95 protein-coding genes (1 of these 95 only partly in view) are annotated in these 115,343 nt (G+C 59.0%); 49 read left to right on the plus strand and 46 right to left on the minus strand.

The annotated features are described in order from the left end of the window. Positions 1–450 carry the final stretch of a sugar porter family MFS transporter gene (locus C1Y42_RS12110; protein WP_104093556.1) on the plus strand. The gene continues 987 nt to the left of window position 1, outside the view, so only the last 450 of its 1,437 coding nucleotides appear in the window; its start codon lies beyond the left edge, outside the window; it ends in the stop codon at positions 448–450. A gap of 61 nt (positions 451–511) precedes the next feature. On the opposite strand, the gene C1Y42_RS12115 is transcribed toward C1Y42_RS12110, so the two are convergent. Beyond that, positions 512–1,261 (minus strand): SDR family oxidoreductase, encoded by a 750-nt coding sequence (locus C1Y42_RS12115; RefSeq protein ID WP_104093557.1) that lies wholly within the window; start codon positions 1,259–1,261, stop codon positions 512–514. Between the two features lie 144 nt (positions 1,262–1,405). Between C1Y42_RS12115 and C1Y42_RS12120 the strand changes: the two genes are divergently transcribed. Next, positions 1,406–2,311 (plus strand): LysR family transcriptional regulator, encoded by a 906-nt coding sequence (locus C1Y42_RS12120; RefSeq protein WP_104093558.1) that lies wholly within the window; start codon positions 1,406–1,408, stop codon positions 2,309–2,311. Positions 2,312–2,524: 213 nt separating this feature from the next. Further along, entirely contained in the window at positions 2,525–3,388 is an 864-nt protein-coding gene (locus C1Y42_RS12125) for a DMT family transporter (RefSeq protein WP_104093559.1), read from the plus strand. A gap of 29 nt (positions 3,389–3,417) precedes the next feature. Here C1Y42_RS12125 and C1Y42_RS12130 read toward each other — a convergent pair whose 3' ends face one another. Next, on the minus strand, positions 3,418–5,232 hold the full coding sequence (locus tag C1Y42_RS12130) for a glycoside hydrolase family 15 protein (RefSeq protein ID WP_104093560.1): 1,815 nt from the start codon (positions 5,230–5,232) through the stop codon (positions 3,418–3,420). A gap of 74 nt (positions 5,233–5,306) precedes the next feature. Continuing rightward, a complete protein-coding gene (locus C1Y42_RS12135; RefSeq protein WP_021509546.1) occupies positions 5,307–6,200 on the minus strand; it encodes an SDR family oxidoreductase in 894 nt (297 codons plus the stop codon). Positions 6,201–6,503: 303 nt separating this feature from the next. On the opposite strand from C1Y42_RS12135, the gene fdhF reads away from it, so the two are divergent. The 4 genes from fdhF to C1Y42_RS12155 are packed head-to-tail and all read left to right on the plus strand — an operon-like array spanning position 6,504 to position 12,280. After that, the gene (gene fdhF / locus C1Y42_RS12140; RefSeq protein ID WP_104093561.1) at positions 6,504–9,476 is read left to right on the plus strand and encodes a formate dehydrogenase subunit alpha; all 2,973 of its coding nucleotides are present in this window, start codon (positions 6,504–6,506) and stop codon (positions 9,474–9,476) included. Continuing rightward, on the plus strand, positions 9,476–9,961 hold the full coding sequence (locus C1Y42_RS12145; RefSeq protein ID WP_021509544.1) for a hypothetical protein: 486 nt from the start codon (positions 9,476–9,478) through the stop codon (positions 9,959–9,961). Before fdhF ends, C1Y42_RS12145 begins: the two co-directional genes overlap by 1 nt. Next, positions 9,954–11,324: a cytochrome ubiquinol oxidase subunit I gene (locus C1Y42_RS12150; RefSeq protein ID WP_104093562.1), complete on the plus strand. Its 1,371-nt coding sequence runs from the start codon at positions 9,954–9,956 to the stop codon at positions 11,322–11,324. Before C1Y42_RS12145 ends, C1Y42_RS12150 begins: the two co-directional genes overlap by 8 nt. Positions 11,325–11,335: 11 nt before the next feature. After that, positions 11,336–12,280 carry a cytochrome d ubiquinol oxidase subunit II gene (locus tag C1Y42_RS12155; RefSeq protein WP_158251402.1) on the plus strand — a complete coding sequence of 315 codons (945 nt, stop codon included), beginning with the start codon at positions 11,336–11,338 and terminating at the stop codon, positions 12,278–12,280. A gap of 905 nt (positions 12,281–13,185) precedes the next feature. Here C1Y42_RS12155 and C1Y42_RS12160 read toward each other — a convergent pair. Together C1Y42_RS12160 and C1Y42_RS12165 are read right to left on the minus strand one after the other, a co-directional pair. Next, positions 13,186–14,346: an ABC transporter substrate-binding protein gene (locus C1Y42_RS12160; RefSeq protein WP_370445692.1), complete on the minus strand. Its 1,161-nt coding sequence runs from the start codon at positions 14,344–14,346 to the stop codon at positions 13,186–13,188. Then, positions 14,336–16,468 carry a TonB-dependent siderophore receptor gene (locus tag C1Y42_RS12165; RefSeq protein ID WP_058775086.1) on the minus strand — a complete coding sequence of 711 codons (2,133 nt, stop codon included), beginning with the start codon at positions 16,466–16,468 and terminating at the stop codon, positions 14,336–14,338. Before C1Y42_RS12165 ends, C1Y42_RS12160 begins: the two co-directional genes overlap by 11 nt. Before the next feature lie 407 nt (positions 16,469–16,875). Between C1Y42_RS12165 and C1Y42_RS12170 the strand changes: the two genes are divergently transcribed. The 4 genes from C1Y42_RS12170 to C1Y42_RS12185 all read left to right on the plus strand — a co-directional run bounded on the left by C1Y42_RS12170 (position 16,876) and on the right by C1Y42_RS12185 (position 21,120). Continuing rightward, complete coding sequence (locus tag C1Y42_RS12170) at positions 16,876–17,769, plus strand: MurR/RpiR family transcriptional regulator (protein WP_058770525.1); 894 nt, start codon at positions 16,876–16,878, stop codon at positions 17,767–17,769. A 208-nt stretch (positions 17,770–17,977) separates the two neighbouring features. Then, complete coding sequence (locus C1Y42_RS12175) at positions 17,978–18,892, plus strand: alpha/beta fold hydrolase (RefSeq protein ID WP_058775084.1); 915 nt, start codon at positions 17,978–17,980, stop codon at positions 18,890–18,892. 131 nt (positions 18,893–19,023) lie between these two features. Further along, positions 19,024–19,620 carry a TetR/AcrR family transcriptional regulator gene (locus C1Y42_RS12180; RefSeq protein WP_058770527.1) on the plus strand — a complete coding sequence of 199 codons (597 nt, stop codon included), beginning with the start codon at positions 19,024–19,026 and terminating at the stop codon, positions 19,618–19,620. A gap of 48 nt (positions 19,621–19,668) precedes the next feature. Then, on the plus strand, positions 19,669–21,120 hold the full coding sequence (locus C1Y42_RS12185) for an MFS transporter (protein ID WP_199188983.1): 1,452 nt from the start codon (positions 19,669–19,671) through the stop codon (positions 21,118–21,120). Positions 21,121–21,152: 32 nt separating this feature from the next. Here C1Y42_RS12185 and C1Y42_RS12190 read toward each other — a convergent pair whose 3' ends face one another. Continuing rightward, positions 21,153–23,333: a TonB-dependent siderophore receptor gene (locus tag C1Y42_RS12190; RefSeq protein ID WP_104093564.1), complete on the minus strand. Its 2,181-nt coding sequence runs from the start codon at positions 23,331–23,333 to the stop codon at positions 21,153–21,155. 492 nt (positions 23,334–23,825) lie between these two features. On the opposite strand from C1Y42_RS12190, the gene C1Y42_RS12195 reads away from it, so the two are divergent. From C1Y42_RS12195 to C1Y42_RS12210, 4 genes are read left to right on the plus strand one after another with little or no spacing between them, the layout of a single operon-like run. Beyond that, positions 23,826–24,722: an ABC transporter substrate-binding protein gene (locus tag C1Y42_RS12195; RefSeq protein WP_104093565.1), complete on the plus strand. Its 897-nt coding sequence runs from the start codon at positions 23,826–23,828 to the stop codon at positions 24,720–24,722. Beyond that, the gene (locus C1Y42_RS12200; protein WP_021509533.1) at positions 24,719–25,642 is read left to right on the plus strand and encodes an amino acid ABC transporter permease; all 924 of its coding nucleotides are present in this window, start codon (positions 24,719–24,721) and stop codon (positions 25,640–25,642) included. The genes C1Y42_RS12195 and C1Y42_RS12200 overlap by 4 nt, the downstream gene beginning before the upstream one ends. Then, positions 25,635–26,396, plus strand: coding sequence for an amino acid ABC transporter ATP-binding protein (locus C1Y42_RS12205; protein WP_058758829.1), 762 nt, complete (start codon positions 25,635–25,637; stop codon positions 26,394–26,396). The genes C1Y42_RS12200 and C1Y42_RS12205 overlap by 8 nt, the downstream gene beginning before the upstream one ends. Positions 26,397–26,430: 34 nt before the next feature. Next, positions 26,431–28,743 carry a molybdopterin-dependent oxidoreductase gene (locus C1Y42_RS12210; protein ID WP_104093566.1) on the plus strand — a complete coding sequence of 771 codons (2,313 nt, stop codon included), beginning with the start codon at positions 26,431–26,433 and terminating at the stop codon, positions 28,741–28,743. Here C1Y42_RS12210 and C1Y42_RS12215 read toward each other — a convergent pair. Beyond that, positions 28,736–30,067, minus strand: coding sequence for an aspartate aminotransferase family protein (locus C1Y42_RS12215; protein ID WP_104093567.1), 1,332 nt, complete (start codon positions 30,065–30,067; stop codon positions 28,736–28,738). The two genes, C1Y42_RS12210 and C1Y42_RS12215, sit on opposite strands and share 8 nt — an antisense overlap. 99 nt (positions 30,068–30,166) lie before the next feature. Between C1Y42_RS12215 and C1Y42_RS12220 the strand changes: the two genes are divergently transcribed. Further along, the gene (locus C1Y42_RS12220) at positions 30,167–31,084 is read left to right on the plus strand and encodes a LysR family transcriptional regulator (protein ID WP_104093568.1); all 918 of its coding nucleotides are present in this window, start codon (positions 30,167–30,169) and stop codon (positions 31,082–31,084) included. 174 nt (positions 31,085–31,258) lie between these two features. Here C1Y42_RS12220 and betA read toward each other — a convergent pair whose 3' ends face one another. Genes betA through betI form a run of 3 tightly spaced genes read right to left on the minus strand, consistent with a single transcriptional unit; the run spans position 31,259 to position 35,046 of the window. Continuing rightward, a complete protein-coding gene (gene betA / locus C1Y42_RS12225) occupies positions 31,259–32,938 on the minus strand; it encodes a choline dehydrogenase (RefSeq protein ID WP_021509528.1) in 1,680 nt (559 codons plus the stop codon). Between the two features lie 25 nt (positions 32,939–32,963). Then, on the minus strand, positions 32,964–34,436 hold the full coding sequence (gene betB, locus C1Y42_RS12230) for a betaine-aldehyde dehydrogenase (RefSeq protein WP_058775079.1): 1,473 nt from the start codon (positions 34,434–34,436) through the stop codon (positions 32,964–32,966). Positions 34,437–34,449: 13 nt separating this feature from the next. Then, positions 34,450–35,046: a transcriptional regulator BetI gene (betI, locus tag C1Y42_RS12235; protein ID WP_058758824.1), complete on the minus strand. Its 597-nt coding sequence runs from the start codon at positions 35,044–35,046 to the stop codon at positions 34,450–34,452. Positions 35,047–35,287: 241 nt separating this feature from the next. On the opposite strand from betI, the gene C1Y42_RS12240 reads away from it, so the two are divergent. Both C1Y42_RS12240 and C1Y42_RS12245 read left to right on the plus strand, forming a co-directional pair. Then, entirely contained in the window at positions 35,288–37,318 is a 2,031-nt protein-coding gene (locus C1Y42_RS12240) for a choline transporter (protein ID WP_021509525.1), read from the plus strand. Between the two features lie 105 nt (positions 37,319–37,423). Further along, on the plus strand, positions 37,424–38,380 hold the full coding sequence (locus C1Y42_RS12245) for a UV damage endonuclease UvsE (RefSeq protein ID WP_104093569.1): 957 nt from the start codon (positions 37,424–37,426) through the stop codon (positions 38,378–38,380). Between the two features lie 8 nt (positions 38,381–38,388). On the opposite strand, the gene C1Y42_RS12250 is transcribed toward C1Y42_RS12245, so the two are convergent. From C1Y42_RS12250 to ascF, 5 genes are all read right to left on the minus strand, one after another. Next, on the minus strand, positions 38,389–38,862 hold the full coding sequence (locus C1Y42_RS12250; protein ID WP_104093570.1) for an OmpA family protein: 474 nt from the start codon (positions 38,860–38,862) through the stop codon (positions 38,389–38,391). Further along, positions 38,859–40,073 (minus strand): diguanylate cyclase domain-containing protein, encoded by a 1,215-nt coding sequence (locus C1Y42_RS12255; RefSeq protein ID WP_058770539.1) that lies wholly within the window; start codon positions 40,071–40,073, stop codon positions 38,859–38,861. Before C1Y42_RS12255 ends, C1Y42_RS12250 begins: the two co-directional genes overlap by 4 nt. Before the next feature lies 1 nt (position 40,074). After that, complete coding sequence (locus C1Y42_RS12260; protein WP_104093571.1) at positions 40,075–40,638, minus strand: YfiR family protein; 564 nt, start codon at positions 40,636–40,638, stop codon at positions 40,075–40,077. 326 nt (positions 40,639–40,964) lie between these two features. Beyond that, positions 40,965–42,398 (minus strand): 6-phospho-beta-glucosidase, encoded by a 1,434-nt coding sequence (locus tag C1Y42_RS12265; RefSeq protein ID WP_104093572.1) that lies wholly within the window; start codon positions 42,396–42,398, stop codon positions 40,965–40,967. A gap of 25 nt (positions 42,399–42,423) precedes the next feature. Continuing rightward, positions 42,424–43,863, minus strand: coding sequence for a PTS cellobiose/arbutin/salicin transporter subunit IIBC (gene ascF / locus C1Y42_RS12270; RefSeq protein ID WP_104093573.1), 1,440 nt, complete (start codon positions 43,861–43,863; stop codon positions 42,424–42,426). A gap of 263 nt (positions 43,864–44,126) precedes the next feature. On the opposite strand from ascF, the gene C1Y42_RS12275 reads away from it, so the two are divergent. Further along, positions 44,127–45,146: a LacI family DNA-binding transcriptional regulator gene (locus tag C1Y42_RS12275; protein ID WP_104093574.1), complete on the plus strand. Its 1,020-nt coding sequence runs from the start codon at positions 44,127–44,129 to the stop codon at positions 45,144–45,146. Positions 45,147–45,148: 2 nt separating this feature from the next. Here C1Y42_RS12275 and C1Y42_RS12280 read toward each other — a convergent pair whose 3' ends face one another. After that, positions 45,149–45,823 carry a GntR family transcriptional regulator gene (locus C1Y42_RS12280; RefSeq protein WP_058770544.1) on the minus strand — a complete coding sequence of 225 codons (675 nt, stop codon included), beginning with the start codon at positions 45,821–45,823 and terminating at the stop codon, positions 45,149–45,151. A gap of 114 nt (positions 45,824–45,937) precedes the next feature. On the opposite strand from C1Y42_RS12280, the gene C1Y42_RS12285 reads away from it, so the two are divergent. From C1Y42_RS12285 to C1Y42_RS12300, 4 genes are read left to right on the plus strand one after another with little or no spacing between them, the layout of a single operon-like run. Next, positions 45,938–46,618: a DUF2848 domain-containing protein gene (locus C1Y42_RS12285; RefSeq protein WP_104093575.1), complete on the plus strand. Its 681-nt coding sequence runs from the start codon at positions 45,938–45,940 to the stop codon at positions 46,616–46,618. 10 nt (positions 46,619–46,628) lie between these two features. Further along, positions 46,629–47,972, plus strand: coding sequence for an amidase (locus tag C1Y42_RS12290; protein ID WP_104093576.1), 1,344 nt, complete (start codon positions 46,629–46,631; stop codon positions 47,970–47,972). 2 nt (positions 47,973–47,974) lie between these two features. Further along, complete coding sequence (locus tag C1Y42_RS12295) at positions 47,975–48,616, plus strand: DUF4286 family protein (RefSeq protein WP_104093577.1); 642 nt, start codon at positions 47,975–47,977, stop codon at positions 48,614–48,616. After that, complete coding sequence (locus tag C1Y42_RS12300) at positions 48,603–49,916, plus strand: MFS transporter (RefSeq protein WP_021509513.1); 1,314 nt, start codon at positions 48,603–48,605, stop codon at positions 49,914–49,916. The genes C1Y42_RS12295 and C1Y42_RS12300 overlap by 14 nt, the downstream gene beginning before the upstream one ends. Positions 49,917–49,946: 30 nt before the next feature. Here the strand turns inward: C1Y42_RS12300 and C1Y42_RS12305 are convergent, their stop codons facing one another. Beyond that, a complete protein-coding gene (locus C1Y42_RS12305; protein ID WP_304597911.1) occupies positions 49,947–52,544 on the minus strand; it encodes an EAL domain-containing protein in 2,598 nt (865 codons plus the stop codon). A gap of 450 nt (positions 52,545–52,994) precedes the next feature. Here C1Y42_RS12305 and C1Y42_RS12310 point away from each other — a divergent pair, with 450 nt between their 5' ends. Continuing rightward, positions 52,995–54,062: an acyltransferase gene (locus C1Y42_RS12310; protein ID WP_104093578.1), complete on the plus strand. Its 1,068-nt coding sequence runs from the start codon at positions 52,995–52,997 to the stop codon at positions 54,060–54,062. A gap of 32 nt (positions 54,063–54,094) precedes the next feature. Here the strand turns inward: C1Y42_RS12310 and C1Y42_RS24015 are convergent, their stop codons facing one another. Next, positions 54,095–55,381, minus strand: coding sequence for a PAS domain-containing methyl-accepting chemotaxis protein (locus tag C1Y42_RS24015; RefSeq protein ID WP_104093579.1), 1,287 nt, complete (start codon positions 55,379–55,381; stop codon positions 54,095–54,097). Positions 55,382–55,790: 409 nt separating this feature from the next. Here C1Y42_RS24015 and C1Y42_RS12320 point away from each other — a divergent pair, with 409 nt between their 5' ends. Continuing rightward, positions 55,791–56,849: a nitronate monooxygenase family protein gene (locus C1Y42_RS12320; RefSeq protein WP_104093580.1), complete on the plus strand. Its 1,059-nt coding sequence runs from the start codon at positions 55,791–55,793 to the stop codon at positions 56,847–56,849. A gap of 29 nt (positions 56,850–56,878) precedes the next feature. Here C1Y42_RS12320 and C1Y42_RS12325 read toward each other — a convergent pair whose 3' ends face one another. Further along, positions 56,879–57,265, minus strand: coding sequence for a thioesterase family protein (locus tag C1Y42_RS12325; protein ID WP_021509508.1), 387 nt, complete (start codon positions 57,263–57,265; stop codon positions 56,879–56,881). Positions 57,266–57,600: 335 nt separating this feature from the next. On the opposite strand from C1Y42_RS12325, the gene C1Y42_RS12330 reads away from it, so the two are divergent. Beyond that, a complete protein-coding gene (locus C1Y42_RS12330; protein WP_021509507.1) occupies positions 57,601–58,941 on the plus strand; it encodes an MFS transporter in 1,341 nt (446 codons plus the stop codon). 123 nt (positions 58,942–59,064) lie between these two features. Here C1Y42_RS12330 and C1Y42_RS12335 read toward each other — a convergent pair whose 3' ends face one another. Genes C1Y42_RS12335 through C1Y42_RS12350 form a run of 4 tightly spaced genes read right to left on the minus strand, consistent with a single transcriptional unit; the run spans position 59,065 to position 63,030 of the window. Further along, complete coding sequence (locus C1Y42_RS12335; protein ID WP_104093581.1) at positions 59,065–60,432, minus strand: MFS transporter; 1,368 nt, start codon at positions 60,430–60,432, stop codon at positions 59,065–59,067. A gap of 38 nt (positions 60,433–60,470) precedes the next feature. Then, complete coding sequence (locus tag C1Y42_RS12340; protein WP_021509505.1) at positions 60,471–61,403, minus strand: SMP-30/gluconolactonase/LRE family protein; 933 nt, start codon at positions 61,401–61,403, stop codon at positions 60,471–60,473. Further along, on the minus strand, positions 61,400–62,338 hold the full coding sequence (locus tag C1Y42_RS12345) for a hydroxyacid dehydrogenase (RefSeq protein ID WP_104093582.1): 939 nt from the start codon (positions 62,336–62,338) through the stop codon (positions 61,400–61,402). Before C1Y42_RS12345 ends, C1Y42_RS12340 begins: the two co-directional genes overlap by 4 nt. Continuing rightward, positions 62,338–63,030, minus strand: coding sequence for a diguanylate cyclase (locus C1Y42_RS12350; RefSeq protein ID WP_021509503.1), 693 nt, complete (start codon positions 63,028–63,030; stop codon positions 62,338–62,340). The genes C1Y42_RS12345 and C1Y42_RS12350 overlap by 1 nt, the downstream gene beginning before the upstream one ends. Before the next feature lie 170 nt (positions 63,031–63,200). On the opposite strand from C1Y42_RS12350, the gene C1Y42_RS12355 reads away from it, so the two are divergent. The 9 genes from C1Y42_RS12355 to C1Y42_RS12395 all read left to right on the plus strand — a co-directional run bounded on the left by C1Y42_RS12355 (position 63,201) and on the right by C1Y42_RS12395 (position 70,528). Continuing rightward, a complete protein-coding gene (locus C1Y42_RS12355; protein ID WP_021509502.1) occupies positions 63,201–63,914 on the plus strand; it encodes an IclR family transcriptional regulator in 714 nt (237 codons plus the stop codon). 147 nt (positions 63,915–64,061) lie between these two features. Beyond that, a complete protein-coding gene (locus C1Y42_RS12360) occupies positions 64,062–64,487 on the plus strand; it encodes a RidA family protein (protein ID WP_021509501.1) in 426 nt (141 codons plus the stop codon). Between the two features lie 13 nt (positions 64,488–64,500). After that, positions 64,501–65,175 (plus strand): DUF1028 domain-containing protein, encoded by a 675-nt coding sequence (locus C1Y42_RS12365; protein ID WP_021509500.1) that lies wholly within the window; start codon positions 64,501–64,503, stop codon positions 65,173–65,175. Positions 65,176–65,190: 15 nt separating this feature from the next. Further along, positions 65,191–66,342 carry an acetylornithine deacetylase gene (argE, locus tag C1Y42_RS12370; RefSeq protein WP_104093583.1) on the plus strand — a complete coding sequence of 384 codons (1,152 nt, stop codon included), beginning with the start codon at positions 65,191–65,193 and terminating at the stop codon, positions 66,340–66,342. 38 nt (positions 66,343–66,380) lie between these two features. Beyond that, positions 66,381–67,523: an ABC transporter ATP-binding protein gene (locus tag C1Y42_RS12375; protein WP_058758803.1), complete on the plus strand. Its 1,143-nt coding sequence runs from the start codon at positions 66,381–66,383 to the stop codon at positions 67,521–67,523. Between the two features lie 3 nt (positions 67,524–67,526). Beyond that, the gene (locus tag C1Y42_RS12380; RefSeq protein ID WP_021509497.1) at positions 67,527–68,534 is read left to right on the plus strand and encodes an NAD(P)H-quinone oxidoreductase; all 1,008 of its coding nucleotides are present in this window, start codon (positions 67,527–67,529) and stop codon (positions 68,532–68,534) included. Next, positions 68,531–69,145: a glutathione S-transferase N-terminal domain-containing protein gene (locus C1Y42_RS12385; RefSeq protein ID WP_104093584.1), complete on the plus strand. Its 615-nt coding sequence runs from the start codon at positions 68,531–68,533 to the stop codon at positions 69,143–69,145. Before C1Y42_RS12380 ends, C1Y42_RS12385 begins: the two co-directional genes overlap by 4 nt. Before the next feature lie 10 nt (positions 69,146–69,155). Beyond that, the gene (locus tag C1Y42_RS12390) at positions 69,156–69,602 is read left to right on the plus strand and encodes a type II 3-dehydroquinate dehydratase (protein WP_104093585.1); all 447 of its coding nucleotides are present in this window, start codon (positions 69,156–69,158) and stop codon (positions 69,600–69,602) included. Beyond that, positions 69,599–70,528, plus strand: a complete 930-nt coding sequence (locus tag C1Y42_RS12395) for a glyoxylate/hydroxypyruvate reductase A (protein ID WP_211075119.1) — start codon at positions 69,599–69,601, stop codon at positions 70,526–70,528. The genes C1Y42_RS12390 and C1Y42_RS12395 overlap by 4 nt, the downstream gene beginning before the upstream one ends. A 5-nt stretch (positions 70,529–70,533) precedes the next feature. On the opposite strand, the gene C1Y42_RS12400 is transcribed toward C1Y42_RS12395, so the two are convergent. Beyond that, positions 70,534–71,496 (minus strand): LysR family transcriptional regulator, encoded by a 963-nt coding sequence (locus C1Y42_RS12400; RefSeq protein WP_021509493.1) that lies wholly within the window; start codon positions 71,494–71,496, stop codon positions 70,534–70,536. Between the two features lie 364 nt (positions 71,497–71,860). Here C1Y42_RS12400 and C1Y42_RS12405 point away from each other — a divergent pair, with 364 nt between their 5' ends. From C1Y42_RS12405 to C1Y42_RS12420, 4 genes are all read left to right on the plus strand, one after another. After that, positions 71,861–72,892 carry a polyamine ABC transporter substrate-binding protein gene (locus C1Y42_RS12405; protein WP_059012398.1) on the plus strand — a complete coding sequence of 344 codons (1,032 nt, stop codon included), beginning with the start codon at positions 71,861–71,863 and terminating at the stop codon, positions 72,890–72,892. A gap of 69 nt (positions 72,893–72,961) precedes the next feature. Next, positions 72,962–73,816, plus strand: coding sequence for an ABC transporter permease (locus C1Y42_RS12410; RefSeq protein ID WP_104093586.1), 855 nt, complete (start codon positions 72,962–72,964; stop codon positions 73,814–73,816). 1 nt (position 73,817) lies between these two features. Then, positions 73,818–74,636 carry an ABC transporter permease gene (locus C1Y42_RS12415; RefSeq protein ID WP_058770557.1) on the plus strand — a complete coding sequence of 273 codons (819 nt, stop codon included), beginning with the start codon at positions 73,818–73,820 and terminating at the stop codon, positions 74,634–74,636. Between the two features lie 108 nt (positions 74,637–74,744). Continuing rightward, entirely contained in the window at positions 74,745–75,995 is a 1,251-nt protein-coding gene (locus tag C1Y42_RS12420; protein ID WP_104093587.1) for an NAD(P)/FAD-dependent oxidoreductase, read from the plus strand. Positions 75,996–76,104: 109 nt separating this feature from the next. Here C1Y42_RS12420 and C1Y42_RS12425 read toward each other — a convergent pair whose 3' ends face one another. The 3 genes from C1Y42_RS12425 to mqo form a co-directional block, all read right to left on the minus strand. Further along, the gene (locus C1Y42_RS12425) at positions 76,105–76,866 is read right to left on the minus strand and encodes a Fic family protein (RefSeq protein WP_104093588.1); all 762 of its coding nucleotides are present in this window, start codon (positions 76,864–76,866) and stop codon (positions 76,105–76,107) included. Beyond that, positions 76,863–77,126 carry a hypothetical protein gene (locus C1Y42_RS12430; protein WP_104093589.1) on the minus strand — a complete coding sequence of 88 codons (264 nt, stop codon included), beginning with the start codon at positions 77,124–77,126 and terminating at the stop codon, positions 76,863–76,865. The genes C1Y42_RS12425 and C1Y42_RS12430 overlap by 4 nt, the downstream gene beginning before the upstream one ends. Before the next feature lie 199 nt (positions 77,127–77,325). Then, complete coding sequence (gene mqo / locus C1Y42_RS12435) at positions 77,326–78,972, minus strand: malate dehydrogenase (quinone) (RefSeq protein ID WP_021509488.1); 1,647 nt, start codon at positions 78,970–78,972, stop codon at positions 77,326–77,328. Positions 78,973–79,339: 367 nt separating this feature from the next. Here mqo and leuC point away from each other — a divergent pair, with 367 nt between their 5' ends. The 4 genes from leuC to C1Y42_RS12455 are packed head-to-tail and all read left to right on the plus strand — an operon-like array spanning position 79,340 to position 83,290. Then, positions 79,340–80,761, plus strand: coding sequence for a 3-isopropylmalate dehydratase large subunit (gene leuC, locus C1Y42_RS12440; RefSeq protein ID WP_058770123.1), 1,422 nt, complete (start codon positions 79,340–79,342; stop codon positions 80,759–80,761). A gap of 1 nt (position 80,762) precedes the next feature. Beyond that, on the plus strand, positions 80,763–81,386 hold the full coding sequence (leuD, locus tag C1Y42_RS12445) for a 3-isopropylmalate dehydratase small subunit (protein ID WP_104093590.1): 624 nt from the start codon (positions 80,763–80,765) through the stop codon (positions 81,384–81,386). Continuing rightward, positions 81,383–82,297, plus strand: a complete 915-nt coding sequence (locus C1Y42_RS12450; protein WP_104093591.1) for an alpha/beta fold hydrolase — start codon at positions 81,383–81,385, stop codon at positions 82,295–82,297. Before leuD ends, C1Y42_RS12450 begins: the two co-directional genes overlap by 4 nt. A gap of 30 nt (positions 82,298–82,327) precedes the next feature. Further along, the gene (locus tag C1Y42_RS12455) at positions 82,328–83,290 is read left to right on the plus strand and encodes a LysR family transcriptional regulator (RefSeq protein WP_021509484.1); all 963 of its coding nucleotides are present in this window, start codon (positions 82,328–82,330) and stop codon (positions 83,288–83,290) included. Between the two features lie 25 nt (positions 83,291–83,315). Here the strand turns inward: C1Y42_RS12455 and C1Y42_RS12460 are convergent, their stop codons facing one another. The 5 genes from C1Y42_RS12460 to C1Y42_RS12480 all read right to left on the minus strand — a co-directional run bounded on the left by C1Y42_RS12460 (position 83,316) and on the right by C1Y42_RS12480 (position 88,366). Beyond that, positions 83,316–83,621: a DUF1471 domain-containing protein gene (locus C1Y42_RS12460; protein WP_021509483.1), complete on the minus strand. Its 306-nt coding sequence runs from the start codon at positions 83,619–83,621 to the stop codon at positions 83,316–83,318. A 294-nt stretch (positions 83,622–83,915) separates the two neighbouring features. Beyond that, positions 83,916–85,784, minus strand: a complete 1,869-nt coding sequence (gene kup, locus C1Y42_RS12465) for a low affinity potassium transporter Kup (RefSeq protein WP_058758791.1) — start codon at positions 85,782–85,784, stop codon at positions 83,916–83,918. A 473-nt stretch (positions 85,785–86,257) separates the two neighbouring features. Next, the gene (locus tag C1Y42_RS12470) at positions 86,258–87,058 is read right to left on the minus strand and encodes a MetQ/NlpA family ABC transporter substrate-binding protein (protein WP_104093592.1); all 801 of its coding nucleotides are present in this window, start codon (positions 87,056–87,058) and stop codon (positions 86,258–86,260) included. Between the two features lie 114 nt (positions 87,059–87,172). Then, entirely contained in the window at positions 87,173–87,976 is an 804-nt protein-coding gene (locus C1Y42_RS12475) for an MBL fold metallo-hydrolase (protein ID WP_104093593.1), read from the minus strand. A 48-nt stretch (positions 87,977–88,024) separates the two neighbouring features. Next, positions 88,025–88,366, minus strand: a complete 342-nt coding sequence (locus C1Y42_RS12480) for a gamma-glutamylcyclotransferase family protein (RefSeq protein ID WP_021509479.1) — start codon at positions 88,364–88,366, stop codon at positions 88,025–88,027. 214 nt (positions 88,367–88,580) lie between these two features. On the opposite strand from C1Y42_RS12480, the gene C1Y42_RS12485 reads away from it, so the two are divergent. After that, positions 88,581–89,600: an MBL fold metallo-hydrolase gene (locus C1Y42_RS12485; protein ID WP_104093594.1), complete on the plus strand. Its 1,020-nt coding sequence runs from the start codon at positions 88,581–88,583 to the stop codon at positions 89,598–89,600. A gap of 42 nt (positions 89,601–89,642) precedes the next feature. On the opposite strand, the gene C1Y42_RS12490 is transcribed toward C1Y42_RS12485, so the two are convergent. Beyond that, the gene (locus tag C1Y42_RS12490; RefSeq protein WP_104093595.1) at positions 89,643–90,179 is read right to left on the minus strand and encodes an RNA polymerase sigma factor; all 537 of its coding nucleotides are present in this window, start codon (positions 90,177–90,179) and stop codon (positions 89,643–89,645) included. 5 nt (positions 90,180–90,184) lie between these two features. Next, on the minus strand, positions 90,185–90,631 hold the full coding sequence (locus C1Y42_RS12495) for a hypothetical protein (protein WP_058770132.1): 447 nt from the start codon (positions 90,629–90,631) through the stop codon (positions 90,185–90,187). Between the two features lie 173 nt (positions 90,632–90,804). On the opposite strand from C1Y42_RS12495, the gene C1Y42_RS12500 reads away from it, so the two are divergent. After that, positions 90,805–91,389, plus strand: a complete 585-nt coding sequence (locus C1Y42_RS12500; RefSeq protein WP_021509474.1) for a TetR/AcrR family transcriptional regulator — start codon at positions 90,805–90,807, stop codon at positions 91,387–91,389. A 10-nt stretch (positions 91,390–91,399) separates the two neighbouring features. On the opposite strand, the gene C1Y42_RS12505 is transcribed toward C1Y42_RS12500, so the two are convergent. Continuing rightward, entirely contained in the window at positions 91,400–94,906 is a 3,507-nt protein-coding gene (locus tag C1Y42_RS12505) for a response regulator (protein WP_104093596.1), read from the minus strand. After that, complete coding sequence (locus C1Y42_RS12510; protein ID WP_021509472.1) at positions 94,906–95,529, minus strand: response regulator; 624 nt, start codon at positions 95,527–95,529, stop codon at positions 94,906–94,908. Before C1Y42_RS12510 ends, C1Y42_RS12505 begins: the two co-directional genes overlap by 1 nt. An 816-nt stretch (positions 95,530–96,345) precedes the next feature. Here C1Y42_RS12510 and C1Y42_RS12515 point away from each other — a divergent pair. From C1Y42_RS12515 to C1Y42_RS12525, 3 genes are all read left to right on the plus strand, one after another. Beyond that, entirely contained in the window at positions 96,346–99,879 is a 3,534-nt protein-coding gene (locus tag C1Y42_RS12515) for an autotransporter outer membrane beta-barrel domain-containing protein (RefSeq protein WP_104093646.1), read from the plus strand. A 356-nt stretch (positions 99,880–100,235) separates the two neighbouring features. Further along, a complete protein-coding gene (locus C1Y42_RS12520; protein WP_104093647.1) occupies positions 100,236–103,607 on the plus strand; it encodes an autotransporter outer membrane beta-barrel domain-containing protein in 3,372 nt (1,123 codons plus the stop codon). Positions 103,608–103,680: 73 nt separating this feature from the next. Beyond that, entirely contained in the window at positions 103,681–104,106 is a 426-nt protein-coding gene (locus C1Y42_RS12525) for a thiol-disulfide oxidoreductase DCC family protein (RefSeq protein WP_104093597.1), read from the plus strand. Here the strand turns inward: C1Y42_RS12525 and arsC are convergent. The 3 genes from arsC to C1Y42_RS12540 all read right to left on the minus strand — a co-directional run bounded on the left by arsC (position 104,103) and on the right by C1Y42_RS12540 (position 106,255). After that, positions 104,103–104,531: an arsenate reductase (glutaredoxin) gene (gene arsC / locus C1Y42_RS12530; protein WP_104093598.1), complete on the minus strand. Its 429-nt coding sequence runs from the start codon at positions 104,529–104,531 to the stop codon at positions 104,103–104,105. The genes C1Y42_RS12525 and arsC overlap by 4 nt on opposite strands. 17 nt (positions 104,532–104,548) lie before the next feature. Continuing rightward, positions 104,549–105,832, minus strand: coding sequence for an arsenic transporter (locus tag C1Y42_RS12535; RefSeq protein ID WP_104093599.1), 1,284 nt, complete (start codon positions 105,830–105,832; stop codon positions 104,549–104,551). A gap of 69 nt (positions 105,833–105,901) precedes the next feature. Then, positions 105,902–106,255: a metalloregulator ArsR/SmtB family transcription factor gene (locus C1Y42_RS12540; protein WP_021509466.1), complete on the minus strand. Its 354-nt coding sequence runs from the start codon at positions 106,253–106,255 to the stop codon at positions 105,902–105,904. Between the two features lie 348 nt (positions 106,256–106,603). On the opposite strand from C1Y42_RS12540, the gene C1Y42_RS12545 reads away from it, so the two are divergent. After that, positions 106,604–107,899, plus strand: coding sequence for an MFS transporter (locus tag C1Y42_RS12545; RefSeq protein WP_021509465.1), 1,296 nt, complete (start codon positions 106,604–106,606; stop codon positions 107,897–107,899). Here the strand turns inward: C1Y42_RS12545 and C1Y42_RS12550 are convergent. The 7 genes from C1Y42_RS12550 to C1Y42_RS12580 form a co-directional block, all read right to left on the minus strand. Beyond that, positions 107,896–108,795, minus strand: a complete 900-nt coding sequence (locus C1Y42_RS12550) for a LysR family transcriptional regulator (RefSeq protein ID WP_104093600.1) — start codon at positions 108,793–108,795, stop codon at positions 107,896–107,898. The two genes, C1Y42_RS12545 and C1Y42_RS12550, sit on opposite strands and share 4 nt — an antisense overlap. Positions 108,796–108,937: 142 nt before the next feature. Further along, positions 108,938–110,053, minus strand: a complete 1,116-nt coding sequence (locus C1Y42_RS12555) for a M20 family metallopeptidase (protein ID WP_104093601.1) — start codon at positions 110,051–110,053, stop codon at positions 108,938–108,940. Then, positions 110,053–110,808 carry a glutamine amidotransferase gene (locus C1Y42_RS12560; RefSeq protein WP_104093602.1) on the minus strand — a complete coding sequence of 252 codons (756 nt, stop codon included), beginning with the start codon at positions 110,806–110,808 and terminating at the stop codon, positions 110,053–110,055. Before C1Y42_RS12560 ends, C1Y42_RS12555 begins: the two co-directional genes overlap by 1 nt. 14 nt (positions 110,809–110,822) lie before the next feature. After that, positions 110,823–111,902 carry a phosphotriesterase gene (locus C1Y42_RS12565; RefSeq protein ID WP_104093603.1) on the minus strand — a complete coding sequence of 360 codons (1,080 nt, stop codon included), beginning with the start codon at positions 111,900–111,902 and terminating at the stop codon, positions 110,823–110,825. A 3-nt stretch (positions 111,903–111,905) separates the two neighbouring features. Then, positions 111,906–112,907: an ABC transporter permease gene (locus C1Y42_RS12570; RefSeq protein ID WP_164861075.1), complete on the minus strand. Its 1,002-nt coding sequence runs from the start codon at positions 112,905–112,907 to the stop codon at positions 111,906–111,908. An 18-nt stretch (positions 112,908–112,925) separates the two neighbouring features. Continuing rightward, on the minus strand, positions 112,926–113,672 hold the full coding sequence (locus tag C1Y42_RS12575; protein ID WP_021509459.1) for an ATP-binding cassette domain-containing protein: 747 nt from the start codon (positions 113,670–113,672) through the stop codon (positions 112,926–112,928). A 360-nt stretch (positions 113,673–114,032) separates the two neighbouring features. Continuing rightward, positions 114,033–115,070 (minus strand): LacI family DNA-binding transcriptional regulator, encoded by a 1,038-nt coding sequence (locus tag C1Y42_RS12580; RefSeq protein WP_031280100.1) that lies wholly within the window; start codon positions 115,068–115,070, stop codon positions 114,033–114,035. Between the last annotated feature and the right edge of the window lie 273 nt (positions 115,071–115,343).

Here is a 115,343-nt window from a genome sequence, read left to right on the forward strand (position 1 = left end):
CTCGGTCGCCGCAAACTGATGCTGATCGGCGCCGGAGGACTGACGCTGTGTTATGCACTGATCGCCGGTGCCTACACGCTGGGCATCACCGGCTGGCCGGTGCTGATTCTGGTACTGGCGGCGATTGCGGTTTATGCGCTGACGCTGGCACCGGTCACCTGGGTGCTGCTGGCGGAAATTTTCCCCAACCGGATTCGCGGTCTGGCGATGTCCGTCGCCACGCTGGCGCTGTGGATTGCCTGTTTTGTGCTGACTTATACCTTTCCCATCCTCAATGCCGGACTTGGTGCAGCGGGCAGCTTTATGCTGTATGGCGTGATTTGTGCGGCGGGCTTTGTCTTTGTGCTGCGTCGCGTGCCGGAGACCAAAGGCATATCGCTGGAGCAGCTGGAGCAGCAGCTCACCGCTGGCGAGCCGGCAGCGGTGGCAGGTGAGCATTCGCTGCGTTAACCGCAGCCATGCTTCAGGCAGAAAGCCGGTGCGCCGGGCGGCGCACCGGTACAATACCCGCTTACACCTGCGCCATACCGCCATCGACAAACAGTTCGGCTGCATTAATAAAGCTGGCGGCGTCGGAGGCGAGAAACGCCACCACCTTGCCAATCTCTCCCGGCTCACCCAGACGACCGAGCGGTACCTGCGCGGCTAGCGCATCGAACAGCCCCTGGCGCTGATCTTCCGGCACCAGGCCGCCTAAGCCTGGCGTCTGTACCGGGCCAGGGCTCACCACGTTAATGCGGATGCCGCGATCTTTCACGTCCAGCGCCCACGAGCGGGCAAAGTTACGCACCGCCGCTTTACTGGCGCTGTAAACGCTGAAGCCCGGCGTACCCTGAATTGCGGCGGTGGAGCCGGTGAGAATCACCGATGCCTTATCGCTCAGCAGCGGCAGCGCTTTCTGCACGGTGAACATCACGCCGCGGACGTTGGTGCTGAAGATACGATCAAAATGTTCTTCTGTGATGGCCCCCAGCGGCAGCATGTCGCCGCCACCGGCGTTGGCAAACAGAATATCCAGCCGGCCGGCCTGGCGCGCAATCTGCGCATAGACGGCGTCGAGATCGCTTAACTGTGCCGCATCGGCGCGAATGCCGGTGGCGGTGGCGCCGATGCTGGCGACGGCTGCATCCAGCTCAGCCTGACGACGACCGGTGATAAACATGCGTGCGCCCTGTGCCGCCAGTTCCTGAGCAGTGGCGAGGCCAATACCGGAGGTGCCGCCGGTCACTAAAGCAATTTTGTCTTGCAGAATCAGGTTCATAGTATGTACTCCACAGTTGATCAGGTTAAGTGGTGACGGCCTTGCCGTCGCTGAAGTGCACTGTAGCGCTGCCGCTTTTACGGATAAATGGTGTAAAATCGAAAGGACTATTTCTCTGGGTGGATAATCAGGTTAGGGGTAACAATGGATCAATTGCTGGCAATCCGGGCGTTTGCCCGCGTGGTCGAGGCAGGTAACTTTACCCGGGCGGCCAATTCACTGGATATGCCTAACGCCACCCTGAGTAAGCTGGTGCAGGAGCTGGAAGCGCATCTCGGCGTGCGTCTGTTGCAGCGCACCACGCGCCGGGTCACGGTGACGGCAGAAGGGCGCGATTACTACGAGCGGGCGCTGCGCATCGTGCGCGATCTGGAAGATATCGATTGTGCGTTCAATAGCGTCACGGCAAAGCCGCGCGGTCAGCTGCGTATGGATATCGGCGGTTCAACGGCGCGTGATGTACTGCTGCCGGCGCTGCCCGATTTTGTCGCCCGGTTTCCCGACATCACCCTGGACCTTGGCGTGTCCGATCGCACCGTGGATCTCATCAGTGATAACGTGGACTGCGTAGTGCGCGGCGGTCCGCTGAGCGATTCGTCACTGGTGGCACGGCACTTAGGCAATGCGCAAATGATCACCTGTGCCACGCCCGGCTATCTGCGGACCTACGGCATTCCGGCGTATCCGCAGGAGCTGAACAATGGCCACCGCATCATCAGCTATCTGTCGCCGCAGAGCGGGCGCGCGTTTCCGCTGCGCTTCCGCCACGGCGAAGAGCGAATCGAGGTCAAGACCGCGCATCGCGTTGGCGTCAATGAGAGCAACGCGCACCTTGCCGCGGCGGTGGCGGGTCTGGGCATCATTCAGACGTTCCGTTACGCTGCGGCCGCGGATTTGCAGGCCGGACGGCTGGTGGAGATCCTCGCCGACTGGCGTCCGTCCGACTATCCGTTCCACGTGGTTTATCCGCAAAGCCGCCATCTCACCCAGCGCCTGCGGGTACTGATCGACTGGCTGCGTGAGGTGTTTCCGCAACGGCTAAATGGATGACAGGGTGTAAACAATCTGTTAACGTTTGGCCTCAACCCCATGCTACAGGCGCGTTTATGACACTCTCTGCTGATTCCGCATCGTCATCTGACTTTCGCCTGTATGCGCCTTGCTGCCCGCCACCTCCGGTACGCGTTGTGATTCGCTAAGTATCGAACTTCCTGCGCCTCGCTAAGCGAGCGCGCTAACAACGTTTGTTTCAGGAGCAATGCTATGCGTTCTTCTTCTTCGCTGACTTCGCAGGCAGCGACGTCAGGCTTTGTGCTGCTGTGGGGCAGCGCAGCCATTTTCTCGCGTCTCGGGCTGGATAATGCCTCACCGCTGGCACTGCTGGTGGTGCGTTTTAGCATCGCGCTGGTCGCACTGTTGCTGGTGGGACTGTTTCGCCGCCGCTGGCTGCCGCAGCCCGGTACGCGCCCGCGCGTGATGCTGACCGGCCTGGTGTTGATCGGCGCTTATTCGCTGTGTTATTTCCAGGCGATGGCGGAGGGCGTGACGCCAGGGCTGATCGCCACCATCATGGGCATCCAGCCTATCCTGACGCTGTGCCTGGTGGAGCGGCGTCTGCCGGGCAGGCGGTTGCTGGGCTTAACGGTCGCGCTGGCGGGGCTGATACTGCTGGTGTGGCGCAGTCTGGCGGCGTCGCAGCTGCCGCTCAGCGGCGTGCTGTTTGCGCTGGCCGCGCTGCTGTGCATGACCTTCGGTGCCATCATGCAGCAGCGGGTGACGCAGCATCCGGCGCAGGTGCTGCCGCTGCAGTACGGCGTGAGTTTACTGCTGTGCCTGCTGTTGCTGCCGGTTAAACCGTTTTATGTCAGCTTCACGCTGCATTTCTGGCTGGCCGCGCTGTTCCTCGGCGTGATGATCTCCGTGGTGGCCCAGCTGCTGCTGTATCGCTTACTGAGCGCGGGCAGTATCGTTAACGTCACCAGCCTGTTTTATCTGGTGCCGGTGATTACCGCGCTGCTCGACTATCTGCTGCTGGGTAACCGACTGCCGTGGCTGAGCCTGCTGGGCATGGCGGCGATTCTGGCGGGTATCCTGCTGGTGTTTCGTGCGCCACAGCCTTCACGTTAACATCATGCCCCGCCAGCCGGCGGGGCATTTCAGCCATGATCGGTCAGCGCCTGTGCGGCGCAAATTAATGCCAGATGGCTGAGGCCCTGCGGCATATTGCCGCGCCATTCGTCACTGCGCACATCAAACATTTCGTTGAAAGTTTCCACGTTGCCGCGCTGGCACAGTTTGCCGAGAATCTGCTGCATGGCGTTCTCGGCGCGCGTGCATTCTCCCAGCGCCGCCCAGGCTTCCACCAGCCAGAATGAGCAGGCGATAAAGGTGCTCTCTTCCTGTTCCGTGCCGCTGTAGCGATACAGCATGGCGCAACCGTGTCCCAGTTCCTGCTCAATGGCACGGTAGGTGGCCTGCATACGTGCCGGGTTGACGCGGCTGCCATAGGGATGCACCAGCGCCAGCGCAGCGTCCAGCCTGCCGTTGCTATCGGGATAAAATTCATACGACTGTTTCTCTTCGTTCCAGCAGTGCGCTTCAATCCAGCTGCTGATGCGGTCGCGCTCGCGCTGCCAGCGTTTCAGCCAGGTCGGTTCAATGTGGCGCGCTTCGGCCAGCGCCACGGCACGGTCGAGGGCCAGCCAGCAGGCCATCTTTGAATGCGTATAGTGCTGCTGCTCCGGCAGTTCCCAGATGCCGCTGTCTTTCTGACGCCATAAATCGGCACAGTGGTTAGCCAGCGCACCCAGCATGCGTGAGGTGGCTAAGTCCAGCACGTGCCCGGCGCGAATAAACAGCTCGGCGGTCGCCAGCATATCGCCGTACATGCTCAGCTGCAGCTGGTCGCGGGCGTTGTTGCCCACGCGTACCGGCTGGGAATGATGATAGCCACGCAGCGGCACGAAGCGTTCGGCAGGCACTTCGTTGCCCTCCAGCGTGTAGCAGGTGCGCAGCGCGGTGCCGTGGCGGATAATGGTTTTCGACAGCCAGGAGAACGCCGCTTTACAATCTTCCAGCGCACCGAGAAAAACAAAGGCTTTGATGATCAGACAGGCATCGCGCACCCATGCGTAGCGGTAGTCATAATTCTTCTCTCCGCCAATGCCTTCCGGCAGCGAGGTAGTGGCTGCCGCCGCCAGCGCGCCGGTGGGGGAATACCATAAAAATTTCAGCGACAGCGCCGAGCGGCGCACGTGCTCAGCAAAGCGCCCCTGATAGCTCAGGCTGCGGGTCCAGTCGCACCAGGCGGTATGGCTGGTTTCGATGCGGGTATCGATCGCCTCCAGCGGCGGCACCGCCAGCGGTTCGCGCTCGGTGACCAGCAACGCCACCAGCGATCGACTGCCCTCTGCGGTGCGTAGCGTGGCGCAGATTTGCTCATCGTCACGCTGTTCGATCTGCCAGTCCTCGCTGGTGCGCAGCATCGCCAGCAGATCGCCAACGTGGTAGACGTCGCCCTGTTCAGTGCTGTCCTGCCACGGCGATCGGGTTTCGGCAACGGTGCCAAAGCGCAGCGTCAGGCGCAGCGTCACTTCGCCGTCAACGCCTTCCACGCGCCGCGCCAGCTCACTCCACGGCAGACGGCCTGCCAGCGTGCTGTTTAGCGATTCGGTCAGCAGTACGCTGCCGTTATCGGTAAAAAAGCGGGTTTCCAGTACGTTGCTGTCAGCACGGTAGGCGCGTTCGGTACGATAAGGGGCATCAGGTTCGATCTGGAAAAAACCGCCGATCTCGGGATCGAGCAGGCGGTCAAACAGCGGGGCGGAGTCAAGGTTGGGCGCGCACCACCAGTCAATCGCGCCGTCGGGCGCGATCAGCGCCACCGACCGGCCCTCGCCGATGGCCGCGTAGTCACCGAGACGCGCGAAGCCCCGTTCGCGCACCGGCGACTGGAACGTTTGATTATTCATGGATCTTCCCTGTCAGCAGAAACGGCAACGTGGCCGCCTGCTGGCAGCCACGTAATACGGGTGGAATTCCCCGGTCAGACGGTACCGGTACCGCCATCGGAGCACCACACCTGACCTGAGGTGAAGCTGTTGGTGGTTTCAGCGAAGGTCACGTACAACGGTGCGATTTCAGCCGGCTGACCCGGACGCCCCAGTGGCGCGCTGGCACCAAACTTCTCGATTTTTTCCTGCGGCTGACCGCCGCACACCTGCAGCGCGGTCCAGTACGGTCCTGGTGCTACAGCATTGACGCGAATTTGCTGCTCGCCCAGCTGCTTCGCCAGCGCTTTAGTAAAGGCGGCGATCGCGGCTTTGGTTTGCGCATAATCCAGCAGAATGGCGCTCGGTTCATACGCCTGAACCGACGAGGTATTAATAATGGATGATCCGGCAGGCAGATATTCCAGTGCCGCTTTGGTGATCCAGAACATCGCATAAACATTGGTCTTAAAGGTGGCGTCAAAATCTTCCGTTGAGAGCGTACGGATAGACTCATTAAATTGCTGGCGACCGGCGTTATTCACCAGAATATCCAGGCCGTCGAGTTTTTCTGCTGCCTCTTTTACCAGCTGCTGGCAAAAAGATTCTGAGCGAATATCACCGGGAATAGCCACCGCTTTACGGCCTTCCGCTTCGATTAATTGCACCACTTCAGCGGCGTCCTGCTCCTCTTCCGGCAGGTAGTTGATCGCCACGTCTGCCCCTTCACGGGCATACGCAATGGCTACCGCGCGACCAATACCGGAGTCGCCACCGGTAATCAGCGCCTTGCGCCCGGTTAAACGGCCAGTGCCGCGATAGCTGGTTTCACCGTGATCGGGACGGGGTTCCATCTTACTGGCTAATCCCGGAATGGGCTGATGCTGCTTTTTGAATGGCGGCTTTGGATATTCCTGGGTAATCAGCGTTTTGTTAGTAAATGAAGTCATACCTATCTCCTTGTACAGTGGAACGTGTAAATTAAGCCTGGCAGAGATGTGATATTTGTCACGTCAAAAAATAAGCAGTCGCGATTTATTAAAGCGGGACGGGCGTAACTGAAATGATATTTTTAGTTACAAAATCACTAACGTAATGATTATTTTAGCGCTGCGTAAGCTGTGCGCATTATTAAGCGAATCGGTCTGCTTGCGGGATAAAGATTTGTTCCTAAGCTCTATGCATAACTTTACATAATAACCGGCGCTGGCCGGCCCGAATATTTATGAGCGATGGCTTAAACGAGGCGTTAAATGAGCGAAGCACAATGTACCATTATATTTAATGGTGAACGCTTAAGCGGAACCGCAAATCAACCGTTAATTGATTTTCTGCAGGAGCAGGGAAAAAAACTGCCTCATGTCTGTTATCACCCGGCGCTGCCGCCGCTGCAAACCTGTGATGTCTGCTGGGTGGAGGTGGATGGCGAAGCCGTGCGCGGCTGCACGTTACGCAGCGCCGAGGGCTTGCGCGTGGTCAGCCAGAGTGCGGTACTGCAGGCGGCACAGCAGGAGGGCATGGACCGCATCCTCAATCGCCACGAGCTTTATTGCACGGTGTGTGAGCACAACACCGGCGACTGCACGTTGCATAACACCGTCGCGGATATGCACATTCCGATTCAGTATTACCCTTACCAGCGCAAACCGGACAGCAAAGACTACAGTAATCCGTTTTATACCTACGATCCGGATCAGTGCATTCTGTGCGGACGCTGCGTGGAGGCCTGCCAGAATGTCGAGGTGAATGAGACGCTGTCGATTGATTACAGCGCCGATCACCCGCGCGTGCTGTGGGATGGCGGGACGCAGATTGCCGGTTCCAGCTGCGTCAGCTGCGGGCACTGCGTGACCGTCTGCCCGTGCAACGCGCTGCTGGAAAAAACCATGCAGCCCGACGCCGGACCCTTCACCGCGATGGATGAAGACCTGAAGCGGCCGCTGATTGATTTCGTCAAATCGCTGGAAAACAGCATCGGCATGGAGCCGATCACCGGAATTTCGCTGATCGATGATGCGCTGCGCAAAGTCGAAATCAAAAAAACCAAAACCGTCTGCACCTATTGCGGCGTCGGCTGCAGTTTTGAAGTCTGGACGCGCGATCGCCACATCCTCAAAATCCAGCCGGTGGCCGATGCGCCGGTTAACGGCATCTCAACCTGTGTCAAAGGCAAATTTGGCTGGGATTTTGTGAACAGCCCGAACCGGCTGACCACGCCGCTGATTCGTGAAAATGGCCAGTTCCGCCCGGCCAGCTGGGAAGAGGCGCTACAGCGCGTGGCCGACGGCCTGCGCGCGGTGGCGCGCCAGCACGGCGGTAACGCCATTGGTTTTATTGGTTCCAGTAAAGCCAGCAATGAGGAAGCCTATCTGACGCAGAAGATCGCCCGTCTGATTTTCGGCACCAATAACGTGGACAACTCCTCGCGTTATTGCCAGAACCCGGCGACGGAAGGGCTGTTTCGCACCGTGGGCTACGGCGGCGATGCCGGTACGCTGCGCGATCTGCAGCAGACCGACCTGATCATCACCGTTGGCAGCAACCTGGCGGAAAACCACCCGGTTTTCGCGTCACATATCAAGCAGAGCCACAAACATCGCGGACAAAAGCTGCTGGTGGTCGATCCGCGCCGTCACGAAATGGCCGAGCGCGCCGACTGTTATCTGCGCATCCGCCCCGGCACCGACATGGTGTGGGCGTCGGCGATGGCGCGCTACATGTTTGACCACGGTTATGCTGATGAAGCATTCCTGCGCGAGCGCGTGAATCAGGTGGCGGAATACCGCGCCACGCTGGCGCCTTTCACCCTTGAGATGGCCAGTGAGGTCACCGGCCTGAGCGTGGCGCAGCTGACTGAGGCCGCCGAGATGATCGGCAACGCGGGCAGCGCCTGCCTGCTGTGGGCGATGGGCATTACGCAGCACAGCCACGGTGCGGATACCAGCACTGCGCTCTCCAATCTGCTGCTGGTGACCGGCAACTACGGCCGGCCTGGCACCGGCGGCTATCCGATGCGCGGTCACAATAATGTGCAGGGTGCCAGCGATTTTGGCTGCTTAAGCAATGTCTATCCCGGCTACGAAAAAGTGACCGATGCGCAGGTACGGGAAAAGTGGGCGCGCGCCTGGGGCGTGGCGCCGGACGCGCTTTCCGATGAAGCCGGGCTGGATAACTTCATGATGGTGGAAGACGCGCATAAACAGCGGGTGCGCGCCATGTACATCATCGGCGAAGAGACCGCCTTTTCTGATGCGGACTCGACCAAAGTGCACGAAGCCTTCAGCCGGCTGGATTTCATGGTGGTGCAGGACATCTTCATGAGTCGCACCGCGCAGTTCGCGGATGTGGTGCTGCCTGGCTGTCCGAGCCTGGAGAAAGAGGGCACCTTCGTGAATACCGAACGGCGCATTCAGCACTTCTCGCCTGCGTTTGCGCCGCTCGGCGACAGCCGGCCTGACTGGCAGATACTGACGGAGGTCGCGGCGCGTCTCGGCCATCACTGGCACTACCCGAATCCCGGCGCCATCATGGCAGAAGCTGCGGGTATCGCCGCGCTGTTTGCCGGAGTCAGCTATGAGAACCTCGTCGGCTGGCAGTCACAGCTGTGGCCGGTAAACGCCGACGGCAGCAGCACGCCGCTGCTGTACACCGAGCGTTTCGCCTTTCCTGATGGCAAAGCGCGTCTGTATCCACTGACGTGGCAGCCACCGATGGAAGCGCCCGATGAGCAGTACGATCTGCTGCTGAACAATGGACGTATGCTGGAGCATTTCCAGTCGACTAATCAGACCGGGCAGGGCGGACGCATCAAATCGCTGTCGCCCAACTGGTTTGTTGAGATTTCGCCGCAGCTGGCGCAGGAGCGGCAATTACAGCAGGGCGACTGGGTGGAGCTGCGTTCGCGCCGGGGCAGCGTGGAGGTGCCGGTGGTGGTGACCGAACGGATGGCCGGCAATGTGCTGTTCATTCCTATTCACCATGGCAAACCGGGCATTAACGGGCTGACCGGTGAACATCACGATCCCGACGTCAACACGCCCGCCTACAAGGAAATTGCGGTGATGATGCGCAAACTGGCGCATGCGCCACAGCCGCACCCGATTCCGCTGCACAACTTCCGTCACGGCCAGCGCACGCCGCTGGATCATCTGCCCGTTGAACAAAAATGGCAGCAGCCTGAATACCGGCTGCCGCCTGAACACGTTTCGCATCCGGAGAAAAGCTAATGGCCGAACCGCTGCACTATCAACCCACTCCGACGCGCACCGAACCCAGCGCGCAGGAAGCGCTGAACGAACTGCTGGAGAATCTGCATCAGCACGGTTTCCTGCGCCTGGCTAATGACATGGTAAAAGCCAACAATGACATCGGCAAAATCGTCGCCGCCGGGCTTAACCGGCCCGGCACGCAGAATGCGGTTCAGAACCTGTCGCTGCTGTTTATGACGCTAAGCACCGTACCGCCGGAGCGTTTCAACCATTTGCTGCTGGCGCTGCGCGATGCCCTGCTGGCGATGAAGCCGGCCAGTGACACGGCGCAGCAGGAGAAAAGCGCGCCGGGCGTCAGCGGCGTACTTAAACTGCTGAATGATGAGGCGCTGTGGCAGGGCATCCGGCCACTGCTGGCGGCGCTGGAAACCTTTGCGCGCGCAATGCAGGGTGACGAGGAGAAGCCGATCACCCGCTACAGCGGTAAGCCGAGCCGTGAGTAGCCAGGAGTGGGTGCTGCTGATCGCGCGCGGTCAGTTTGCCCTGACGATGGGCATGCACATTACCCTGGCGGCGCTGACGCTGGGGCTGGCCCCGTTTCTGGTGTGGTTTGAAGCGCGCTGGCTATGGGGCAGGCGGCCGGAAGCGCATCAGGCGCTGCACTTCTGGATCAAGGTATTCGCGCTCACCGTGGCGATTGGCACGGTTTCCGGCGTGATCATGGAGTTTCAGTTCGGCACCCACTGGTCGGTGTTTGCCAGCAAAGCGGGCGGCATTATCGGTCCGCTGATGCTGTATGAAGTGCTGATCGCTTTTTTCCTCGAGTCGGCGCTGACCGGCGTGATGCTATTTGGTATCGATCGGGTGAAACCCGGCGTGCATTTCGCCATTACCTGTCTGGTGGCACTGGGCGCGATTTTTAGCGCTTTCTGGATCCTCGCCGCTAACTCCTGGATGCAAACGCCGCGCGGTTTTACGCTCAACGACGCCGGCCAGTTCACGCCGGATAGTGCCTGGAGTTTGATTTCCGCGCCCTCGTTTGGCTGGCGGCTGGCGCACATGCTGCTGGCCTCGTGGATCAGCGTGGCCTTTTTGCTGGGTGGTGTCGCGGCGTGGCGCCTGCTGCGTAATGCTGGCGAGGCCGCCAGCCGGCTGATGCTGCGCAGCGCGCTGGCGGTGTCGCTGTGCATCCTGCCGCTGCAGATGGTGGTGGGCGATCTGCACGGCGAAAACACCCGTGACTATCAGCCCGCCAAACTGGCGGCGATCGAGGGCAGCTGGCAGCCGCCTGCGCCAGGGGAGAGCGAGCCGCTGCGGCTGTTTGCGCTGCCCGATCAGACGCAGCAGCGGAACCACGCCGAGCTGGCGATCCCGGCTATCGGTTCGCTCTATCTGCGCCATAACCTCAGCGGCCACATCAAAAGCCTGGGTGAATTCCCGCGCGACAGCCTGCCGCCGGTGCTGCCGGTGTTTTTTGCCTTTCGCCTGATGGTGGGCCTGGCGCTGCTGATGCTGCTGAGCAGCCTGGCCGGCAATGTGCAGCGCTGGCGCGGTCGTCTTGAACAGTCGCGGCGCTTGCTGCGTCTGCTTGCGCTGATGTCACCGGCTGGCTTCATTGCACTGCTGGCGGGCTGGGTGGTGACGGAGGTCGGCCGGCAGCCGTGGACGGTATACGGCATGCTGCGTACTGCCGACAGCCTGGCGCCAATGTCCCTCGGCAGCAGCGTCGCCATTTTCGCGTCGGTGGTGGTGATTTACGCACTGAGTTTTGCCTTTGGCCTGTGTTATCTGCTGCGCCACCTGGCGGCACCGCTGCCGGATCCGCAGGCGACGGCGGTAGCGGAAACCATACAGACGCCAGCCTGAGGAGGATGAGGATGTTGGTCGAACTTTCTGCTGTGCTTCTGCTGTTTGCCCTGCTGATGTATCTGGCGCTGGATGGCACGGATAGCGGCGTGGGGATGCTGCTGTACAGTTTCGACCAGCCACAAGAGCGGCAGTGGATGGTGCACAGCCTGCTGCCGCTGTGGGATGCCAATGAAACCTGGCTGGTGTTGCTGGCAGGCGGCATGCTGGCGCTGTTTCCGCCGCTGTACAGTCTGCTGCTACAAACGCTGAAGGTGCCGCTGTTTCTCTTCCTGCTGGCGCTGTTTTTACGCGGGCTGGCGCTGGCGTATCGCGGTCAGCCTGGCGAGACCGGGCGACGCTGGCTGGACCGGCTGCTGATGGTCAGCTCGCTGCTGGCAGCGTTTCTGCCAGGCTGGATGAGCGGGTTGATGCTGGTGTCGCGTCCGCCCAGCGGGATTGTGATTGATTTTTCGCTGGTGCCGCTGCTGTGCGGTCTCGGGCTGGTGGCGGTTGATCTGCTGCTGGGCTGCTGCTGGCTGTGCTGGCGCATTGGCGAGCCGGTGGTGGAGCGGGCGCGGGCGCTGGCCATGCTGTGGTGGGTGGTGACGCTGGCCTGTTTTATTGCCGTGCTGCTGCTGGAGCCGGCGCTGTGGCAGCAGAGCTGGCAGCGCTGGCCGGGAAAAGTGTTGCTGAGCCTGTTGCCTGCGCTGTGGCTGCTGCAACTGCTTACGCTGTGGCGGGAAGCGATGGTGGCGTTGCTGATGATCACGCTGGTACAGACGGGCGTGGTGGTCGCGGCGCTGGCGTGCGGGCTGTATCCATGGTTGCTGCCGTGGCAGCTGGAGATGCACCAGCAGGCCTCCTCGCCGGTGACGCAGGGGTTCGTGGTGACGGGTTTATTGATTGTGTTGCCGCTGACGCTGCTGTACCACAGTTGGGCGTTCTGGGTGTTTAAGCGCCAGCCGCAGGCATAAATAAGTGTTTATAACGGTATTATTCGCTGGCACGTTTCGTAGCGGCGCGATTTATCACGCTGATCAAACCTCTGCGCCGCTGTGTTTTTGCGCAATAAATTGCGCCGCTACGATTGGTGCAGAATGTGATGACGGTACTGGTCGCTGGCAGGTTTCGTAGCGGCGCGATTTATCGAGCTGATCCAACCGCTGCGCCGCTGTGTTTTTGCGCAATAAATTGCGCCGCTACGATTGGTGCAGAATGTGATAACGGTACTGGTCACTGGCACGCTTTGTAGCGGCGCGATTTATCGCGCTGATCCAACCGCTGCGCCGCTGTGTTTTCGCGCAATAAATTGCGCCGCTGCAATTGGTGCAGAATTTGATAACGGTACGGGTCGCTGGCACGTTTCGTAGCGGCGCGATTTATCGCGCTGATCTAAACGCTGCGCCGCTGTGTTTTTGCGCAATAAATTGCGCCGCTACGATTGGTGCAGTATGTAATAACGGAATTATTCGCTGGCACGCTTTGTAGCGGCGCGATTTATCGCGCTGATCCAACCGCTGCGCCGCTGTGTTTTTGCGCAATAAATTGCGCCGCTACGATTGGTGCAGAATGTGATAACGGTACGGGTCGCTGGCACGTTTCGTAGCGGCGCGATTTATCGCGCTGATCCAACCGCTGCGCCGCTGTGTTTTTGCGCAATAAATTGCGCCGCTACGATTGGTGCAGTATGTAATAACGGAATTATTCGCTGGCACGCTTTGTAGCGGCGCGATTTATCGCGCTGATCCAACCGCTGCGCCGCTGTGTTTTCGTGCAATAAATTGCGCCGCTACGATTGGTGCAGTATGTAATAACGGAATTATTCGCTGGCACGCTTTGTAGCGGCGCGATTCATCGCGCTGCTCCAATCGCTGCGCCGCTACGGCTTGTGCTGGCTGGATGAATCCACCGCCGGAATACGCATAAATAGCGTGCCGCGATAGGGGATCGGCAGGAAATCACGGAACAGGGTTTCCAGCGTCTGCTGCGGATCGATGTCGGCGAACAGCTGCGGATACAGCGTTTTTGCCATGAACTCGGTCACCGCAATATGCCACGGGCTAAGATAAAAATTCATCCAGATTGCCGCTGCATGGCCGTTGCGAATCGCCTTCAGCTCACGCAGGCCGTTCTGCTGCGCGGTGAGCTGGCGGAAACTGCTTAGCACCGCGTCGGGCGTGACGTCCGGCCCGAGGCGCAGCAGGCCTGCGCTGGCGTTATCGCCAAAGCCGGTGGCAAAGTAATACTCAGGCTGGGCTGCGATCACCTGCTCCTCACTCAAACGGCCAAACACGCCGTGCTGGGTTTTGCCAGCAATATTGTCGCCGCCGGCGGCGTTGAGCAGCTCGCCCAGACTGCCGTTAATCGCCGTCACGCAGCACTCGTTGCGCCGTCCCAGATGCAACTGCAACAGCACCGTGGGTTTCGGCCCGTGGTAGCGCGCCAGCCGTTCCTCGATCACCTGCAGATGGGCGCTGTAAAAGCGGGTGAACGCCGCCGCGCGCGCCTGCTGATTCAGCACCTCACCAAAAATCTCTACGCTGCGCCGGGTGTTCTTTAACAAATGTACGCGCAGATCGATCTTCACTACCGGAATATGCGCAGCATTAAGGATGCTGACCAGCCTCAGATCGGCATCATCGTAGCGCGCCAGGCTGGGCAGAATCACCACGTCCGGCCGCAGGGCGAGAATCTGCTCCGGATTGATCGCCTGAGGGCCGCCCGATCCGAGCGTCGGGATGTTCAGCATCTGCGGAAACCGCTGCGCAAAACTGTTCCACGTCTGGCTGTCATACTTTTGCAGATCGCGCGGCCAGCCGACGATGTGGCGGAACGGGTCATCCGGCGCCAGCAGCGCCAGGGTATACAACATGCGGCTCTCACCCAGCACGATGCGCTGCGGATTATCGGGAATCTCTACCCGATTGCCGTCAATATCGGTGATCACCCTGGCCAGCGCGCTGGTGCTGAACGCCAGCAGCAGGAGGGCTGCCAGCCAGGCACGCCACGTCAGCGGCTTTTTCGCTCGATCAGAATTCAACGCTGGCCTCGACCATCATGTTACGGGTTTCCCCTTCGCGCACGCGCAGGTTGCCGCCGCTGGAGGTGTAATAGTGCTTATTGAACAGGTTATTCAGGTTAAGCTTCAGCTGGGTTTTCTCGCCAAACAGCTGATTATTCCAGGCGATAAAGCTGTCGGCGACCACATAATCCGGCAGCGTAAAGCTGTTCTCCGGATCACCGGCGCGTGAGCCAACGTAGCGCGCACCGCCGCCGACGCGGAAGTCACCGGGAATGCCGTTCAGCGTCAGGTTATGGCTCAGGTAAAGCGCCCCGGCGTGACGAGGTGCATTCTGCAGGCGGTTGCCATTGTTCGCCGGATTGACGCCATCGTCGACGATTTCAGCCTTATCGTAGCTGTAGTTGGCGCTCAGATCCCAGCCCGGCAGCACTTCCCCATTGAGCTCAAATTCAGCGCCGCTCGAACGCGCTTTATTGATGGCGCGCGTGGTGCCGTTAATGTTGAGCGACATATCGCGTTCGTCGATGCGGTACAGCGCTACGCTGGCAAACAGCCGGGGCGAAATCTGCCACTTGCTGCCCACTTCCCATGTGGTGCCCTGTTCCGGCTTGCCGACGTTGCCGTCATCGTCGACGTCAGTCGACGGCGTAAAGGATTTGCTCACGCTGCTGTACAGTGAGACATCCGGCGTCAGTTTGTAAATCAGCCCGGCCTGCGGCAGGAACTTGTTGCCCTCGCTATCCAGCGTTTGCACCACCGGATCGAAGCCCTTTGACGCGCGCTGTTCATAGTGCTGATAGCGTCCGCCCAGCACCGCAATCCAGTCGTCGGTGAGCGAAATGCTGTCTTTGGCGTATACCGAGCGACTGTGCAGGCGGTTAAGCAGGTTGGCGTTGGCGCTATTTTCACTGCTGCTGTTGGTGATCGGTGCCAGCATATCGTATTGCGGATCGTACAGGTTGAAGCCGGTGTTCGCTTTACCCTGATACTGGTGCGCACGGTAAGTCTGGTTCATTTCATAATCGGTGCCGAACACCACATCGTGCGTCATGCCAAACAGCTGCGGCGAACCGATCACATCCCACGCCACGTATTTGGTTTTATGGTTGAAGCCACGGTTGGCGTCGGCGCGGCGCGTCACCACGCCGGTGGTGGGATTGATCGCCGTGACCCGCACTTCGTTGTTGTCGTACTGACGCTGGTTCCAGCCAAAAGTCAGGCGCGTGCTCCACGCCTCATTGAACTGCCAGTCGTAGTGCGCGTTCAGGGTTTTATTGTGGCCCCACGCATGGTTAGCTTTATCGTCCAGGCGATCTTTATAGCCAATCGCTACCGGCTTACCGTTAACAAACGCCGTGCCGCGATCGTAGGGAATATCGTACTGATAATCTTCGTAGCTGATGAGGAAGCTGGCCTGCTCGCCATACCACTGTAGCGAGGGGGCAATTAAGGTGTGTTTATCGCTGCCGAAATTGCGCCAGTAATCCTGATTCTGCTTTTCGGCAATCAGGCGGAAAGCAAAACCGTTGCCGAGCGGGCCGGTGACGTCCAGCGTGCCGGCGCCGCCGCCCTCGCTGGCTGCGCGACCGCTGACTTTGGTGTGCCAGGTGTATTGCGGCTTTTTGCTCACAATATTGATCACGCCACCGGGATTCTGGATACCGTACAGCAGCGAAGCCGAGCCCTTCAGCACCTCGACACGTTCGGTGGTGGCATCAAAATTCAACCCCTGGCTGCTGCGCACGCCATCACGATAGATGGAACCATCCGAGTTGCTGCCAAAGCCGCGGCGTACAAAGCCATCTTCGGTACCTGCCAGCGTATTGCCTTCGCTTACGCCGCTGACAAAGCGCAGCGCGTCGGCGAGGCTGGCGGCCTGATAATCCTCCAGCTGCTGTTGCGTCACCACGCTCACCGATTGGGCTTCATTGAGGCGCGACACCGGCGTTTTACTGGCGACCGAACTGCTGGTGGCGCTATAGCCGTCGTCACTGTTTTGCTGCTGCGCCGTCACGGTGAGGGTGCTGTTTTGTTCAGCGGCAAGGCTGTCAGTACTGCTGAGTGCCGTTACGCCGTAAATAGCGGCAAGGATAGCCGGATGGCACAGTAATTTAACCGCCCGCGGTGAGTTGTTCTGCATCGAATATAAACCTGGTGTAATTGCGGGATTATTTATTCCGCGCAACTAAGCTATCAGTAAAATACTGCCGTTGACGAACAGGACATTCGCGGCCCGGCATTGTTATGCCATCAGTCAGCGGAAAAAGGCGGCTGAGATGTAATTGAGAATCATTCAAACATGAAAAAATGTAGTAGTAAACGTAAATGATGGTGTGGATACTACAGCAGAACGCGGTAGAAAATTTTGAACCGGGATTGTCAGAAAATTTATTTACAATCAGTCGATTATGCTTTTTTTGTAGTTTGAGGCTGGCCGGGTTAAGCCAGGCGTGAAGGGAGTGGGCAGCGGTAGCGGCGCAAATTTTTACTACAAGCCGGCCTGCCGACGCGGTTCACAACGATGCGGTATTACTAACAGGCAACATAATGGCGGCAAATAACATTAAAAATCGGGTGGATGTATTCGGTGAACGCTACCGTGCGCGCGTCACGACATTATCGGCCAGCCTGCAAACGGTGGCGCGATATATCCACGAACATCGTGAGGCTATATTAGACGCGACTGCATTGGATATCGCCCAGGCCACCCAAACTTCTGACGCCACCGTGGTGCGCACCGTGCAGGCGCTGGGCTTTGCCGGTTTGCGCGATCTGAAAACCACGCTGGCCGCGTGGTTTGGCCCGGCGCAAAACTCGGAAGAGAAGATGAGCGCGACCATCAGCGAACTGTCGTGTGACATCAACTCCGGCATCGATTTTGTGCTGGGCGGCCATCAGCGCGCCTGCGAAGTACTGGCAGAACCGGTCAACCGCCAGGCGGTAGCGGCTGCGGTGACACTGCTGCTGGAAGCGCGTCAGGTGGCGCTGTTTGGCATCAACGCTTCCGGCATTCTGGCGGAGTACAGCGCGCGACTGTTCCGGCGCATCGGCCTGCCGGCGGTGACGCTTAACCGTGCCGGGATTGCGCTGGCGGAACAGCTGATAACGCTACAGCGCGGCGATGTACTGATCATGATGGCGCAGAAATCGGCGCACCGTGAGGGCATGACGACGCTGAAAGAGGCGCAGCGGCTGGGTATGCCGGTGATTCTGCTGACCCACGCGCTGGATTCGGCGTTTGCGCAGCAGGCGGATGTGGTGATTAACGTGCCGCGCGGCGGTGAAAATGGTCGCATGCCGCTGCACGGCACGGTGCTGGTGTGCCTCGAAATGCTGATTCTGGCGGTGGCCTCCGCCAGTTCGGCACGCACGGTTAAAACCATGAAACGCATTCAGGATCTCAATCGATCGCTGAAACCCACGTCGAAGAAGGCGGGATAACCGCGCATCGCTCAGGCGCGGCGGCGGGGCGATTCACTCCGCCGTTCGCTTCCGGATCTATTTCACAGACTCGCTTGCAAGGCGCGCGTGGCTGTCGTTAATATTAAGGAAATAAACATTTCCTTAATGAGTCCGCGTTAACGGCGCGGTAGCGCAGAATCGCATCCAATAAGGAAACACTCTTTACCAAAATAACCGGAGAACGCTTATGTCACTGCCTGCCCTGGACGCCGCGCCGCGCTGGTCACAGCCCGTCGATCACCTGCCGCAATTTAACCATGCTTACGCCACGGTCGCGGGCGTGCGGCTGCACTATGTCAGCGGCGGCAATGCGCAGGGACCAGTGCTGGTACTGCTGGCGGGCTTTCCGCAGAGCTGGTTTGCCTGGCGTAAGGTGATGGCGCAGCTGGCGGCAGACTATTTCATCATTGCGCCGGATCTGCCCGGCCAGGGCGACTCCGACAAGCCTGCCAGCGGTTATGACACCACCTCACTGGCGCACAGCGTGCAGGGATTGTTGCAGCAGTTGGGTGTTGAGCGTTACTACCTGGCCGCGCATGACGTGGGTGCCTGGGTTGCCTGGCCGCTGGCGATGCTGCACGGTGATGCCATCAGCAAACTGGCGCTGCTGGATGCCGGCATTCCCGGAGTGACGCTGCCGGATGCGCTGCCTGCGACGCCGGACAAAGCCTGGAAAACCTGGCACTTTGCTTTTCACCTGTTGCCGGATCTGCCGGAAGCGCTGATCGCCGGTCGTGAAGCGCTCTATCTGCAGTGGTTTTTGCAGCGCAAAGCAGCCAGCCCGATGGTGTTTGGTGACGAAGAGATGGCGGAATATGTGCGGCTGCTGCAGCAAAACGGCGCGCTGCGCGCCGGCATGGCGGCGTACCGTGAAGTCAGCACCTCAGCGGAACAGAATCGTCAGTTGTTGCAAACCCGGGGAAAACTGGCGATCCCGCTGCTGGCGGTGAGCGCCGATCAGGGCTCAATTGCCGATATGGCACAGCCGCTGCGCACTTTTGCGGCCGACGTCAGCGGGATTCGCCTCGCGCACTGTGGTCACTTTATCCCGGATGAGCAACCGCAGGCGCTGGCCGACGCGTTACGTCAGTTCTTTGTGTGACGCATCACTTAACCCTGATTATCCATGTGTAAGCGGCCGAGCCGTGAAGGGGGGGCGGCTGACTTGCAATAGCCACTGCATTGCGGCTAAGATAGGAACCAGTTGGTTTATAATTAAAGGGGAGGGCAGTGATGAAGAACCTGACCGTCATCGGTCGCCCGCGCGAGTTCGAGCTGGAAGAGGCCGCCCGCAGCGCCATGCACGTTTTCTGGGATCGCGGCTATGAAGCGGCGTCGCTACCGGATTTGATCGCCGGAACCGGTTTATCGCGCGGCAGTCTCTACAAGGCGTTCGGCGATAAAAAAGGGCTGCTGCTGGCCGCGCTGGATATCTACATGACCGAAGGTCTGAAAGCCACCTCGGATATTCTGGCGCAGCCCGGCGCGGTTAAAGCGGCGATTCGCGCCTCGCTGCTGCGTTATGCCGCGCTCTCCAGCGGCGAGAAAGGGCGGCGCGGTTGTCTGGTGGTGTCACTCACCACCGAGATGGCCGCGCATGATGAACAGATTGCCGAACGCACGGGACGCATGTTCCGGCGTTTGCAGCAGCTGTATGCGGCAACACTGGTGCGCGGTCAGCTGAGCGGAGAACTGCCCGAGCGTGATGAGCAGGTGCTGGCCCGCTTACTGGTTTGCCAGATTGAAGGGATGCGTATCCTCGGTAAAACCGGGGCAACGGAAGCAGAAATGAACGCAGTAGTGGACTGCACGATGCGTCTGCTCGACTAATTTTTTTATCCATATTGGAACTGATCGGTTCCTTAGTGAGGTGTTGTGATGTCCGATCCGCACGCGTTAAATCCCGAGCCACGCCGCTGGGCGATGTTTATCGTCCTGCTGACAGGCGCATTTTTACCCCCGCTGGACTTCTTTATTGTCAATGTGGCGCTGCCGTCGATTCAGAGCGATTTGGCCACGTCCGGCTCGGCGGAGCAATTTGTCATCTCGTCCTATGCCGGGTTTTATGCCGTCACGCTGATCACCGGCGGTCGCCTCGGCGATCTGTTTGGCCGCGGGCGCATGTTCTTCGCTGGACTGACCGGTTTTGCAGCGGCTTCTGCGCTGTGTGGCTTTGCCTGGTCACCGGGCGCGCTGATCGCTGGTCGCGTGCTGCAGGGCATCACTGCAGCGATTATGGCACCGCAGGCGCTGGCCTCGATTCAGGCGATTTTCCCGGAGGCGGAGAAATCGCGCGCGCTGAGCCTGTACGGCGCGGTATTTGGCCTGGCCTCGGTGATTGGCCAGGCGCTGGGCGGCATCCTGATCTCACTCAACCTGTTCAATAGCGGCTGGCGCGCCATTTTCCTGGTCAATCTGCCGGTAGCGCTGCTGGTGGTGCTGTTTGGCATCCCGTTGATTAAAGAGACGCGTGCTCAGCACGCGCGCAAGCTGGATTTTGGCGGAATGGGACTGTCGATGATGACGCTGGGTCTGCTGATCGTGCCGCTGATTGAAGGACGGGAAGCGGGCTGGCCGCTGTGGGCCTGGCTATCGCTGCTGCTGGTGCCGGTGCTAGGCACTCTGTTCTGGCGCTATGAAAGCCGGCTGGCAAAGCAGGGCGGCGATCCGCTGATCGATCCGGCGATTTTTAGCGTGCCGGGTCTTGGGCTGTCCCTGCTGCTGGCGCTGCTGTTCTACTCGATTGGCGTATTCTTCCTGCTGTTCTCGATCTATTTACAGGGCGCGCTGCATCAGGGCGTACTGAGCGCCGGGCTGATCTTCCTGCCCTTTGGTGCGGGTTTTCTGCTGGGGCCATTATCCACGCCCGCTGCGCGACGGCTGATTGGGCCTTACGTTAACGCCACTGGGATGGTGCTGGAAGTGGTCGGCCTGCTGGGCCTGTCGTGGCTGATGGCCAGCACGCCGGTCGGGGTGTCACCGGCGGCGCTGCCGCTGGCCCTGGGGTTGTTTGTGGTGGGGTTTGGTCAGGGGCTGGCGCTGCCGACGTTGATGCACATCGTCACCGGACGCGTGGCACCCGCCTGGGCCGGGATGATTGCCGGTATCGCCAGCTCCACCTTGCAACTGAGCACGGCACTGAGCGTGGCCATTATCGGCGGGATCTTTTATGCCGTGCTGGGCACGGGCAAGGGGCCGGGAGAGATTACCCATGCCTTCATCGTGGCGATAGTGTGTATGTCGATTTGTCTGGCGGCCGGCGCGCTGCTGAGCATCCGGCTAGCGCGCAGGCCTGCCGCACAGGCGGCGGTGCTTAAATCCCTCAGCTAAGTTCGGTCGCTCAAATCAATCGCGTCCATTCCTCAGAACGACATCGTGACACCGGCGTACCAGGCGCGGCCCGGTTCGTTATAGGTCGATGCCCCGGCATTTTCGCGATAAACGCGCTTATCAAACAGGTTATTGATACCGGCGTTGGCGCTCAGGTTTTTAGTGATGTCATAGTTGAGGTTCAGCCCGACAATGGAATACGGGCTGATTTCACGCTGCGACAGACCACGGCTGGCCTCGAGGCTGGTTTCCGCATACTGGCGTGGCTTCTGCCGGCCGTATTGCGTCCAGTTGATGTTGGCGCTGAGCGCCTCGGTCGCCTGCCACTCCAGCTGCGAATTGATGGTGAATTCCGGAATTACCGTCAGCGGGTTGCCGGTTTTTTTGCTCTCCGAGCGGAACATATAGGTGGCATTGGTGCGCCACTCCAGCGTGTCGGCAATCAGCGGGATGCTCAGATTGCCTTCCAGCCCTTCGACGATCGCTTTGCCGCCATTTTCCCAGCGCAGCAGGTTATACGAGCCGGTTGAAGCCACCGGCGTGGTGCCGGAGATGATTTTGTTTTTGTAATCATTGCGGAACCAGGTGATGCCCGCCACATAGCCCTGATGACTGAACTCAATGCCGACTTCTTTATTCACACTGATCTCGGGATCGAGGTCTTTGCTGCCCAGCAGGTAACAGCGTGACAGGCCAATCGGACAACCGTTGCCGCGCGTCGACAGGATATAGCCCTCAGTGGACTGATACAGGTTTGGCGCTTTAAAGGCGCGCGCAATACCGGCTTTCAGCGTGAAGTAATCACCGAGGCCCTGCGATAGATTGAGGCTCGGGCTCCAGTTAGCGCCAAACTGATCGTGATAGTCGAAGCGCAGGCCGGGAATCACTTCGGTGGAGTCGGTGGCGGCGATGTTGTCTTCGAAATAGAGCGAGCTGATGGTGGCGCTGTTTTTACTGTCACGCTGCGAACCGTCGCTGGAAACGCCGCCGAAATCGACGCCCGGTGCGCTGGTGGCCTGTACCGATGCCGGATCGTTAAGTTCATCGCGATTCCACTCAGCACCCAGCGTAACGGTTTGATCGACCAGCAGCTGCAGCGGGAAATTGATCTCGCCGCCGGCGCGATAGCTCTCCAGCCGGCTGGTAGCGTACGTATCGCTGTTGATCATCCCTTCGGTGCTGCCGCCGGAGCCTTCTTTCAGGCGGGTGTTATTGGTTTTCTCATAGCTAAAGTTGAGCTTAGAGGTGCCCCAGTCCCAGATGCCGTTGTGCACCACTCCATAGTTCTGGCGATACAGGCGGTTGGTTTCGCTGCCGTACAGCGCTTCCACCAGCCCGTTGGCGCTGGCATTGCTGTTGCTGTTTTGCGTGTCGCCGGCATAAATATTGCCCTGGCGACTATAGCCATAGCTGAAATCGATAATCTGCGTCGGGGTGATTTTCCACGACAGCACGCCGTTGATGTCTTTGTTACGCACCCCTTCGCGTCCGGCGGCGTAAGCGCCATTTTGCGCGGTATTGATGTCGAAGGCGTCGGCATCCGTTTTGTTCAGGTTGCCGTACAGCCGCATGGTGAGTGCCTCACCGGCCAGCGGACCGCTGAGGTTGAAGTTCGCGCGGCGGGTGGCGCCTTCCTTGTCATCTTCTGGCTGGTTAGTGAACAGCGACAGCGAACCGTGCCAGTCATTGGTCGGGCGTTTGGTAATAATGTTGACCACACCGCCGGCGGCACCGGAGCCATAACGGGCAGCGGCCGGACCGCGTATCACCTCAATGCGTTCCACCATTTCCGGCGGTACCCAGTTGGTATCCCCGCGTGAGTCGCGCTCACCGCGCCAGCTGTAACGCACCGAGTTACGGGAGGTGACCGGCACGCCATCGATCAGCACCAAAGTGTTTTCCGGGCCCATGCCGCGAATGTCGATCTGACGGTTGTTACCGCGGCTGCCGCTGGCGCCGTTACCGGTGAGGTTAACGCCGGGCATTTTGCGGATGATGTCCGCGAGGTCGTTAACGGGCGGACTTTTTTTGATGTCTTCAGCGGTAATGGTGGAGACTCCCGGCTGCTGCTTCAGCTCCTGCTCTGCCGTCACAATCATCGACTCATCGTCGGCCAGCTTCTCCGTGGGTTCAGCGGCAAACACCGGTGAGGTTAACAGGCCCGCCAGGCACAGTGCGACCGGATGCTTTTTGCTACATACAGTTACATTCACTTATATCATCTCCCTGATGCGTTAACATTTGTAAGCAAATGCGCATGATAATGAGAATGGTTTGCATTGTATATTGGTGTGCAACTTCTTTACATTCCTGCGCAAATCGCCTCGACGGGCCGCTTTTTTGTCAGTTTTTGTCAGCAGGGCGATACGCTGGCTTAGACAGGAACGTTATGGCTAATAAGCAAATCATTCAGCGTGGCAGGATAAGGAGGTGCCTGATTTGCGGCAACAATCTGATTTTTGCGCGACGACAGGGCCGCATTCAGGCCAGCAAAGAACCCTATTGCCGGATTTCGGCAATAGATATCTGTTTTTCGCATTTGTGATCGCTGCCTATCTTCCAGAGAATGGCTGCGGGACGTTCAGAGGATGACAATCCTTTGCGCCGCGCGGCTTTACGCGACATGTGCAAAGGGAAAAATACATCGCTACCTCGACGCCTTTTCCCTGCCGGGAAACATTTTAAATATCAGGAGAAAGGTTCCAGTGAAATTCGCAAAAGGTATCACCCTTTTCGCACTCGCTCTCAGTGCGCACACCGCGTTTGCCGCCGAACAATCCGTCCCAACCGACAGCTCACTGCATGTACAGGCTGATGCCGCGCTGAAAAGCCTGGTGCCCGCCGACGTGGCGAAGCGCGGCTATATTGTGGCAGGAACCAACCCCAACACGCCGCCCACCACCTTCTATAAAGAAGACAACAAAACGCTGGCCGGTCGTGAAATTGACATCATGAACGCGGTCGGTGAGCGTCTCGGCATTCAGGTGCAGTGGCGTGATACCGGCGGCTTCGACAACATCATTCCGGGACTGAAAACCGGTCGCTATGATGTGGCCTTGTCCAACATCAACGCCACACCGGCGCGCGCCAAAATTATCGACTTCGTGAGTTACTACGACGCCAGCCGTCTCGGCATTATTTCGCGGAAAGACGCCAACGTCGCGCCGTTCAAAACCCTCGACGAGGTGTGCGGTCAAGAAGTCGGCGCCGGTTCCGGCACCACCCAGGTGACCCGTCTGGAAGAGGCCAGCAAAGCCTGTGAAGCGGCCGGGAAAAAACCGATTAAAGTGTCAGTGTTCCCGGATCGCCCGGCGGGTGTTCAGGCCGTGGTCAGCGGGCGTGTGCCGATGTTCCTCGGTCCGTACGAAGGCCTGCTGTGGCAGGTGAAAGTGATCAAACCGCTGACCATGAGCGGCGAAATCACCGTACATGATGCGCCGGTATCGGTCGCCTTCCCGAAAGATTCCGCGCTTGAACCTGCCGTACAGGCAGCGCTGAACTCGCTGATTAAAGATGGCAGCTACCAGAAGATCCTGGATAACTGGGGCATCGGCTTTGGCGCGGTTAAAGAGTCAAAACGTAATCAGGATATCTTTCAATGAGTGACTTTCACGACCACACCGACGATCTGAAAATCGTCGGTAAACGCTACTACGGACGCTGGCTCAGTGCGCTGGTGGTGCTGTTGTGCGTGGTGGCGATGGCGCATTCGATGATCAACAATCCGCGCTTCGAATGGGGCGTGATTGCGGAAAACTTCACCGGCGAGTCGATCCTGCAGGGCGTGCTGATGACACTGCAGCTGACAGCGATTTCGGTGGTGCTGGGCTTCGCCTTTGGCACGGTGCTGGCGCTGATGCGCCTGTCATCCAACCCGGTGCTGGTCGGCGTCAGCTGGTTCTATACCTGGTTTTTCCGCGGCGTACCGATGCTGGTACAGCTGTTCCTGTGGTACAACATCGCGGCGCTGTACCCGACCATTTCACTGTCGCTGCCGGGCCTAGGTGAAATCTGGAGTACTCAGTCTAATGCGCTGGTCAGTCCGTTCAGCGCGGCGGTGATCGCGCTGGTAATGCATCAGTCTGCCTATGCGGCGGAGATCGTGCGCGCCGGGATTCAGAGCGTTGGCAACGGCCAGCTGGAAGCCGCCCGTGCGCTGGGTTACCGTCCGGCGCAGATTTTCCGCCATACCGTACTGCCGCAGGCGATGCGCGCCATCATGCCGCCGGCCGGTAACGAAATCATCGGCCAGCTGAAAACCACGGCGGTGGTATCGGTGATCTCCCTGCAGGATGTGCTGTTTTCGGCGCAGATCATCTATCAGCGCACTTATGAAGTGATCCCGCTGCTGCTGGTGGCGACGCTGTGGTATCTGCTGATGACTTCGGTACTGTCGGTTGGTCAGTTCTACGTCGAGCGCTACTTTGGCCGTGGCGTCACGCGCCGTGAAAAGCGCAGTTTACTTAAGTCACTGCCCGGTTTCTCCGCGCCTAAAGCCGAAAGGAGCGTAAGCAATGGCTGAAGCGATCGCCTTACGTAAGGTGACCAAACGTTTTTCCGGCGTCACTATACTGGATGAAGTTAATCTTGATATCCCGGCTGGCTCGGTGACGGTGATCCTCGGACCGTCCGGCTCGGGCAAATCGACGCTGTTGCGCTGCATTAATCATCTGGAAAAACTGGATGGTGGCACTATTCGTATCGGTGGCGAGATCATTGGTTACAAACAGAAAGGCCAGGCGCTGCACGAGCTGAGCAGCAGCGAGATTGCGCGTCAGCGCGCCGAAATCGGCATGGTGTTTCAGCAGTTCAACCTGTTCCCGCACCGCACCGTACTGCAAAACATTGTCGATGCGCCGATGCGGGTGAAAAAACAGAGCCGCCAGCAGGCGACCAGCAAAGCGCTGTCGCTGCTTAAGCAGGTGGGGCTGGCCGGGCGCGAAGAAGAGTGGCCGCAGAATCTCTCCGGTGGTCAGCAGCAGCGCGTGGCGATCGCCCGTGCGCTGGCGATGGATCCCGGCGTGATGCTGTTTGATGAGCCCACGTCTGCGCTCGATCCGGAACTGGTGGGTGAAGTGCTGCAGGTGATCAAACAGCTGGCGCACTCCGGCATCACCATGGTGATCGTGACGCACGAGATCGGTTTTGCGCGCGAGGTGGCTGACAACATCGTGTTTATGGAAGGCGGGCGGATTGTGGCGGCGGGGCCGACGCAGCAGGTGCTCGACGATCCGGAAAACGGACGTGTAAGAAACTTTATTGCAACGGTGCTGTAAGCACCGTTTTTCATTTTTGACTCCAGGAAGCATGATGACGCAAAAACCGGTGATGCACAGCGCCCACTGGGGTGCTTTTACTGCCCGCCAGCAGGGCGATCGACTGACCATCGAACCGTTTCACGGCGATCCCGATCCCAGCCCGCTGCTGCAAAACTTTCACAATGTCCTGCATCACCCGGCGCGCGTGGCGCAACCGATGGTGCGCCGTGGCTGGCTGGAAAACGGGCCCGGCGCGGATCCGCGTCGCGGCAATGATGACTATGTGGCGGTGAGCTGGGAGCAGGCTTACACGCTGGTGGCGCGCGAACTGCAGCGCGTCGGTGACGCGTATGGGCCGGAAGGTATTTTTGGTGGCTCATATGGCTGGTCAAGTGCCGGCCGTTTTCATCACGCGCAGAGCCAGGTGCACCGCTTTCTTAACACGGTGATGGGCGGCTATGTGCGCTCGGTGAACAGCTACAGTTCCGGCTCGGCTTCGGTGCTGTTACCGCATATCGTCGGCGACATGAATGAGATCGCCCGCCGCGGCGTCAGCTGGGAAGAGATCGCCCGGCATAGCGAGATCGTGCTGGCGTTCGGCGGCCTGGCGCTGAAAAATTCGCAGGTGGCAAGCGGTGGTCTGAGCGAACATACCGAGCGCGGCTTTATGCAGCAGGCGGCGGAACGCGGCGCACACTTTATTTCAGTGAGCCCGTTGCAGAGCGATCTGCCCGATGAGGCGCAGGGAGAGTGGCTGGCGCTGCGTCCTGGTACCGATGCGGCCTTCATTCTCGGTCTGCTGTCAGTGTTAATTGACGAGCAGCGCACCGATGAGGCTTTCCTCGCGCGTTACACCGTCGGCTGGCCGCAAATGGTCGCCTATATTCGCGGCGAAGAGGACGGTACGCGGCGCGACGCACAGTGGGCGGCTGAGATTTGTGGCGTCAGCGCGGCAACAATCACCGATTTTGCGCGCCAGCTGCACGGTAAACGTGTGCTGGTTACCGTGGCGCACGCATTGCAGCGCGCGGAACACGGTGAGCAACCGGTATGGCTGGGGCTGGTGCTGGCGGCCGCGCTGGGCCAGCCGGGGCTGCCGGGCGGTGGATATACCTACGCGCTCGGCGCGCTAGGTCACTACGGTAAGCATCATAATCTGGTGAGTTTCCCGGCGCTGCCGCAGGGCAGGAACGGTATTGACCGGCTGATTCCGGTGGCGCGCATCGCCGATATGCTGCTGCATCCCGGCACGCAGTTTGACTACAACGGCCGGCGTCTGACCTATCCGCACATCCGTCTGGCCTACTGGGCGGGCGGCAATCCGTTCCATCATCATCAGGATCTGGCGCGGCTGCGGCAGGCGTTTTGCCAGCTGGATACGCTGATTGTGCACGAGACCGCGTGGACCGCCAGCGCGCGCCATGCGGATATCGTGCTGCCTGCCACTATGACGCTGGAGCGTGAAGATATCGGCGGTGCGCCGACCGATCGTCATCTGTTTGCCATGCAGCCGGTGGCACAACCTTACGCGCAGGCGCAGGATGACTACACCATTTTTGCTGAACTGGCGCGTCGTTTAGGCCGTGAAGAGGCGTTCACCGAAGGACGCGACGCCCGCGGCTGGCTGCGCCATCACTATGCGCAGCTGCAGGAAAAACTGGCCGCGCATCAGGTGACGATTCCTGACTTCGACCAGTTCTGGCTGCAGGGCGTGATTGAACTGCCGCAGCTGAAAGATGGCGGGCGGATGATCAATGCGTTTCGGGCCGATCCGGCGGCGGCACCGCTACCGACACCGAGCGGCAAAATCGAAATCTTTTCCGCCACCATCGCCAGCTTTGGCTATGAAAATTGCCCCGGCCATCCGGTGTGGCGCGCGCCGCAGCAGCAGACGGATGCGGAACATCCGCTGTGGTTGATCGCGAATCAGCCGGCCACGCGTCTGCACAGCCAGCTGGATTTTGGTGACTACAGTCTGAGCGGCAAATGCGAAGGACGTGAGGTGTGCAGCCTGCATCCGCACGATGCCGCCGCGCGCGGCATTACCGACGGCGACATTATCGAGTTGTACAATCAGCGCGGTCACGTGCTGGCCAGCGCTCGCGTTACCGAAAGCATTATGCTGGGTGTGGTGCAGTTGCCGACCGGCGCCTGGTACGATCCGGTCGATCCCACCGCGCTGCGACCGCTGTGTCGCCACGGCAATCCGAATGTGCTGACGCTGGATATCGGTACTTCATCGCTGGCGCAGGGCTGTAGCGGACAAATCACCGTGGTGCAGTTGCGCAAATACCGCGGCGAGCTGACGCCGGTGCAGGCATTTATTCCGCCGCAACCGGTCAGCTACAGCACTGAGATTATCTGAGGCCGTGCAGGGCTTCGCCTACCGCATCAAATAGCCGGTCCAGTTCGGCCGGCTGGGTATCAAACATCGGGCCGAACTGCAGCGTATCGCCGCCAAAGCGGACGTAAAAGCCGGCTTTCCACAGCGCCATGCCCGCTTCAAACGGCCGCACGGTCGCGTCACCTTCACGGGGTGCCAGCTGAATGGCACCGACCAGCCCGCAGTTGCGGATATCCACCACCTGCGGACAATCGCGCAGCCCGTGCAGCGCACGTTCAAAATGCGGTGCCAGTTCGGCCGACTGGCTAATCAGCGCCTCGTTTTCCAGCACGTCCAGCGTCGCCAGCGCGGCCGCGCAGGCCACCGGATGCGCCGAATAGGTGTAGCCGTGCGCAAACTCAACCGCGTGCTGCGGCAGCGGCTGAGACATAAAGGTGTGATAGATTTCGCTGCTGGCCACCACGCCGCCCAGCGGAATGGCACCGTTGGTAATCTGTTTGGCGAAGTTGAGCAGATCCGGTGTGACGCCAAAATACTCCGCGCCGCTCCAGCGTCCCATGCGGCCAAAGCCGGTGATCACCTCGTCAAAAATCAGCAAAATATCGTGCTGCGTACAGATCTCACGCAGGCGCTGCAGGTAGCCGTGCGGCGGAATAATCGCGCCGGCGGAACCGGACAGCGGTTCAACAATCAGCGCGGCAATAGTCGAAGCATCATGCAGCTCAATCAGCTTCAGCATCTCATCCGCCAGCGCCTCGCCGCCCGTGGCGGGCTGGCCGGGGGTGAACGCCAGCTCTGGCTGCAGCGTATGCGGCAGGTGATCAACCTCCAGCAGCTGACCAAAGGCCTTACGGTTGCCGCCGATTCCACCAAGGCTGGTGCCGCCAATGTTCACGCCGTGATAGCCACGCGCGCGACCAATCAGCCGGGTTTTATTGGGCTGGCCTTTGGCCCGCCACCAGGCGCGCGCCATTTTCACCGCAGTATCCGCCGACTCCGACCCCGAACCGGTAAAGAACACGTGGTTGAGATGGCCGGGCATCAGGCTGGCGATGCGCTCGGCCAGCTGAAACGACAGCGGATGGCCGTACTGAAAGCCCGGTGAGTAATCCAGCGTACCGAGTTGCTGCGCGACCGCCTGCTGGATTTCACGGCGCGTGTGGCCCGCGCCGCAGGTCCATAAACCGGACAGACTATCGAAAATCTGGCGGCCGTCGCCAGCGGTCAGCCAGTGGCCGTGCGCGGCGACAATAAAACGGGGGTCCTGCTGAAAATAGCGGTTAGCAGTGAACGGCATCCAGTGCGCCTGTAAATTCAGGTCGGCGGTATTGATCGGCTGTGACATCGGGTTTTCTCCGGCGGGTGATAAGCAGAGTTTGCAATCCGCCGCCGGTTAAGTTAAATGCTAATTAACTTGTCTTCACTTATGGATTTACTCACCTTAATGAAAAAGAAAACGCTGGCCCAGGTGACCGACTTCGACCTCAGACTGCTGCGCGTTTTCAAAACCGTCAGCGAGTGCGGCAGCTTTTCCGCCGCCGAAAGCCTGCTCGGTATTACGCGCTCGGCCATCAGCCTGCATATGAGCGATCTGGAAAAACGGCTGGGCATGCGCCTGTGCCAGCGCGGTCGCGCCGGGTTTGCGCTCACCGAGGAAGGGCGTGAAATTTTACGACACAGCGAGACCATGATGGCGGCGGTGGAAGATTTTCGCCAGCAGGTGAACCAGATGCATCAGCAGCTGCGCGGGGAGTTCAACATCGGCATCATCAATAATCTGGTGACGCAGCCGCGCATGCGTCTCACCCATGCGCTGGCGGCGCTGCGGGAGAGCGGGGCAGGGGTCCGGATCAACATCAGTATGTTAACCGCAGCGGACATCGAGCGGGGTCTGCTGGAAGGGCGCCTGCACGTGGGTGCGCTGCCGATGGCGGCACCGGTCTCCGGGCTGGCGTACGCACAGCTGTATGATGAACATGCGCAGCTCTATTGCAGCCACGCGCACCCGCTGTTTAACCAGGCGGAGCGGCCGGAACACCACGCGCTGGCGGCCTGCGATGCAATAGCGCCGCTGTTTCGCATGCCGGCGGAGGCGATTGTGCTGCATCAGCAGCTGAACTGCAGTGCCACCGCTTCCGATCGCGAAGGGATCGCGTTTCTCATTCTCACCGGGCGCTATATCGGTTTCCTGCCGGACCACTACGCCGCGCAGTGGGTGGAGAAAAAGCAGATGCGCGCCCTCGCGCCACAGCAGTTCCATTACCACAGTCAAATCGCGCTCGTTACGCGCCAGGGCTCGCGTCACAACGCCATCCTGCAACGCTTTTTGCAGGCGCTGGCGCTGGACAAGCCCGGCGCTTAGCGGAGGCGCTAAGGTATTATAGTTACAACATACTGTTAGGTTGCTACATCAACCCAGGTACCAGCACCGTGCGGCGCAAAGTCTGACAGGCCTTGATGGCAGTCGGGGTGACGAGAGAGAAGAGGGCGAAAAAAAGGGGAGAACCGTACGTTCTCCCCCTGAGACATCACTGCTTTATGCGCGCAGCGGCTCGCCGCGCACCGGGCGATCGCCCGCCACGAAGTAGTCCGCTTCGCTGCGCGGCAGCGGCTGGCGACCACGAATGTTGTCGGCGATCTTCTCACCAATCATGATGGTGGTGGCGTTCAGGTTACCGGTGATGATCAGCGGCATGATTGAGGCGTCGACCACGCGCAGCCCCTGCAGGCCGTGTACGCGACCTTCGCCATCCACAACCGCCATCTCATCGCTGCCCATTTTACAGGTGCCGCACGGATGGTAAGCGGTCTCAGCATGGTTGCGCACAAACTCATCCAGCTGCTCGTCGCTCTGGCACTCCAGCCCCGGACTGATCTCTTTGCCGCGATACTTATCCAGCGCCGGCTGGTTGATGATTTGCCGCGTGATGCGGATGGCATCGCGGAACTCATGCCAGTCCTGCTCGTGCGCCATGTAGTTGAACAGAATCGCCGGATGCCGGCGCGGATCGCGCGACTTAATGCGCACGTGACCGCGGCTTGGCGAACGCATCGAACCGACGTGACACTGGAAGCCATGCGCTTCTACCGCATTCGAGCCGTTGTAGTTAATCGCCACCGGCAGGAAGTGGTACTGAATGTTGGGCCAGGCAAACTCTTCCCGGCTGCGGATAAAGCCACCGCCTTCAAACTGGTTGCTGGCGCCGATACCGGTGCCTTTGAATAGCCACTCGGCACCGATTTTCGGCTGGTTCCACCACTTCAGGGCCGGATAGAGCGATACCGGCTCTTTGCACTCGTACTGCAGGTACATCTCCAGATGATCCTGCAGGTTTTCACCGACGCCCGGCAGATCATGCACCAGCGGGATGTCGTGCTGCTTCAGCAATGCCGCCGCGCCAACGCCGGAGCGCTGCAGAATCTGCGGCGAGGCGATAGCACCTGCGCACAGCAGCACTTCACGCCGCGCATGCACGGTGTGCGACGTATCGCTGGCGCCGTGCAGATACTGCACGCCGACCGCGCGTTTGCCCTCGAACAGAATGCGATCGGTGGTGGCGTGGGTGATGATTTTCAGGTTCGGACGCTGTTTCGCCGTATCCAGATAACCGCGCGCGGTGCTGGAGCGGCGGCCCTGCGGCGTCACGAAACGGTCCATCGGACCAAATCCTTCCTGCTGATAACCGTTGAGATCGTCGGTACGCGGATAGCCCGCCTGCACGCCGGCTTCAATCATCGCGGCGAACAGCGGGTTGTTGCCAGGCTTACAGGTAGTGATGCTCACCGGGCCTTCGCCGCCGTGATAATCATTAGCACCGATATCGCGCGTTTCCGACTTGCGGTAGTAGGGCAGGCAGTCGCGGTAAGTCCAGTTTTCCAGTCCCGGCTGCTGCGCCCAGTTGTCGAGATCCATGGCGTTACCACGGATGTAGCACATGCCGTTGATCAGCGACGAACCGCCCAGCCCTTTACCGCGTCCGCACTCCATGCGGCGGTTATTCATGTGCGGCTCAGGCTCGGTTTCGTACGCCCAGTTGTAGCGTTTGCCCTGCAACGGCCAGGCAAGCGCCGCCGGCATTTGCGTGCGGAAATCAAAGCGGTAATCGGGACCGCCGGCCTCCAGCAGCAGGACGTTCACGCTGCTGTCTTCGGTCAGTCTTGTTGCCAAAACGTTCCCTGCGGATCCGGCTCCGATAATGATGTAATCAAATTCCATTAGTCGCTCCTCAGGTTAAGCTTGATTAAAATACCGACTGAAAACGGGTCAGTTCGACCTGTACAGATTTCACCTGGGTATAGCTCTGCAGCGTCATCAGGCCATTCTCGCGGCCGATACCGGAGTGCTTGTAACCGCCTACCGGCATTTCAGCGGCGGATTCACCCCACGTGTTGATCCAGCAAATGCCCGCTTCAATCTGGTGAATGACGCGGTGCGCGCGATTCAGATCCCGGGTGACCAGACCTGCCGCCAGGCCGTATTCGGTGGCATTGGCGCGGCGCACCACTTCCTCCTCGCTGTCGTAGGTCAGGATCGACATCACCGGTCCGAAAATCTCTTCGCGTACGATGGCCATCTCATCACGGCAATCGGTGAACACGGTCGGTTCTACCCAGGCACCGTTATCAAACGCCGCGCCGCTCATGCGTTTACCGCCGCACAGCAGGCGCGCGCCTTCGCTGATGCCGGATTCGATATAGCGCAACACATTGTCACGGTGCGGGAAGCTGACCAGCGGGCCGAAGTTGGTGGCCGGATCGTTGACATCGCCAGCTTTGATGCGCGCCACGCGTTCAGCGATTTTGGCTTCAAACGCCTGCTGCAATGCCGTCGGCACAAACACGCGCGTGCCGTTGGTGCACACCTGGCCGGAGCTGTAGAAGTTCGCCATCATGGCGATGTCGGCGGCGAGATCGAGGTCGGCATCGTCAAACACGATCAGTGGCGATTTGCCGCCCAGCTCCATGGTCACCTCTTTCAGCGTGGAGCCGGCCGCGTTGGCCATCACTTTTTTACCGCTGGCCACGCCGCCGGTGAAGGAGATTTTGTCGATGCCCGGATGGTCAGTCAGCAGCTGACCGGTCACCGCGCCGCGCCCGTTCAGCACGTTGAACACGCCATCCGGTACGCCGGCTTCGCTGTAGATTTCTGCCAGCTTCAGCGCGCTCAGCGGCGTCACTTCGCTGGGTTTGAAGATCATCGCGTTACCGGCCGCCAGCGCCGGCGCAGATTTCCACAGCGCGATCTGAATCGGATAGTTCCATGCGCCAATACCGGCGACCACGCCAAGCGGTTCGCGGCGCGTATAGACGAAGGAGGTATCACGCAGCGGGATCTGCTGGCCTTCCAGCGCCGGAATCAGGCCGGCGTAGTACTCCAGCACATCGGCACCGGTAACAATGTCCACCGCCTGGGTTTCACTCAGCGGTTTACCGGTGTCGAGGGTTTCCAGCGCCGCCAGCTCATCGTTACGCTCGCGCAGGATATCCACCGCACGGCGCAGGATGCGTGACCGCTCCATCGCCGTCATGGCCGCCCAGATTTTCTGGCCTTTTTGCGCGGCGGCGACCGCGCGATCGACATCCGCCTGCGCGGCTTCATGGACCTCGGCCAGCACTTCGCCATTGGCCGGGTTGATGGTCTGGAATGTGTCGCCCGCTGCTGCGGCAACGTATTGACCATCAATGTATAAATGCTGCTCGGTGAATCGGGACATGGTTGCTCCTTCCTCAGTGATTCGCGGCGCCAGCCAGCTGCTGGCGAATGAATTGGGTGGTGAGCGTTCTGGCAATCGCCAGATCAAACGGTTTGCCGCTCAGCGCGGCGCGCAGCCACAGGCCATCAATCAGCGAGGCCAGACCGTGCGCGGCCAGCCGCGCCTGCTCACGCGGCAGCTCGCGGCGAAACTCGGCAGCGAGCGTGGAAAACAGGCGACGGCTGCTGACGCGTTCCAGGCGACCCAGCTGCGGCTGATGCATGCTGCTGGCCCAGAAGTCCAGCCACGCTTTCATCGCTGCGCTGTGCACCTGGGTGTCGTCGAAGTTACCTTCGACAATCGCCAGCAGGCGCGCTTCGGTGCCGGCTCCCGCCAGCGGTTTCAGTCGTGCCGCCACCGCATCACGCAGCTGGCGCGTCACGTCGCGCATGGTGGCTTCCAGCAAACCGTTTTTGTCTTTGAAGTAGTGGCTGATGATGCCGGTCGAGACGCCGGCGCGCCGCGCAATCTGCGCAATGGTCGCGTCATTGATCCCGACTTCGTTAATGGTACTCAGGGTCGCATCAATCAGTTGCCGACGACGTATCGGCTGCATTCCCACCTTTGGCATGACTCCAGCTCCACCGCAATGTAAGACCCCTATTAAAACTTTTTTTGATTGCACGTTCAATATAAAAAAGAAACTTGTTAGGATACTGTGCTTCGGTTGTTATGAAAGCGCAACGGGAAGGTGAATACTGAACCGTGCCGAACAATCAGGAGGGAAAACAGGAGAACGATACCGATAAGGCCGATCGCTACGGCCCTGCTACTTCATTGAATAATTACAGGAAATTAACCAGAGGTAACCGATGATTAATCCACCTGCCAGTGAAAAAGACAGAATCAATCCCGTGGTGTTTTACACCTCTGCCGGACTGATTCTGACATTTTCACTTGTCACCATTTTGTACAGCGATCTCGCTGCCGGCTGGATCCAGAGCGCCGTCAACTGGGTATCGTCCACTTTTGGCTGGTACTACATGCTGGCCGCCACGCTGTATATCGTCTTTGTCATCTATATGGCCTGTTCACGCTACGGCGCCATCAAGCTGGGCCCGGAGCAGTCCAAACCCGAATTTAGTCTGCTGAGCTGGTCGGCGATGCTGTTTGCCGCCGGCATCGGCATCGATTTGATGTTCTTCTCGGTGGCGGAACCGGTCACGCAGTATATGCAGCCGCCGGAAGGCGCCGGGCAGACTCTGGAAGCGGCGCGTCAGGCGATGGTGTGGACGCTGTTCCACTACGGTCTGACCGGCTGGTCGATGTATGCGCTGATGGGCATCGCGCTCGGCTACTTCAGCTACCGCTATAATCTGCCGCTCACTATTCGCTCGGCGCTCTATCCGATTTTTGGCAAACGTATTAACGGCCCGATTGGCCACACGGTGGATATCGCGGCGGTGATCGGTACCATTTTTGGTATCGCCACCACGCTGGGTATCGGCGTGGTACAGCTCAACTACGGGCTGAAAGTGTTATTTGATGTGCCGGAAGGGCTGACGGCGCAGATGGCGCTGATTGTACTGTCGGTGGTGATTGCCACCATTTCGGTGACCTCGGGCGTGGATAAAGGCATCCGCATCCTGTCGGAGCTGAATGTCGCGCTGGCGCTTGGTCTGATTCTGTTTGTGCTGTTTATGGGCAAGACGGATTTCCTGCTCAACGCGCTGGTGCTGAACGTCGGTGATTACATCAACCGCTTTATGGGCATGACGCTCAACACCTTTGCGTTTGATCGTCCGACGCAGTGGATGAACAGCTGGACGCTGTTTTTCTGGGCGTGGTGGGTGGCGTGGTCGCCGTTTGTCGGCCTGTTCCTCGCCCGTATTTCCCGTGGCCGCACCATCCGTGAGTTTGTGCTCGGCACGCTGATTATCCCGTTCACCTTCACGCTGCTGTGGCTGTCGGTGTTCGGTAACGCGGCGCTGTACGAGATCATCCACGGCGATGCCGGTTTTGCCCAGGAAGTGATGGCGCATGCCGAGCGCGGTTTCTACAGCCTGCTGGCGCAGTATCCGGCGTTTAAGTTCAGCGCCTCGGTCGCCACCATTACCGGCATGCTGTTTTATGTTACCTCGGCGGATTCCGGCTCGCTGGTGCTGGGGAACTTCACCTCGAAGCTGAAAGACATCAACAGCGATGCGCCAAACTGGCTGCGCATTTTCTGGTCGGTGGCGATTGGCGTGCTGACCATGGGCATGCTGATGACCAACGGCATCTCTGCGCTGCAAAACACCACGGTGATCATGGGCCTGCCGTTCAGCTTCGTGATTTTCTTTGTGATGGCCGGGCTGTATAAATCACTCAAAGTGGAAGATCACCGCCGCGCCAGCGCCAGCCGTGATACCGCGCCCTATATTCCGGCTAGCAATGACCGTCTGAGCTGGAAAAAGCGGCTGTCGCGCCTGATGAACTACCCGGGCACGCGCTATACCCAGCAGATGATGGAAACGGTGATCTATCCGGCGATGCAGGATGTCGCCAAAGAGCTGGAGCTGCGCGGCGGTCGCGTATCGCTGGAGAGCGTTGCGCCGGAAGAGGGCCAGCCGCTGGGCTACCTTGATCTGCGCGTGCACCTCGGCGAGGAGCAGGATTTCGTCTATCAGGTGTGGCCGCAGCAGTACTCGGTGCCGGGCTTTACCTATCGCGCCCGCAGCGGTAAGTCGCACTATTACCGGCTGGAAACCTTCCTGCTGGAGGGCAGTCAGGGTAACGATCTGATGGACTACAACAAGGAGCAGGTGATCATCGACATTCTCGATCAGTACGAGCGTCACCTGAACTTTATCCATCTGCATCGTGAAGCGCCGGGCAGCAATATCACTTACCCGAGCGTGTAACAGTGCGGGCAGCCGTGCAAGGCGGCTGCCCGTTTAATCACGCGGCGTTCCTCGCATAATTGCCAGCGGCAGCTAGACTCACTAGCTGACCTGAAGGGGAACATAATGAAATTGGGTTTTGCGTGTAAGTACTTTGATTCTGAGGCTAAACAGCCATTTCCATTTAAAACCACCACCCGCACACGCTTTCTCGCTATGGAGCGTAACGCGGCGGCCACGCTGCTGCTGGCACTGGCACAAAATAACCTGCAGAACCTCTCTCTGACGCTGGAACAGCTGGCGCAGCAGCCGGATGCGTTGCGCATGATGCGCATCGGCAGCGATCTGCTGCCGCTGTACACCGTGCCGCTGGCCACTGAACTGTATGGCGATATTCTGCCCGAATTGCAGCCACTGTTTAGCCGCTGCGGCGAATTGGCCCGCGCGCACAACATTCGCCTGTCGTTCCATCCCGGCCAGTATACGGTGCTGGCTTCGGATAATGATGACGTGGTGGATCGGGCGCTGGAGGATGTCGAGTACCACACGCTGTGCGCGGTGCTGATGGGCTACGGCAGGCAGTTTCAGGATTTCAAAATCAACATCCACATGAACGGCAAACGCGGTATTGAGGGCTTTCGCGCGGCGTTTATGCGCCTCAGCCCGGAAGCCCGCAATATGCTGACGGTGGAAAATGACGAAATTTCCTGCTCGCTGGATGACGTCTTGCAGGCGCGTGCGCTGTGTCCGGTGGTGCTGGATATTCACCATCACTGGGTGAAAGAGAATCAGTTTATTCAGGCCAGCGATGCGCGCGTGGCGCTGATTCTGGAGTCGTGGCGCGGCGTGCGGCCGGTGCTGCACTATTCGATCGCCCAGGAAGGGCTGATCCCGGAGAGCGGCTTTCCCGATCAGGAGCAACTTGCCGCCTCTAAGCCGAAGCTGCGCGCCCATTCTGACTACTATTTCAACCAGACGCTGAATGACTGGGCGCTGTCGTTTGAACGCTTCGACATCATGTGCGAAGTCAAAATGAAGAACCTCGCGCGCGATCGCCTGTATGACTATGCGCAGACGCGCTGATTACCCGCTTACGGCGCCGTGATCACAATGGCAACGCGGCGATTTTGCGCCCGGCCCTGTGCAGTGTTGTTGCTGGCGACCGGCGCGCTCATGCCCAGCCCACGCGTCACGATGTTTTGCCGTGGAATCGCCGCGCCGGTGGCCCACTGATCGGCCACCGCGTTGGCGCGCTTCAGCGACAGCTGCTGGTTGTAATCCGCTTTGCCGTAGTTATCGGTGTGGCCGTCTATGCGCAGATGTTCGATGCCGGTGGCGGCCAGGTTTTTCGCCATCTGCGCAATGCTGGCTTTGCTGGCGGGCGTCAGGTCAGATTCATTGATGCCAAACAGGATCTTATCGGACAGGCCCAGTCCCCAGCCTTCAGTGTTTTCGCTGAAGCCGGCGTCGCGCATCGCTTTAATCTGCGCGTCGCTAAAACGCCCGGTTGACTGACAGCCGACACAGGCCAGCACCATAACCAGCAAACATGATTTCAGTTTCATACGCGTACCTTACTCATTCCTTTGTTTTTATACATGTGCATATCGGCGCGCTCCAGAATCGACGCCACCGAATCGCCATGCTGCGACCAGGCGTAGCCGATGGTCACCGATGTGGTGATCTGCGTGCCTTCCGAAATCACAATCGATTGCGCGATTGCGGTACGAATATCTTCCGTCAGCTGCTGCAGATCGGCTTCTGAGGTGCGGCTGGTGATCAGCATGGCAAACTCGTCACCGCCCAGCCGCGCCACCAGATCGTCCTGATACGCCAGCGCGCTGAGGCGCGCCGCGATGGCCTTCAACACTTCATCACCGGCGGCATGGCCCCAGTTGTCGTTAATGCTCTTGAAGCGATCGCCGTCGAGAAACAGCAGCACAAAATTCTCATGCGCCAGCTGCTGATCCAGCAACTGCGACAGGCGGCCAACGAACGCCGAGCGGTTGGCCAGTCCGGTTAACGGATCCTCCAGCGCTTTGGCCGCCAGTGAACGGTTATCGCGCAGCAGTGAGGCTTTTAGCGTCTGCATTTCACTCAGCAGCGAGTTGAGATCTTCGGAAAACAGCTGAAACTCTTTGGTCGGATTTTGCGGTACGCGCGTCGAGAAATCGCCAGAGCGAATCACGTAATGGATGGCGCTGGTGATATTGCGCAGCGAGCGCAGAATACCGCGATGCAGAAATTCACTCAGCAGGCAGGAAATCACCAGCACGCACAGCATACCGATGGATAAAATCATCACCGAATAGCGAATAAAATCGGCCGCACCGCTGACGGTGCCAGCCAGCATTAAATGGCCGACCTGGGTTTCGGCGTGATTAATTTCCACCGCCAGCGGCTGCTGATAAATCCAGCGACGCAGTAGCGTTTCATACCAGCCGCTCTCTTGCTGGCGATCGTGCCAGTCCACCAGTACGGTATTGCCCGCCGTGACCAGCTTCGCGGAGGCAAACATCCCTTCATTGCCGAGCAGGGCTATTTTGTTGCGGGCATCATAGCTGTCTTCAAATACCGTCGCGGCGGTCAGGCTGGTGCTGAGTGTGGCGGCAATGAGTTCGAGGTTTCTTTTCTCATAGCGTTTAATAAACAGTAAAGACGTCGATGTCAGCAGCAGCCAGCACAGCAGTAATATCACGGCGGCATTGACGGTGCTGATACGACGCAACTTATTGCGAATCGATGATTTATCTTTTTTTATGCTATCAAACTTCATCTTATTTGCTTCCTTTGCGGGACAGCAACAACACGTCCGGGCTCACTCTGACACCGCTGCGCGCCAGCGAGTCAAGGTTGACGGAAAATGCGGTGTGATCGCGGTTAAAGATCAGACAAAAGGCCGCGCCAACCGCACAGTCCGGGTTGTTTTCCGCGATGGACAGGACGGCTTTACCCTGTAGCATCGCCAGCAGTTCAGTTTGCTGCTGCGGCGTCTGATCGCCGAAGTAAATGGCATCGCAGCGCTGGCGGCTGAGTTCGCTGGTCTGGTTAATCCTCACCACGCTGAACGGCGTCGGGCCCTGAGGCTGCGCAAGGTGCTGTGCTGAAGCGAATACGCACAGCTGTGGCGGCTGTGTTAACTGTGGCCAGTGGCTAAAACTGATGATGCCGCTGACGATGCGGTTAGCCTGATCGTCACGCTGAACCGCACTGTTTGCCGCCTGAGCAGCAGGAAAACAGAGGAGATAAATGAGAGAAAATACGGGAAGAAATGCGCGTAAGCCCTGCAATAAATAGAGCAGCTGGCTGTCGCCCTTCACCTTTAATTGTAGTTGTAACATAGCGCTATCTCTGAACAGCAACCGGGAAATAGTACCATCGCGCTGTACAAAAGAGTACCGCCGTACAGGCGCTGATACCGCGATCAGGCAGGGTAGAATAAATTCGTCAGGACCGGATTTAAATAGAGAGTTAAAAGAGTAATGAATAAAAACGCAGCATAATAAGCCTATTAAGGCTGAATTCTGCCGGATATGCCCGCAGCAAAATTAGCGCAGCGGCGCGATTTTTCGCGAAATGATTTGCCCGGCGCCGCCGGATATTCCCTTTGTGGCGCAATGGCCCTGAATTGAACAATCATTCAGCGCCATTCACCGCATTTTTTTAATTAAAAATCCAAATCCCGGCCGTTGCTGGCAATGACCCGCTGATACCACCAGAAGGATTTTTTGCGCAGCCGGTTGAGCGTGCCGTTGCCGTGGTCGTCGCGATCGACATAGACAAATCCGTAGCGTTTACTCATTTCACCGGTCGACGCCGCGACCAGATCGATGCAGCCCCAGGTGGTGTAGCCCATCACCGGCACGCCGTCAGCAATCGCTTCACCCATAGCGCGAATGTGCTGTTGCAGGTAGCTGATGCGGTAATCGTCTGCAATTTCCCCGCTGGCATTGATTTCATCGTGCGCGCCGAGACCGTTTTCCACCAGAAACAGCGGCTTCTGATAGCGGTCGTACATCATATTCATGGTGATGCGCAGGCCAAGGGGATCAATGCCCCAGCCCCAGGCGCTGCGCGCCAGATGCGGATTGGTCAGTGACTTCACCACGTTGGCGGCGCTGCTGTTCTGTTCATTCATATCTGCCGACGCGCAGCGCGAGGCGTAATAGCTGAAGGAGATGAAATCGACGGTGTGGCGCAGCAGTTCGTCATCGCCTTCCGCCATGACAATCTCCACGCCTTTCTCGCGAAATACCCGGGCGGCATAAGCGGGATAAGCGCCGCGCGCCTGGACATCGATAAAGAATAAGTTCTCGCGATCTTTCTGTAACGCGGCCCACACATCTTCCGGCTTGCAGGACCACGGATAGAAGTTGCCGCCGGCCAGCATGCAGCCAATCTGATTCTGCGGATTGATCTCATGGGCGATTTTGGTTACCAGCGCGCTGGCGACCAGCTCATGATGCGCTGCCTGATATTTCACCTGTTCGTGATGTTCATCCGGCGCGAATACCAGACCGGCACCGGAGAACGGGCTGTGCAGCAGAATGTTGATCTCATTGAAGGTCAGCCAGTATTTCACCAGACCATCAAACGCTTCGAAGCAGGTGCGGGCGTAACGCGCGAAGAAATCGATCATTTTACGGTTGCGCCACGAACCGTATTCGGTGACCAGATGCATCGGCACATCGAAGTGACACAGCGTGACCAGTGGTTCGATGCCGTATTTGCGGCACTCCTCAAATACGCTGCGATAGAAGGCGATACCTGCCGCGTTCGGCGTCAGCTCATCGCCGTTGGGATAAATGCGGCTCCAGGCGATGGAGGTGCGAAACACCGTGAAGCCCATCTCCGCCATCAGGGCGATATCTTCTTTATAGCGGTGATAAAAATCGATGGCGTCGTGGCTCGGATAGAACTCATCGTCGCGCAGCGTATAGCGCGGCTCCAGCCCCAGCTTCACCGCCATGCGATGCTCGCCGTGTGGAATCATATCCACCGTGGTTAAGCCTTTACCGCCGGCGCGATAACTCCCCTCTGACTGGTTGGCGGCTAACGCGCCGCCCCATAAAAATCCCGCAGGAAATGTCACTTCAGACATCACTCACCTCAATCACAGTCCATTATTAATTCGCGCTGACCGGCTTTGCCGCTTCCGACTTACCGGGGCGCGGCGCGGTCTCCGTCACCGGAATATCTTCAAAGCCAAGAATCAGCGTCAGGATGAACGACAGCACCACTGACAGCACCATCACGCCAGCCACCCAGACGATGCTCATCGGGTTGGTGGGATCGAAAAACTGGACGCTGGTAAACAGGCCCGGTGAGGCCATCGAGTGGCTGGCGAGGCCGCCAATGCCGGCCACCGCGCCACAGATAAAGCCGCTGATCAGGCTGGCAATCAGCGGGCGCTTCAGGCGCACCGCCACGCCGTACAGCGCCGGTTCGGAAATGCCGGCGACGATGGCGGAAGCTGCCGCCGCGAACGCCGTCTGCCGCAGTTCCGGATTTTTGGTTTTGAACGCCACCGCCAGCGATGAGCCGCCCAGCGACAGGTTGGCGCCAATTTCCGACGGCATCACCATGCCTTCTTTGCCGGTCTCAGCGATGGTCTGAATAATGGTCGGGGTAAACACGCGATGCATGCCGGTCATCACCAGCAGCGGCCACAGCCCGCCCATGATCGCCACCGACAGCCAGCCGAGATAACCGTGAATGGTGTACACCAGCGCCGAAATGCCGCTACCGATCCAGATACCGAGTGGGCCAATAAAGACGATGGCGATGGGGGCAGCAATCAGCACAATCAGCATCGGTTTAAGGAAGTTTTTGGTTACCGCCGGGGTAAAGCGATCGACCCAGTATTCGATGTGCGACAGAATCCACGTCATCACCAGCGCGGGGATCACTGTGTAGGTGTATTTCACCGCGGTGACCGGCACCGAGGCGAATTCCACCACCTGACCCTGCGCCGCTTTGGCCATCAGGTCGATAAAATTGGGATGCACCAGCACGCCAGCAATGGCAATCGCCAGCGACATATTGGTTTTAAATTTCAGCGCCGCCGAAGCCGCCACCATCACCGGCAGGAAGAAGAAGGCGCCGTCACCAATCACATTCAGGATGATTAACGTCGACGAGCCTTTGGGCAGCACGCCGCTCATCTCCAGCATCATCGCCAGCAGTTTTACCATTGATCCGCCAATGATCGCCGGGATCAGCGGCGACATGGTGCCGACCAGCGCATCGAGAATGCCCGCGCCGACACTGCGCAGCGTGATTTTCCGTTTCACCGGCGCGCTGCCGCTGTTGCCCGGCGTGCCGAGTTTCATCACTTCCTGAAAGGCGAGATTGACATTGTTGCCGATGATCACCTGGCACTGGCTGTCGGTGTGCACCACGCCCATCACGCCGGGAATGGCTTTCAGCGTGGCGTTATCGACGCGCGCGCTGTCTTTCACCACGAAGCGCAGGCGTGTCATGCAGTGGGTTACGGCTTCAATATTCTCTAATCCGCCGAGCGAGGCCACAATGGCTCGTGCGGCGTCAGCGTAGTTGGTCGCCATGAATGTTTGTCTCTGATTGTAGGGTAGAGGAAACGTCGGTTTCGTCTGGCTGTTATGTATTCATGAGAAACCGGTTTCACAAAATCATGAACAGGCGTATTCATTCAGACAAGAAAAATCGCTATCTTCGTTTTAATTTTGTGATGTTGATCGGCTGACGTGCGGCGGGATCTTCACCCGCAGGCGCAGGGCGACAAGAAAATTCCCCGTCTTATTCATCGCTTAGGTACACTGAGGCGATGAGCAGCGAAGCAGAGTGAAGCATGGCAACCATACTTGAGGTGGCAAAAAAGGCCGGCGTGTCAAAAGCGACGGTGTCGCGCGTGTTGTCCGGCAACGGCTACGTCAGCCAGGAGAAGCGCGATCGGGTGTACCAGGCGATTGCCGAGACCGGCTTCCGGCCGAATTTGCTGGCGCGCAATCTGGCGACTAAATCCAGCCAGACCATCGGCCTGGTGATCACCAACACGCTGTATACCGGCAGCTATTTCAGCGAAATGATGCAGCATTCGGCGCGTATTCTTGAGCAGCAGGGCCGTCAGCTACTGCTGGTGGATGGCAAACACAGCGCCGAAGAGGAGCGTGCGGCGATTCAGTTTCTGCTCGATCTGCGCTGCGATGGCGTGATCATCTATCCGCGTTTTCTTACCATTGATGAGATGGACAGCATCATTGCCCAGCACCGCCATCCGATTCTGGTGATCAACCGGCGGCTGCGTCAGCACGACAGTTACTGCATCTACTCCGATCAGCAACGCACCAGCGCCGAGGCGGTGGCGCAGCTGATTGCACTCGGCCATCGCGATATCGCTTTTATCACCGGATCGCTTGACTCGCCAACCGGGCGCGAGCGCCTGGCCGGTTATCACGCGGCACTGGCGCAGCATCAGCTGGTGGCAGATGACGCGCTGGTGGTGGAGGGCAAATGGCAGGCGCAGCACGGGGCGGCGGCGGTGGAAACGCTGCTGGCGCGCGGTAAATCGTTCAGCGCGCTGGTCGCCAGTAACGATGAGATGGCGGTGGGCGCGCTGAAAGCGCTGGCGGCGCATAACATCCGCGTGCCGCAGCAGGTGGCGGTGCTGGGTTTCGACGATATTCCGCTGGCGCCCTATACCATTCCGGCGCTGGCCAGCGTGCGCATGCCGGTGACCGGCATGATCGAGGAGACCATTGAACGCCTGGTGTCGATGCTCGACGGAGGCGAAATGCGTAACCGCAAAACCTTTGCCGGCGAGCTGATTCTGCGCGAATCCGTCGGTCCCGGCCCGTTTTACCCTGGCTAAAATCAGGCGTTCAGCAGCGCTTGCTTAAACGAATAGATGTGCACGCGCGCGGCGTCTTCTGCCCGTGTTACGTCACCCTGCGCCAGCGCCGCAATGATTGCGTCATGCTCGGCAATCACCTCCTGCATGTGCTGCGCGCTCGACAGGGTGGTTGCCCAGAAGCGCTGCGCCTGGGCGTGGATGATGCTGAGAATATCTGACAGACGACCGTTGCCGGCGATGTCAGCCAGCACCTGATGAAACTCGCGGTCCAGCAGCATCATCTGCTCACGGTCGCGCGCCACACTGGCGGCGGCGATGCGCTGATTCAGCGCCTGTAGCTGGGCAATCTGCGCCGGATTCACGCGCTGCGTCGCCAGCCGCAGGCACAGCGCTTCATTTACCAGCCGCACTTCAATCAGCTCCAGCGCATCGTCAATCGACAGCGGTGCCACCATCACCCCTTTACGCGGGATAATCTGCAGTAACCCTTCGGTCGCCAGCCGATGTACTGCCTGGTTAACCGGCGTGCGGCCCATTGCCAGATCCTCCATCACCTGCGCGGTATTGAGATATTCACCTGGCTTATAGCGCAGCGTAATCAGGCGATGCCTGAACGCCAGATAGGCCTGTTCATTCAATGAAACGCTTTTTTGTCCGGCCTGTGACTTCACATTTTCAGCAACTGAATCACTCATCACGCAGATCCTTATTGGGGTACTGAGACATCTTACACAAAAACCTGGCATGAAAATGGCTATCTTGAAATTGCAGTGAAATTTCACACGCATTTTTCATCAGGAGATCATCGCATGCATTTACGCTTTACAACCGACTCACAAGCCGCCCCGGTGCTGGATGTCGACATTAAGCAGCTGGTCATTGCCGGGTGGGTAGGCCGCGACCAGGCGGCGGTGCTGCACCATATCAGGGAGCTGGAGGCGCTGGGCGTGCCCGCACCTGGTGCAGTCCCGCTGTTTTATCGCGTAGCCACCCAGCAGCTGGCGCAGCACAGCCCGCTGGAAGTGGTGGGCGAGCAAACCTCCGGCGAAGCCGAGCCGTTTGTGTTTTTCCATCGCGGCGAATACTGGGTGTCGCTGATTTCCGATCACACCGACCGTCACCTGGAAACCTTCAGCGTGGCACTGTCGAAGCAGGCCTGCGTTAAGCCGGTCGCCGGTCATGCGTGGCGTATGGCAGAGGTTGAGCCGCACTGGGATCGGCTGGAGCTGCGCGCGTGGATCAAAGTCAACGGCGACTGGGTGACTTATCAGCAGGGCACGCTCGACTCTCTGCTCACGCCGATGGATCTGCTGGCGCGCTACTTCGGCGATCGCCCGGTCAGCGAAGGCTTTGCGATGTCATGCGGCACGTTGAGCGCGATCGGCGGCATCCGTCCGGCCAGCGAGTTCCGCATGGCGCTGCACGATCCGCTGCTGAATCGCACGCTGGAACACCACTATGTCACCGGCACGCTGCCGGTGATTGCCTGAGGAGACGCATATGACCACCTTATGGCAGGCGAGCCAGCAACTGCGCGCCGGAGACCTCACCGCAAGCGCCGCGACGCAACAGGCACTACGCGCCGCTGAGCAGCCATCGGGCGAAGGCGCACGCGTGTTTACGCGGACCTGCGCCGACAGCGCCGTTCAGCAGGCGCAGCAGGCTGATGCGCGCTGGCAACAGCAGCAGCCGCGCAGCCCGATTGATGGACTGCCAGTCAGCATCAAAGACCTGTTTGATGTGGCGGGCGAACCTACCTGCGCCGGCTCGCGCGTGCTGGCGGATGCGCCGCCCGCCGCGCGCGACGCGCATATCGTGCAGCAGCTGAAACAGGCCGGTGCCGCTATCGTCGGCAAAACCAACATGACCGAGTTCGCTTTTTCCGGGCTCGGTATCAATCCGCATTACGGCACGCCAGCTAACCCATGGCAGCGCGGCGAAAAACGCATTCCCGGCGGTTCTTCATCCGGCGCGGCGGTGGCGGTGGCCGACGGCATGTGCCTCGCGGCGGTCGGCACGGACACCGGCGGCTCGGTGCGGATACCGGCGGCGCTGTGTGGGCTGACCGGCTTCAAACCCAGCGCCAGCCGCATCAATCAGGCTGGCACGCTACCGCTATCGGCGGCACTCGACAGTATTGGCGTAATTGCCCATGACGTGCGCAGCTGCTGGCTGCTCGACAGCGTCATCGCCGATCGGCCTTTGCAGCTGGCAGAGCGTGATATCACGCGGGCGCACTTTGCGATTCCACAGACCCGGGTGCTGGACGGGCTGGATCTCGCGGTCAGCCAGGCGTGGCACCACGCGCTGGCACAGCTGCGCGCGCAGGGTGCCACGCTCACCGAGCTGCCGCTGTCTGAACTGGCGGAACTGGAAACCATGAACGCCCGTGGCGGCATCACCGCCTGGGAAGCCTGGCAGTGGCATCAGTCGCTGCTGCAGTTGCACGCGGCGGGTTATGACCCGCAGGTGCGGATGCGCATTGAGCGCGGCGCGTTGCTGAATGAGGCCGACGCACAACTGTTGTATCTGCAGCGCGCCGACTGGCGGCAGCGGGTGGAGCAGGCGGTGGCACCGTTCGATGGCCTGCTGCTGCCCACCGTGCCGCTGATTGCGCCGACCATCGCCGAACTCGACGACCCGGAGCGCTATCGCCAGGTCAACCTGCTGATGCTGCGCAACACCAGCGTGATCAACATGCTGGACGGCTGCGCCATCTCCCTGCCTTGTCATCAGCCCGGCAGTGCGCCGGTGGGTCTGATGCTGGCCGCCACCCATGGCCACGATGCCGCGCTGCTCAGCTGGGCGCTGGCGCTTGAATCCATCCTGCAACGGAGTCTCTGAAAATGACACATCCTCACGGCATGCTGTTTGTCGCCACCAACGTCGCCGCTGAAAACGAAGCTGATTTCAATCAATGGTATGACCATGAACATGTCGCCGAGCGCGTCGCCATCGACGGCTTTCTCAGCGGCACGCGCTATCAGGCGCTGGATGCTGAACGCAAGTACCTCGGACTGTATGAAACCCGCTCGCTGGAAACCTTCACCAGCGCCGATTACTACGCCGCCTTCACGCGCCAGACGCCGTGGTCGGTAAAAAACCTGGAGCGGATGATCAAACCGATGCGCCGCGTGTGCGCCATTACCCAGCAGCACGGTCAGGGCAGCGGCAGCCACCTTGCGGTGCTGACGCTACAGGCTGGCATTGAAACTGCAACGCTCAACGCCTGGCAGCAGCAGGTTGCCAGGGTGCCGGGCTATATCGCCTCGCGCTTACTCACGCCGGACACCACGCTGAGCACGCCGCTGCCACAGGAAGATCGGGCGCAGCGCGCCATGCAGCCGATGCTGCTGCTCAGCTGTTCGTGCGCCGATGCCTGCCAGACACTGGCGGCCGCCGCGTCACAGGCGCTCAATGCCCGCGCTGAATTTTATGCGCTTAGCTGGCAGCTCACTAAACAGGAGATGGCTCATGGCGAATACTGATTCTACTCTGCCGCACGCCGCGCGTGCCGCAGCAGGAAAAACCCACACCGGCCGTCTTGCTGCGGCCAGCTCCATCGGCACCGCGCTGGAGTGGTACGACTTTACCGTTTACAACATCATGGCGGCGCTGGTGTTTAACCATGTGTTTTTCCCCAGCTTCGATCCGCTGGTCGGGACCATTCTGGCGTTTTCAACTTACGCGGTCGGTTATGTGTCGCGTCCGGTGGGCGGTTTTATCTTTGGCCATCTCGGGGATGTCGCCGGGCGCAAGGCGGTCTTGATCACCACGCTGGTGATCATGGGCGTGACCACGGCGCTGATGGGCATGCTGCCCGGTTATGCGCTGTGGGGCATCTGGAGCCCGATTCTGCTGGTGGCGCTGCGCTTTGTGCAGGGCATCGCGCTGGGCGGCGAATGGGCCGGCGCGGTGTTGCTCTCCATGGAGCACGGCGAAGCCAGTAAGCGCGGGCGTAACGCCTCGTTCGCCCAGGTCGGGCCTTCCTGCGGTACGCTGATTGGCACCGGCTTTATTACTTTAGTGACGTTGTCACTCAGCGGCGAACAGTTTCAGGAGTGGGGCTGGCGCATCCCGTTCCTGCTCAGTCTGCTGCTGGTGATGTTTGGCCTGTGGCTGCGGCGCGGCGTGGAAGAAACCCCGACTTTCGTGGCGATGCAGCAGGCGGAGAAAACCAGCCACACGCCGCTGAAAGAGGTGTTCCTGCGCTATCCACGTGAACTGCTGATCGCCGGCGGCTCGCGCATCGGCTCTGACGTGCTCTACGCGCTGGTGGTGGTGTTCACCCTGACATACGTCACCACCGTGCTACAGCTGCCGCGTCCGCTGGCGCTGATGGCGACGATGGTCGGCGCGATTGGCAACGCGTTGACGGTGCCGCTGTTTGGCGCGCTGTCCGACCGCCTTGGCCGCCGTCCGGTGTACATTGCCGGCGCGCTGCTGGCTATTGTCTGGTCGTTTGTGTTTTTTGTCCTGCTCGACAGCACCCAGCCGTGGCTGATTGTGCTGGCGGTGGTAATTGGCCTGCTGATTCACGCCATGATGTACGGTCCGCAGGCGGCGTTTGTCACCGAGCAGTTCCCCAGTCACGTGCGCTATGCCGGTTCGTCACTGGCCTATACGCTGGCCGGCATCATCGGCGGCGGTTTTGCCCCGCTGATCATTACCTCGCTGTACAAAGAGCTGGGCAGCACGCTGTGGGTGTCGCTATATGTGACGCTGGCGCTGGCGATCACCCTGTTTGCCTTATGGAAAGCCAAAGAAACCGCGCACCAGTCGCTGTAATCACCTCTGGCGAAGGATCGCCACCTTTTATCAAATATTCATGTGCAGCGCCGGTTCACTCTGCGGCGGCTCGGTCGAGATTTGCGGCAGCGGCAGCGGTCGTCCGATGTAGTAACCCTGAATGGCATCGCACGCCAGCTCCTGCAGCTGCGACATCTGCACCGGCGTTTCCACGCCTTCCGCGGTTACCGACAGGGAATAGGCTTTGCCGAGTCCAATCATGTTTTCCACCACCTGGCGCGCCTGGGGCGAATCGGCCAGCGGAAAAATAAAGGATTTATCGATTTTGATGCCGTCGAACGGGAAGGCGCGCAGGTAGCACAGCGACGCATAGCCGGTGCCAAAATCATCAATCAGAAATCTCACCCCCAGCGCTTTCACCGCCTGCATCACCGCCAGGGTTTTGTCCGGATCGCTCAGCAGCGCGTTTTCCGTGACTTCAATTTCCAGCCGCTGGCTCGGCAGACCGCTGAGCTGCAGCACCCGGGTGATGCGTTCGGCTAAGGCGCTATCCTGCAACTCACTGGCGGAAATATTCACTGAAACCGCCATTTCCGGCCGGTAACGGGCGATATCCTCGCAGGCATTGAGCAGCACCCAGTCGCTCAGCGCGCTGATCAGGCCGGTCTCTTCGGCCAGCGGAATAAACTGATCGGGCATCAGTAAGCCCAGCCGCGGATGCTGCCAGCGTACCAGCGCCTCGACCGCGCTGATGCGCTGCGCGATCAGGTCATAGCGCGTCTGATACACCAGCCGCAGCTGGTTCTCCTGCAGCGCTGCGCGCAGCTCTTGCTCCATTTCGCGCCGCTGCACAATTTTCTCTTCCATGTCACGGTCGAAAAATATCCACTGGTTGCGGCCGCTGTTTTTCGCTTTATACAGGGCGATGTCGGCGAAGCGCAGCAGATCGCTGGCGTTGTCGGCATCCTGTGGTGCCAGCGCGATGCCGAGACTGCCGCCGATGTGGATGTCGTTGTCGTACACCGGGAACGGCAGATTGAGCTGGGCGATGAGCTGCTGACACAGCGCGTCGACCTGCTCGCGGCTGCCCGCCTCCGGCAGAATCACCACAAACTCATCGCCGCCGAGCCGCGCCACCAGGCCGTTGCCGTTGAGCGTGCACCGGATACGATCTGATACCGCATGCAGCACCTGATCGCCCGCCGCATGACCGTAGAGATCATTGACCGGTTTAAATTTATCCAGATCGATCATAATCATCGCCAGCAGCGGCTGCGCCGGCAGCGGCAGGCTCAGCTGCCCCGTGAGGAATTCGCGCATCTGCACGCGGTTGGCCAGTCCGGTCAGTTCATCGAAATGCGACAGATAGTGCGCGCGCGCCTGCGCTTCAACTTCCAGCGTTACGTCGCTGGCGCTGCCGCGAAAGCCGCTGACGCCGTGCGCCAGGCTGACGCGCTTGAGGGTCAGATTGCAGTAGCGCGGCTGATGCTGAGCGGAGAGATAGCGGCAGCCGTTCAGTGTGAGCTGAGCGCCCGAGTCTGCCAGCTGCAAAAGCCGGGCGCGCTGGTGCTCATCGCACAGCAGGAAATCCAGTAGCGTGCGCTGCAGCCACTCCTCGCTGGTAAACCCGGTCACTACCGGGAAGCGGCCGGAAACCCAGCTGAAGCGCAGCTGTTCGTCCATCTCCCAAATCCAGTCGGTGGTAATTTCGGCGATATCACGGAAGCGGCGTTCGCTGGCGCTGAGCGCCCGCTGGCTTTGCGCCAGCAGCAGCGTATTTTCATCATTGAGCTGCGCTTTACGCAGCGCGTTGCGCATCAGCATGATGGCACCATACAGGGTGATCAGCATGGCGATCACCAGCAGCGGCAGCAGGGCGGTCAGCAATTTACCGCCGGGGTTGCTGCTGGTCCAGCGCAGCGTGGCGTCATGGCCATTGGCGGCGACGCGCAAACTCTCCGCCGGCGGCGCTGCATGGGTTGCGCCGAACTCCACCCGCAGCGCATCGATGCCGTACTCGTGCCCCAGCTGCTGTAATTTTTGCGGCGTCAGGCGATCGGCAAAGATCATCAGCGATGGCGGGCCGGGCTCCTGCGGCACGCTGTTATCGCCACCGGTGGTGATCCAGGCCGCGCACAGCAGCACCAGTTGCTGGTTTACCACCACAAAGCGCGACAGCGCCTTACCGTCATTGTGCTGTAACTGCTGACGCAGCGCGGGCAGTTGCTGGCGACCGAGCCAGCCGGTGAAATCGCGTTGCTGCAACTGACCCTCGATCACGCTGTAAACCGTATCGCCGCGCGGCGCGATGACAAACACGCCCTCGTAGGCAAAGGTCTGGAACAGCGACTCACCCAGATTCTGCCGCGTCCACGCCCAGTCAGTATTCAGCGTGCGGTGCAGGTTTTGGTAGGCTTCGCCCCATTCTGCATTATCGGAGAGGTGAAACTGCATCACTTCCTGACGCGTCTGCAACGCCTTCTCCAGCAGCAGGCGGTTTTGCCGCGCCTCCTGCTGGTTGAGATCGCTGGCGATAAAGCACAGCGTCACCAGCGCCACCATAAAGGAGAGAAAAATCAGCAGCACCATCAGCAGCATCGGCTGGCGCATCAGTCCGCGCATCCGACCATCGGTCGGGAAATCCATCAGTGAACGTTTCGCCATCATAGACTTATCACAAACCAGTAAAATGATATTTCATAAGTACGTTATGAGTATCGGCATGACTGCGCCGAACCTGGGCGAAAAAGTAAAAAAAGCGTGAGCGGAGCGGCAAAAACAGATCGCATATTCGGCCAGAAGCCCGACGATGCCGTGGCGCAATCAGATCTGCATAAGGTCTGTTAATAAAAGGCCCTGCCGCTGCGTTTGCACCAGGGCAATTCGGCGAATGCCGGTAAATTTTTCCCGTTGCGCTAATAGCTTAGTGTTTATTTCATGCTGATGACGATAAATATATTACAGCCATAATTTATCAGAGCGTGATTTAACGTTCAGGACTTAAAGAATTTCCTGGTTAAATGATGGTGCGTTATCCAGGACTATTCTTGTTGAGTGTAAATCTTTGTCAGTGCTAATTTGCTGAAACCCATCTGCTCCTCTTTCCAGAGACCACTTATGCAACCACGTATCACGCATCTTGATGGCATGCGCGGATTAGCGATCCTGCTGGTGATTGCTTATCACGCCTATGCCCGCTGGCCCGAACTGTTGCCGTATGCCGCCACTACCCAGCATATTCCGCTGCTGGCATTTGGTTGGGTCGGCGTGCAGTTGTTTTTTATGATCTCCGGCTTTGTCATATTTATGACGCTGGATAAATCGTCCGGCTACCTCAGTTTTCTCAAAAAACGCTGGCTGCGCCTGTTTCCGGCAATGCTGATAGCCAGTCTGCTGCTGTACGTTGCCGGCGGCTTTTTTCCGGAGTGGTCGCTGATGACACCGGAAAGCCGCAACCTGCTGCCCGGTCTGATATTTATTAATCCTGAGACGCTGACGCAGCTCACCGGCATTGAATTCCGCTCCATGGCCGGATCGTTCTGGTCTCTCTATGTTGAAGCGCTGTTTTATCTGATTATTGGCGCGGTTTATTTTACCTTTGGACGTAAATATTGTCTGCCGGCGCTGATTGTGCCGATGTTATTACTTTCCGCCTCATCGGTATTGAAATCACTCGGCCATCCATTATTAATCGATGTAATTTCAAAATTCGGTTTTATTCACTATGCCTGGTTTATGGTCGGCTGTCTGGTTTATGAACGTCTGCATGGGCGCGATAAACGTTATCACTACGCGCTGACCGCGCTGGCCTTGCTGATTAATTTCAGCTACTACGTTAAAAACAGCGGCGTGGTCGCCGTGGTGCCGCTGTTACTGGTAATGCTGTTTTTTATTGCCAGCTTTTATTCCAGACAGATTGAGCGCTGGCTTTCCCTGCGCTTTTTCACCGCCATCGGATTTGTCAGTTACGCCCTGTATCTGATTCATGAAAATTTAATGATCGCGATATTGATAAAGCTTAATGGCTATATCAAAAATGAAGCGGTGATGACGATGCTGCCGGTGGTGGTGGCCAGCGTACTGTATTATGTTGCCTGGCTGATCAGCAAATATGCCGAACCGGCGCTGCGTAATGCGCTGAAGTGGAAGCGGCAGCCCGCGCCGCAGGCGGGCAGCGGGCTGTAATCGCGCGGGAGCCAGCGCTCCCGCGTACGCTGTTACACATCCAGCCGGTGAATGACGTTCACAAACTCGTGTACGCCACTGTTGATTTCCCGCAGGCTGCGCGACAGCACGCTGATCTTCTCCTGTTCGGTCACCACAAATTGCCTGACCTCATCCAGCTGCTGATACATCTGCTGGATCAGGTCGGCATTTTGCTCCACGACCAAGGAAATCTGTTTGGTGGCGCTGGCGGTCGAGGCCGCCAGGCGGCGCACTTCACCTGCCACCACGCTGAAGCCACGTCCGGCCTCGCCAGCGCGTGCGGATTCGATGGCGGCATTCAGTGCCAGAATGTTGGTCTGTGAAGCAATCAGGTTGATGGTTTCCACCACGTCGCTGATGCTCCTGGCCGAGGCGGTGAGTTGCGCGCCAATTTCGGCGGCGGCATTCACCTGCTGCGCCACCAGTCCGGAGTTACGCACCGTTTCGTCCAGCACTTCATTAGCGTTATCGGTAATTTGTGAGGTCTGCTCAGAGGTGGTTAGCGCGATATCCGCCACGCGCTTTGCTGCCTCGACGCGCGCGGTGATATCCGAGGCGATCTTAATCACTTTGTAGACCTTACCATCGCCGTCAAACACCGGGTTGTAGCTCGCCTCCAGCCAGATGCGCTCGCCGCTGGCAGTCTTACGCTCAAAGCGACCGACAAAATGCTGACCGTTGCCGATTTTGCGCCAGAAGTCCGGATTCTCGCGGTAAAAATTGTCGAAGCAGAACAGGCGATGATGCTGGCCGGCGATGGCTGGCAGGGTATAGCCCATGTGGGTGAGGAAGTTGGCGTTGGCGGTAATGATGTGACCGTCCGGCGTGAATTCAATCACCGCCATCGAACGATCCAGCGCCGTTATCACCGCCTCTTTATGCTCCAGCTCCTGATGACGCGCGGTGATGTCGCTCGCGACCTTGATCACTTTGTACAATTTGCCGCGCTCATCGCTCACCGGAAAATAGGTCGCGCTGAGCCAGAAGCGCTGATGCTGCTTGTTGAAACGCTCAAAAATGCCGTTCACCGATTCGCCGGCGGCCAGCGTTTGCCAGAAGGCGTAATAGTCGGAAGACTGGCTGTAAGCAGGGCTGCAGAAAATCCGGTGATGCTGTCCCTGAATTTCATGCAGCTGATAGCCGGTGACCTGTAAAAATTGCGCATTGGCGCTGAGGATTTCACCGGCCGGTGAAAACTCAATCCACGCAACATGCTGCTTTATCGCTTCAATATCCTTAGCAATGTCGCCACTTTTGGCAAATGGCAGAGAAAGGCTCGATTTTTTCACCCCGAACATGAGAGACCTCAGGCGCTTGGTATGCTGTTGAACGAAATGCAGGCGCAGATGCGCGCGTGCTAACGCATTCGGCGCGTCCAGTGGACGGCACCGCATGATTTCCCCGGTTGTACATTACAGCCGTGCCACAGGCACAGGCTGCTGTCTCGCTGCGCACCGATGTGCGCAGGTGGGGTGTGTAATGGTGTTACCTGCCTGATGTTGTTACAGCGCAAGCTGAAAGCTGATTTTGCTATGCAACTTTGATTATCGACCGTGGCGTTAAAAATGTGAGAAAAAAGTGATCAACACCGCGCGTGCGGGTAAGAAAAGTGCATAGCGGACTTGTTAAAAGATGTATGTTAAATGTATGTTAATGTCCGAGACGTGACGCAATCAACGCCCGATGACGGGTTGGAGAAAAACCACCATGACGACCGCGCTGTGCCAGCTGTTAAAACTGCAGTATCCGCTGATTCAGGCACCGATGGCCGGTGTCGCCACGCCGCAGCTGGCCGCAGCGGTATCCAATGCCGGGGCGCTGGGATCGATTAGCGTCGGCGCGGTGACGCCGCAGCAGGCGGCAGAAATGATTGCCCACACCCAGGCACTGACGCGTGCCCCGATCAACGTCAACGTATTTTGTCACGCGCCGGCAAGGCGGGATGCCGCGCGCGAGGCGGCGTGGATCAGCCGGTTCAGTCCGCAGTTTGCGCAGTACCATACGGCGCTGCCGCCAGCATTAACGGAGATCTATCAAAGCTTTTTGCACAATGAGGCGATGCTGACGGTGCTGGAGCAGGCGCGGCCGGCGGCGGTCAGTTTTCATTTCGGCATTCCCGATGCCACGGCCATCGCCCGGCTAAAGCAACGTGACATTGTCACGCTGGCGACCGCCACCAGTCCGCAGGAAGCGCGGGCAATTGCACGCAGCGGTATCGATGTCATTGTGGCGCAGGGTTATGAAGCCGGTGGCCATCGCGGCCATTTTGATCCGGGCGCGCCAGACCAGCAGCTTTCGACCGTTGCGCTGGTGCAGGCGATTCGTCAGCACACCGCGCTGCCGGTGGTGGCAGCGGGCGGCGTAATGGACGGTGCCGGCATCGCGACGATGATGAAACTGGGTGCCAGCGGTGTACAGCTCGGTACGGCGTTTGTGCTGTGTCCCGAATCGGCGGCCAGTGCGGCCTATCGTCGCGCGCTGCTGGCAGCTGGCGAGCGTGGCACGGTAATGACGGCGGCGATCTCCGGGCGTCAGGCGCGCTGCGTGCGCAACGCATTTTGTGAATTATGCCATGACGTAACGCCGGAGGAGATTCCCGACTATCCGCTGACCTATGCGCTGGGAAAAGCCCTGGCGGCGGCAGCAGCAGCGCACGGCGAGGACGGCTTCGGCGCGCAGTGGGCGGGTCAGGGCGTGGCGCGGGTGCGCGCGCTGCCGGCGGCACAGCTGGTGGAGACGCTGGTTGCAGAGTGGCAGCAGGCATAAAGCAGGCTGCTGCCACATAGTGTGTAACGTTACAGGCCGAGCGCGCGCGTTACTGCTTCCGGCATTGACGGACGCCCATTGGCGAGACAGGTGGCAACAAACGTGGCCTCGGCATACACCACGCCGTCGACCTTGATTTGCTGCACGAAGTTCACGCGATTGCGCTTCTCGTTCTGCTCCAGCGCGCAGGTGACTTCCACCTTATCGCCTTTCACCAGGCTCTTGCGGAAGCGCAGCGTGTACTCCAGCACCATGTAAATCTTGCCCTGACTGAACTCTTCTTCAATGTCGATACCCAGCGCCTCGCGCATGTAAGCGTGGCGCGTCCACTCCATGTAAAACGGGTAGTACAGCCCGTCGACCACGCCCTGAAAATCGATATGGCTTTCATCTACGTCATAGTGCTTTACGAACATTTTTGCATCCTGATAAGCGCGTTACGCGGTGAGGCAATGGGTATACCGCAGAATGACGTAGCGGGAAAATGGCAAGATGTTGCAAAGTAATTCCACTGTCGCCTGACGGAATGAATGCTGGTATTTTCCCGTGCTGCAGCAGAAACTGACAGCTGCATCACATATCCATAATCAACTGGCTACCTTTTTGTGACAAATCACGCAGCCCGGACACATTTTTCTGCGCAGGGTCGCGCGGCCAAACATAATGGTTTTACTATGTACACGCATGTTGTACAGAGTAAAACAATAACACTGGCCGATTTGCGTTAAGCCATGACTCTGTGAGGAACTCTATGTCTGACAAGATAACCCGCGCGGCCGCTGTGCCCGATATTGAGCAGCAGACCGTAAAACGCGTCATCTGGCGCATTCTGCCGTTCCTGATCGTCTGCTATCTGATCGCCATTATTGATCGCGGCAACATCGGCATGGCGTCCCTGCAAATGAATGAAGATCTCGGGCTGAGCAAAGCGGTGTTTGGCCTGGCAAGCAGCCTGTTTTTTGTTGGCTATTTTCTGTTTGAGGTGCCAAGCAACCTCGCGATGCAGAAGATTGGCGCCAAAATCTGGATTTCGCGCATCATGGTGACCTGGGGCATTGTCTCGGTGTGCACCGCGTTCGTCAGCAGTGCAGAAATGCTGTACGTGCTGCGCTTTCTGCTGGGCGCTGCCGAAGCCGGCTTCTTTCCCGGCGTGATCCTATATTTGACTTACTGGATCCCGGCGAAATATCGCGCGCGCGTGATTGCGACCTTTATGGTGGCGATCCCGGCAGCCAACTTTATTGGCTCGCCGATCTCGGGCGCAATCCTGACGATGGACGGCTGGTTCGGCCTGCGCGGCTGGCACTGGCTGTTTATCATCGAAGGATTCCCGGCGATTGTGCTGGGGGTGCTGGCTTTCTTCCTGCTCAGCAACCGTCCGGAAAATGCCCACTGGCTGACCAGCGAACAGCGCAACTGGCTGAGCGGCAAACTGGCTGAAGAGAATGCACAGCGCAAAGCGATTGGTCATATCACCCTGTGGCAGCTGCTGCGCCACAAGCATATCTGGGTGATGGCGCTGATTTACGCCGGCGCGTCGGCAGCGGGTTCGACGCTGAGCGTCTGGTCACCGCAGCTGCTGAAATCATTTGGCCTGGATAACTTCACCACCGGTTTGATGAATGCGATCCCGTACGGTCTGGCATCGATTCTGATGATTGTCTGGGGCCGCAGCTCTGACCGTAGCGGTGAGCGTCGCTGGCACACCGCGCTGACGCTGTTCCTGATTGCCGGTGGACTGCTGGCGGCGTTCCTGACCGATACGCTGGCGGGCAGCGTGGTGATTCTGTCACTGGTACTGATTGGTGCTTACTCGATGAAAGGGCCGTTCTGGGCGCTGGCCTCGGGCTGGATGTCCTCAACCACCGCAGCGGCCGGTCTGGCTGCTATCGGCGCGATGGCCAACCTGATTGGTGGCGGGCTGATGGTGAACGTTTACGGCATCATCAATGAGAAAACCGGCAGCCATGCGATGGCGATGATTCCTCTGGCGCTGCTGTGCGCGGCGGGCGGCATTGCGGTATTGCTGATGGGACGCAGCAAAAAGCTACACGTTGAAGCGGAACAGCCGGTGGCCAGCACCGGGAAATAATCTCATGAGCCTGTGCCAGGGAGGGCACGCATCTGGCTTATCACTTCTGCCGTTATCCTGCTTTCATCCTTTAAAACATCCGTTTCCCGATGCGCCACAGGCACACCGGGAAACGCGGCGTTATTATCTCTGCTCAGCGCTGCGCTGGCGCCATGGATCTTTCACCATAGCGACCGCCAGTGCGCCAATCATCAGGACTGCCGCCACCGCCAGCAGCGCCCACATAAAGCCGCCGGTAGTCTGACGCACATAGCCGATCAGCGACGGGCCGAAGAAGCCGCCGAGATTACCAATCGAGACAATCATGGCTAAGCCGCCTGCTGCGGCATTGCCGGTTAAAAAGCCGGAAGGCAGCGCCCAGAACGAGGCCTGAAACGCCAGAATACCGCTGACGGTGCAGCACAGTGCCAGCATTTTGATCACCGGCGCATCGCTCAGCGCGCTGCACATCAGGGCTAAGGCGGCGATCACCAGCGCGCCGCTGATCCAGCGAATACGGTGCGCTGATGCATTAGCGCGGCGCGCCCACAACAGCATGCTCACGGCACCGCAGACATAGGGCAGCGCGGTAAGAAAGCCGGTTGCCGTATGGCTCACGCCGAGCTGTTTAATGATCTGCGGCATCCACAGTCCCACGCCGATCGAACCCACAATGCCGCAAAAGTTAATAAACGCCAGCAGATACAGCAGTGGATTGCGCAGCGCGTCGCGCATCTGGGAACCGTGCGTTGCCGCGATTTGCTGTTGCTCATCGGCCAGTCGCCGGCTCAGCAACTGCTGTTCACGCGGCGCCAGCCAGCGCGCTTTCTCCGGCCGGTCGCTCAGCACAAACAGGCACATGACGCCGAGGATCACCGCCGGTAAGCCTTCAATCAATAGCAGCCACTGCCAGTTACGGATATGCTCATGGCCGGTGATCTGCATCAGCGCGCCGGAAATCGGTGAGCCGATGATATTGGCCACCGGAATGCCGACCAGGAACGCGGCGGTGATTTTGGCGCGCCAGCTGCCAGGGAACCAGTAGGTAAAGAACAGATAGATGCCGGGGGTAAAGCCGGCCTCTGCTACGCCGAGACAGAAGCGCGCAATGGCAAAGCTGACGGGGCCGCTGATGAACGCGGTCGCCATCGAAATCAACCCCCACGAAATCATGATGCGCGCGATCCAGATGCGCGCGCCCACTTTTTGCATGATCAGGTTGCTGGGAATTTCAAACAGGAAATAGCCGATAAAAAACATGCCCGCGCCAAAGCCAAACTGTTCGGCGGTGATGCCGAGATCGGCGTTCATGCCCAGCGCAGCAAAGCTGACGTTGGTGCGGTCAAGGTAGCTGACCACATAGCAGATAAAGATAAACGGCAGAATGCGACGAAAGGCTTTGGCGGCCGCCTGCTCACTGTCGTGGAAATCCTGTTCGCTGAGCGTTTCATGGCGGGGTGGCACCGCAGCCGGCTGAGCCGGCGCAGGGCTGGATGTTGAGTGCAGGGTCATAGTAATCTCCGGTGCGTTCGGATGACGCAGAGTTGTAGTCAGAGAAACGAGGTATCGATGGCCGGCAATGCGCGGCCTGGCGTGTTCTGAGTGCAGGTCAGGATGCTGCCGCTGACCGATTCGGTGATAAACAGCTGGTTAAGGTCGGCCCCGCCGAAGCACAGGTTGGTGGTGGAGCGCCCCAGCGGACTGAGCAGAATCTCTTCCGGTTCAGCCAGATCGTTAAGACGCCAGACGCGCCCGAGGCCGGGATTGGCGATCAGCAGTTCGCCGCGCTGATTGATGGTCAGCCCGTCCGGCCCGCTGGGTCCGTGCGAGGTAAAGAACAGTCCGACTTTGCTCACCGAACCATCCGCCAGCAGCGGCACGCGCCACACACAGTTGCCGCGCGTCATCGCCACGTAGAGGATTTTCTCATCCGGCGACAGAACCAGGCCGTTCGGGCTCGGGCAGTTATCCAGCAGCAGATCCAGCCGGCCATCCGGACTGAGCCGATAGACGCGTCCGCTGGCATCGTGCAGCCCGGTCTGGCCCTGATCGGTGAAATAGAGATTGCCGCGACTGTCAGGCGTTAAATCGTTGACGCCGCGAAAGCTTTCGCTGTTACGCCGCGTCAGCCACGGCGTGATAGTGGCGCTGCTGATTGACAGCTTCATCAGGCCGTTACGGTAATCGGTGATGATCAGCGTGTCCGGATCGGTCAGCTTCATGCCGTTGGGCTCACCGTCATACTGCACCACCAGCTCCCAGTTGCCGCTCATATCAACGCGAAAGATGCGGCCATAGGGAATGTCGGTGACATACAGACAGCCGGAGGGATGCCATACCGGGCCTTCAAGAAAGGAGTCGGTAAGCTGGCCGCCGCGATTGGCGGCAGCCCAGACATTGCCGGCGTCCGGCCGGCGAAACGCTTCCGGCAGGCGCGAAAACAGCGTTAACTCGCGCACCTCCGGTACGGTGAGCACGGTCATGATACCGCCTCCTGCTCCTGCAGAACCTGCAACGCGTTGCGCGCGGCACCGGTGCCCATGCGCACGTAAGCATTGTCGCTCACGCCACCAATGTGCGGCGTAATAATCACATTGTTGAGCGACTGCCACAGATGCGGTGCAGTCAGCGGCTCGCTGGTGAAGCTGTCCAGTCCGGCGGCACGCAGCGTGCCGTTTTGCAGCGCGGTCGCCACCGCCTGATCGTCAATCAGTCCGCCGCGCGCGGTATTGACCAGAATAGCGCCAGGCTTAAAACGGGCGAGGGCGGCCGCGTTGATCATCTGGTGATTGCTGTCCGTCAGCGGACAGTGCAGCGACACCACATCGGCACGGCTGTACAGTTCATCCAGTGATTCAACCGCTTCACAGCCAGCCGGCAAGGTTTGCGCATAAGGATCGTAGGCCAGCACCTGCATACCGAAGGCCTGACCGATGCGCGCCACGCGGCTGCCGATGGCACCCAGGCCGACCAGGCCGAGCGTGCGTCCTTCCAGCTCCAGCGATTTATGCTGCGCTTTATCCCAGTGTCCGTCGCGCATCCGGCGGTCCAGCTGCGGCACGGATTTAGCACAGGCGAGGATCAGCGCCCAGGCATGCTCCGACACGGCAGCGGCATTGGCGCCCACTGCCGCGCGGACCGCAATCTGGCGTTCCGCCGCTGCCTGCTGATCGATAACGTCAATACCGCTGCCGTGCTTGGAGATCACGCGCAGCGCCGGCGCGGCGTCCATGATGCGCCAGTTGATTTTGCCGTAGCGCACAATGATCGCCTGAGGGTTATGGCGCTCACACAGCGCGATCAAATCGGCTTCCTGCGGCTGGCGTCCGGCATAAATCAGCTGATAGTCCTGCAGCAGCTCGATGGCTTCAGCAGCCAGGTCGCTGCCGGTGATGAGGATAGTTTTTACGTTGCTCATTACAGCGATTCTCCTTCTGCTAACATACCCGCCGCGCGCAGGGCACCTTCCAGCCAGCCCGGACGTAAATCGCCCTGCTTAATACCCGCGATGCGGCGCGTTTCGGCGTCCAGCTTCTTCGCCGCCAGGGCAATGATGCGTTCCACATCCTGTTTAGCGATCACCACCACGCCATCGGCATCGCCGACCACCAGGTCGCCCGGCTCAATCGACGCACCGGCTACCGACACCGGATGGTTCACGCGTCCGGGAATACTTTTGGTGGGGCCGCTCGGGTTTAGGCCGGCCGCAAACACCGGATAGCTGCCCTGCGCGAGGGCGTCAGCATCACGCACCGCGCCATCAATGATGATGCCGGCGATGCCGGACGCTTCGGCCTGGGTTGCCATGATTTCACCCAGCAGCGCGCAACTGATGTCGCCTTTGCCGTCCACCACCAGCACATCACCCGGCTGGGCGATAGCCAGCGCCGCGTGAATCGCCAGGTTATCGCCCGGACGCACTTCCACTGTGATGGCCGGCCCGGCGACTTTCATCTGCGGCGACAGCGGTTTAACGCGGCCATGCAGGGTGCCGCGACGACCGGCGACATCGGCCAGAATCGCCGCCTGGAATGCGGCGGCCTGGCTGACGGACAGGGCGCTGACGCGCTCGATGTTGCGGTTGATCAGGTTATTTGCAGACACAGACATAATTCACCTCGTGGTTTGTTTTACCTGGTACAACAATGTTGTACAATATAAAACAACTATATCGACGATCTGACGCTGCATGCCAGTGTTACGAAGGTGTTTGTGATGTAAACACGATGTGACTCACAGTTTTCAGGTACACTCAGGACGGCACAAATCAGGAGGAAAAAATGGGAAATGAAGGCGTTAATGCGGTGGAGAAGGCGTTGTCGCTGCTGGATTGTTTTAAGCCGGGCGAAGAGAGCCTGTCGCTGACTGCGCTGTCGCAGCTTTCCGGCTATCACAAAACCACTGTTTATCGTCTGATGAACTCGCTGGAAAGGATGGGCTATGTGGTGCGCAGTGACAGCGGTGTCTACACGCTCGGCCCGCGTCTGTTATACCTCGGCAAGCTTTATGAGCAATCATTCCATCTGGCCAGCGTGGTGCAGCCGGAATTGCAGGCGCTGGCAACGGCGACCAACGAGAGCGCCAGCTGGTACGTGCTGGATAACGGCCAGCGTCTGTGCCTGTTTCGTGCTGAATCGTCTGATGGCCTGCGTCATACGCGCCTGCCGGGGACAATTTTTCCGCTCGATAACTCAGCCATCAGTAAGGTGCTGCGTTTCTGGGGCATGAATGAAAATCTCTTCGATGCGCTGCCGTCGCTGCCAATATTCAGCTCAGGCGCGCGCGATCCGCACATCGCGGCCTTTGCCGTGCCGGTATTCGCCGAAAATGACCGGCTGACCGCTGCGCTGGCGCTGACCGGCCCGGTTTCGCGTCTGACGCTGAATCGCAAAGATGAAGAGTTAGGTGTGTTGATGCGCGAAGCGGCTGCACGCCTGTCAGCCAAACTGGGCGCGCGCAAAGCATTTTGTGATGCGGTTTATGCGGCTAAATAAGGCTGCGCATTAATCACTCATCGGCGGGCCAGCAGGCCTGCCGCACTCCTTCGGATTTTTCAAAGCAACACCTCAGTTAATGCTGTTTTCCCTGCTGCGCTAAGCCCGGTATACCTTGCGGAAACCAATTAAACGCTGGCAGGCACCATGAGCACCCATACCCGCATCCGCAAATTCAACACCAAAGATACCTATCCTAATCAGTCGCTGGACAACGACCTGTGTCAGGCCGTGCGCGCCGGCAACACCGTTTACGTGCGTGGCCAGATTGGCACCGACTTCGAAGGCAACCTGGTGGGGCTGGGCGATCCGGCAGCGCAGGCCGAGCAGGCGATGAAAAACGTGAAGCAACTGCTCGAAGAAGCGGGCAGCGACCTGTCGCACATCGTGAAAACCACCACCTACATCATCGACCCGCGCTATCGCGAGCCGGTGTATCAGGTGGTCGGCAAGTGGCTGAAAGGCGTGTTTCCCATCTCCACCGGTCTGGTGATCTCGGGACTGGGCCAGCCGCAGTGGCTGATGGAGATCGACGTGATTGCGGTGATCCCCGACGACTGGCAGCCGCAATAAGGAGCGCCGCATCATGACGTTATCGATTGTTGGACGCTGCGCGCAAACCGGCCAACTGGGCATTGCGGTCAGCTCGTCGAGTATTGCGGTCGGCGCACGCTGTCCGTGGCTGCGCGCCGGCGTCGGCGCGGTCTCCACGCAGAACATCACGCTGCCGGCGCTGGGCCCGCGTATCCTTGATCGGCTGAGTCAGGGCGAGACGGCGCAGCAGGCGCTGCAGAGCGGCCTTGCCAGCGATGACTTTTTTGATTATCGCCAGCTTACGGTGCTGGCGGCCGACGGCAGCAGTGCCTGCTTCAGCGGAACGCACACGCTGGGAGTGAATCACGCGCTGTGCGGCAGCGACTGCGTAGCGGCCGGTAATTTGCTGGCGAATCCCGAGGTGATTGCGGCGATGGTCAGCGCGTTTACGCAGCAGCCGGGCGAACTGGCCGCACGGTTAATCGCGGCCATGCAGGCCGGGATGGCCGCCGGAGGTGAAGCCGGGCCGGTTCATTCGGCGGCGCTGGCAGTGGTGGGCGAACCGTCGTGGCCGCTGGTTGATCTGCGCGTTGACTGGACGGAGGGCGATCCCATCGCGGAACTTCATCAGCTGTGGCTGGCCTATCAGCCGCAGATGCAGGATTACCTGACGCGCGCGCTCAATCCCACGCTGGCACCCCGTTACGGCGTGCCGGGTGATGAATAAGCGTGAGGAGACGCGATGCTGACCAGCCGTAACCTGCTCGAACATCTGGTGGCTTTCGACACCACCAGCCGCGAATCCAACCTGGCGCTGATCGATTTCTGCTGGCGCTACCTCAGCGGGCTGGGCGTGACCTGTGAACTGATGCACAACGCAGAACGCAGCAAGGCCAATCTCTATGCGCGGCTCGGGCCAGCCGGCAGCGGCGGGGTAATGCTATCGGGCCACAGCGATGTGGTACCGGTTGATGGCCAGACGTGGACGGTGCCGCCGTTTGCGCTCACCGAACGTGACGGCAAGCTGTATGGACGCGGCACGGCAGACATGAAAGGCTTCCTCGCCTGCATGCTGGCTGCGGTGCCGCATTTTCTCGCCCAGCCGCTGCGTCAGCCGCTGCATCTGGCTATCTCCTATGACGAAGAGGTGGGTTGCCTCGGCGTGCGCTCGCTGGTGAAGGCGCTGGCGCAGCGCAGCGATCGACCGGCGATCTGCCTGATTGGCGAGCCGACAGAACTGCGTCCGGTGCTGGGCCACAAAGGCAAGCTGGCAATGCGCTGCGAAGTGCAGGGCGCGGCCTGCCACTCGGCGTACGCGCCGCAGGGCGTTAATGCGATTGAATACGCCGCGAAGCTGATCCAGCGCTTGACCGTCATCGGTGAACGTCTGGCGGCGCCGGAACGACAGGATGCGCGCTTCGATCCGCCATTTACCACCGTGCAAACCGGGATGATCCACGGCGGACGCGCGCTGAATATCGTGCCTGACGCCTGCAGTTTTGATTTCGAAGTACGCACGCTGCCGCAGGAGGATGCGCAGCAGGTGGCAGAGGAGCTGGTGGCGTATGCGCAGCAGACGCTGGAGCCGCAGATGCGCGCGGTACAGCCCGCCAGCGCTATCCGCTTCTCGCCGCTTAGCGCCTATCCAGGGCTGGATACTGCCGCGCACAGTGCCGCGGCACAGCTGATTGCCTGGCTGAGCGGCAGCGACAGCTTCAGCACCGTGGCGTTTGGCACTGAAGGCGGACTGTTTGCCGCCGCCGGCATCCCCTGCGTGGTGTGCGGTCCCGGCAGTATGGAGCAGGGCCATAAGCCCGACGAATTTATCACCCTCGCACAGCTGGACGCCTGTGACAGCCTGTTACGTCGGCTGGCGACCTGGATGTGCGAATGAACCCGCGACGAGCCACCCCGTCCGAATCCGGAGATTGTATGGTCAGTGCAGAAGTAACCCCGTTTCCGCAGCCGCTGTCATCGGCACCGCATAAGGCCAACGTGGCGGTGCAGCTGGATGGCGTCCTGAAGCGCTTTGGTGATGCCATCGCGCTGCATAAAATTTCTCTCACCATCCACGAAGGTGAGTTTATTACGCTGCTCGGCCCGTCCGGCTGCGGCAAAACCACGTTGCTGAACCTGATGGCCGGCTTTGCCGAAGCCGACGGCGGTGAGATTTTTATCGATGGCGACCTGGTAACGGAAATCCCGCCCTATCAGCGCGAGATTGGCATCGTGTTTCAGAACTACGCGCTGTTTCCGCACATGACGGTGGAGAAAAACGTCGGCTACGGCTTGCGTATGCGCGGCGTGCCGAAAGCGGAAATCGCCGAGCGGGTCGGGCAGGCGCTGGCGCTGGTGAAGCTGGCGGGTTACGGCCAGCGCAAGCCGCGTGAATTGTCTGGCGGGCAGCAGCAGCGCGTGGCGCTGGCACGCGCGCTGGTGATTCGCCCGAAAGTGTTGCTGCTGGATGAGCCGTTCTCAGCACTGGACAAAAATTTGCGGTTATCCATGCAGGTCGAGCTGAAAGCGATTCAGCGCAAACTCGGCGTAACCACGGTCTTTGTCACCCACGATCAGGGCGAAGCGCTGAGCATGAGCGACCGCGTGGTAGTGATGTCGGCCGGTCACGTGCGCCAGATTGGTCCGCCGGATGAGATCTATCGCCGCCCGCAGGATCCGTTTGTCGCCAGCTTCGTTGGTGACGTGAACATTCTGCCGGGCCGCTACGCCGGCCGTGACACCAGCGCGCTGCTGGAGCTGGGCGGCAACACGCTGCGCCTGCCGGCCAAACGGGTGCAGGCCAGCGTCGGCGACCGGCTCGATGTGTATGTGCGTCCGGAAAATGTGCAGCTGGCGCCGCTCGGTCCGCAGGCGCTGCTCAGTGCCACGGTACTGACACACGTGTTTCAGGGCGATCACGTTGACGTGCACCTCGATATCCCGGCGCTCGGCAGTGCCTCACTGTTTGCCCGTCAGTCCGGACTGGAGGCGCTGACGCGCTGGCCGGTCGGCAGCGTGGTGGGGCTGACTTTTGATGATGAGGGCGTTTGTGCCTTCGCCAGCGACGCACAGGGTTAACGCATGACAACGGAAACCATGACGGCGATCATCGCCGCACAGCCGGGTGGTGCAGAGGTGCTGACTGCGGTGCAGCGTCCGGTGCCGCAGCCGGGACCGGGCGAAGTGTTGCTGCGCGTGGTCAGCGCAGGGGTTAACCGGCCTGATATTCTGCAGCGCAACGGCATGCCACCGCCGCCAGGCTGCAGCGATATCCTCGGGCTGGAAGCGGCGGGCGTCATCGTTGCGCTCGGCGCAGGCGTCAGCGAACTGCAGCCGGGCATGGCGGTGATGGCGCTGCTGAGCGGCGGCGGTTATGCACAATACTGCGTGGCGCGCGCCGACCTGTGCCTGCCGGTGCCGGACACGCTGCCGCTCAGCCACGCGGCGGGGTTTCCCGAAGCCGCGTTTACCGTCTGGCACAACCTGTTTGAGCTGGGGCGTCTGATGCCGGGCGACAGCGTGCTGATTCACGGCGCGGCCAGCGGCGTGGGCACGCTGGCGATCCAGTGCGCCCAGGCTTGTGGCGCGCGGGTGATTGCCACCGCCGGCGGTGCAGAAAAAATTGCCGCGCTGCAGCAGCTGGGCGTGTGGCGCGCCATCGATCGCCATAGCGAAGATTTTGTGGCGGTGATTCAGACGCTGACCCGGGAACGCGGTGTGGATGTGGTGCTGGATAACGTCGGCGGCGACTACATTGCGCGCAACCTCAGCGTACTGGCAGCGGGCGGGCGGCACGTCAGCCTCGCCTTTATGCAGCGGGCCACGGTGGAGATCGATTTACAGTTGATCATGCGCAAAGGCTTAAGCCTGACCTCTTCCACGTTGCGACCGAAAAGCGCGGCGGAAAAAGCGCGTCTGGCGCAGTGCGTGCGCGCCCATCTGCTGCCTTTACTGGCCGCCGGGCGCATCACACCGCAGGTGCATCAGCGATTGCCACTGACGGCCGCCGCGCAGGCGCACCGCATCCTTGAAGCCAATGCGAATATCGGCAAAGTGCTGCTGCTGCCAGATGCGGAGGCCATGCCATGATGGAACTTTATTACGCTTCTACCTCGGCTTACGTGCGAAAAGTGATGGTGTGCGCCCAGCTGCTGGGTCTGGCGCCGGAGATCACCCTGCTGGCGTCGGCGGCGCACCCCGTCGAGCGCGATGCGCGCATTGCCGCGTTTAATCCGCTGGCCAAAGTGCCAGCGCTGCGCACTGAACAGGGGCTATGTTTATACGACAGCCGTGTGATCTGCGAATACCTTAACCACCGCGCCGCGGGCCAGTTGCTGCCGGCAGACGGCGAGGCGCGCTGGCTGTGCCTTACGCGCCAGGCGCTGGGTGATGGGCTGCTGGACGCCGCGCTGCTGGCGCGCTACGAAACCAGCGCCCGCCCGCTGGAAAAGCAGTGGTCAGCGTGGCGCGATGCGCAGCTGACCAAAGTGGCGGCTGCGCTGGCGGCCATTGAGCAGCAGGCGGAGGCGTTCAGCCGCACGCCTGACGATCTCGGGCTGATCGCCATCGGCTGCGGATTGGGCTACCTCGACTTCCGTTTTGCTGAACTCAACTGGCGCGCCACGCATCCGCAGAGCGCCGCCTGGTTTGCCCTCTTTGATGCGCATCCGGCGATGGCCGCGACGCGCCCGCACCTGTAACGGAGCCGCAATGTCTCAGATTTTCTTTCTCAATGGGCCCAATGCCAATCTGTACGGCATGGATCGCCACGGTACTTACGGCAGCGACAGTTTCGCCAGCATCGGCGACCGCTGTCAGCGGCGCGCCGACGCGCACGGCCTCAGGCTGCAGTTTCGTCAGAGCAACCATGAAGGGGTGCTGGTGGACTGGATTCAGGAAGCGCGCCAGCAGGCGGACGGGCTGATCATCAATGCCGCCGGGTTGTCGTACCGATCAGTACCGATTCTGGATGCGCTGCTGATGTTCGATGGCCCGATCATCGAAGCGCACATGAGCAATATCTGGCAGCGCGAGCCGTTTCGTCATCAGTCGCTGGTGTCGAAAGCCGCCACCGGCGTGATCGCCGGGCTGGGCGCGCTGGGTTATGAACTGGCTATCGATGCGCTGGCGACGCTGCTACAGGAGCCCAGCGCATGACGACGCTGGTGTTTTATAGCGAGTTCGACAGCTTCGAGGCGTGGTCGGCGCTGCTGGCACCACAATTACCGGATGTCGCTATTTGCCGTGCCGACCAGGTTGCGGATGCCGATAGCGTGCAGTTTGCGCTGGCGTGGAAGCCGCCGCGCGGCTTTTTTGCCCCGTATCGCCAGCTGAAATTGCTGGTGAATCTGGGCGCGGGCGTTGACTCGCTGGTAGGGCGCGACGACCTGCCTGACATCCCGATCGTCCGGCTATCGGACCCGGATATGGCGCGCATGATGGCCGGTTACGTGCTGTTTGCCGTGCTGCGTTACGCGCGTGACATACCGGCATTTGAGCGCGCACAGCGTGAACGTCGCTGGCATTATCTGCATCCGCGCGAGCCGGCGTCGATTCGCGTGGGCGTGTTGGGGCTGGGCGAACTGGGTGCGTATGCGGCGCGCGAACTGGCGCGTCAGGGCTTCGACGTGCGCGGCTGGTCGCGCTCGCCCAAAGCGCTGGACGGCATTCACTGCGTCAGCGGCATACAGGCGCTGGATGCGTTTCTGTCCAGCAGCGACATTTTGGTGGTGATGCTGCCGCTCACGCCGGAAACCCACGGTTTGCTGGATGCGCAGCGTCTGGCGCGGTTGCCGCCGGGCTGCGCGCTGATCAACGTGTCGCGTGGCGCGATTGTCGATCAGCCCGCGCTGACCGCGGCGCTGCAGAGCGGACAGATCGGGCACGCCACATTAGACGTGTTTGATCGCGAGCCGCTGCCGCCCGACGATGCGCTGTGGGGCATGGAGAATGTGCTGGTCACGCCGCATCTGGCGTCGGTGGCGATCCCGGCCAGCGCCGCGCGTCAGGTGGCTGATAACATCCAGCGGGTGATGCGCGGCGAGCCGGTGCTCAACCAGGTGTTTCCCGCGCGGGGTTACTGAGTGCGTCAGGCGACGCGCACCACCTGCGGGTCGAAGTAGCTTGGCGCGGCCATGCCCGGAATGTATTGATCGGAGATGAACATGCGGCAGCGCTCGGCGAAGGCGTTGACCACCATCGACTGCTGCACGTGGGCCACAGTGGCGTATCCCAGCAACATTGGCCGGTTCACACCGGCAAGGCGCACGCGGATCACCCGTTTGCCATCCTGCGACAGATTGGCTTTGGGCCGCACATTGGCGATGCCAAATCCCACGCCGTTGGCCACCATCGCGCGTACCACTTCCATATTGCCGGAGCGCATCACAATGTTGGGCGTGACGCCCGCTTCGCTAAACAGGCTGAGAAAGTATTCACGGCTCCACGGCATATCCAGCAGCACCATCGGCACCGTAGCGAGATCCTGAATGGTCACCGCAGACTGACTGGCAAACGGGTGATGTTCGCCGACCATCACATACGGCGGCAGCTGTGCCAGCGACTGAAACGCGATGTCGCTGGCTGGCACCAGATCGTAGGTCAGCGCGATATCGATATCGGCGGCGCGCAGCTGTTTCAGCAGCTGTTCATGATTGCCCTCCACCAGCGTGATGCGCACGCCGGGGAAGGCACGGCCAAAGCCAAACACCAGCTCCGGCGTCAGCATCGGGGCCAGCGTGTCGAGACAGCCGACGCGCAGCGGGCCGCGCACGTTGTTCAGCGACTCTGAGGCGATGGTATACAGATTCGACATCTGTTCCAGAATCAGCTTCGCCTCTTTTAAAACCTGATGGCCAATGGCGGTGAGCGACACGCCCTGCGCGTGGTGGCGCACAAACAGCTGCACCCCCAGCTCGGATTCGATGTGGGTAATGGCGGCAGAGATCGACGGTGACGATACGTGAATACGTTCGGATGCGCCAATAATGCTGCCGGCTTCGCCGGACGCGACGAAGTATTCCAGCTGGCGCTGGGTGATGCGACTGAGCATGCAGATTCTCCTGGTGTCGCCAGCGCGATCTTGTCGCGCCGGCTTTTCTATTTACCCCTGTTTCCATGCATTTATCATGCCGGACAGCGAATAGCAGCATAATCCCCTGCCTGACCCTTCACGCCCATTCGCTTCTGCCTCACTAAGGCTTAAGAAAATCCGTTGCAAAGCAGCGACTTTTTTAGCGTCAGAAATTCCGATGCAACGGCGAGGAAAAGGCTGTTTTACCGCAGCAGCGGCCAGCGGCAGAATCGCTGTGACACCTGCTTTTCACTTTCGCACTGTTTTGGCGCAGCGCGCCGTGGCGAATCAACGGTGGTTCAGAGCAGCGATAACAGCCTTTTCATTCACTGGGGACAAAAATATGTTGCGTAAGATGTGTGCCTTAACGTTGTTAACCACGGGAATTCTGAGCGCAGGGAATGCCATGGCCGCCGACAAGCTGATTGTCAGCACCTGGGGCGGCAGCTTTAAAGATCTGATCGATCAAACCATCGCTAAAGAGTTCACTAAAGAGACCGGCGTCGAAGTCCAGTTCGTCACCGGCGGCACCATCGATCGCCTCAACAAAGCCAAACTGGCGGGCGGTTCGCCGGAAACTGACGTGACCTTCACCACCGCGCACGTCGGCTATCTGTATGCCAACAGCGGCCTGTTCGAGAAGCTCGACATGAGCAAAATCCCTAACGCGGTCAATCTGGTGCAGCAGGCGAAAGTCAGCCCGTATCATCTTGGCGTGTGGGGCTACGTCTACACCATCGGCTACCGTCCGGATCTGGTGCCGAAAGGGGAAACCTTCAGCAGCTGGAACGACCTGTGGAAGCCGGAGCTGAAAGGCACGCTGGCGCTGCCCGACTGGGATCCGAGCCACATTATCGCCGTGGCCGCTAAACTCTCCGGCAGCGATGCGGCGCACTGGCAGCAGGGCCAGGCGAAGCTGAAAGCGCTGATTCCTAATATCAAATCGTTCTACACCGATGATGCCAACAGCCAGCAGCTGATCTCCACCGGAGAAACGCCGGTGCAGGTGATGCTGTCGATGAACGCCTACAGCATGATTGCGGAAGGGGTCAACATTAAGCTGGCAATACCGAAAGAGGGCGCGATCCTCGGCGTGGATACCGTCGGCATCAATAAAGGCAGCAAACATGCCGATCTGGCGTACAAGTTCATCAACATCGCGCTGAAACCGGAAATTCAGCAGCAGGTGGCGAAGATCTATCGCGGTAGCCCGACGGTGACCAACGCGCATATCGATCCGGAGCTGGCGAAGCTGCCAGGCATGCTGACCACGCCGGCGCAGTGGAATGCCACCATCAATACCGATCCCCAACTGCGTGCGGAGAAAACTGCCGAGTGGCGTCAGTGGTTCTCTGAAAACATCATGTCTCACTGATTGTCCTGGTGCTGCGGCGGGGCGGGTGCCTCGCCGTAGCCGGTACCACCTATGCAGGCAGTAACGTCCATGACGAAAAAACCGACATTTTTACCCTGGTTCATTCTTCCCGCCACGCTGACCGCGATGGGGCTGGTCGTCGCGATGTTTGCGGTGATGCAGTTCAGCGTGCGTGCGTACATCCCCGGCTCGCTGGATGTCGGCGGCTTTACGCTGGCCAATTTCAGTGGCCTGTTCAAACGCATCTACGGCGACGCGTTTCTCAATACTGTGCTGCTCAGCGCCAAAACGGCTTTATTTGGTTTGCTGATGAGTTACCCACTGGCCTATGCGCTGGTGCGCACCCGCACTGCGTGGATCAAATCCACCATTCTGATCATCGCGATTACTCCGCTGTTTCTGGGGGAAGTGGTGCGCACCTATTCGTGGATTATCGTGCTGGGTAACAGCGGCTTTCTTAATAGCCTGCTGCTGGCGCTGGGCATCATCAGCCAGCCAATCCAGTTTATGTTTACCCAGACCGGCGTGGTGGTCGCGCTGGTGCATGTCACCATGCCGATCATGGTGCTGATGCTGGCGACGGCGCTGTCACACATCAATCCGGACTACGAAAAAGCCGCTACCAGTCTTGTTGCCGGGCCGGTCCGCGCGCTGCTGACGGTGACCATTCCGCTGTCGATTCCCGGCATCATCGCCAGCCTGACCACCGCGTTTGCCTGGACCTTCAGCGCTTTCGCGACGCCACAACTGATTGGCGGCGGGCGCGTCAGTACCGTGGCTACGCTGGTGTATCAGCTGGGCTTCTCCTCGATGAACTTCCCGTTTGCCGCAGCGCTGAGCATTGCTGGCCTGCTGCTGACCATTCTGCTGCTGCTGGCGCTGAAGCGCATGACGCGCTTCCTGCACGCCATGGGAGGGCACTGATATGACCCGTTCTCACAACGACAAACTGATCGCGCTGCTGGGTAAACTGCTGGTGATCGCCATTCTGGCGTTTGTCATGTTGCCCACCGTCGTGGTGTTTATCTCGTCGTTCAGCAGCACCTCCGTGCTGTTCTTCCCGCCGAAAGGCTGGTCGCTGCGCTGGTTTGAGCGGGCGCTGAGCTACGACGATTTTCGTCACGGCTTCTGGTCCGGACTGATTGTCACAGCATGGGCGTCAACGCTGGCGGTGATCATCGGTGCCACGCTGGCAATTGCCATTGAGCGCTATCGCTTTCCCTGCAAACAGGTGCTGGAGAGTATTCTGCTGTCGCCGCTGTTTATTCCGCATTTCACCATTGGCCTCGGCCTGCTGATGCTGGTGTCGCAGCTCAATCTGGGACGCGGCTACGCGCTGGTGATTTTCTGCCACGTGGTATTAGTGCTGCCGTTCGTGCTGCGCAGCGTCTATGTATCGCTAAAAAATCTCGAGCAGCGGATAGAACTGGCGGCCGCCAGTCTCGGCGCATCGCCGCTGCGCGTGGTATGGACCATTACCGTGCCGCTGATTCTGCCAGGCCTGTTTGGTGGCTGGCTGTTCGCGGCGATTCTCTCTTTCAATGAATTCACCGCCTCGCTGTTTATTACCACCCAGGCGACGCAGACGCTGCCGGTGGCGATGTACAACTACGTGCGCGAATTTGCCGACCCGACGCTGGCGGCGCTGTCGGTTATTTATATTGTGGTGACCGCCGCGATGTTAATTATCGCCAATAAATTTTTCGGGTTGGGAAAAATATTAAACGTTGAGGCCGGGCATTAATTTCGCTGTGCCATTAAGCCGCCGTTAAACATGACAACCTGGTGTTAATCGCCAGCGGCGCAATATTTGCGCCGCGCTGGTGGCATGCCAACTATTCGGGGATGACCTATGTCAGTAGAAAAAATCAATACCGTGATCGTCGGAGCGGGCCAGGCGGGTATCGCCATGAGCGAACATCTGGCGCAGATGCAGATCCCGCACGTGGTGCTGGAGCGCAGCCGCATTGCCGAGCGCTGGCGCTCCGAACGCTGGGACTCGCTGGTGGCCAACGGCCCGGCGTGGCACGACCGCTTTCCTTCGCTGAAGTTTGATAACATTTCGCCGGAGGCGTTTCCGCCGAAAGAGCGCATGGCGCAGTATTTCGAGGATTACGCAAAGATGCTCAACGCGCCGGTGCGCACCGGGGTTGAAGTACAGCAGGTGACGCGGCTGCCCGGACGCAGCGGCTTCCGGGTGGTGACGTCGGTGGGAGAATTCGACGCGGACAATGTGGTTGCTGCCACCGGGCCGTTTCAGAAGCCCGCGTTCCCGGCCATCGTGCCTGAAGGCGCGATGCCGCAGCAGATCCACTCATCGGCGTACAAGAATCCACAGCAGCTGGCGCCCGGTGCGGTGCTGGTGGTCGGTGCGGGTGCGTCCGGCACCCAGATTGCCGAGGAGCTGCGTCAGGCCGGCCGCGAGGTGTTTCTGTCGGTCGGTGAGCACTACCGCCCGCCACGCGCCTATCGCGACCGTGATTACTGCTGGTGGCTTGGCGCGCTGGGACTGTGGGACGAAGTGAAAATCAAGCCGAAGAAACAGCACGTGGCCTTTGCCGTCAGCGGCTATGAAGGCGGTAAAACCGTGGATTTCCGCCGGCTGGCCCATATGGGCATTACGCTGGTCGGCATCACCGAGCGCTGGGATAACGGCGTGCTGCGCTTTGCGCCGGGGCTGGCAGAGAATATCGCCGAAGGTGACAGAGCCTATTTCGAGGTGCTGCGCGATGCGGATGCGTACATTGAGCGCAACGGGCTGGATTTACCGGCCGAGCCGCAGGCGTGGGAGCTGTTGCCGGATCCGGACTGCCTGTTAAATCCGCTGATGCAGCTGGACGTGCAGGCGGCGGGCATCAGCACCATTATCTGGGCTACCGGGTTTAAATTTGATTTCAGCTGGCTGCAGGTGGATGCGTTTGATGAACAGGGCCTGCCATTCCACAAGCGCGGTATTTCTGCCGAGCGCGGTATTTATTTCCTTGGCCTGCCCAATCTGGTCAACCGGGCGTCGTCGTTTATTTACGGCGTGTGGCACGATGCGAAATATATTGCCGACCACATCGCGCTGCAAAATGCCTATTCGGATTACGTAAAGTCGTAATTATTTTCCAGGTGCGCATGAATGCGCACCCTACGGAGAAAGTTCACCCTTAAATTGTATCATGTAGGGTCGCTATTAATAGCGACCCGCTATAGCGACTGAACCGTATTTATTCTGGCTCTGCTGGTGGATGAGGCAATCGGGAAGATGACGTATAGCTTTTATAGAGCGCTTTGATATCAGGATCATCAACCGCACCGTAGTAAATGTCTTCTTTATCTAAACCGTCCAACCCTTTTATGCCACTAATCATTGCCGGCCATTCGCTTCGACTGGCAATATCAACAACGCAGGGGAGTAAATAATTATCCAGATGGCCTTTAGCGGGTTCACGAATCTCAGCGCTGAGTGCGCTAAGATACGCATCTTTTTTGGTTCTTGCCCATTCAATGGCAAAGCCAGCACGGTAGGTCATTTCCATAAATAGCAACAGCAACGTTCGACCATTACCATCCAGAAAAGGATGAGCAAAAGCCAGTTGTCCCATAACCTCACCCGGTTTTTTTCTGAACCGCGATGAGTCGCTGGCAAGGCGCAGTGCATAATCAACGGCGAGCTGAATCGAGTGGGGCTGCTCAAACATGGTAAAATGAGCATCTTCTGGCATGCCTTTAAAAACAGCAAGATGAGGAACTAACTCGTTGCGATCTTTACCCGCCCAGGGATAAAAGTCAGAAAACAGAATTTTATGAACTGACAAAAAAGTGCTGTAAGTGATTGCAGGTTGAAGTGCCAGTAAATGAAGCGCATCTTCGACGCTCGATTCAAAGGCCAGATGCTCAGCTTTTTTTACCTCATCCGCATCTTTAAGCCCCAACGCGTTTCTCAGGTAGCCAGAAGTAGAAAAATCGCTGAAAGGATCAAACGTCATGCGCTGAAGTTCTGCTTGTGCTCACGTTTTTCCTGCAGATAAGAACCCTGAAGCTTCAGCGTTTCTGCTTTAGTCAGTACACCTTTTCTTTTGAGATTAACCAGCAGTTGTTCAACGTAATCCAGTTCTACTCTGTCGCCTGCCAGATGAGTAATCGCAGCAGCCATCAGGCTGACACCGTCACGCTCGGCGGTGATATGGTTAGCCTTCGCTAAATTCTGGATCTGGCTGGCAATACTCAGAGATGTATTTCTGCTCATAATTAATCTCCCGTCAGAAGTTCAATTTTAGCACGCTGCATCGTCAAAGTCAGTGGGAAGAGTCGCTGAACCACAGGGCATCTCTCAGCGGTAACACTGGTGAAGTCTGACATAGCAATCATCAGATTCCAGATAAAAAAATGCCGGTGGGCGATTGCTCGCGCACCGGCATCGGTTCGATTGACTCAGCGATGGCCTATTACAGCGCCATATCCTGCTTCGCGGACTCTTCGCGCGGTTTGGCCTGCGCAGGTGCCGACTGCTGATCGTCCATGTTAATCACAGGCGGTTTGGTCAGCTGCAGCACGGATGCGGTGTTATCCCATACCTGCTGGGTCAGCGCGGTGTTGCCGTTCAGCTTCTGGCCGAAGCTTGGCACGATAGCGCGGATCTTCTGCTGCCACTCCGGTGACGCGAACTGCTGTGGGAACAGCTTCTGCATCACGTTCAGGGTGATCGGTGCCGCGGTAGATGCACCCGGTGAAGCACCCAGCAGGGCCGCCACGGTTTTCTGCTGATCGGTCACGATTTCGGTACCCAGCTTCAGCACGCCGCCTTTCTCAGCATCTTTCTTGATGATCTGCACACGCTGGCCGGCCTGAATCAGTTTCCAGTCCTCTTTACGCGCGTTCGGGTAGTACTCTTTCAGCGCGGCAAAACGGTCGTCATCGTTCAGCATCACCTGACCAATCAGGTATTTCACCAGGTCAAAGTTATCGATGCCCACGTGCGTCATCGGCATGAAGTTGCTGGTGGTGGTGGCGCTCAGCAGATCGAACAGCGAACCGTTCTTCAGGTATTTGGTCGAGAACGTGGCGAACGGCCCAAACAGCACCACTTTTTTACCGTCGAGGTTACGGGCATCGATGTGCGGTACCGACATTGGCGGTGCGCCTACGGAAGCCTGACCATACACTTTCTGCAAGTGACGGCTGGTGATTTCCGGGTTTTCGGTCATCAGGAACGAACCGCCCACCGGGAAACCGCCGTAATTATCGGCTTCAGGAATACCGGTTTTTTGCAGCAGCTTGATCGCCGCACCGCCCGCGCCGATGAATACGTATTTCGCATCCACTTCACGGTTTGCGCCGCTCTTCACGTCTTTGATGGTGACGTGCCAGGAGTTGTCGCTGTTGCGTTTGAAATCGGTGACTTCAGAGGAAGTTTCCAGCTTGAAGTTCTGATCTTTCTGCAGGCTGCCGATCAGCTGACGGGTAATTTCACCGTAGTTCACATCGGTACCCACCGGCGTCCAGGTGGCGGCCACTTTCTGATTCGGATCGCGACCTTCCATCACCAGCGGTGCCCACTGCTCGATCTGCTTGTGATCGGTAGAGAACTTCATGCCCTGGAACAGGGTGGTTTTCTGCAGCGCCGCATAGCGTTTGGTCAGGTATTCGACATTTTTGTCGCCCCAGACAAAGCTCATGTGCGGGGTGGAGTTAATGAACGAACGCGGATCGTGCAGCACGCCACGCTGTACCTGGCTGGTCAGGAACTGGCGGGTAATCATGAACGATTCATTGATTTCCAGCGCCTTGCTCACATCGATGGAACCGTCTGCACGCTCTGGCGTGTAGTTCAGCTCCATGTTGGCAGAGTGGCCAGTACCGGCGTTATTCCAGCCGTTGGAGGATTCCAGCGCGACGCCGTCGAGACGCTCAACCATCAGTTGTTTCCAGCCCGGTTGCAGCTCCTGCAGCCAGGTACCGAGCGAGGCGCTCATGATACCGCCGCCAATCAGCAGCACGTCGGTTTTTTCTGGTGCGTTCTCAGCGTGAACCGCTGAAGAGACAAGCAGTGCCGTCAGCGAAAGCGCGGACACAAGTTTTTTGGTCTGAGTCATGCCAGTCCTGTTTATTCTTTGCAGATGAACGTTAAAAATTCGGTTGGCAAATTAAAAGATTGTTACGAAAAGATTAACTTGTTTTTAGTTAATTAACTATTGATGGCAATTAATTAACTTTCATAAAAGCGGGATGGCGAAATAAGCGGCAGGAATACAGCAGCAATGCGGGAAAAAGCAACAATATATCCGCTAACGGAGCGCGGTTATTATTTATAACGACGGGCACGACTTAGGTCAAATTAAATCCGCTGCAGCGATGACAAATCATGCACTATCACTGCACGGAGCGTGTTGATGATCTGACGCCGAATGGGTTTACCCTAAGGTCTCTGATGACTTGTTTAACTTTCGCGTGGACATGAGCATGGCGGGCAAAACCCTGTATGAAAAGCTGATCGAACAGCATGTGGTACGTCACCTGGACGATGAGGGGCACGTGCTGCTCTATATCGACCGGTCAATCCTCAATGAATACACCAGCCCGCAGGCGTTTAGCGGTCTGCGCGACCGGTCGCGTCGCGTGCGTCATCCGGCCACTATTCTACTCAACGTCGACCACGTGAACCCGACGCGGCCAGTGCGCGATGCGGCGATGACCGACGCTGGCGGTCAGCTGCAGGTCGATTACTTCCGCAAAAATGCGGAGCACTTTGGCATCGAGCTGTTTGACGTGCTCGATCCGCGACAGGGCATTGAACATGTGGTGGCGCACGAGCAGGGGCTGGTGATGCCAGGCATGGTGATTGCCGCCGGCGACAGCCATACCACCACTTACGGGGCGTTTGGCGCGCTGGGGTTCGGCATCGGCACCTCGGAAATCGAGCACCTGCTGGCGACACAGACATTGATTTATCGCACGCTGAAAACCATGCGCGTTGAAGTTACCGGCGAGCTGCCGTTTGGCTGCGCCGCCAAAGACATCGTGCTGGCGTTGATCGAACAGATTGGCGCTTCCGGCGCCACGGGGTATGCGATTGAGTTTACCGGCAGCGCGATCGATGCGCTGAGCATGGAAGGGCGTATGACGCTATGTAACATGGCGGTGGAAGCCGGTGCGCGCGGAGCGATTATCGCGCCGGATGACAAGGTCTACGCTTACATTGCCGGCAAACCGCAAATGCCGGTGGGCGAGCTGTGGCAGCAGGCGCTGGCCGAGTGGCGCACGTTGCGCAGCGATGATGATGCGGTATTTGACCGGCAACTGACCATTGATTGCAGCGATCTGGAACCGAAGGTCACCTGGGGCATCAGCCCGGATCAGGCCTGCGCCATCAGCGGCCACGTGCCTAATCCGGCTGACGAACCCGATCTGGTGAAACAGCAGGCGATGAAAAATGCGCTGCACTATATGGGGCTGCAGGCCGGCACGCCGCTGGCCGACATTGCCATCACCCACGCGTTTATCGGCTCCTGCACCAATGGGCGCATTGAAGATTTGCGCGCTGCGGCAGCGGTGATTGGTACCCGCAAAATCGCGCCGCACGTGCGCGGCATCATCGTGCCGGGCTCAACCCAGGTGCGGCAGCAGGCGGAGGCGGAAGGACTGGCGGCCATCTTTATCGACGCTGGCTTCGAGTGGCGTCAGTCGGGCTGTTCGATGTGTCTGGCGATGAACGAAGATGTGCTGGCACCGGGCGATCGCTGCGCATCGGGCACCAATCGTAACTTTGCCGGCCGTCAGGGCGCGGGCGCGCGTACTCACTTAATGAGTCCGGCGATGGTCGCCGCCGCTGCGCTGGCGGGCCATCTGGTTGATGTTCGTCACTATCTGCAATCCGGGGTTTAATATGCAAGCTTTCACTACCATCACCGGCAAGCTGGCACCGCTGCCGGCTGCTAACATCGATACCGATGTGATTATGCCCAAGCAGTTTCTCAAAGGCATTGACCGGCAGGAGCTGGACCGCGGCGTGTTCTTTGACCTGCGCTTTCTGGCCGACGGTGCACCAAACCCTGATTTCATCCTCAATCAGCCGGGCTGGCAGAACGCGACGTTTTTGCTGGTCGGCGCCAACTTTGGCTGTGGCTCCAGCCGCGAACATGCAGTGTGGGGGCTGAATCAGCTGGGCATCCGCGCGATTATCGGCACCAGCTTCGCCGGCATTTTTGACGACAACTGCCAGCGTAACGGCGTGCTGACGCTGAGCCTGAGCGAGGCGGATTATCAGCGTCTGAGCGCGGTGGCCGCCGATGCGCAGCGCAACACCATCAGCGTGTCGCTGGAGCAGCAAACCATTCAGTTCGCGGATGAAGTGATTCACTTTACGGTCAGTGCCCTGAAGCGCGAAATGCTGATCGGTGGCGGCAGCGCGGTGGACTGGACGCTGCAATATGAAGCGGATATCCGCCAGTTTGAAGCGCAGCACTTTGCGCAGCGCCCGTGGCTGCAGCGCACCAGGGAGCAACCATGAGTAAGATTATCGATCGCGGCCCGTCGCCGTTTATCGCCGGTTTTACCTTGCAGGATGTGACGCTGGATAATGGCGTTACGCTGCGCGTGGCCAGCGGCGGCAAGGGCACGCCTTTGCTGATGCTGCACGGCCATCCGCAAAATCATCTGGCCTGGCGTAAAATCGCACCACAGCTGGCGCAGCATTATCAGGTGATCCTGCCGGATTTGCGCGGCTACGGTGACAGCAACAAGCCCGCCAGCGATGCTGAACATCTGCCGTATGCCAAACGCAGCATGGCACAGGATATCAGTCAGCTGATCGACGCGCTTGGCCTGCAGCGCGTGGCGTTTGTCGGCCACGATCGCGGCGGGCGCGTCGGGCACCGGCTGGCGCTCGATCATCCGGAGAAAGTCAGCTGCTGCGTGTTTGTCGATATCGCACCCACTGCCACCATGTACGCGCTGACCGATCAGGCGTTCGCCACGCGCTATTTCTGGTGGTTCTTCCTGATTCAGCCGCACCCGCTGCCGGAGACCATGATTGGTCACGATCCGGCGTTCTTTTTGCGTAAACACATTGATGGCCAGCTGAAAACGCCGGGTGCGACCGAAGCGGCGATATTCGAAGATTATCTGCGCTGCTATCAGGATCCGGCGATGATCCACGCGGTATGTGAAGATTATCGCGCCGCCGCCAGCATTGATTTGCAACACGATGCCGCTGACAGCGACCGGCGCATTGCCTGCCCGTTGTTACTGTTGTGGGGCGAAAAGGGCACGGTCGGTCAGCTGTATGATGTGGTGCACACCTGGCAGGACAAGGCGCTGCAGGTGCAGGGCGAGGCGTTACCGTGCGGCCATTCACCGCAGGAAGAGGTGCCAGAGCGGTTTCTGCACTCGCTTCAGCGCTTCCTGGGATCTGTGTTATAACCACGTGGCGTTCACTCACCATGTGCTGTTATGAAAATACTGCTTGCCGGAAAAAGTTATCAGAAGCCGTTACAGGGTTGGCCGTCGATTGAAGACCTGTACGTGTTTATCAGCGTGGCGCGGCATGACGGTTTCGGCCGCGCGGCGATTGAGCTGGGTCAGTCACCGTCTTACATCAGTAAACGCATCGCCATTCTGGAAAAACAGCTGGAGACGCGGCTGTTTTTCCGCACTAACCGCGTGATGCGCCTGACGCCGGAAGGTGAAAAAGCGCTTGAGGGCGCGCTGCAGGTAGTGCAGGAAATGGATGGCTTTCTCAATAATTTCCGTCAGTGGCGCGGCGAGCTGACCGGGGAAATTACCGTCGGCTGCTCATTTGGTTTCGGTCAGGACTATTTATCGGATGCGGTTTCGGCATTTATTCACCAGCATCCGTCGCTGAATATTAAACTGATGCTAAGCGATCGGGCATTCGACCTGCTACAGAGCGGCACGGATGTAGAAATCTGCGTTGGCGATGATCTCAATCCTTCCTATATTGCCCGCCGGCTGATTGCTAACCGGCGTATTTTATGTGCCGCGCCGGCGTATTTATCCCGCGCCGGTATGCCAGCCTCGCTGGATGCGTTAATTCATCACAGCTGTCTGATCATTAATGAGCGCGATAATTCATTTGGTAACTGGGCATTGACCAATGGCGAGCAGCAGGTGTTGTGTCGCCTGAACAGCCATTACTCTTCCAATAGCGGCAAGGTGATTCTGCACTGGGCATTGCAGGGGCATGGTATTGCGCTGCGTTCAGCGTGGGATGTGGCGCCGTATCTGGCGACGGGCGAGCTGGTGGCGGTATTACCGCAGTGGTATCAGGAAGCCAATATCTGGGCGGTGTATACGCAACGCGCCGCAGAATCGCAGCGTATTAAAGTTTTTCTCGATTTTCTCGCTGCCTATTTTAATGAAAAAAGCCTGCCGGAAATGACGGGCAGGCCATAAACAGAAAAACGTGTTAATCCCAGCATCAGCCGTAAGCCACCTTGTCATTGATGTGATACAGCGTCGCAGTGGCTGCCATCACGTGCTGGCCGTCGTGGCCCGGCTCATGCGATTCAACGTCGGTAATATGATAACCGACGGCTCCAGCCGCCTGGGCTTTTTTCACAATGGCGTCTGTTAACTCTTCCATTGACGTGGCCCAGCTTACTGAGGTCACACCTGCCGGATGGATTGAGGATAATTCGCGGTGCGTCAAATCGGCGCGAATTAAAACCGGTTTAACATTTTGCGGCGTAAAAATGGAAATCACATCGTTAATTAACGCTTTCATGGTCTTACTCCTCAAAAATAACAACAGAGCCGGAAGTGAATTAACCGATCCTGAGATCGTTGTTTATTGGTTTATACATTCCGGCAAAGCGCACGGTGAATCATCATGCCGGTAGGGTTAATAAACACCTTTTGAGGTTATGCGTTTTAGCTTTAATTGCTAATCAGATGTTAAGAAAAGTTCCGCCACAACTCCGGTAATGTTTCGCTAATATTTTTTCATCTGCTTACATTTGCCATTAAAAAAGTCGGTGCATCATGTGCAGGCAAATCCGGCCATCCGTGGCCCTGCGGCTTAAAACTCGCGCTGGCCGCCCAGTTCGATCACCCGGTTGGGCGGAATATGAAATTGCTCATGGGCGCGCAGCGCGTTGCGCTGGCAGAAGTGAAAAATTCCGCCGCGCACCCGCGCCAGGCCGCGGCGTTTTTTCATCACCAGCGTATCGTGCGCGGTAAAAAATGACGCTTCATTCACCGTGCAGCCAAAACCTTCCAGTCCGCACAGATGCAGAATCTCGGCCATTGACGGCACTTCACGCCAGCCATAAGCGGCAGTGACCTGCCAAAACGACGGCGACAATTGCGTAATGCTGATGCGCTGCTGGTTATAGACGCGCGGCGTGTCGGTGGTGCGGATATGCAACAGCACCACGCGGCGGTGCAGCACGCGGTTATGCTTGAGGTTGTGCAACAGCGCCTGGGGAATTTCAAACTCCTTGCGCGCGAGGAAGATGGCGGTGCCCTCGACGCGGTTCGGCGGATTGCTCTCCAGCGATTTCACCAGCGCCAGTAAACCGTCCTGGTCGTTATTTAAGCGGCGAATCAGGCGGTTACGCTCGCTGCTCCAGATCAGCATCAATCCCATCATGGTCAGCGCCAGCAGCACCGGCACCCAGCCGCCGGACAGCAGCTTCATCAGGTTGGCGATGAACAGCGGCACGTCGACCACCAGCATACACAGCAGGAACAATAGCGCCAGCGGCAGCGGCCAGCGCCAGTTACGCAGCGCCACCACGCCCGCCAGACAGGCCGTGATCACCATGGTGCCGGTCACCACGATGCCGTACGCCGAGGACAACGCCGACGACTGACGGAAAGCCAGCACAATCAGCATCACGGCGGTAAACAGCAGCCAGTTGACCACCGGAATGTAAATCTGCCCGGACTCAGTATGCGAGGTAAAAATGATGCGCATCGGCGGTAAAAAGCCCTGGCGAATGGCCTGATGCGTCAGGGTATAGACGCCGGAAATCACTGCCTGCGCCGCGATGACCGTGGCCAGCGTTGATAGCACAATCAGTGGAATCTGCGCCCAGCCGGGAGCCAGATTAAAGAACGGATTGTTCAGCGCCTGCGCATTTGCGATCACCAGCGCGCCCTGGCCAAAGTAATTCAGTATCAGCGCCGGCATGGCGATCACCAGCCAGGCTAGACGAATCGGCGCTTTGCCCAGGTGGCCCATATCCGCATACAGCGCTTCCGCGCCGGTCACCGCCAGCACCACCATGCCCATCGCCGCGAGCGAGAGCGCTTTGTGGCTGAGCAGGAAGGTCAGCGCATAGGACGGACTGAGCGCGTGCAGCACTTCCGGGTTGAGCAGAATACCGCGAATGCCGAGCGCGCCGATGGCCACAAACCAGACAAACATCACCGGGCCAAACACCCGGCTGACCTTTTCCGTGCCGTGTTTCTGGATAATGAACAGCAGCGCGAGAATGGTGAGCGCCAGCGGCACCACATATTTTTCCAGCCCGGGCGAGACCACCTGAATCCCTTCAATGGCCGACAGCACCGAGATGGCCGGGGTGATCACGCCATCACCGTAGAAAAATGCGCCACCAATCAGACCGGCCAGCACGATGATATGACCGGCTTTGCGGCCAACGTTGCGGCGAGCCAGCGACATCAGGGTGAGAATGCCGCCTTCGCCGTCGTGGTCGGCGCGCATCACGAAGCAGACATATTTCAGCGTGACGATGAGCGTCAGCGCCCAGAAGATCAGCGACAGAAAGCCCATCACCGCCAGTGCCGACGGCGCGCCGTCCGGCAAAATCGACAGACACTCTTTCAGGGTATACAGCGGGCTGGTACCGATATCACCAAACACGATGCCGGCGGCGGCCAGCATGCCAGCAGGCAGAGACTGTTTCTCTGATTGACTCATACATTTCCTGTTTTTTCAGGGAGAAAGGGCGAGCGCCATCAACCGCACTGGCGTGTCGCAATCACCCACTTTTATGCTGGCGAAGATAGCCTTTCAGCGGCGTAATCGGTAGGGGTTGGCGTTTTTTTGTACACGATTTTTATACCAATCGGCCAAATTTTTACGCCATTTTTACACCGCTGCGGCTTTTTCAACCTGAAGTGTAGACGATTCAGACAGCAGCAGAAGCGGGCTGGCTGGCAGAAAATGGGATGGGGGAGCGCAGATAGCGAGATGATTAAAAATGCAGGAAATAGCGATGCTAAGACTTTGTACCAAAAATTATATCCGTACCCTCCGACCGCACAATATGTAGCGGCGCGATTTATCGCGCTGAGTGAAACACCGCACAACTGCCCGAATGCGCAATAAATTGCGCCGCTACGATGGGTGCGGTAATCCTGTTCCTGCCTGCATCAACAGGCAGGTAATCCTTACCAACCCTTAATAATATCGCCTTTATAAATCTCGTTGGCTTTATCCAGTACCGGCTGGGACTGGAACGCTTCTTTCAGCTTCTGCACGTTCGGGCTGTCTTTATTATCTTCGCGCGCCACAATCGCATTCACGTACGGCGACGCTTTGCCTTCCATAAACATCCCGTCACGCGAGGCGGATAAATTCACCAGCGCGGCAAAGTTATTATTAATGATCGACAGATAAACCTGCGGATCGTCCAGCGTGCGCGCCAGCTGCGGCGTATCCACTTCCACAATCTTCAGCTTTTTCGGGTTGTCGGTAATGTCCAGCGTGGTCGGCAGCAGACCGGCTTCGGGTTTCACCTTCAGCAGGCCCTGCGCCTGCAACAGCAGCAGGCTACGCCCCAGAGTGGTCGCTTCGTTAGACACGGTCACGGTAGCGCCATCCGGCAGATCCTGCAGTGATTTAATCTTGCGTGAATAACCGGCAATCGGGAACACGAAGGTATTGGTCACGACGGCAAATTTATACCCGCGCTCTTTGGACTGCATCTCCAGATAAGGCAGGCTCTGGAACGCATTGGCATCCACATCTTTATTGAACAGCGCTTCGTTCGGCTGCACGTAATCGTTAAACGCCACTACATCGACATCGAGCTGATATTTATCGTGTGCCACCTGCTTCACGGTCTGCCACAGCGCCTCATCCGGTCCGGTATTGATCGCCACTTTAATTTTGTTTTCGTTGTGGTTGTCACAGGCGCTGAGCAGGGTGACAGAGGCCGCCAGCAGGGCGGTAAGCCATGTTTTTTTCATTGTTTGCAGGTTTCCTTATGTTTGCAGGAAACCGACTATAGTATGCGTCCAGACGTCTGTACATCCGTGTGCGGTGCGATCGCCTGGTATTTATCCAGCGCGTCTGTGTAAGCGCTACGGCTGTGGATGTTGCAGACAGGCCAGATAGCGACGGCCCGACTGCTGTACCGCCTCATCGGCACGCGCGAGAATTTCGCGGCCGGCAAACGCGCCGTACAGGCGCGTAAACTTCACGCCCTGCAACCGCTGCAGCATGGCCGTCACCGTGGCGCCGGCCAGCGGTAACATATTGGGATAGCTCCACATAAACGAAACCGCACTGGCACCGGGCGTTACCTGCAGAATATCGCCGCTCAGCAGCACGCCGCCGTCGTGCGCCCAGTGCAGCACCGTGCCGCCGGCAAAGTGGCCGCCGAGACGTAACAGCCGCACGCCCGGCAGCAGATCACAGCTGTCGCCGTGCCAGGGCTGCAGACGGGGCGATGCGCGCATAATCCACTCGCTGTCGCTGGCGTGCAGATAAACCGGCGCGTCGAAGGCGTCGGCCCAGTCCTGCATGGTGCTGTAATAATGGGGATGGGAGATGGCGATGGCGTGCAGGCCGCCGAGTGCACGCAGCAACGTGACGGTGGCGTCATCCAGATGGGCGATGCAATCCCACAGGATATTGCCGTGCGGCGTTTGCAGCACAATGGCGCGCTGGTTAATGGCAAAATCCGGTACGGTTTGCAGGCTGAGCAGCCCGGGCGCCAGCTGTTGCCACTGGTTTTGATGCGAGGCGCGCAGCGCAGACTGATCGATCCACTGCTGCCCGCCGGGCGGCACAAACTGGCGTTCATCCTGACAAATGCGACACTGCGTAAGGGCAGGTTGCTGCTGCTGATAAGACGTGCCGCAGGCGGTACAAATGGTGATCATGGCTTCTCCTCACAGTCCGGTGAGGATCAGTGTAGGCAAGGTGCGAGGTTAGCGCGCGGCGTCCTGCTGTGGCTGCAGCTGATAAATCCACGCCGTCCGCTGCTGGCCGTCGGTCGTGGTGACCTCAACCGGCACCCGGTCGTAGCCATCTTCAAACTCATCCAGCATCGGCCAGTGCAGCGCCAGCCGGTCCGAGATGAACAGATAACCCGGCACGCGCGCGCCGTGCTCATCAAGTACGATGCCGGGAAAATCAGCGGCCGCGCCCCAGCCGTTGGCATAGTAAGTGCCGGCGACCGTCCCTGCCAGCCACTCACCGCCGATGTTTTCCAGGATATGCGCATTGCACTGGCCCGGCTGCAGCGTGCCGTAAACGAAAAGCGTGTTCATTTTCCCTCGTAAAATCATGCAAAAGCGCTACTTTACCTGCCTGCTGCCGCCCTGTCATCCGCCAGGGAAAGGCCACACCGGCAGCGAAATTCTGCGTTACCGGTGGTGCGATGGCTCGTAATGTGAGGACGCGCGCGGCATTAAACGGTTAACGTAGCCGCAGATGTTTACCGCTGCTGCCAGCCAGCTTTCTCATTTTCGAGGTATCCGCGCTATGTTGAAGGGTTCCAGCCTCTGCCGGGGTGCAATCAGGGGGTATCCGCACTCCGCCCAGTTTGATGGCAAAAAGTTTCGCAATGTCCAGCCGCGTCAGTCGCTGAGCTTTGGCGACTACCGCAAAATGCTGTGGGATTTCCTGTTCAATAAACCGAAAGATACCCAGCCGCCGGCCGCGCTGCCGGTGCAGCCCATCACGGCCGCCGCGCTGACACAGGCCGCCCCCAACAGCGTCTTTCGCCTCGGCCACTCTTCGCTATTGCTGAAGCTCAATGGCCAGTTCTGGCTGACCGATCCGGTGTTCGCCGAGCGCGCGTCACCCTTTAAGCGACTGGGGCCGAAGCGATTTCAGCCAGCGCCGATTGCCGTGGCCGATCTGCCGCCGATCGAAGGCATTATTTTGTCGCACGACCATTACGATCATCTCGATTACCACACCATCATGCAGCTGAAAAATCGGGTGAAGCACTTTCTCACGCCGCTCGGCGTCGGCGATTTGCTGATTAAGTGGGGCGTTGCGCCGGAGAAAGTCATCCAGCTCGACTGGTGGCAGTCGCGGGATATCGGCGGCATCCATTTTGTCGCGACGCCGTCGCAGCACTTTTCCGGCCGTGGCCTGTTCGACAGCAACAAACGGTTGTGGTGTTCGTGGACGCTGATTTCTGACCAGTTCCGCCTGTTTTTTGGCGGTGACTCCGGTTACTTTGACGGTTTCAAAGCGATTGGCCGGAAATACGGTCCGTTTGATGCGGCGTTTCTGGAAAATGGCGCTTACGATGCGCGCTGGGCCGACATTCATATGCTGCCGCAGGACACGCTGCGCGCGTTTCAGGATCTCAACGCACGCTGGCTGTTTCCGATTCACAACGCGGCTTTTGATTTAGCGTTTCACCGCTGGGACGATCCTTTTACCCAAATCGTCCAGCTGGCGGCGGAGCATCAGGTTGCACTGTGTCTGCCGATGCTGGGCGAGGGCATTGATCTGTTACAGCCGCAGCCCACCGCGGCCTGGTGGTAAAGCACGCAACCCGATGGCCGTTTGGCTATCGGGTTGCGCAGGTCAGGCCGTGATTTCGTCGTACAGGCTGCGCAGCCGGGTGCGCAGAAACAGAACCGCTTTATGTTTGCGCGACAGAAGCGCCTGCACGCTGTCGCCGCTTTCAGCGGCCAGATCCTGATAGCTGAAGCCGAGCAGTTCGGTCTTTTCAAATACCTCGCGCTGCGCAGCAGGCAGTTCCGCGAGCGCATCGTCCAGCTCTTCCCACAGCAGCGTCTTCAGATACTCATCCTCCGGCGTCTGCGCCACGCCAAACAGCGTTTCGGCAATTTCATCCTCGGGAAAATCCTCGTCTCCGGCGGCGTTGAACAGCGAGAGCTCGCGTTTTTTTCGTGACCGATCGGTGATCTCGTTGCGCGCGGCGCGAAACAGCCAGGCGCTGACGTTCTCCACCGGCTGTTCCACCTGCAGCAGTTTCCAGCTGATCTCCTGCAGGATATCTTCGGCCTCATCGTGCCGCTCGCTGCGGCCGCGAATAAAGGCGCTGAGCTTAGTGCGGCAGGCGCCGAGGGCCGCCAGCAGCCGCGAATCCTGCGCCATGCCGTTTACTCTGCATCCGGGGACTTGGCGGGCGCATCGTCTGCCGGCGGGCGAGGATCGTCACGCTGGCTGCGGCGATCGTGCCAGTCACAGCGTCCGCCATGATGACCACGGCCGCCAAACCGCTCGCGCCGCTGCTGCATAAAGGCTTCGCGCTGCTCCGGCGTCATCTGCATCCAGCGTTCATGCATGCGGCGACGCGCCATGCCAAACATACCGGGATGGAAGCCCAGCCCGCCAAACAGGATACGACACAGCACCAGCAGCCCCAGCGCCTGCCAGAAGCCAATACTTTTTACGCCGGTCAGTTCCGGCAGCAGCGCATTCCACAGCGACATCACCAGCAGGCCAAGGGCAGCAAACAGCACCACGCCGAGCAGCAGCGGTTTCGCCATGCGGTGATGACCAAAGCGGTGACCACGTGAATGCTGATGTCTGTCAAAATCTCTCATTGGGGTTCCTCATTACGGTGATAAACAGGGTTGGTGATGAGGTAGACGAATCAGCGACGAAAATATTGCTGAAAAAATGAAAAAAGTGCGCGCTGCACGCCAGGCCGCTGGCTTGACTTCTTCCCTGCCTGCCAGTAGGTTGACCGATCTCTGTTGTTCTACCGGATTGCGTTATGACTGCCCGTTCCTCTAAAGCCCGCGAAATCATGGCCTGCACCCGCCAGTTGCTCACCGCCGGCGGCTATAAAAGCTTTAGCTATGCCGATATTGCCGCCCAGGTGGATATCCGTAAGGCCAGCATTCACCACCATTTTCCCGGCAAAGCCGATTTGGTGAAAGCGGTGGTAGAGGAATATCGTGCTGAGGCGCAGGCGGGCATGCAGGCGATGGATGAACAGATCAACGATCCGCTGAACGAAGTGAAGGCCTACGTCGATTACTGGGCGCACTGCATTAAAGAGGGAACTTCGCCTTTCTGCATCTGCGCGATGCTGGCGGCGGAAATGCCCACGCTGCCGCCGGATGTCGCCACGGAAGTCAGCGGCCACTTCAGCGATCTCTCCGGCTGGTTAGCGCGCCAGCTGAGCAAAGGTGCCGCCAGCGGCGTTTTCCAGCTCAGCGACAGCGCTGAAAACGAAGCCAAAACGCTGATGGCCAGCGTGCACGGCGCGATGCTGGCGGCGCGGGCATTCAATAACGCCGGGATGTTTGAGCAGATCACTCATCCGCTGCTGCATAAGCTGATCAAAACCGCCTGACGATGCGCAATTAGTGCGCCCCTGCCTGGACGGGTGTGGTTTGCTGACGCAACGAAGCTTCCATCCTGTCCACCAGCGTTAGCGCTTCCCGCAAATGCAGCAGGATAATTTCCCTGTCTTCCTGCATTTCCGCCAGCTCTTCCAGCATTTCGCACTGCTCCGTCAGCTGACGGATGCCGGTGACGCGCAGCGATCCGGTGATGCGATGAAACAGGCTGGCGGCAGTCGCGAGATCGCCGCTTTGTACCACGTCAATCGCCTGCGTCAGATCGGTGCGTGCTTCATTAATCACGATGTCGAGAAAATCCGCGATCGCGCCGGGGCTGTTGGGCATATATTTCTCGATTTCGGCAATATCCACCCAGTCAGAAAAATCATCACCGACCGACAGCGCGCTGGCGCTGTGAATCTGGCTCAGAATCGTGGTTAACTGCGCCAGCTTAACCGGCCGGAATACGCACTCGTTCATGCCCGCTTCGAGGCAGCGCTGACGCTCCGACTGCTGCGCGTTGGCGGTGATACCGATGATATAGGTGTGCTTATCTTCCCGGCGGATGTTGCGCGTCATATCCAGACCGTTCATCACCGGCATATTGCAATCGGTAATGATCACGTCCGGCTTCTGCTGCTGCCACTGCGCCAGGCCTTCTTCACCGTTGTTCGCTTCGCGGAAACTATGACCTAACAGCGTCAGCTGACGCGAAATCAGCAGGCGGTTGGCCGGATGATCGTCAATGATCAGCACATTCAGCGCGACCTGCGGCGCAGCGGGCAACGGTTCCGCGACCGGAGACGGCAGCGGGGTAGCGATATCACGCACGCTGACCGGCACGGCGACGTTGAGCACGGTGCCGACGCCGGGTTCGCTCTCCAGAGAAATGCTGCCGCCCATCAGGCGGGTGATCTCCTGGCAGATAAACAGGCCCAGCCCGGTGCCGGCGTTATCCGACAGGCCGGCCTGTTCGAACGGGCGGAAAAGCGCATTTTGCGCTGCTTTATCGATGCCGCGTCCGGTATCGGCCACCTGGATCCGCAGCTCGGTATGGCTCTCCAGCGGCGTCAGACCCACCGTAACCTTCACTTCACCCTGATCGGTGAACTTGACGGCGTTACCCACCAGGTTAGACAGCACCTGGCGTACGCGACTGGCATCGCAAAACAGATCGTCATCGCCGACCGGCAGCATCAGGTTCAGGTTGATGCCTTTTTGCCGCGCCAGGCCGTCGAAGGCACAGATCACCGGACGCACCAGCGCATGCAGGCTGACCCACTGCGGCTGCAGCGTCATGCGTCCCGACTCAATTTTCGCCATATCGAGAATGTCGCCGACGATATCCATCAGGCTGACCGCCGCTTCGTGCGCCACGCGAATCAGTTCGGTATCGGCGCGGCCTTCCTGCGTCTGCAGTTCCAGCAGGCCAATCACCGCACTGAGCGGCGTGCGAATTTCATGGCTCATGGTGGCGAGGAAGTCGCTTTTGCTCTGGCTGGCCAGCTCAGTGGCTTCGCGCGCCAGCGAAAGATCTTCCAGCAATTGCAGGTAGTCGGTGACGTCCTGCCAGCCGCAAATCAGCCCGCCGCTGCCGACTTCATCGCCGGTGTACGAGGTCATCCAGTGACGGATATGGCGCTTCTGCCGCCCGTCATCAATAACAAATTCCGCCTCTTCCGGAATGTCGCCGGGTTGGATGTTTTTGTCGATCTGCTGCCACACGTGATAGAGCGGATGGCGACAGTCATACAGCGAATAGCCCAGATGGGTTTGTTCTTCCGGGGTGAAAAACTGGGTAAACGCCGGATTGGTGTGCACGATCATCCCATCCAGCGAGGCCACATAAAACGGCCGCGGCGGACCATTGATCAGGCGATCGCGCAGCTGAATTTCCTGGCGCAGCAGCGCTTTGGTGCGGCGCGTCCGTTTGACCTGCCGCATCAGCAGCACCGCCCAGACAAAGGTGACGGCGATGATGGTGGCTGCGCCCAGCGCGCCGACATAAAACTCTTTGCGGTACAGCTTCCAGGTGTCGAAATGCGCGGCGGGCGTGGCCTGCCAGTGGGTTAATACATCGGTCATCATGCCAGCCGGAATGGCGGCCAGCGCTTTGTTCATGATGTCCTGCAGTTCCGGCTCGCTGCGGCTGACGCCAAAGGCGATAGCCGCTTCCTGCGCCGGTTTCAGCTCAGTTAAGCGCAGTTTGCCGGGATACAGACCTTCAGAGAGATAGCGCGCGCCCACCAGCGTATTAATGGTGGCGTCGGTTTGCCCATCCGCCACCCACTGCATCGCCAGGCTGGGATTGCCAACATAATCGACTGACACATCAGGATATTTTTTCAGGAACCAGTGGGAGGCATCCTGCTCGCGCACCAGCGCGGCGCGCTTTGGCGGCGCATCCTGCGCGGCGGTGTTGGTCACCAGCACTTCCGGCGTGAACATAAATGGTGTGGTCATCAAAAAGTCACGGCTGCGCTGCTGGCTCCAGATCAGCGGTGCGGCAATCGTGACATCGCCGCGTTTCATCCGCGCGGTCAGATCGCGACTGTCGCTGATCTCAACAAAGTTGAAGCTTAGCCCGGTGCGCATTTCAATCAGGTTGAGCAACTCCGGCACGATGCCGGTGATTTCGCCTTGCGCGTTTTTGATAAAGAACGGTGCCACCAGGTCCGTGACCGCCATGTTGATTTGGTTATGCGTCTGCAGCCAGGCCTGCTCGGTGGGCGTCAGCGCCAGCGGCGTGGTGACAAAGCGCGTGATGTTGGCGATATCCCAGCGTGCGGCAATGATCTCACCGGCCGCGTGGCGCTGCAGGGCGTCAAACGCAATGCGCATCGCCCGCGCCAGCACGTGTTCTTTACTGTTGACCACAAAGCGATACGGCGAACTGAGATCGGGCAGAATGTGATCGATGGTTAGCGTATTCAGATAGTTGCGTTCAATCAGGTAATAGGCTTCCACCGCCGGCACATCGGCATAGGGCAGGGTGCCCATCGCGACCTGCGGCAGCTGGCTGTAGGGGGAGGTTATCGCCGGGCCAGGTAAAAACTCCTGACCGGCCAGTGGGTTACTGCTGCTGCGCACCACCCGCACCGGGCTGGCTTTCAGCGCGGTTACGCTGATAGTGTCGTTAACATGCGCCGGCACCGCCTCACCGGCCGGCACAAATATCATATCCAGCTCTTCGCGCGCCAGCGCGGCAAAGGCTTCGGGCGCGGTGTCATAATGTTTGACGCGAAAACTGATACCCAGGCTGTGCAGCGCAGCGTAAGCCGCATCGGGAATGTAGCCAAACACTCTTCCTTCAGGATTGGTGCGCAGCATCGGTGGCCGATCCGGCCCATAGATGCCAATCACGCTGTCGCGCTTTTGCCCCAGCCAGTGCCAGTCGCTGTCATTGAGCATCGGCGCGGGCATCGCCGGCAAATCGTTAGGCTGATAGTTAAGCTGCTGCACCGCCGCGCGCAGTGGGGCGACCAGCAGCAGCGCGCAGCACAGCGCGCACAGGAAAAAAAGTCGCATCAGTTAATCTGGTTCCGGCGGGTGAAATCGAGTAAATCCTTTTGATTTTTCAGCGATAACTTTTCCATCAGTCTGGCTTTATAGGTACTGACCGTTTTATTGCTGAGCTTCATGCGGTTGGCAATTTTGACAATCTCGGTGCCTTCACCGAGATAGCGCAGCACTTCATATTCGCGATGCGACAGCAGCAGCAATTTGTCGCTGTCCTGCACCAGTTGATCGCCCTCCGCCTGGTGACTCAGGCGCAGCGGGAAAAAACCATAGCCGGAAAGCACCGCGTCAACGGCTTGTGCCAGGTCGTTCAGATTGTTCTTTTTACTGATAAAACCATTGGCACCTGCTTTTTTACTCTTATAGGCGTAAAATTCCGCGTTTTTCCCGCTCATCACAATCACCGGAATTAATGAGCCCGCGGTGCGAAGATTCCTGACCGCTTCAATACCATCAATGCCGGGCAGATCTATATCAATAATTGCCGCATCGGCGCCATTCTCTTTGATCAGGCTAAATATATTGTCGCCATCAACAGCCTCTGCTGAAACACGATGCCCGGCATTTTCCAGCACCAGTCTTATCGCCACGCGCACAATGGGATGATCATCAACAATAACAAAGTTAGCCATACGCACTGCCTTTCTCTTAATTAAACTGAGTACGCTCGTTCAAAAGCACACTTATATAATGTCATCTTAATCAACTCAAGATCATTCTGTACATGGGCATTTATTTTTAAATGTAGTCCATAACTTACAGCTGATTACTGGCTGTCTTATTTACAACGATAAAATCTCGCCTGCGACTTTTCTGCTTAGCATAAAGATTATTCACTAAGGATAAACGGCGCGAATTTATTAAACTTAAGTGCTGAAGATTAAAGGTTCGTAAGTTTTTAAAAAGTTAACATGACAACAGAGGGTGGCAAGGTTAGCGCTTTAATAACAGCGACTTACCGTAAATCTTTAAATGTTTTATGTTATGGGTAAGTTATGAGATCTGCATCAGGTGAATTATTTGATAAATAAATTAGTCGTTGTTGTTATATTTAGGCAATAAGCCGAGTGTGCATCAATTCGGGTAAATGAATAAACGCTGAATTAACCACGCTGAATTGCGGGTTGCAAAGGGAGACGTGGCGTTTATTCTCTGCGCACTCAGGTTGCGCGGAAGCATTGTTTTTGAATTATTTAAATTTCAAGGTGAGTAAACCTGTAGTCCTCAGCCTACAGCGTAATCTGATGGTTTTTATTTGTCTGGCGATTAGTTTTGAGACAGGTCTTAAAGAGGTTAAGACCTGTCTCAGCGTTAGAATTCAGCCCAATCCCGTAGCTTTAATTATTTTGCGGCATCAGGTGAAGGAGAAAATTCCTATCGCATCGCCGCCGTTTAAACCGTTACGTCGTATCCGTCCGGGTTCGACATAATCAGAATCAGGAAAAATCATGAACAAAAATTATCGTGTTATCTGGAATTACGCCCAGCAATGTTATGTCGTGGCCTCGGAACTGGCACGCGGCAAAGTGAAGTCTTCCTGCTCTGGTGCAGCGACAAATAAATCATCCCTGATTATCGGCGCGCTGGGTTCAGCGCTGCTGCTGGCCGGTTCACCGGCGGCGCTGGCAGATAATGGCGCGACTGCAACAGGACCGGAACAAACTCTGAATCTCAGCAACCAGACGTTACAGGCGACGGGTAAAGATCATTACGGGTTGCTGGTTGAGAGCGGCGCTAAGGCCAGCGCCACGGATGTAACGGTATTAACTGATGGCGCTGATGGCTACGGTGTATTCTCCACGCTCGCTTCTTCTGATATTCAGATGACACGCGGCAGCGTGCAAACCACGGGCGATGGCGGCTACGGCGTGGTCGCCAGCCTGACCGGCGCATTTAAACTTGATGGCACCCGTGTAGAAACCAGCGGAAAAAACGCCTACGGCGCATACGCTTCTTCGGCCGGAATCATTAATAGCCAGAACGCAGACTATATAACGCACGGTGACAGTGCTTATGGTGTTTATTCCCGCGCTGCGGGTACGCTGATCGATATTACAGGCGGCAGCGTCACCACCAGTGGCACTAAAGCTTATGGTCTGGTGGCGGGTTCCGGCGGCAGACTTAATGCCAGCGATGTGACCGTTATTACCCAGGGTAACGATTCATCGGGTGTTTTTAGCAACCTGGCCCGCACGGAAGTCACTCTGCAAGGCGGCAGCGTCACCACCAGCGGCACTAAAGCCTACGGTCTGGCGGCGGGTTCCGGCGGCAAACTCAGCGCCAGCGGCGTGCAGGTGAACACCAGCGGTGACCAGTCGAATGGCGTAACTGCCAGCAATGCCGGTACGAAAGTGAATCTGGATAACAGCAAGGTTACTACCGCCGGAGCCAGTGCATTTGGTCTGTATGCCAGTGGTGCTTCAACGTTGGATGCCAGTAATGTGCAGGTCACTACCAGTGGTGATAAGGCCTATGGCGTAGTGTCCGAAAGTGCCGGCACTGCACTGACTTTCACGGGTGGAGAAGTGACGACTGGCGGACAAGGTGCATATGGCTTATATGCCAGAACTAATTCAACTCTTAACGTCGGCAACGTGATAGTCAACACCGCTGGCAAAAATGCGCACGGCGGCTACGTTACTGGCGAAGGCTCTGTACTGAATGTGGACAACAGTTCGTTTGTTGTCAGTGGCGCAGAAGCTAATGGCCTACAGGCGGACGGAAAATCGACGCTTAATGCCACAAACACCGCGATTGAGATTACGGGCGACGGCTCAGGCACTTACGCATCGGGAACAGGCACGGTGCTGAACCTGTCCGACAGTCACATTCACATGGGGCAGAATGCCGGAAACGCAGCACTGGGGAAGTATAACAGCACGACCAACCTCAAAAATGTTGAAATCATCACTGACGCCAGTAATGCTGCTTTGGCAGTGGGTTATGGCGCTACATTAAACAGCGATAATGTTAACGTGCAGGCGCGCAGCGGGGGTTTTGGCATTCAGGTCCAGGATGGCAGTACTTTCAGCGGTAATAATATTACAATTCAAAAAAGTGGCACGGACTCTGAAGGGTTTAATGCTGCAATAAATATGACGAATTTATATTATCCTGATGCACGGAATACTCTTTCCCTGAGCGATTCAGATATCAATGTATCCGGCGAAAATGCCACCGGCATTCTTTCCAGACGACAGGCCACGCTGGCGGACATTAAGCTTGCGAATACCACCATCACCGCCACTGACGGCACCGCCGTCAACGTGCTGACCGGCACCGATATGCATATCGACGCCGACAACTCGCTGCTGAGCGGTAGTACGCTGCTGAAAACCGGCTATGACACAGCAGAAGGTTCGACCGCCGGCTCGGTGGTGCTGAACGGCAGCAACCGCTCGCTGTTCATCGGTGACGTGGACATTGACCGCAGCCAGACCACCGCCAGCCAGATCAACCTGAGCGGCAGCTCGGCGTGGACCGGCGCGTCATCCGGCCTGCAGACGCTGACGCTCAGCGACAGCAGCCAGTGGAACATCATGGATAACAGCAGCGTGGATGCGCTGACGGCCAGTAACAGCGTGATCAACGTGGCGCACAACAACGCGAACTTCACGGTGCTGACCGTCAACGGCAACTACACGGCGGACAACGCCACGCTGGTGATGAATGCGGCGCTGGGCGGCGACACCTCGGCCACCGACCGGCTGCACGTGCTGGGTGACGTCAACGGCAACACCGACGTGGTGGTGAACAACGCCGGCGGCAGCGGCGCGCAGACCATTCAGGGCCTGCAACTGATTCAGGTGGACGGCGCGACCAACGGCGAATTCCGTCAGAAAGGGCGTATTGTCGCCGGTGCCTATGACTACAACCTGGTAAAAGGCGCGGATCAGCACGGCTGGTATCTGGTGAGCGACAAAAACGGCAGCGAAACCGATCCGGTTAACACCGATCCGGTGACCGCACCGGGCGAAGGCACCGGCGGTGACATCATCGCGCCGCCGGTGGGGCAGCACAATATGATCGTGCGCCCGGAAGCGGCGAGCTACAGCGCCAACCTCGCGGCGGCCAACACGCTGTTCGCCACCAGCATGGACGACCGCCCGGGCGTCACGCAGTACACGGACGCGAACGGCCGGCAGCAGCACACCCGCCTGTGGCTGCGCAACAGCGGCGGCCACAACCATCAGAAAGACAGCAGCGGCCAGCTGAAAACCGACACCAACCGCTACGCCATCCAGCTGGGCGGCGACCTGGCGAGCGGCACGCTGACCGGCACCGACAGCCTGCGCCTCGGCGCGATGGCCGGCTACGGCAACGCGCAGAGCAAATCGCGCTCGGCGGTGAGCGGCTATCAGTCGCGCGGCCAGGTGCACGGCTACAACCTGGGCATTTACGGCACCTGGCAGCAGAACGCGGCCGAGCGCAGCGGCGCATTTATCGACAGCACGCTGAGCTACAGCTGGTTCGACAACAGCATCAAGGGCGAGGACGTCGGCGAGGAGTCCTACAAGTCGAAGGGCATCCTGGCGTCGCTCGCCGGCGGCTACAGCGCCGAAGTGGCGACGCTCTCCGAGTCGACCGGCTTCTGGCTGCGTCCGCAGGCGATGCTGAACTGGCAGGGCGTGAAGGGCGATGACCTGACGGAAGGCAATGGCACCCGCGTGCGCGGCACCGGTGAAGATAACCTGCAGAGTCACGTCGGCGTGCGCGCCTCGCTGCGCTCTGCGCTGGAGCAGGGGCGCAGCGTGGAGCCGTACGTCGAGGCCAGCTGGGTGCACAACACCCGCGCGCTGGGCACCTCAATGAACGGCGTTACCATCCATCAGGCCGGCACGCGTAACGCCGGTGAGCTGAAGCTGGGCGTCGATGCCACGCTGAACGCCAACGTCAACCTGTGGGGCGGCGTAGCGCAGCAGCTGAGCAGCCATAGCTACAGCGACACCAGCGCCATCGCCGGCGTGAAGGTCAGCTTCTGATGAACAACGGCTCCCGCAACGGGGGCCGTTTTTTTTTAGCCCGCCCGCGTTCTCCGCTTTTGTTTACTGCTCACCTGACGTGTTAACACAGAATTAATTGATCTGGAACATAGCGCGGCGACTTACTTTTTGTAGTCCTGCGACTACAGCCGTATTCCGGTGCTCTCATATTCACCTTTCCGCGATTTTGCGAATATTTTCCCATCAGCCGCTCTGGCAGAGATTAATTAAGGCCGGTAAGACAGCGCGTCACCGTAAATAGTTTGATGGCTGTTTCTTCCGTGCCTGCCCGTTAATAACCGCTTATTTCGCTTATTGCCGGAAGGGATTGCTTTAACCTGAATCAGGAAAAGAATATGAACAAGAGCTATCGCGTTATCTGGAATTATGCCCTGCAATGTTATGTCGTCACCTCGGAACTGGCGCGCGGCAAAGTCAAATCATCCTGCTCCGGCAAAGCGGCGAATAAATCAGCACTGATCGGCGGCGCGCTGGGCTCGGCGCTGCTGCTGGCCGGTTCACCGGCGGCGCTGGCCGCCAACGGTGCCACCGTCAGCGATCCGGCGCAGCCGGTTGAACTGAATAATCAGACGCTGCAGGCGACCGGCGACAAATACTACGGGCTGCTGGTGCAGAACGGCGCAAAAGCCACCGCCACCGACGTGACGGTGCTGAACGCGGGCACCAGCGGCTACGGTGTGTTTTCCACCGCCGGCGCTGCCTCTGCGGAGATGACGCGCGGTAGCGTGACCACCACCGGCGCCGGCGGCTACGGCATCGTGGCCAGCGTGACCGGCGCGGTGAAGACCAACGGCACAAAGGTGGAAACCTCCGGCCAGACCGCCCACGCCGCCTACGCCTCTTCTGGCGGTATCATAAACAGTACTGATACAGACTATGTCACTCACGGCGACGGCGCGTATGGTGCTTATTCGCGCGCGGCGGGTTCGCTGATCGATCTGACCGGTGGCAGCGTTACCACCAGCGGCAACAAAGCCTACGGCCTGGTGGCGGGTAACGGTAGCAAACTCAACGCCAGCGGCGTGCAGGTTACCACCAGCGGAGATCAGTCCAATGGAGTGGTCGCCAACAATGCCGGCACGGAAGTCACGCTGATGGGCGGAACCGTGAACACAACCGGCAGCAAAGCTGTCGGCCTGGCGGCGAATTCCGGCGGCAAACTCAACGCCAGCGATGCGCAGGTAAGCACGAGCGGCGCACAATCATATGGCGTGGCGGTCAGCAACGTCGGTACAGAAGTGACGCTGACAGACAGTACGCTCACAACCACCGGTGATAACGCCTATGGGGCCTATGCCGCAAACGGTGCAAAGCTCAGCATTTCAGGAACAAAGCTGATCACCTCAGGTAAAAATGCTGATGGCGTTTATACCAGCGGTGAAGGCTCTCTTCTGAATGTGAATGACAGTACCATTGCAACCAGTGGCAGCGGGTCTAATGGCCTGAAGGCGGACGGGAAATCGACGCTAAATGCCACAAAAACCGCCATTGAGATTACGGGCAGCGGCTCAGGCACTTACGCATCGGGAACCGGCACGGTGCTGAAGCTGTCTGACAGTCGCATTCAAATGGGGCAGAATGCTGGATACGCCGTACTGGGGATAAATAACAGCACGACCAACCTCAAAAATGTTGAAATTATCACTGACGCCAGTCACTCAGCTTTGGCAGTGGGTTTTGGCGCTACATTAAACAGCGACAATGTTAACGTGCAGACGCGCAGCGGCGGTTACGGCATTGAGGTCCAGGATGGCAGCACCTTCAGCGGTAATAATATTACCCTTGAAAAAAGCGGCATTGATTCTACAGGTTTAAACGCAGCGATTAACGTGCTTAATTTATACCGGCCAGATGCACAGAATGATATTTCCCTGACGAGTTCAGATATTAATGTCTCAGGCGAAAACGCCACCGGTATTCTGTCGCAGTATCAGGCCACGCTGGCGGATATTATACTGGCGAATACCGCTATCACCGCCACCGGCGGCACCGCCGTTAACGTGCTGACCGGCACCAGTATGAATATCGACGCGGATAATTCAGTGCTGAGCGGCAGCACGCTGCTGAAAACCGGCTATAACACCGCAGAAGGTTCGACCGCCGGCTCGGTGGTGCTGAACGGCAGCAACCACTCGCTGTTCGAGGGTAACGTGGATATTGACCGCAGCCAGACCGCTGACAGCCAGATCAACCTGAGCGGCAGCTCGGTGTGGACCGGCGCGTCATCCGGCCTGAATACGCTGACGCTGAACGACAACAGCCAGTGGAACATCACCGGCGACAGCAGCGTCGATACGCTCAACGCCAGCAACAGCACGCTGAACTTCACCCACGACGGCGCCGGCTTCAGCACCCTGACGGTGAACGGCAACTACAGCGGCGACAACAGCACGCTGGTGATGAACGCGGCGCTGGGCGACGACCACTCGGCCAGCGATAAGCTGCACATCCTCGGCGACAGCAGCGGCAGCACCGACGTGGTGGTGAACAACGCCGGCGGCAGCGGCGCGCAGACCATTCAGGGCCTGAACATCATTCAGGTGGACGGCGCTAACAACGGCGAATTCCGTCAGAAAGGGCGTATCGTCGCCGGTGCCTATGATTACAGCCTGGTGAAGGGCGCGGATCAGCACGGCTGGTATCTGATGAGCGATAAAAACGGCAGCGAGCCCGATCCGGTGGTGACGCCGGGCGAAGGTGAGGGCGGCCAGATCGTCGAGCCGCCGGTAAATCAGCACAACATGATCGTGCGTCCGGAAGCGGCGAGCTACAGCGCCAACCTGGCGGCGGCCAACACGCTGTTTACCACCAGCATGGACGACCGTCCGGCGGAAACCTTCTACACCGACGCCAGCGGCCAGCATCAGAGCACGCGCCTGTGGCTGCACAACAGCGCCGGCCACAGCCGGGTGAAAGACAGCAGCGGCCAGCTGAAGTCAGACACCAACCGCTACGCCATCCAGCTGGGCGGCGACGTGGCGGGCGGCACGCTGACCGGCAGCGACAGCCTGCGCCTCGGCGCGATGGCCGGCTACGGCAACGCACAGAGCAAGTCGCGCTCGGTGGTGAGCGGCTACCAGTCCAGAGGCCAGGTGAACGGCTACAGCCTGGGCGTGTACGGCAGCTGGCAGCAGAACGCGGCAGAGCAGAGCGGTGCATTTGTTGACAGCTCACTGAGCTACGGCTGGTTCAACAACAGCGTGAAGGGCGATGACATCGGCCAGCAGTCGTATAAATCCAAAGGCATCAGCGCGTCGCTGGCCGGCGGCTACCGCGCCGAAGTGGCAACGCTGAGCGACAGCACCAGCCTGTGGCTGCGTCCGCAGGCGCAGCTGAACTGGCAGGGCGTGAAGGCGGACGACGTGAAAGAGCAGAACGGCAGCCGCGTGCAGGCCACCGGTCAAAACAACCTGCAGAGCCGCCTCGGCGTGCGCGCCTCGCTGCGCACGCTGCTCGACCCGCAGGCGCAGAGCGCTATCGAGCCGTACGCCGAAGCGAACTGGCTGCACAACAGCAAGGCGTTCGGCACCGCGCTGAACGGCGTCAACATCCAGCAGGCGGGCACGCGCAATGCCGCCGAGGTCAAGCTTGGCGTGGACGCGCGGCTGAACGCGAACGTCAATCTGTGGGGCGGCGTGGCGCAGCAGCTGGGTAATCACAGCTACAGCGACACCAGCGCGGTGGCGGGCGTGAAAGTCAGCTTCTGATAAGTGACATATAATTAAACCGGTGGGGCGTGTCGCCTCACCGGTTTTTTTGTATCTGTAATGCGGAGGTCAGGTGCCATCATCCGTACAACCCGAGTCCGGCCAGCCGATCATTCTTTATGATGGACAATGCAAGCTGTGTAATGCCTGGGTGATTTTTCTGCTGCGCCACCGCTTGCCGCGCGATTATCACTTTGCGGCGATCCAGAGCGAGCGCGGCAAACAGCTGCTGCAGCGCGCCGGATTGCCGCACGATAACATCCGCACTATCGTGTTACTGCGCGATGGGCAGCACTGGCTGCGCGCGCAGGCCATCTGTCGCATTATGCAATCGCTGCCCTGGCCGTGGCGCGTCTGCGGCGTTCTGCGTTATCTGCCGGACGGGCTCACTAATCTGCTCTACAACCTGATTGCCCGCAATCGCTATCGCCTGTTTGGCCGTTATGACCAGGTGCATGCGATTGAAGCAGATTATCCGGGACGATTTCTGACCGACTAAAGACTAACGCGCCGGCCCTGCGCATCAATCACCACCTCACCATCCTCTTTAGTAAACAGACCGCGCTGCGCATCGGGCAGGATATCCAGCACCTGCTCAGAAGGACGGCACAGACGCGTTCCCAGTGGCGTCACCACAATCGGGCGGTTGATGAGAATCGGCTGCGCCAGCATGGCATCCAGCAGTTGCTCATCGCTCAGCGCTTCACGTGCGGGCCCCAGCGCCTGCCAGGCGTCGGTGTTTTGGCGCACCAGCGCGCGCAGGCCAATCCCCATGGCGTCGATCAATTGCTGCAACGTTTCACGCGTGGGCGGCGTAACCAGATAAAGCACAATGGTGGGCTCGACGCCGCTGTTGCGAATCAGTGCCAGCGTATTGCGCGAGGTGCCGCAGTCCGGGTTGTGATAGATGGTAATGTTAGTCATTGTCAGTCTCTTAACGGTCAAAGGGAAAGGCGCAGCGCCAGAGCTGCCAGCGTCACGGCCAGCACCGGTAACGTCAGGGTGATGCCGACGCGAAAATAGTAGCCCCAGCTGATGCGAATCTCTTTTTGCGCCAGCACGTGCAGCCATAGCAGTGTTGCCAGACTGCCAATCGGGGTGATTTTCGGGCCCAGATCGCAGCCGATAATGTTGGCGTAAATCATCGCCTCGCGCACCACGCCCTGCGCCGTGCTGGCATCAATCGCCAGAGCGCCCACCAGCACCGTCGGCATATTGTTCATGATGGAGGAGAGCAGGGCGCTGAAGAAGCCCGTGGCAAACGTTGCGCCCCACAGGCCGGTTGCTGAAAAACTATTCAGCAAGCCGGTAAGCCAGACGGTCAGCCCGGCGTTGCGCAAACCATACACCACCAGGTACATGCCGAGCGAAAACACCACAATCTGCCACGGCGCGCTGCGCAGCACTTTACGCGTATCAATCACCTGACCCCGCCGCGCCACCAGCCACAGCATCAGTGCGCCTGCGGTGGCCACGGCACTTACCGGTACGCCCAGCGGCTCAAGGGCAAAAAAGCCAGCCAGCAATAAGAGCAGCACCAGCCATCCCGCGCGGAAAGTAGCTCGATCCCGAATTGCCGCCGCGGGCGACGTCAGCCGGGCGCGATCGTAGCTGAGCGGTAGCTCTTTGCGGAAAAACAGGTGCAGCATCAGCAATGTCGCCAGTACTGCCGCGAGCGTGACCGGCACCATCACGGCGGCGTAATCGTCAAAGCCGAGCCGGAAATAGTCGGCGGAGACGATGTTAACCAGATTGGACACCACCAGCGGCAGGCTGGCGGTATCGGCGATGAACCCGGCCGCCATGACAAACGCCAGCGTGGCTCCCCGGCTGAAACCCAGCGCCAGCAGCATCGCGATCACGATAGGTGTCAGAATCAGCGCGGCGCCGTCATTGGCAAACAGCGCGGCGACTGCGGCACCCAGCAGGATAATAAAGGAGAACAATTTTTTACCGCTGCCACCGCCCCAGCGCGCCACGTGCAGCGCCGCCCAGGCAAAAAAACCGGCCTCATCAAGCAGCAGGCTGATGATGATCACCGCGATAAAGGTGGCGGTGGCGTTCCAGACAATCTGCCACACCGCCGGGATATCGCCGGGATGCACCACGCCCGTCAGCAGCGCCAGAAGCGCGCCGGCGCTGGCGCTCCAGCCAATGCCCAGCCCGCGCGGTTGCCAGATCACCAGCAGTAAAGTAATGGCGAAAATAGTCCCTGCCAGTAACATGTTTCCTCCGGAAAGTCAGGTTGTGTTCGTTTCATATATGGTAAATCGAATATGTATGGGTAAAATTTTTTACAGACACACCGCCCGACCATCGGTGGTCAGCTGGTCGCGCTGCACCGGCAGCAGCAGGGCATGAATCGCATCGCGCTGACATTGCCATGCCTGTTCGATCACCGTCGCTGCCCACACCGGCATATGCGGCGAAAGGCGATAGTGGATCCACTTGCCGTCACGACGATCGCTCAGCAAACCGCTGTTGCGTAACAGCGCCAGATGGCGGGAAATCTTCGGCTGCGGCAATTGCAGGATGGCAGACAGCTCGCACACGCACAGCTCCTGACGTTCTTTCAGCAGCAGCACCAGCGTCAGACGCGTCTCGTCGGAAAGGTTTTTAAACAGCTGCAGTGGCGTTAGCGGCGACATAATCCTTCCTGAATGGAAAGCCAACAGTGTGGTGCGGCGACGTGATGAAGTCAACTACATATGCGAAAAAAGAGATGTGTTAATTTTGTGATGCGCCAGGCTCACGGTGGGCGGCTTGAAGCTGGTCACAAATCTGTATTGTGGTGCCCGCGTGCCTGAGCGGAGTAAAAACGGGGCTGGCTTTGTTAACTCATTGTTAATATTGGGGGCGGCCCGTTGCCGGCAGCGATTAATGCGTCAGACGCATCACGCCATGCGTTTATTGCGCTTATTAACCTTAACGTTCTGATCCAGTCTTCCGAAGCAGGCGCGATTGATAACAGCGCCAGGGACAAACTGGAGATACTTATGCATTCCTCTGCCTTACCGATGACCACCCGAGCCCGGGTTGGCGCTATTTTCCGCGTCACCTCCGGCAACTTCCTCGAACAGTTCGATTTCTTTCTGTTCGGTTTCTATGCCACCTATATCGCGCACACCTTTTTCCCCGCCAGCAGCGAATTCGCGTCGCTGATGATGACCTTTGCGGTGTTTGGTGCCGGCTTCCTGATGCGGCCGATTGGCGCGATTGTGCTGGGCGCTTATATCGATAAGGTCGGCCGGCGCAAAGGGCTGATCGTCACACTGTCGATCATGGCGGCGGGCACCTTCCTGATTGTGCTGATTCCGTCGTACCAGTCGATAGGCCTGTGGGCGCCGCTGCTGGTGCTGATTGGTCGTCTGCTGCAGGGCTTCTCGGCCGGGGCAGAACTGGGTGGCGTGTCGGTTTATCTGGCAGAGATTGCCACACCGGGGCGCAAAGGTTTCTACACCAGCTGGCAATCCGGCAGTCAGCAGGTTGCCATCATGGTCGCGGCCGCAATGGGCTTCGCGCTCAATGCTGCGCTGGAGCAGAGCGCCATCAGCGCCTGGGGCTGGCGTATTCCGTTCCTGTTTGGCTGCCTGATCGTGCCGTTTATCTTTATTCTGCGCCGCCGTCTGGAAGAGACACAGGAGTTCAGCGCGCGCCGTCATCATCTGGATATGCGTCAGGTATTTAGCACGCTGTTACAGAACTGGCCGGTGGTGATTGCCGGGATGCTGATGGTGGCGATGACCACCACCGCGTTCTACCTCATTACCGTCTATGCGCCTACCTTTGGCAAAAAAGTGCTGATGCTGAGCGCCTCGGACAGCCTGCTGGTGACGCTGCTGGTGGCGATCTCCAACTTTATCTGGCTGCCAATCGGCGGTGCGCTGTCGGACCGCTTTGGCCGTAAACCGGTGCTGCTGGCGATGACGCTGCTGGCGCTGGCGACCGCCTACCCGGCACTGACGCTGCTGGCGCAGACGCCGACCTTCAGCATGATGCTGAGCGTGCTGCTGTGGCTGTCGTTTATTTACGGCCTGTATAACGGTGCGATGATCCCGGCGCTGACTGAAGTGATGCCGGCAGAAGTGCGCGTCGCCGGTTTCTCGCTGGCCTACAGCCTGGCAACCGCGCTGTTTGGCGGCTTCACGCCGGTGGTGTCTACCGCGCTGATCGAATACACCGGCGACAAAGCGTCACCGGGTTACTGGATGAGCTTTGCGGCGATTTGCGCGCTGCTGGCGACGCTGTACCTGTATCGCCGCCGCGCGCTGACGTTGCAAACCGCGCGTTAAGCGTGCTGAGACTGTTCGATAATCAGCTTTTCCAGCTCCGCAGCGACGTAAGATTGCATACGTCCGCTGCGGCGAATTAATCCTACCGAACGGGTGACCTGCGGATCGGTCAGCGCCAGCTGGCGCAGCAGCGGATGCCCGTTCGCCGGCATCGACATCGCGGGCACGGCAGCAATGCCGATGCCCGCTTCTACCATCCCCAGCAGCGTCGTGACATGGCGCGTTTCGCAGATACTTTGCCGGGCGGGCGTAAGATGCGCCAGCGCACTGTCCAGCAGATTGCGGTTACCGGACACCTTATCCAGCGCCACATAATCCTGCAAAAAATACTCCTGCCAGCTGAGCTGCTGGCGCGTCGCCAGCGGATGATCGTGGCGACAGGCGGCGACGTAAACATCCTCCACCAGCGGCGTGAAGGTGAGCTCCGGCGGTAAATTGCGCGCAAAGCAGATACCGAAATCGGCCTGTCCGCTGCTCACTGCATCCATCACGTTGCCGACGCTGCTATCAATCAGCTTGATGCGCACGCGCGGGTAACGCGTCTGAAAGCGGCGGATCACCTCCGGCATAAAATAGTAAGCGCCTGAGGGCACGGTAGCGACGGTGATCAGGCCAGTGCGATCCTGGCTGGCGCGCTCGACGTCGGCCAGCATCGATTCGACATTATCCAGCAACTGCTCCGAGCGCTGAGCAAAGTTCTGACCATACAGCGTCAGCGTGACGCGCCTCGTGGTGCGGTCAAACAGCCGGGCACCGAGCGCCGCTTCCAGCTTCTCAATTCTGCGGCTGAGCGCTGATTGCGACAGGCAAATTGACTCCGCCGCCAGACGAAAGTTGCCGTACTCCACCAGCGCGCGGAAGGCGTAGAGATCGTTGAGGTCAAAATTGACGGGCATAACCGCGACTATCCTGCGTAATAACGCCAGCACACTGCGCCGCTGACGTTAAAAAGTTGTTATAGCCGACGAGTGTAACAGGCTGCAGGGCGTTTCCGGCGGCGCAGAGGGAAAAAATCCGCTTTTAGCGCATCAGCGGCACTCAGCGCATCCATTCAGCGATGAGCTGCCCGTAAATCTGCTCAGCCTCGCTCAGACGGCTCACCAGGCAGTATTCATCAGTCTGGTGCGCCAGCGTCGGCTCACCGGGACCGAGAATAATGCAGGGCGGATCGCTGAGCGCCGGCAGCAGCAGCGAGGCATCGGTAAAATAGGGCACGATACGCGCTTCCGCAGGTTCCTGCGTCACGGCTTCGCAGGCACGGTACACCGACTGAATCCACTGGTGCCGCTCCGGGCTCAGCACCGCCGGCAAATCGACCAGCGTGCTGATGTGCACGCTGTCACCGAGAAAGGTCGCCAGCTGCTGGCGAATCACCGCGTGTTGCAGGTTGGGCGCGCTGCGGATATCCACATCAAACGCGGCGCGGTCCGGCACCGAGTTAATGTTGAGGCCGCCCTCAATGCGGCCGACGTTCAGCGTCGGCTGTTTCATCAGCGGATGCGGCGCGCCCGGTGAAAAGTGACGAATCTTACCCAGCGCATCGGCCGCCAGATAGATAGCGTTGATGCCCAGCTCCGGCATGGCACCGTGCGCGGTTTTGCCACGCGTTTCGCAGCGCAGCCACAGCGCGCCTTTGTGGCCGATCACCGGCTGGTTGGCGGTCGGCTCGCCCACGATCAGCGCGCCAACTTCAGGCAACTGCCCGGTCGCGATCAGCGCCTGGGCACCGTGGCAGCCGGTCTCTTCACCGCCGGTCAGCAGCAGTACCACGCCGCGCCCGGCGGCAATCGCCGCTTTGTGCTGCACGCAGGCCAGCACAAACGCCGCTACCGCCGCTTTCATATCGCTGGCACCGCGCCCGTACAGCCGGTCGCCATCAATATCGTGACCAAACGGATCAAACTGCCACGGCTGATTACCCAGCGGCACGGTGTCCAGATGGCCGGTAAAGGCCAGCGGTTTGCCCGGCATCTGGCCCGGCAGGCGGGCGATCAGGTTGGCGCGCTGCTCGCCAAACCCCGTCAGTTCGACCACGAAGCCCTGCTCCTGCAGCCACGCGGCGAGGAATTGCACACAGGCCAGCTCATTGCCCGGCGGATTGATGGTGTCAAAGCTCAGCAGCTGCTGCGCCAGAGGCAGTGAGCGCGCTGCCATCAGTCACGCTCCGTCAGCCAGTCGAGACAGTTGATCCACAGCTGGCGATAGCCCGACCAGCGGCTGAACTCTTCCGGCAGCCAGTGGGCTGACATGTCACTGGTCCACACCAGCGAGCGGCCTTGCTGATATTCGCGCACCGCCAGCAGCGGATGACCGGTGCCCGCCACGGTGGCTAGCAGTGTGCCTTCCGGCTGCATCTCCACTTCGTTGTAACCGAGCAGCCACGGCCAGTCGCCGGGAAGACCGGCAATCACTTTATGTGACGTTGTCACCTCAGCGTAACTGCCTTCCGGCGTTTCGATACGGTCATCCCAGGCCAGACAGCGCACCGGCAGCACTTTCTCCACCAGCGTATTGCGATAGCGTGCGCCGCCGTTAATCCCCTGAAAACTGTAATAGCCGCCCACCATCATTAATGCGCCACCCGCGGCAACATAGTCGTGTATCAGCGTCAGGCGATTGGGCGTGCGCCGGCTTTTCAGCCAGGTGTCCGGATGCAGCAGCAGGGTATTGGCACCGATATCGGACAGAATAATCACGTCCCAGCGCTGCAAATCCTCCAGCGTCTGCGGAAAATCAGTGGCGGCGGCGTGGGCCGGCATATGCGTGACGGCATAGGCGCTCTCCTGCAGCGCGGCAAGAAAATCCGCCGCACCGCTGTGCCAGGTGGCGGTAGCAAACTGATCAAAGCCTTTTACGTGCGTTGCGGTACTGGTCCAGGATTCACCGACCAGCAAGACGTTCTTTTGCATGCCAACTTCTCCGTTTATCCGCCAAACACCCGCTGCGGATTAGTGATCATCAGGGTTTCGAGTTGTTCGCCGCTGACGCCATGACGTTTCAGGCGCGGCACAAAATGTTTGAGGATGTAGCCATAGCCGTGACCGCCGTAGCGCGTCAGCATGGTCTTCAGGAACACGTCCTGGGACAGCAAAATCTGCGGCAGATAACCATCGTCGATCAGTGCGCAAATGGCGCGCGCGTTCTCCTCATCGGACGGTGACTGCGCCGATTCATCGGCGTAGTAGTAGCTCATGCCGATCATGTCGTATTCGAGGAACACGCCGCGATCTGCCAGTTCGCGCTGGTAGGTTTTGTCGGCAAAGCTGGGGTTCATGTGACACAGCACGGTGTGGCGCAGATCGGCACCTTCCTGCGCCAGAATATCCAGCACCTTATGGCCGAGCCGCTCCCAGCCCGGCAGATGCACCTGAATCGGTACGCCGGTGGCGGCGCTGGCGCGTCCGGCGGCACGCAGCGACTTCTCTTCATCAGGCGTGAAGCGGCTGGAGATGCCGATTTCACCGATCAGCCCGGCCAGCACCTCCGGCTTCTCCGGCAGTCCGCCGAGGTCGTAAATCAGCTTGTCGGTCAGCTGTTCCACGCTAATGGTTTTTACCCACTCCGGATGCGACGGCTCCAGATACAGGCCGGTACCCATCACAATATTCAGGCCGGTGAGACGAGCAATGCGCTGCAGCGCTTTACCATCGCGGCCGATGCCGATATTGGTCGGATCGATCACCGTTTCGCCGCCCAGCGCGCGGTATTTCATCAGCTCGTCAATTGCGGTGTCGACGTCAAACAGCTGGCAGTTGTCGCGACTCATCAGCGGGTTGAGCGACAGCTCGCCGAGGTTCTCGATGCGCACCGGCATTTCAGCAATGTGGCGGTCGCTACAGCAGCAGGGCGGCACCCATTTACCGGAGGCATCTAGTAAAATGTGCTCATGCATCAGCGTGACGCCCATCTCCGCCACCGGCAGCGGACCGAGTACCGTCATTACCTGACCGCTGCTGACGCCGAGCGGCAACGGATCCGCATGGCGAAAAATTGATCCTTGCATGGGCTATCCTTTGGCGGGCGCGCGGCTCGGGTTGAGAATGCGGGTGTTGAGCCAGATGGCGAGCAGAATGATGGTGCCAGTGGCGATCTGGGTATAAAACGGCGAGATATGCGACAAAATCAGGCCGTTCTGGATGATGGCAATCGACAGCGCGCCGAGCAGCGTACCGATCACGGTTCCAAAGCCGCCAAACAGGCTGGTACTGCCCAGCACCACCGCGGCAATCACCTGCAGTTCAAAACCTTCGCCCTGGTTAGAGGAGCCGCTGCCGAGGCGTGCGGTGATGATCATGCCAGCCAGTGCCGCCGCCATGCCGCTGAGAATGTACACTTTCATGGTCACCGCTTTGGTATTGATACCGCTACGGCGTGCGCCTTCCGCGTTGGCACCGATGGCGGTGACGTAGCGACCAAAGCGCAGGTGATTAAGCACAATGTGACCGGCCAGCAACACCACGATGCCGATCAGCGCCGGCATGGGAATTCCCAGCACCCAGGCGCGACCCATGAAGGTGAACAGGCTGTCAGCCGGCACCGGGATCGAATAGCCCTGCGTCACCAGCAGCGCGATGCCGCGCACCACCGCCAGCGTGGCCAGCGTGACGATAAATGCTGGTATCCCTTCCCAGGCGATAAAGAAGCCGTTGATGGCGCCCACCAGCGCGCCGAGCAGCAGCCCGCCAATCAGCACCACCGGCCACGGCAGGCCCCAGTTATTAAGCGCAATGGCCGACAGCGCGCCCACCAGCGCCAGCGTCGAGCCGACCGACAAATCGATGCCGCCGGTAGTAATCACCAGCGTCATCGCGGTGGCGACGATCAGCAGCGGCGCGCTTTGCCGGATGATATTCAGCCAGTTGGTACTGGTAAGAAAGTTGCTGGTGATCAGCGAAAACACCACGCAGCAAAAGACAAAAAACAGCGCGATGCTCACCACACCCGAATGGTTATGCAACAAGCGGCGCGGCAGAGAGTGCTGGATCATGCGTGAACTGCCTAAATTCATGATGCTCATCCTGTTACCTCAGTGTGCTGCCGCGGACTGCGCGGTAAATTTCTCACCCACGATCAGGTTGACGATATCGCTCAGGCTGGTGTCCGCCACGCGGCGATCGGCCACGTTAGTGCCCTCGTACATCACCATGATGCGATCGCACACCAGGAACAGATCCTGCAGCCGGTGGGTGATGAGGATCACGCTGACGCCGCGCGCCGACACGCGGCGAATCAGCTCCAGCACCGCCTCGACTTCCGCTACCGCCAGCGCGGCAGTGGGTTCATCCATAATCAGCACTTTAGGATCGAACGCGGCGGCACGGGCGATAGCAATCGCCTGACGTTGCCCGCCGGAGAGATTACGCACCAGCAGACGGGTATCGGGAATTGAGATGCCGAGGCCTTTCAGCATCTCACGCGCCTGCGCATGCATTGTGGCCTGATCGAGAAACGGCACGCCGAGGATGCGTCTGGTCGGTTCGCGGCCCATGAACAGGTTACCGGCCACGTCGACCGTGTCGCACAGCGACAGATCCTGATAAACCATTTCGATATGGCAACGGCGCGAATCCGCCGGATTGCTGAAGTGCTGCTGTTCGCCATCAATGCGGATCGCACCGCTGGTAGGGATCACCGCGCCGGACAGCACTTTGGTCAGCGTCGATTTGCCGGCACCGTTGTCGCCCACCAGACCGAGCACTTCACCGGGGGCCAGCTGCAGATTGACGCCGCGCAGAGAACGAATTGAGCCGTAGGTTTTGGTGATGTTAATCATCTCCACCCGGGCCGGAAGAGCTTGTAATTGCTGCATTGGATCACTCCCATCAACGCCTGTGGGAAATGTTTAGCCGGTCGCGAAAAAGAGGCTATCTGACACGATTCACAATCTAGTAAACCGGTTTACCTGCCAGATAAACCCTTAATTCACAGCAACAGGGTAAACGCTACAATGATATTTACTCGCCAGATATGACATTGCAGCATCCATGCCAGCCTGAATAACAGGCACTGCACTCGCGGCTAACTTGTTGTAATACATCGTATGTTATGTAATCAGCAAGTAAACCGGTTTACTCACTATACCGCTAACGGAAAAAATCGCTCACTTTTTGCGCCATGATTGTGCAGTTTTGCCTCATTTTGGGACATCGCTAACAAATCCCACCGAATCGCGACCAATCCATTCCACCGGTAAACGTGTCTCCATCGGGATGCTGCTGTCGTTGTTGAGCAGGCGCAGCATAATGCTTACCGCCGTGTGGCCCAGCTGGCGCGCTGGCTGGCGGATGGTGGAGATACGCGGCTGCGTCAGATCGCTGTAGTTGGCGTCATCGAAGCCGACCAGCGACAGCGCCGCCGGTGCCTGCAGGCCGATGGCGCGCAGACCGTCGAGCAGTCCCAGCACCAGATAGTCACTGGCGGCGAACACGGCGGTAGGGCGCGGCGTGCAGCGGAACAGGTGCTGCAACGCCTGCTGACCAAATTCGCGTTCGTAGTTGCCATACATCACCCATTGCGGCGGTACGGTTAAACCGGCCTGCTGCATCGCGGTGCAAAAGCCAAGATAGCGTTCGCGCACGCTCATCAGCTGCTCCGGGCCGCCGATAAACGCAATCTGCGTGTGCCCGGCGGCGATCAGCTGCTCGGTGGCCATGCGGCCACCCTGCACGTTATCTGCAAAGACCTTCGGCACGTTACTGCCGGGAATGTCTTCATCCAGCAGTACCACATGGCGCTGGCGCTGGATCTCGTCGCGCAGCAGGCCGTTGTCCGGCCGGTTGGTGGTGAACAGCAGGCCATCTACCTGGCGCGTATCCAGCCAGCGGATAAACTGCGCCTCTTTGTCCGGATTGTTGCGCGTGATGCACAGCACCAGACTGTAACCGTGTGCCGACGCCGCTTCTTCGGCGGCATCCGCCAGTTCGGCAAAAAACGGGTTAGTGATATCCGGCAGCACCAGGCCCAGAGTTTCGCTGCCGCCTTTGCTTAAACGCCGCGCAAGAGAATTACCGCGATAGTCCAGCGTGCGGATCGCGCTTTCAATGCGGTCAACGGTGTCCTGCGGCAGCACAATACTGTGATTCAGATAGCGTGACACCGTGGCTTTTGACAGGCCAGCTAGCTTTGCCACGTCAGATAACAACACGCGTTTTGTACTCATCCATTTCGCCATGTTTGCCGGGGTGGCTTATCTGTAACACAGTTAAGCGCGACTAATACAGCGCTTTCCCGATTGCGTCGCTGGAGAAATAAACACTTGACAAAAAAATTCGTCGGGCGAATTGTATAAAGCGTTTACCGCAGTACCGGGATTAACTTCCCAACCCGACATTGTTTTTTTCACCCCGCACTCCCAGTGGATGGGATGCCGAAAAAGACGACGCCGGCGGCATCAAAACACGGCATTATCGCCGTGCTCAGAATCATTGAACTGATATTTACCTGC

Origin of the sequence: Pantoea sp. ICBG 985, from assembly GCF_002928365.1 — a bacterium.
Taxonomy (GTDB): domain Bacteria; phylum Pseudomonadota; class Gammaproteobacteria; order Enterobacterales; family Enterobacteriaceae; genus Pantoea; species Pantoea dispersa.

Coding starts and splice junctions, on each gene's coding strand:
- C1Y42_RS12340 (WP_021509505.1), bottom strand. CDS start 61,403: ATGACCGTGCTCACCGTACCGGAGGTGCGCGAGTTAACGCTGTTTTCG.
- C1Y42_RS12250 (WP_104093570.1), bottom strand. CDS start 38,862: ATGAAACTGAAATCATGTTTGCTGGTTATGGTGCTGGCCTGTGTCGGC.
- C1Y42_RS12275 (WP_104093574.1), top strand. CDS start 44,127: ATGGCAACCATACTTGAGGTGGCAAAAAAGGCCGGCGTGTCAAAAGCG.
- leuC (WP_058770123.1), top strand. CDS start 79,340: ATGGCGGGCAAAACCCTGTATGAAAAGCTGATCGAACAGCATGTGGTA.
- argE (WP_104093583.1), top strand. CDS start 65,191: ATGCTGACCAGCCGTAACCTGCTCGAACATCTGGTGGCTTTCGACACC.
- betA (WP_021509528.1), bottom strand. CDS start 32,938: ATGGAATTTGATTACATCATTATCGGAGCCGGATCCGCAGGGAACGTT.
- C1Y42_RS12365 (WP_021509500.1), top strand. CDS start 64,501: ATGACGTTATCGATTGTTGGACGCTGCGCGCAAACCGGCCAACTGGGC.
- C1Y42_RS12220 (WP_104093568.1), top strand. CDS start 30,167: ATGAAAAAGAAAACGCTGGCCCAGGTGACCGACTTCGACCTCAGACTG.
- ascF (WP_104093573.1), bottom strand. CDS start 43,863: ATGGCGACCAACTACGCTGACGCCGCACGAGCCATTGTGGCCTCGCTC.
- fdhF (WP_104093561.1), top strand. CDS start 6,504: ATGAGCGAAGCACAATGTACCATTATATTTAATGGTGAACGCTTAAGC.
- C1Y42_RS12255 (WP_058770539.1), bottom strand. CDS start 40,073: ATGAAGTTTGATAGCATAAAAAAAGATAAATCATCGATTCGCAATAAG.
- C1Y42_RS12475 (WP_104093593.1), bottom strand. CDS start 87,976: ATGATCACCATTTGTACCGCCTGCGGCACGTCTTATCAGCAGCAGCAA.
- C1Y42_RS12345 (WP_104093582.1), bottom strand. CDS start 62,338: ATGAGCAACGTAAAAACTATCCTCATCACCGGCAGCGACCTGGCTGCT.
- C1Y42_RS12210 (WP_104093566.1), top strand. CDS start 26,431: ATGACGCAAAAACCGGTGATGCACAGCGCCCACTGGGGTGCTTTTACT.
- C1Y42_RS12565 (WP_104093603.1), bottom strand. CDS start 111,902: ATGCAAGGATCAATTTTTCGCCATGCGGATCCGTTGCCGCTCGGCGTC.
- C1Y42_RS12330 (WP_021509507.1), top strand. CDS start 57,601: ATGTCTGACAAGATAACCCGCGCGGCCGCTGTGCCCGATATTGAGCAG.
- C1Y42_RS12415 (WP_058770557.1), top strand. CDS start 73,818: ATGACCCGTTCTCACAACGACAAACTGATCGCGCTGCTGGGTAAACTG.
- C1Y42_RS12170 (WP_058770525.1), top strand. CDS start 16,876: ATGGCGGCAAATAACATTAAAAATCGGGTGGATGTATTCGGTGAACGC.
- C1Y42_RS12200 (WP_021509533.1), top strand. CDS start 24,719: ATGAGTGACTTTCACGACCACACCGACGATCTGAAAATCGTCGGTAAA.
- C1Y42_RS12550 (WP_104093600.1), bottom strand. CDS start 108,795: ATGCCCGTCAATTTTGACCTCAACGATCTCTACGCCTTCCGCGCGCTG.
- C1Y42_RS12490 (WP_104093595.1), bottom strand. CDS start 90,179: ATGGCGCAGGATTCGCGGCTGCTGGCGGCCCTCGGCGCCTGCCGCACT.
- C1Y42_RS12410 (WP_104093586.1), top strand. CDS start 72,962: ATGACGAAAAAACCGACATTTTTACCCTGGTTCATTCTTCCCGCCACG.
- C1Y42_RS12205 (WP_058758829.1), top strand. CDS start 25,635: ATGGCTGAAGCGATCGCCTTACGTAAGGTGACCAAACGTTTTTCCGGC.
- C1Y42_RS12405 (WP_059012398.1), top strand. CDS start 71,861: ATGTTGCGTAAGATGTGTGCCTTAACGTTGTTAACCACGGGAATTCTG.
- C1Y42_RS12400 (WP_021509493.1), bottom strand. CDS start 71,496: ATGCTCAGTCGCATCACCCAGCGCCAGCTGGAATACTTCGTCGCGTCC.
- C1Y42_RS12480 (WP_021509479.1), bottom strand. CDS start 88,366: ATGAACACGCTTTTCGTTTACGGCACGCTGCAGCCGGGCCAGTGCAAT.
- C1Y42_RS12505 (WP_104093596.1), bottom strand. CDS start 94,906: ATGCGACTTTTTTTCCTGTGCGCGCTGTGCTGCGCGCTGCTGCTGGTC.
- C1Y42_RS12580 (WP_031280100.1), bottom strand. CDS start 115,070: ATGGCGAAATGGATGAGTACAAAACGCGTGTTGTTATCTGACGTGGCA.
- C1Y42_RS12265 (WP_104093572.1), bottom strand. CDS start 42,398: ATGTCTGAAGTGACATTTCCTGCGGGATTTTTATGGGGCGGCGCGTTA.
- C1Y42_RS12420 (WP_104093587.1), top strand. CDS start 74,745: ATGTCAGTAGAAAAAATCAATACCGTGATCGTCGGAGCGGGCCAGGCG.
- C1Y42_RS12540 (WP_021509466.1), bottom strand. CDS start 106,255: ATGTCGCCGCTAACGCCACTGCAGCTGTTTAAAAACCTTTCCGACGAG.
- C1Y42_RS12395 (WP_211075119.1), top strand. CDS start 69,599: ATGACGACGCTGGTGTTTTATAGCGAGTTCGACAGCTTCGAGGCGTGG.
- C1Y42_RS12320 (WP_104093580.1), top strand. CDS start 55,791: ATGACGACCGCGCTGTGCCAGCTGTTAAAACTGCAGTATCCGCTGATT.
- C1Y42_RS12520 (WP_104093647.1), top strand. CDS start 100,236: ATGAACAAGAGCTATCGCGTTATCTGGAATTATGCCCTGCAATGTTAT.
- C1Y42_RS12185 (WP_199188983.1), top strand. CDS start 19,669: ATGTCCGATCCGCACGCGTTAAATCCCGAGCCACGCCGCTGGGCGATG.
- C1Y42_RS12290 (WP_104093576.1), top strand. CDS start 46,629: ATGACCACCTTATGGCAGGCGAGCCAGCAACTGCGCGCCGGAGACCTC.
- C1Y42_RS12310 (WP_104093578.1), top strand. CDS start 52,995: ATGCAACCACGTATCACGCATCTTGATGGCATGCGCGGATTAGCGATC.
- C1Y42_RS12535 (WP_104093599.1), bottom strand. CDS start 105,832: ATGTTACTGGCAGGGACTATTTTCGCCATTACTTTACTGCTGGTGATC.
- betB (WP_058775079.1), bottom strand. CDS start 34,436: ATGTCCCGATTCACCGAGCAGCATTTATACATTGATGGTCAATACGTT.
- C1Y42_RS12495 (WP_058770132.1), bottom strand. CDS start 90,631: ATGAGAGATTTTGACAGACATCAGCATTCACGTGGTCACCGCTTTGGT.
- C1Y42_RS12180 (WP_058770527.1), top strand. CDS start 19,024: ATGAAGAACCTGACCGTCATCGGTCGCCCGCGCGAGTTCGAGCTGGAA.
- C1Y42_RS12515 (WP_104093646.1), top strand. CDS start 96,346: ATGAACAAAAATTATCGTGTTATCTGGAATTACGCCCAGCAATGTTAT.
- C1Y42_RS12380 (WP_021509497.1), top strand. CDS start 67,527: ATGACAACGGAAACCATGACGGCGATCATCGCCGCACAGCCGGGTGGT.
- C1Y42_RS12325 (WP_021509508.1), bottom strand. CDS start 57,265: ATGTTCGTAAAGCACTATGACGTAGATGAAAGCCATATCGATTTTCAG.
- C1Y42_RS12285 (WP_104093575.1), top strand. CDS start 45,938: ATGCATTTACGCTTTACAACCGACTCACAAGCCGCCCCGGTGCTGGAT.
- C1Y42_RS12135 (WP_021509546.1), bottom strand. CDS start 6,200: ATGACTTCATTTACTAACAAAACGCTGATTACCCAGGAATATCCAAAG.
- C1Y42_RS12245 (WP_104093569.1), top strand. CDS start 37,424: ATGAAATTGGGTTTTGCGTGTAAGTACTTTGATTCTGAGGCTAAACAG.
- C1Y42_RS12215 (WP_104093567.1), bottom strand. CDS start 30,067: ATGTCACAGCCGATCAATACCGCCGACCTGAATTTACAGGCGCACTGG.
- C1Y42_RS12470 (WP_104093592.1), bottom strand. CDS start 87,058: ATGAAAAAAACATGGCTTACCGCCCTGCTGGCGGCCTCTGTCACCCTG.
- C1Y42_RS12295 (WP_104093577.1), top strand. CDS start 47,975: ATGACACATCCTCACGGCATGCTGTTTGTCGCCACCAACGTCGCCGCT.
- C1Y42_RS24015 (WP_104093579.1), bottom strand. CDS start 55,381: ATGTTCGGGGTGAAAAAATCGAGCCTTTCTCTGCCATTTGCCAAAAGT.
- C1Y42_RS12575 (WP_021509459.1), bottom strand. CDS start 113,672: ATGATTAACATCACCAAAACCTACGGCTCAATTCGTTCTCTGCGCGGC.
- C1Y42_RS12335 (WP_104093581.1), bottom strand. CDS start 60,432: ATGACCCTGCACTCAACATCCAGCCCTGCGCCGGCTCAGCCGGCTGCG.
- leuD (WP_104093590.1), top strand. CDS start 80,763: ATGCAAGCTTTCACTACCATCACCGGCAAGCTGGCACCGCTGCCGGCT.
- C1Y42_RS12430 (WP_104093589.1), bottom strand. CDS start 77,126: ATGAGCAGAAATACATCTCTGAGTATTGCCAGCCAGATCCAGAATTTA.
- C1Y42_RS12120 (WP_104093558.1), top strand. CDS start 1,406: ATGGATCAATTGCTGGCAATCCGGGCGTTTGCCCGCGTGGTCGAGGCA.
- C1Y42_RS12165 (WP_058775086.1), bottom strand. CDS start 16,468: ATGCAGAACAACTCACCGCGGGCGGTTAAATTACTGTGCCATCCGGCT.
- C1Y42_RS12425 (WP_104093588.1), bottom strand. CDS start 76,866: ATGACGTTTGATCCTTTCAGCGATTTTTCTACTTCTGGCTACCTGAGA.
- C1Y42_RS12375 (WP_058758803.1), top strand. CDS start 66,381: ATGGTCAGTGCAGAAGTAACCCCGTTTCCGCAGCCGCTGTCATCGGCA.
- C1Y42_RS12175 (WP_058775084.1), top strand. CDS start 17,978: ATGTCACTGCCTGCCCTGGACGCCGCGCCGCGCTGGTCACAGCCCGTC.
- C1Y42_RS12455 (WP_021509484.1), top strand. CDS start 82,328: ATGAAAATACTGCTTGCCGGAAAAAGTTATCAGAAGCCGTTACAGGGT.
- C1Y42_RS12125 (WP_104093559.1), top strand. CDS start 2,525: ATGCGTTCTTCTTCTTCGCTGACTTCGCAGGCAGCGACGTCAGGCTTT.
- C1Y42_RS12355 (WP_021509502.1), top strand. CDS start 63,201: ATGGGAAATGAAGGCGTTAATGCGGTGGAGAAGGCGTTGTCGCTGCTG.
- C1Y42_RS12510 (WP_021509472.1), bottom strand. CDS start 95,529: ATGGCTAACTTTGTTATTGTTGATGATCATCCCATTGTGCGCGTGGCG.
- mqo (WP_021509488.1), bottom strand. CDS start 78,972: ATGACTCAGACCAAAAAACTTGTGTCCGCGCTTTCGCTGACGGCACTG.
- C1Y42_RS12385 (WP_104093584.1), top strand. CDS start 68,531: ATGATGGAACTTTATTACGCTTCTACCTCGGCTTACGTGCGAAAAGTG.
- C1Y42_RS12145 (WP_021509544.1), top strand. CDS start 9,476: ATGGCCGAACCGCTGCACTATCAACCCACTCCGACGCGCACCGAACCC.
- C1Y42_RS12300 (WP_021509513.1), top strand. CDS start 48,603: ATGGCGAATACTGATTCTACTCTGCCGCACGCCGCGCGTGCCGCAGCA.
- kup (WP_058758791.1), bottom strand. CDS start 85,784: ATGAGTCAATCAGAGAAACAGTCTCTGCCTGCTGGCATGCTGGCCGCC.
- C1Y42_RS12460 (WP_021509483.1), bottom strand. CDS start 83,621: ATGAAAGCGTTAATTAACGATGTGATTTCCATTTTTACGCCGCAAAAT.
- C1Y42_RS12280 (WP_058770544.1), bottom strand. CDS start 45,823: ATGAGTGATTCAGTTGCTGAAAATGTGAAGTCACAGGCCGGACAAAAA.
- C1Y42_RS12500 (WP_021509474.1), top strand. CDS start 90,805: ATGACTGCCCGTTCCTCTAAAGCCCGCGAAATCATGGCCTGCACCCGC.
- C1Y42_RS12485 (WP_104093594.1), top strand. CDS start 88,581: ATGTTGAAGGGTTCCAGCCTCTGCCGGGGTGCAATCAGGGGGTATCCG.
- C1Y42_RS12350 (WP_021509503.1), bottom strand. CDS start 63,030: ATGTCTGTGTCTGCAAATAACCTGATCAACCGCAACATCGAGCGCGTC.
- C1Y42_RS12545 (WP_021509465.1), top strand. CDS start 106,604: ATGCATTCCTCTGCCTTACCGATGACCACCCGAGCCCGGGTTGGCGCT.
- C1Y42_RS12130 (WP_104093560.1), bottom strand. CDS start 5,232: ATGAATAATCAAACGTTCCAGTCGCCGGTGCGCGAACGGGGCTTCGCG.
- C1Y42_RS12570 (WP_164861075.1), bottom strand. CDS start 112,907: ATGAATTTAGGCAGTTCACGCATGATCCAGCACTCTCTGCCGCGCCGC.
- C1Y42_RS12360 (WP_021509501.1), top strand. CDS start 64,062: ATGAGCACCCATACCCGCATCCGCAAATTCAACACCAAAGATACCTAT.
- C1Y42_RS12390 (WP_104093585.1), top strand. CDS start 69,156: ATGTCTCAGATTTTCTTTCTCAATGGGCCCAATGCCAATCTGTACGGC.
- C1Y42_RS12260 (WP_104093571.1), bottom strand. CDS start 40,638: ATGTTACAACTACAATTAAAGGTGAAGGGCGACAGCCAGCTGCTCTAT.
- C1Y42_RS12560 (WP_104093602.1), bottom strand. CDS start 110,808: ATGCAAAAGAACGTCTTGCTGGTCGGTGAATCCTGGACCAGTACCGCA.
- arsC (WP_104093598.1), bottom strand. CDS start 104,531: ATGACTAACATTACCATCTATCACAACCCGGACTGCGGCACCTCGCGC.
- C1Y42_RS12555 (WP_104093601.1), bottom strand. CDS start 110,053: ATGGCAGCGCGCTCACTGCCTCTGGCGCAGCAGCTGCTGAGCTTTGAC.
- C1Y42_RS12115 (WP_104093557.1), bottom strand. CDS start 1,261: ATGAACCTGATTCTGCAAGACAAAATTGCTTTAGTGACCGGCGGCACC.
- C1Y42_RS12155 (WP_158251402.1), top strand. CDS start 11,336: ATGTTGGTCGAACTTTCTGCTGTGCTTCTGCTGTTTGCCCTGCTGATG.
- C1Y42_RS12305 (WP_304597911.1), bottom strand. CDS start 52,544: ATGATGGCGAAACGTTCACTGATGGATTTCCCGACCGATGGTCGGATG.
- betI (WP_058758824.1), bottom strand. CDS start 35,046: ATGCCAAAGGTGGGAATGCAGCCGATACGTCGTCGGCAACTGATTGAT.
- C1Y42_RS12240 (WP_021509525.1), top strand. CDS start 35,288: ATGATTAATCCACCTGCCAGTGAAAAAGACAGAATCAATCCCGTGGTG.
- C1Y42_RS12450 (WP_104093591.1), top strand. CDS start 81,383: ATGAGTAAGATTATCGATCGCGGCCCGTCGCCGTTTATCGCCGGTTTT.